109 protein-coding genes, 1 tRNA gene and 2 pseudogenes (1 of these 112 running past the window's edge) are annotated in these 115,343 nt (G+C 54.1%); 49 read left to right on the top strand and 63 right to left on the bottom strand.

Going from position 1 to position 115,343, the window contains the following annotated elements; genetic code table 11:
* A partial coding sequence (locus A5774_RS06125; RefSeq protein ID WP_156519562.1) for a GTP-binding protein occupies positions 1-917 on the bottom strand: 917 nt, incomplete at its 3' end.
* A gap of 447 nt (positions 918-1,364) precedes the next feature.
* On the opposite strand from A5774_RS06125, the gene A5774_RS06130 reads away from it, so the two are divergent.
* Both A5774_RS06130 and A5774_RS06135 read left to right on the top strand, forming a co-directional pair.
* Entirely contained in the window at positions 1,365-2,111 is a 747-nt protein-coding gene (locus A5774_RS06130) for a hypothetical protein (protein ID WP_021353032.1), read from the top strand.
* Positions 2,112-2,130: 19 nt separating this feature from the next.
* Positions 2,131-2,757 (top strand): DUF402 domain-containing protein, encoded by a 627-nt coding sequence (locus A5774_RS06135; RefSeq protein ID WP_027017711.1) that lies wholly within the window; start codon positions 2,131-2,133, stop codon positions 2,755-2,757.
* Positions 2,758-2,797: 40 nt separating this feature from the next.
* On the opposite strand, the gene zupT is transcribed toward A5774_RS06135, so the two are convergent.
* Complete coding sequence (zupT, locus tag A5774_RS06140) at positions 2,798-3,565, bottom strand: zinc transporter ZupT (RefSeq protein WP_021353030.1); 768 nt, start codon at positions 3,563-3,565, stop codon at positions 2,798-2,800.
* Positions 3,566-3,742: 177 nt separating this feature from the next.
* On the opposite strand from zupT, the gene A5774_RS06145 reads away from it, so the two are divergent.
* Positions 3,743-4,471 carry a hypothetical protein gene (locus A5774_RS06145; RefSeq protein ID WP_156519563.1) on the top strand — a complete coding sequence of 243 codons (729 nt, stop codon included), beginning with the start codon at positions 3,743-3,745 and terminating at the stop codon, positions 4,469-4,471.
* Here A5774_RS06145 and A5774_RS06150 read toward each other — a convergent pair.
* The 3 genes from A5774_RS06150 to ychF are packed head-to-tail and all read right to left on the bottom strand — an operon-like array spanning position 4,468 to position 7,061.
* The gene (locus A5774_RS06150) at positions 4,468-5,220 is read right to left on the bottom strand and encodes a PIG-L deacetylase family protein (protein ID WP_082936129.1); all 753 of its coding nucleotides are present in this window, start codon (positions 5,218-5,220) and stop codon (positions 4,468-4,470) included. The genes A5774_RS06145 and A5774_RS06150 overlap by 4 nt on opposite strands.
* A gap of 15 nt (positions 5,221-5,235) precedes the next feature.
* Positions 5,236-5,940: a queuosine precursor transporter gene (locus A5774_RS06155; protein ID WP_027017710.1), complete on the bottom strand. Its 705-nt coding sequence runs from the start codon at positions 5,938-5,940 to the stop codon at positions 5,236-5,238.
* A gap of 35 nt (positions 5,941-5,975) precedes the next feature.
* Entirely contained in the window at positions 5,976-7,061 is a 1,086-nt protein-coding gene (gene ychF / locus A5774_RS06160; RefSeq protein ID WP_021353026.1) for a redox-regulated ATPase YchF, read from the bottom strand.
* Positions 7,062-7,212: 151 nt separating this feature from the next.
* Here ychF and A5774_RS06165 point away from each other — a divergent pair, with 151 nt between their 5' ends.
* From A5774_RS06165 to A5774_RS06175, 3 genes are read left to right on the top strand one after another with little or no spacing between them, the layout of a single operon-like run.
* Complete coding sequence (locus A5774_RS06165) at positions 7,213-8,709, top strand: AI-2E family transporter (protein WP_064833967.1); 1,497 nt, start codon at positions 7,213-7,215, stop codon at positions 8,707-8,709.
* Positions 8,710-8,741: 32 nt separating this feature from the next.
* Positions 8,742-9,935, top strand: a complete 1,194-nt coding sequence (locus tag A5774_RS06170; protein ID WP_082936130.1) for a DNA recombination protein RmuC — start codon at positions 8,742-8,744, stop codon at positions 9,933-9,935.
* Positions 9,936-9,946: 11 nt separating this feature from the next.
* Positions 9,947-10,744 carry a DUF6542 domain-containing protein gene (locus A5774_RS06175; protein WP_024272776.1) on the top strand — a complete coding sequence of 266 codons (798 nt, stop codon included), beginning with the start codon at positions 9,947-9,949 and terminating at the stop codon, positions 10,742-10,744.
* Positions 10,745-10,760: 16 nt separating this feature from the next.
* Here A5774_RS06175 and A5774_RS06180 read toward each other — a convergent pair whose 3' ends face one another.
* Positions 10,761-11,744 (bottom strand): 4-hydroxy-3-methylbut-2-enyl diphosphate reductase, encoded by a 984-nt coding sequence (locus A5774_RS06180; protein WP_023019693.1) that lies wholly within the window; start codon positions 11,742-11,744, stop codon positions 10,761-10,763.
* A 95-nt stretch (positions 11,745-11,839) separates the two neighbouring features.
* Here A5774_RS06180 and xseA point away from each other — a divergent pair, with 95 nt between their 5' ends.
* From xseA to A5774_RS06200, 4 genes and pseudogenes are all read left to right on the top strand, one after another.
* The gene (gene xseA, locus A5774_RS06185; RefSeq protein ID WP_027017707.1) at positions 11,840-13,078 is read left to right on the top strand and encodes an exodeoxyribonuclease VII large subunit; all 1,239 of its coding nucleotides are present in this window, start codon (positions 11,840-11,842) and stop codon (positions 13,076-13,078) included.
* 94 nt (positions 13,079-13,172) lie between these two features.
* Complete coding sequence (locus A5774_RS06190; RefSeq protein WP_021353020.1) at positions 13,173-13,466, top strand: exodeoxyribonuclease VII small subunit; 294 nt, start codon at positions 13,173-13,175, stop codon at positions 13,464-13,466.
* A 15-nt stretch (positions 13,467-13,481) separates the two neighbouring features.
* Positions 13,482-13,691 (top strand): hypothetical protein, encoded by a 210-nt coding sequence (locus tag A5774_RS11955; RefSeq protein WP_064833853.1) that lies wholly within the window; start codon positions 13,482-13,484, stop codon positions 13,689-13,691.
* Positions 13,673-14,922: pseudogene (locus A5774_RS06200) on the top strand (glutamine synthetase beta-grasp domain-containing protein). Before A5774_RS11955 ends, A5774_RS06200 begins: the two are co-directional and overlap by 19 nt.
* Before the next feature lie 8 nt (positions 14,923-14,930).
* On the opposite strand, the gene A5774_RS06205 reads toward A5774_RS06200, so the two are convergent.
* Entirely contained in the window at positions 14,931-15,506 is a 576-nt protein-coding gene (locus A5774_RS06205) for a DUF4245 domain-containing protein (RefSeq protein ID WP_024272774.1), read from the bottom strand.
* 225 nt (positions 15,507-15,731) lie between these two features.
* Here A5774_RS06205 and glpX point away from each other — a divergent pair, with 225 nt between their 5' ends.
* The 5 genes from glpX to A5774_RS06230 all read left to right on the top strand — a co-directional run bounded on the left by glpX (position 15,732) and on the right by A5774_RS06230 (position 22,758).
* Positions 15,732-16,742, top strand: coding sequence for a class II fructose-bisphosphatase (glpX, locus tag A5774_RS06210; protein WP_021353015.1), 1,011 nt, complete (start codon positions 15,732-15,734; stop codon positions 16,740-16,742).
* 132 nt (positions 16,743-16,874) lie between these two features.
* The gene (locus A5774_RS06215; RefSeq protein WP_027017705.1) at positions 16,875-18,278 is read left to right on the top strand and encodes a class II fumarate hydratase; all 1,404 of its coding nucleotides are present in this window, start codon (positions 16,875-16,877) and stop codon (positions 18,276-18,278) included.
* Between the two features lie 225 nt (positions 18,279-18,503).
* Entirely contained in the window at positions 18,504-18,869 is a 366-nt protein-coding gene (locus tag A5774_RS06220; RefSeq protein WP_027017704.1) for a zinc ribbon domain-containing protein YjdM, read from the top strand.
* A 1,268-nt stretch (positions 18,870-20,137) separates the two neighbouring features.
* On the top strand, positions 20,138-20,746 hold the full coding sequence (locus A5774_RS06225) for a DUF3558 family protein (protein ID WP_161970054.1): 609 nt from the start codon (positions 20,138-20,140) through the stop codon (positions 20,744-20,746).
* Positions 20,747-20,766: 20 nt separating this feature from the next.
* Entirely contained in the window at positions 20,767-22,758 is a 1,992-nt protein-coding gene (locus tag A5774_RS06230) for a hypothetical protein (protein ID WP_064833857.1), read from the top strand.
* A 4-nt stretch (positions 22,759-22,762) separates the two neighbouring features.
* Here the strand turns inward: A5774_RS06230 and A5774_RS06235 are convergent, their stop codons facing one another.
* The 4 genes from A5774_RS06235 to A5774_RS11695 form a co-directional block, all read right to left on the bottom strand.
* On the bottom strand, positions 22,763-23,551 hold the full coding sequence (locus tag A5774_RS06235) for a hypothetical protein (protein WP_152514626.1): 789 nt from the start codon (positions 23,549-23,551) through the stop codon (positions 22,763-22,765).
* 174 nt (positions 23,552-23,725) lie between these two features.
* The gene (locus tag A5774_RS06240) at positions 23,726-24,865 is read right to left on the bottom strand and encodes a hypothetical protein (protein WP_023019702.1); all 1,140 of its coding nucleotides are present in this window, start codon (positions 24,863-24,865) and stop codon (positions 23,726-23,728) included.
* A 19-nt stretch (positions 24,866-24,884) separates the two neighbouring features.
* A complete protein-coding gene (locus tag A5774_RS06245; RefSeq protein WP_034645279.1) occupies positions 24,885-25,505 on the bottom strand; it encodes a GntR family transcriptional regulator in 621 nt (206 codons plus the stop codon).
* Positions 25,506-25,598: 93 nt separating this feature from the next.
* Positions 25,599-25,898, bottom strand: a complete 300-nt coding sequence (locus A5774_RS11695) for a hypothetical protein (RefSeq protein WP_231892374.1) — start codon at positions 25,896-25,898, stop codon at positions 25,599-25,601.
* On the opposite strand from A5774_RS11695, the gene A5774_RS06250 reads away from it, so the two are divergent.
* The 4 genes from A5774_RS06250 to A5774_RS06265 all read left to right on the top strand — a co-directional run bounded on the left by A5774_RS06250 (position 25,864) and on the right by A5774_RS06265 (position 29,364).
* Complete coding sequence (locus tag A5774_RS06250) at positions 25,864-27,033, top strand: NRAMP family divalent metal transporter (RefSeq protein WP_162163368.1); 1,170 nt, start codon at positions 25,864-25,866, stop codon at positions 27,031-27,033. The genes A5774_RS11695 and A5774_RS06250 overlap by 35 nt on opposite strands.
* 80 nt (positions 27,034-27,113) lie before the next feature.
* Positions 27,114-27,887 carry a 5-oxoprolinase subunit PxpA gene (locus A5774_RS06255; protein WP_064833861.1) on the top strand — a complete coding sequence of 258 codons (774 nt, stop codon included), beginning with the start codon at positions 27,114-27,116 and terminating at the stop codon, positions 27,885-27,887.
* Positions 27,881-28,507 carry an allophanate hydrolase subunit 1 gene (locus A5774_RS06260; protein WP_021353003.1) on the top strand — a complete coding sequence of 209 codons (627 nt, stop codon included), beginning with the start codon at positions 27,881-27,883 and terminating at the stop codon, positions 28,505-28,507. The genes A5774_RS06255 and A5774_RS06260 overlap by 7 nt, the downstream gene beginning before the upstream one ends.
* Entirely contained in the window at positions 28,501-29,364 is an 864-nt protein-coding gene (locus A5774_RS06265; protein WP_064833863.1) for a biotin-dependent carboxyltransferase family protein, read from the top strand. The genes A5774_RS06260 and A5774_RS06265 overlap by 7 nt, the downstream gene beginning before the upstream one ends.
* Before the next feature lie 32 nt (positions 29,365-29,396).
* On the opposite strand, the gene A5774_RS06270 is transcribed toward A5774_RS06265, so the two are convergent.
* Both A5774_RS06270 and A5774_RS06275 read right to left on the bottom strand, forming a co-directional pair.
* On the bottom strand, positions 29,397-29,924 hold the full coding sequence (locus A5774_RS06270; protein WP_021353001.1) for a GNAT family N-acetyltransferase: 528 nt from the start codon (positions 29,922-29,924) through the stop codon (positions 29,397-29,399).
* A 141-nt stretch (positions 29,925-30,065) separates the two neighbouring features.
* Positions 30,066-30,956: a hypothetical protein gene (locus tag A5774_RS06275; protein WP_034645282.1), complete on the bottom strand. Its 891-nt coding sequence runs from the start codon at positions 30,954-30,956 to the stop codon at positions 30,066-30,068.
* A 66-nt stretch (positions 30,957-31,022) separates the two neighbouring features.
* Between A5774_RS06275 and A5774_RS06280 the strand changes: the two genes are divergently transcribed.
* Together A5774_RS06280 and A5774_RS06285 are read left to right on the top strand one after the other, a co-directional pair.
* Positions 31,023-31,388, top strand: a complete 366-nt coding sequence (locus tag A5774_RS06280) for a PH domain-containing protein (RefSeq protein ID WP_021352999.1) — start codon at positions 31,023-31,025, stop codon at positions 31,386-31,388.
* A gap of 248 nt (positions 31,389-31,636) precedes the next feature.
* On the top strand, positions 31,637-31,981 hold the full coding sequence (locus A5774_RS06285) for a DUF5997 family protein (protein WP_064833971.1): 345 nt from the start codon (positions 31,637-31,639) through the stop codon (positions 31,979-31,981).
* A gap of 34 nt (positions 31,982-32,015) precedes the next feature.
* On the opposite strand, the gene A5774_RS06290 is transcribed toward A5774_RS06285, so the two are convergent.
* The 4 genes from A5774_RS06290 to glyA all read right to left on the bottom strand — a co-directional run bounded on the left by A5774_RS06290 (position 32,016) and on the right by glyA (position 37,401).
* Positions 32,016-32,795 carry an aminotransferase class IV gene (locus A5774_RS06290; protein ID WP_021352997.1) on the bottom strand — a complete coding sequence of 260 codons (780 nt, stop codon included), beginning with the start codon at positions 32,793-32,795 and terminating at the stop codon, positions 32,016-32,018.
* Between the two features lie 104 nt (positions 32,796-32,899).
* Positions 32,900-33,832, bottom strand: coding sequence for an ABC transporter substrate-binding protein (locus A5774_RS06295; protein ID WP_021352996.1), 933 nt, complete (start codon positions 33,830-33,832; stop codon positions 32,900-32,902).
* A 103-nt stretch (positions 33,833-33,935) separates the two neighbouring features.
* Positions 33,936-36,128, bottom strand: a complete 2,193-nt coding sequence (locus tag A5774_RS06300) for a chorismate-binding protein (protein WP_064833865.1) — start codon at positions 36,126-36,128, stop codon at positions 33,936-33,938.
* A 4-nt stretch (positions 36,129-36,132) separates the two neighbouring features.
* Complete coding sequence (gene glyA, locus A5774_RS06305; RefSeq protein WP_064833867.1) at positions 36,133-37,401, bottom strand: serine hydroxymethyltransferase; 1,269 nt, start codon at positions 37,399-37,401, stop codon at positions 36,133-36,135.
* A gap of 81 nt (positions 37,402-37,482) precedes the next feature.
* Here glyA and coaA point away from each other — a divergent pair, with 81 nt between their 5' ends.
* Complete coding sequence (gene coaA / locus A5774_RS06310) at positions 37,483-38,397, top strand: type I pantothenate kinase (RefSeq protein ID WP_021352993.1); 915 nt, start codon at positions 37,483-37,485, stop codon at positions 38,395-38,397.
* A 66-nt stretch (positions 38,398-38,463) separates the two neighbouring features.
* Here coaA and A5774_RS06315 read toward each other — a convergent pair whose 3' ends face one another.
* Genes A5774_RS06315 through mca form a run of 3 tightly spaced genes read right to left on the bottom strand, consistent with a single transcriptional unit; the run spans position 38,464 to position 40,420 of the window.
* A complete protein-coding gene (locus A5774_RS06315; protein WP_021352992.1) occupies positions 38,464-39,231 on the bottom strand; it encodes an isoprenyl transferase in 768 nt (255 codons plus the stop codon).
* Positions 39,232-39,233: 2 nt separating this feature from the next.
* Complete coding sequence (locus tag A5774_RS06320; RefSeq protein WP_021352991.1) at positions 39,234-39,554, bottom strand: hypothetical protein; 321 nt, start codon at positions 39,552-39,554, stop codon at positions 39,234-39,236.
* Entirely contained in the window at positions 39,554-40,420 is an 867-nt protein-coding gene (gene mca / locus A5774_RS06325; protein ID WP_023019714.1) for a mycothiol conjugate amidase Mca, read from the bottom strand. The genes A5774_RS06320 and mca overlap by 1 nt, the downstream gene beginning before the upstream one ends.
* A gap of 147 nt (positions 40,421-40,567) precedes the next feature.
* Here mca and A5774_RS06330 point away from each other — a divergent pair, with 147 nt between their 5' ends.
* From A5774_RS06330 to A5774_RS11260, 3 genes are all read left to right on the top strand, one after another.
* The gene (locus A5774_RS06330) at positions 40,568-41,014 is read left to right on the top strand and encodes a DUF4307 domain-containing protein (RefSeq protein WP_021352989.1); all 447 of its coding nucleotides are present in this window, start codon (positions 40,568-40,570) and stop codon (positions 41,012-41,014) included.
* 144 nt (positions 41,015-41,158) lie between these two features.
* A complete protein-coding gene (gene greA / locus A5774_RS06335; RefSeq protein ID WP_021352988.1) occupies positions 41,159-41,683 on the top strand; it encodes a transcription elongation factor GreA in 525 nt (174 codons plus the stop codon).
* 13 nt (positions 41,684-41,696) lie between these two features.
* A complete protein-coding gene (locus A5774_RS11260; RefSeq protein ID WP_027017692.1) occupies positions 41,697-42,320 on the top strand; it encodes a hypothetical protein in 624 nt (207 codons plus the stop codon).
* 196 nt (positions 42,321-42,516) lie between these two features.
* On the opposite strand, the gene A5774_RS06345 is transcribed toward A5774_RS11260, so the two are convergent.
* The 8 genes from A5774_RS06345 to A5774_RS06380 form a co-directional block, all read right to left on the bottom strand.
* Positions 42,517-43,359: a Bax inhibitor-1/YccA family protein gene (locus A5774_RS06345; protein ID WP_023019717.1), complete on the bottom strand. Its 843-nt coding sequence runs from the start codon at positions 43,357-43,359 to the stop codon at positions 42,517-42,519.
* A gap of 183 nt (positions 43,360-43,542) precedes the next feature.
* Positions 43,543-43,616, bottom strand: a tRNA-Leu gene (locus A5774_RS06350).
* A gap of 47 nt (positions 43,617-43,663) precedes the next feature.
* Positions 43,664-44,650 carry a Ppx/GppA phosphatase family protein gene (locus A5774_RS06355; RefSeq protein ID WP_064833869.1) on the bottom strand — a complete coding sequence of 329 codons (987 nt, stop codon included), beginning with the start codon at positions 44,648-44,650 and terminating at the stop codon, positions 43,664-43,666.
* A gap of 37 nt (positions 44,651-44,687) precedes the next feature.
* The gene (locus A5774_RS06360) at positions 44,688-45,239 is read right to left on the bottom strand and encodes a DUF501 domain-containing protein (RefSeq protein ID WP_021352984.1); all 552 of its coding nucleotides are present in this window, start codon (positions 45,237-45,239) and stop codon (positions 44,688-44,690) included.
* A gap of 53 nt (positions 45,240-45,292) precedes the next feature.
* Positions 45,293-45,895 carry a septum formation initiator family protein gene (locus A5774_RS06365; RefSeq protein ID WP_021352983.1) on the bottom strand — a complete coding sequence of 201 codons (603 nt, stop codon included), beginning with the start codon at positions 45,893-45,895 and terminating at the stop codon, positions 45,293-45,295.
* 31 nt (positions 45,896-45,926) lie between these two features.
* The gene (eno, locus tag A5774_RS06370) at positions 45,927-47,204 is read right to left on the bottom strand and encodes a phosphopyruvate hydratase (RefSeq protein WP_027017690.1); all 1,278 of its coding nucleotides are present in this window, start codon (positions 47,202-47,204) and stop codon (positions 45,927-45,929) included.
* A 107-nt stretch (positions 47,205-47,311) separates the two neighbouring features.
* Positions 47,312-48,115, bottom strand: coding sequence for a lytic transglycosylase domain-containing protein (locus A5774_RS06375; RefSeq protein ID WP_051619238.1), 804 nt, complete (start codon positions 48,113-48,115; stop codon positions 47,312-47,314).
* A gap of 12 nt (positions 48,116-48,127) precedes the next feature.
* On the bottom strand, positions 48,128-48,763 hold the full coding sequence (locus A5774_RS06380) for a MazG nucleotide pyrophosphohydrolase domain-containing protein (RefSeq protein ID WP_023019721.1): 636 nt from the start codon (positions 48,761-48,763) through the stop codon (positions 48,128-48,130).
* A gap of 202 nt (positions 48,764-48,965) precedes the next feature.
* Between A5774_RS06380 and A5774_RS06385 the strand changes: the two genes are divergently transcribed.
* The 4 genes from A5774_RS06385 to A5774_RS06400 all read left to right on the top strand — a co-directional run bounded on the left by A5774_RS06385 (position 48,966) and on the right by A5774_RS06400 (position 54,557).
* Positions 48,966-50,408 carry a basic amino acid/polyamine antiporter gene (locus A5774_RS06385; protein WP_031268223.1) on the top strand — a complete coding sequence of 481 codons (1,443 nt, stop codon included), beginning with the start codon at positions 48,966-48,968 and terminating at the stop codon, positions 50,406-50,408.
* Between the two features lie 118 nt (positions 50,409-50,526).
* On the top strand, positions 50,527-51,594 hold the full coding sequence (nadA, locus tag A5774_RS06390; RefSeq protein ID WP_082936132.1) for a quinolinate synthase NadA: 1,068 nt from the start codon (positions 50,527-50,529) through the stop codon (positions 51,592-51,594).
* Entirely contained in the window at positions 51,595-52,554 is a 960-nt protein-coding gene (gene nadC, locus A5774_RS06395; RefSeq protein WP_064833873.1) for a carboxylating nicotinate-nucleotide diphosphorylase, read from the top strand. It abuts the gene before it with no gap.
* Complete coding sequence (locus tag A5774_RS06400) at positions 52,551-54,557, top strand: FAD/NAD(P)-binding protein (RefSeq protein ID WP_064833875.1); 2,007 nt, start codon at positions 52,551-52,553, stop codon at positions 54,555-54,557. The genes nadC and A5774_RS06400 overlap by 4 nt, the downstream gene beginning before the upstream one ends.
* Here the strand turns inward: A5774_RS06400 and A5774_RS06405 are convergent.
* From A5774_RS06405 to mfd, 3 genes are all read right to left on the bottom strand, one after another.
* Complete coding sequence (locus A5774_RS06405; protein WP_064833878.1) at positions 54,520-55,119, bottom strand: TetR family transcriptional regulator; 600 nt, start codon at positions 55,117-55,119, stop codon at positions 54,520-54,522. The genes A5774_RS06400 and A5774_RS06405 overlap by 38 nt on opposite strands.
* Before the next feature lie 88 nt (positions 55,120-55,207).
* Positions 55,208-55,813, bottom strand: a complete 606-nt coding sequence (locus A5774_RS06410) for a DNA-3-methyladenine glycosylase (protein WP_064833880.1) — start codon at positions 55,811-55,813, stop codon at positions 55,208-55,210.
* Positions 55,814-55,887: 74 nt separating this feature from the next.
* Positions 55,888-59,610: a transcription-repair coupling factor gene (gene mfd / locus A5774_RS06415; protein WP_034646189.1), complete on the bottom strand. Its 3,723-nt coding sequence runs from the start codon at positions 59,608-59,610 to the stop codon at positions 55,888-55,890.
* A gap of 342 nt (positions 59,611-59,952) precedes the next feature.
* Between mfd and A5774_RS06420 the strand changes: the two genes are divergently transcribed.
* From A5774_RS06420 to A5774_RS06460, 9 genes are all read left to right on the top strand, one after another.
* Positions 59,953-61,221 carry an MFS transporter gene (locus tag A5774_RS06420; protein ID WP_064833882.1) on the top strand — a complete coding sequence of 423 codons (1,269 nt, stop codon included), beginning with the start codon at positions 59,953-59,955 and terminating at the stop codon, positions 61,219-61,221.
* An 89-nt stretch (positions 61,222-61,310) separates the two neighbouring features.
* Entirely contained in the window at positions 61,311-62,819 is a 1,509-nt protein-coding gene (glmU, locus tag A5774_RS06425) for a bifunctional UDP-N-acetylglucosamine diphosphorylase/glucosamine-1-phosphate N-acetyltransferase GlmU (RefSeq protein WP_064833884.1), read from the top strand.
* A gap of 25 nt (positions 62,820-62,844) precedes the next feature.
* On the top strand, positions 62,845-63,834 hold the full coding sequence (locus A5774_RS06430) for a ribose-phosphate diphosphokinase (RefSeq protein ID WP_021353258.1): 990 nt from the start codon (positions 62,845-62,847) through the stop codon (positions 63,832-63,834).
* Positions 63,834-64,604, top strand: coding sequence for an SDR family NAD(P)-dependent oxidoreductase (locus tag A5774_RS06435; protein WP_064833886.1), 771 nt, complete (start codon positions 63,834-63,836; stop codon positions 64,602-64,604). Before A5774_RS06430 ends, A5774_RS06435 begins: the two co-directional genes overlap by 1 nt.
* Before the next feature lie 248 nt (positions 64,605-64,852).
* Positions 64,853-65,539: a 50S ribosomal protein L25/general stress protein Ctc gene (locus A5774_RS06440; protein ID WP_021353256.1), complete on the top strand. Its 687-nt coding sequence runs from the start codon at positions 64,853-64,855 to the stop codon at positions 65,537-65,539.
* A 59-nt stretch (positions 65,540-65,598) separates the two neighbouring features.
* On the top strand, positions 65,599-66,183 hold the full coding sequence (pth, locus tag A5774_RS06445) for an aminoacyl-tRNA hydrolase (RefSeq protein WP_064833887.1): 585 nt from the start codon (positions 65,599-65,601) through the stop codon (positions 66,181-66,183).
* A 101-nt stretch (positions 66,184-66,284) separates the two neighbouring features.
* The gene (gene glnA, locus A5774_RS06450) at positions 66,285-67,721 is read left to right on the top strand and encodes a type I glutamate--ammonia ligase (RefSeq protein WP_021353254.1); all 1,437 of its coding nucleotides are present in this window, start codon (positions 66,285-66,287) and stop codon (positions 67,719-67,721) included.
* 327 nt (positions 67,722-68,048) lie between these two features.
* Positions 68,049-68,870 carry a class I SAM-dependent methyltransferase gene (locus A5774_RS06455; RefSeq protein ID WP_064833889.1) on the top strand — a complete coding sequence of 274 codons (822 nt, stop codon included), beginning with the start codon at positions 68,049-68,051 and terminating at the stop codon, positions 68,868-68,870.
* An 89-nt stretch (positions 68,871-68,959) separates the two neighbouring features.
* A complete protein-coding gene (locus tag A5774_RS06460; protein WP_027017677.1) occupies positions 68,960-69,253 on the top strand; it encodes an antibiotic biosynthesis monooxygenase in 294 nt (97 codons plus the stop codon).
* 143 nt (positions 69,254-69,396) lie between these two features.
* On the opposite strand, the pseudogene A5774_RS11265 reads toward A5774_RS06460, so the two are convergent.
* The 4 genes and pseudogenes from A5774_RS11265 to A5774_RS06480 form a co-directional block, all read right to left on the bottom strand.
* Positions 69,397-69,558: pseudogene (locus tag A5774_RS11265) on the bottom strand (glyceraldehyde-3-phosphate dehydrogenase); the annotation flags it as partial.
* A 575-nt stretch (positions 69,559-70,133) separates the two neighbouring features.
* Positions 70,134-70,355, bottom strand: coding sequence for a hypothetical protein (locus A5774_RS06470; protein ID WP_064833893.1), 222 nt, complete (start codon positions 70,353-70,355; stop codon positions 70,134-70,136).
* A gap of 187 nt (positions 70,356-70,542) precedes the next feature.
* Complete coding sequence (locus A5774_RS06475) at positions 70,543-72,009, bottom strand: glyceraldehyde-3-phosphate dehydrogenase (RefSeq protein ID WP_027017675.1); 1,467 nt, start codon at positions 72,007-72,009, stop codon at positions 70,543-70,545.
* Positions 72,010-72,073: 64 nt separating this feature from the next.
* A complete protein-coding gene (locus A5774_RS06480; protein ID WP_064833895.1) occupies positions 72,074-73,072 on the bottom strand; it encodes a nitronate monooxygenase in 999 nt (332 codons plus the stop codon).
* A gap of 77 nt (positions 73,073-73,149) precedes the next feature.
* Here A5774_RS06480 and pth (A5774_RS06485) point away from each other — a divergent pair, with 77 nt between their 5' ends.
* Positions 73,150-73,854, top strand: coding sequence for an aminoacyl-tRNA hydrolase (gene pth, locus A5774_RS06485; protein WP_064833897.1), 705 nt, complete (start codon positions 73,150-73,152; stop codon positions 73,852-73,854).
* On the opposite strand, the gene A5774_RS06490 is transcribed toward pth (A5774_RS06485), so the two are convergent.
* Positions 73,855-74,415 carry an NADPH-dependent FMN reductase gene (locus tag A5774_RS06490; RefSeq protein WP_064833899.1) on the bottom strand — a complete coding sequence of 187 codons (561 nt, stop codon included), beginning with the start codon at positions 74,413-74,415 and terminating at the stop codon, positions 73,855-73,857.
* A gap of 140 nt (positions 74,416-74,555) precedes the next feature.
* Here A5774_RS06490 and A5774_RS06495 point away from each other — a divergent pair, with 140 nt between their 5' ends.
* The gene (locus A5774_RS06495) at positions 74,556-76,202 is read left to right on the top strand and encodes a peptide chain release factor 3 (RefSeq protein WP_064833901.1); all 1,647 of its coding nucleotides are present in this window, start codon (positions 74,556-74,558) and stop codon (positions 76,200-76,202) included.
* Positions 76,203-76,230: 28 nt separating this feature from the next.
* Here A5774_RS06495 and A5774_RS06500 read toward each other — a convergent pair whose 3' ends face one another.
* From A5774_RS06500 to A5774_RS06510, 3 genes are all read right to left on the bottom strand, one after another.
* Positions 76,231-77,811, bottom strand: a complete 1,581-nt coding sequence (locus tag A5774_RS06500) for a hypothetical protein (protein ID WP_156519564.1) — start codon at positions 77,809-77,811, stop codon at positions 76,231-76,233.
* 77 nt (positions 77,812-77,888) lie between these two features.
* The gene (locus tag A5774_RS06505) at positions 77,889-78,314 is read right to left on the bottom strand and encodes a hypothetical protein (protein WP_064833904.1); all 426 of its coding nucleotides are present in this window, start codon (positions 78,312-78,314) and stop codon (positions 77,889-77,891) included.
* A gap of 225 nt (positions 78,315-78,539) precedes the next feature.
* Positions 78,540-79,409 (bottom strand): patatin family protein, encoded by an 870-nt coding sequence (locus A5774_RS06510; protein ID WP_064833906.1) that lies wholly within the window; start codon positions 79,407-79,409, stop codon positions 78,540-78,542.
* Between the two features lie 75 nt (positions 79,410-79,484).
* On the opposite strand from A5774_RS06510, the gene A5774_RS06515 reads away from it, so the two are divergent.
* Positions 79,485-79,856, top strand: a complete 372-nt coding sequence (locus A5774_RS06515; protein ID WP_064833908.1) for a hypothetical protein — start codon at positions 79,485-79,487, stop codon at positions 79,854-79,856.
* Positions 79,857-79,877: 21 nt separating this feature from the next.
* Here the strand turns inward: A5774_RS06515 and A5774_RS06520 are convergent, their stop codons facing one another.
* Complete coding sequence (locus tag A5774_RS06520) at positions 79,878-80,531, bottom strand: hypothetical protein (protein WP_064833975.1); 654 nt, start codon at positions 80,529-80,531, stop codon at positions 79,878-79,880.
* Positions 80,532-80,639: 108 nt separating this feature from the next.
* Between A5774_RS06520 and A5774_RS06525 the strand changes: the two genes are divergently transcribed.
* Positions 80,640-81,833 carry a DUF6882 domain-containing protein gene (locus A5774_RS06525; protein WP_064833910.1) on the top strand — a complete coding sequence of 398 codons (1,194 nt, stop codon included), beginning with the start codon at positions 80,640-80,642 and terminating at the stop codon, positions 81,831-81,833.
* Between the two features lie 130 nt (positions 81,834-81,963).
* Here the strand turns inward: A5774_RS06525 and rraA are convergent, their stop codons facing one another.
* Both rraA and aceA read right to left on the bottom strand, forming a co-directional pair.
* Positions 81,964-82,464, bottom strand: coding sequence for a ribonuclease E activity regulator RraA (gene rraA, locus A5774_RS06530; RefSeq protein WP_027017664.1), 501 nt, complete (start codon positions 82,462-82,464; stop codon positions 81,964-81,966).
* Positions 82,465-82,466: 2 nt separating this feature from the next.
* A complete protein-coding gene (gene aceA / locus A5774_RS06535) occupies positions 82,467-83,759 on the bottom strand; it encodes an isocitrate lyase (RefSeq protein WP_021352777.1) in 1,293 nt (430 codons plus the stop codon).
* A 426-nt stretch (positions 83,760-84,185) separates the two neighbouring features.
* Here aceA and glcB point away from each other — a divergent pair, with 426 nt between their 5' ends.
* Positions 84,186-86,369, top strand: coding sequence for a malate synthase G (glcB, locus tag A5774_RS06540; protein ID WP_064833912.1), 2,184 nt, complete (start codon positions 84,186-84,188; stop codon positions 86,367-86,369).
* A gap of 101 nt (positions 86,370-86,470) precedes the next feature.
* On the opposite strand, the gene A5774_RS06545 is transcribed toward glcB, so the two are convergent.
* From A5774_RS06545 to A5774_RS06565, 5 genes are all read right to left on the bottom strand, one after another.
* Entirely contained in the window at positions 86,471-87,214 is a 744-nt protein-coding gene (locus A5774_RS06545) for a DUF1648 domain-containing protein (protein ID WP_064833914.1), read from the bottom strand.
* Positions 87,198-88,259 carry an enoyl-CoA hydratase/isomerase family protein gene (locus A5774_RS06550; RefSeq protein WP_231892368.1) on the bottom strand — a complete coding sequence of 354 codons (1,062 nt, stop codon included), beginning with the start codon at positions 88,257-88,259 and terminating at the stop codon, positions 87,198-87,200. The genes A5774_RS06545 and A5774_RS06550 overlap by 17 nt, the downstream gene beginning before the upstream one ends.
* Positions 88,260-88,396: 137 nt before the next feature.
* Positions 88,397-88,720 (bottom strand): putative quinol monooxygenase, encoded by a 324-nt coding sequence (locus A5774_RS06555; RefSeq protein WP_023019748.1) that lies wholly within the window; start codon positions 88,718-88,720, stop codon positions 88,397-88,399.
* A 63-nt stretch (positions 88,721-88,783) separates the two neighbouring features.
* Positions 88,784-89,275, bottom strand: a complete 492-nt coding sequence (locus A5774_RS06560; RefSeq protein ID WP_064833918.1) for a hypothetical protein — start codon at positions 89,273-89,275, stop codon at positions 88,784-88,786.
* A gap of 100 nt (positions 89,276-89,375) precedes the next feature.
* The gene (locus A5774_RS06565) at positions 89,376-91,196 is read right to left on the bottom strand and encodes an ABC-F family ATP-binding cassette domain-containing protein (RefSeq protein ID WP_027017660.1); all 1,821 of its coding nucleotides are present in this window, start codon (positions 91,194-91,196) and stop codon (positions 89,376-89,378) included.
* Between the two features lie 136 nt (positions 91,197-91,332).
* Between A5774_RS06565 and A5774_RS06570 the strand changes: the two genes are divergently transcribed.
* Positions 91,333-92,658 carry a hypothetical protein gene (locus A5774_RS06570; RefSeq protein ID WP_064833977.1) on the top strand — a complete coding sequence of 442 codons (1,326 nt, stop codon included), beginning with the start codon at positions 91,333-91,335 and terminating at the stop codon, positions 92,656-92,658.
* A gap of 1 nt (position 92,659) precedes the next feature.
* Here the strand turns inward: A5774_RS06570 and A5774_RS06575 are convergent, their stop codons facing one another.
* From A5774_RS06575 to rsmI, 8 genes are all read right to left on the bottom strand, one after another.
* The gene (locus A5774_RS06575; RefSeq protein ID WP_027017658.1) at positions 92,660-93,721 is read right to left on the bottom strand and encodes a 4-(cytidine 5'-diphospho)-2-C-methyl-D-erythritol kinase; all 1,062 of its coding nucleotides are present in this window, start codon (positions 93,719-93,721) and stop codon (positions 92,660-92,662) included.
* Positions 93,722-93,738: 17 nt separating this feature from the next.
* Positions 93,739-94,653, bottom strand: a complete 915-nt coding sequence (rsmA, locus tag A5774_RS06580) for a 16S rRNA (adenine(1518)-N(6)/adenine(1519)-N(6))-dimethyltransferase RsmA (RefSeq protein WP_064833920.1) — start codon at positions 94,651-94,653, stop codon at positions 93,739-93,741.
* A 19-nt stretch (positions 94,654-94,672) separates the two neighbouring features.
* Positions 94,673-95,839, bottom strand: coding sequence for a resuscitation-promoting factor (locus tag A5774_RS06585; RefSeq protein ID WP_064833922.1), 1,167 nt, complete (start codon positions 95,837-95,839; stop codon positions 94,673-94,675).
* Between the two features lie 276 nt (positions 95,840-96,115).
* Complete coding sequence (locus tag A5774_RS06590; RefSeq protein WP_021352788.1) at positions 96,116-96,955, bottom strand: TatD family hydrolase; 840 nt, start codon at positions 96,953-96,955, stop codon at positions 96,116-96,118.
* 63 nt (positions 96,956-97,018) lie between these two features.
* Positions 97,019-98,353, bottom strand: coding sequence for an MFS transporter (locus A5774_RS06595; protein ID WP_082936135.1), 1,335 nt, complete (start codon positions 98,351-98,353; stop codon positions 97,019-97,021).
* Positions 98,354-98,422: 69 nt separating this feature from the next.
* Entirely contained in the window at positions 98,423-100,264 is a 1,842-nt protein-coding gene (metG, locus tag A5774_RS06600) for a methionine--tRNA ligase (protein ID WP_064833981.1), read from the bottom strand.
* A gap of 131 nt (positions 100,265-100,395) precedes the next feature.
* On the bottom strand, positions 100,396-102,255 hold the full coding sequence (locus A5774_RS06605; RefSeq protein WP_156519565.1) for a BCCT family transporter: 1,860 nt from the start codon (positions 102,253-102,255) through the stop codon (positions 100,396-100,398).
* A 189-nt stretch (positions 102,256-102,444) separates the two neighbouring features.
* Entirely contained in the window at positions 102,445-103,344 is a 900-nt protein-coding gene (gene rsmI, locus A5774_RS06610) for a 16S rRNA (cytidine(1402)-2'-O)-methyltransferase (protein ID WP_064833924.1), read from the bottom strand.
* Positions 103,345-103,497: 153 nt separating this feature from the next.
* On the opposite strand from rsmI, the gene A5774_RS06615 reads away from it, so the two are divergent.
* On the top strand, positions 103,498-105,129 hold the full coding sequence (locus tag A5774_RS06615) for a dolichyl-phosphate-mannose--protein mannosyltransferase (protein ID WP_064833926.1): 1,632 nt from the start codon (positions 103,498-103,500) through the stop codon (positions 105,127-105,129).
* Here A5774_RS06615 and A5774_RS06620 read toward each other — a convergent pair.
* Both A5774_RS06620 and A5774_RS06625 read right to left on the bottom strand, forming a co-directional pair.
* Positions 105,096-105,806 carry a zf-HC2 domain-containing protein gene (locus A5774_RS06620; RefSeq protein ID WP_064833928.1) on the bottom strand — a complete coding sequence of 237 codons (711 nt, stop codon included), beginning with the start codon at positions 105,804-105,806 and terminating at the stop codon, positions 105,096-105,098. The genes A5774_RS06615 and A5774_RS06620 overlap by 34 nt on opposite strands.
* Positions 105,793-106,203 carry a DoxX family protein gene (locus A5774_RS06625; protein WP_021352796.1) on the bottom strand — a complete coding sequence of 137 codons (411 nt, stop codon included), beginning with the start codon at positions 106,201-106,203 and terminating at the stop codon, positions 105,793-105,795. Before A5774_RS06625 ends, A5774_RS06620 begins: the two co-directional genes overlap by 14 nt.
* A gap of 138 nt (positions 106,204-106,341) precedes the next feature.
* Here A5774_RS06625 and A5774_RS06630 point away from each other — a divergent pair, with 138 nt between their 5' ends.
* On the top strand, positions 106,342-107,013 hold the full coding sequence (locus A5774_RS06630) for a DNA-3-methyladenine glycosylase I (protein WP_082936136.1): 672 nt from the start codon (positions 106,342-106,344) through the stop codon (positions 107,011-107,013).
* Positions 107,014-107,016: 3 nt separating this feature from the next.
* Here A5774_RS06630 and glpR read toward each other — a convergent pair whose 3' ends face one another.
* The 4 genes from glpR to A5774_RS06650 form a co-directional block, all read right to left on the bottom strand.
* Positions 107,017-108,534, bottom strand: coding sequence for a gephyrin-like molybdotransferase receptor GlpR (gene glpR / locus A5774_RS06635; protein ID WP_064833932.1), 1,518 nt, complete (start codon positions 108,532-108,534; stop codon positions 107,017-107,019).
* 105 nt (positions 108,535-108,639) lie between these two features.
* Positions 108,640-109,332, bottom strand: coding sequence for a GNAT family N-acetyltransferase (locus A5774_RS06640; protein ID WP_031268119.1), 693 nt, complete (start codon positions 109,330-109,332; stop codon positions 108,640-108,642).
* 67 nt (positions 109,333-109,399) lie between these two features.
* Positions 109,400-110,704 (bottom strand): gephyrin-like molybdotransferase Glp, encoded by a 1,305-nt coding sequence (gene glp / locus A5774_RS06645; protein ID WP_021352800.1) that lies wholly within the window; start codon positions 110,702-110,704, stop codon positions 109,400-109,402.
* A gap of 37 nt (positions 110,705-110,741) precedes the next feature.
* Positions 110,742-111,713, bottom strand: a complete 972-nt coding sequence (locus A5774_RS06650; RefSeq protein WP_064833934.1) for a UTP--glucose-1-phosphate uridylyltransferase — start codon at positions 111,711-111,713, stop codon at positions 110,742-110,744.
* Between the two features lie 76 nt (positions 111,714-111,789).
* On the opposite strand from A5774_RS06650, the gene A5774_RS06655 reads away from it, so the two are divergent.
* From A5774_RS06655 to mscL, 3 genes are read left to right on the top strand one after another with little or no spacing between them, the layout of a single operon-like run.
* Complete coding sequence (locus tag A5774_RS06655) at positions 111,790-112,452, top strand: 5-formyltetrahydrofolate cyclo-ligase (protein WP_064833936.1); 663 nt, start codon at positions 111,790-111,792, stop codon at positions 112,450-112,452.
* A gap of 52 nt (positions 112,453-112,504) precedes the next feature.
* Positions 112,505-113,362: an SAF domain-containing protein gene (locus A5774_RS06660; RefSeq protein ID WP_064833938.1), complete on the top strand. Its 858-nt coding sequence runs from the start codon at positions 112,505-112,507 to the stop codon at positions 113,360-113,362.
* A 37-nt stretch (positions 113,363-113,399) separates the two neighbouring features.
* On the top strand, positions 113,400-113,858 hold the full coding sequence (gene mscL, locus A5774_RS06665; RefSeq protein WP_023019768.1) for a large conductance mechanosensitive channel protein MscL: 459 nt from the start codon (positions 113,400-113,402) through the stop codon (positions 113,856-113,858).
* Positions 113,859-114,173: 315 nt separating this feature from the next.
* On the opposite strand, the gene A5774_RS06675 is transcribed toward mscL, so the two are convergent.
* Both A5774_RS06675 and A5774_RS06680 read right to left on the bottom strand, forming a co-directional pair.
* Complete coding sequence (locus tag A5774_RS06675) at positions 114,174-114,767, bottom strand: molybdenum cofactor biosynthesis protein B (protein ID WP_021352145.1); 594 nt, start codon at positions 114,765-114,767, stop codon at positions 114,174-114,176.
* A 53-nt stretch (positions 114,768-114,820) separates the two neighbouring features.
* Positions 114,821-115,343, bottom strand: the 3' end of a protein-coding gene (locus A5774_RS06680; protein WP_231892369.1) for a S1C family serine protease. It continues 851 nt past the right edge of the window; the window shows 523 of its 1,374 coding nt (coding positions 852-1,374); its start codon lies beyond the right edge, outside the window; the stop codon is at positions 114,821-114,823.

The following is a 115,343-nucleotide window of genomic DNA, read 5'->3' on the forward strand; positions in this document are numbered from 1 at the left end:
GGGATACCTGAGATCGCAACGATGTCACCTGCGATAGCTTCTTGCGCTGGTTTGCGATCGAAGCCTTCTGTACGCAGCAGCTCGGCAACCTTGACATTGGTAGTCTTTTCGTTGCCGTCTTCGTCGTAGTGAATCCAGGCCACCTGCTGCCCTTTGGTAATCTTGCCTGCGTACACGCGTAGTAGCGCCAAACGGCCAAGAAAGTCCGAGGAGTCCAGGTTGGTGACATGCGCCTGCAACGGAGCATCAACGGTTGCAGATGGCTCCGGCAGAACGTCGTAGATCACATCGAACAGTGGTTGCAGATCTTCTGAATCTGGAACATTGCCATCTCCCGGATTTTCTGTCGAGGCCTTGCCTTCACGCCCAGACGCGTAAAGAACCGGCAAGTCCAGAAGTTCTTCCGCTGCTGCAGCGGCCTCTTCGTTTTCCAATCCGGCGGCGATTTCCAGCAACAAGTCCTGGGATTCTTGCACAACGGCATCGATGCGAGCGTCTGGGCGGTCAGTCTTGTTGACCGCGATGATCACCGGCAACTTCGCTTCCAACGCCTTGGTGAGAACGAAACGTGTCTGTGGAAGTGGCCCCTCGGCGGCATCGACAAGCAGAACTACACCGTCAACCATCGAGATTCCGCGTTCGACTTCACCACCAAAATCCGCGTGGCCCGGGGTATCAATGACGTTAATGATAAGGTCAGCACCGTCTTTACCAAGACCTTTACGGCGGACCGCGGTGTTTTTCGCGAGGATCGTAATGCCACGCTCTTTTTCCTGGTCATTCGAGTCCATGACGCGATCATTTACTTCGCCATGTTCGCCGAACGCTCCGGATTGCTCGAGCATCCCGTTGACGAGCGTGGTTTTGCCATGGTCGACGTGTGCGACGATTGCGACGTTGCGGAACTCAGTGTTCACAGTACTCCTGAAAAATCGTGGGTTTTAACGGTTCAACGATACTCCCCTTGCCCATTCGTTGCACCTTTTCTTTAATGCAATGCCCCCAATCCCCCATAAATCACAATACGAGCACCGAAAACCAATTGTCGTTTGCACCAGGCGGCTTGCACCATGCGGCTAACCGTCTTGAGCTCTCTTGAGTTTTCTAAAGAAGCTTGCTCCAGGCTGCAGTTCACACGCGCGGATAACGATGGTTAGGTGACGGATAGAGCACAAATCTCGACATGAAGGCAATAACACACCCCTATTGCAGATAAGGAACAACCCAACTAATGTTGTGAGAATTGTGAGCAATGTTTTTAGTGTTACTCATGTGACGCCAAAGTGTCGACTACTTCGCTCCATTCATCTTATTCAACGGTAATTTCACAGCTATCGTTCACAGACCATTTCCCGGAGGAACACATGGTTGCAGCCCCCCGCACCCGCACAGTCATAGCTAGCATCGTCGCCAGCTGTGCCTTACTCGCGTCATCGGCACTGCAGGCTCACGCAGCCCCCCAAGCATCCAGTGTGTTACCTGCACCGAACCCTGCCTCGCAACAGGGACAACTGCTCAGTAGTCAACTCAACGATCTGTTTACCCGGTATTCTCCAGTCGATCACCTGGGGCGACCAACTCCGGAAACAGCCGCCCAAATCCGCGGTTTCGCGCACCAGCCATGGGTCCCGCCACAGGCAAAAGACGCCATCTTACAGGCACTGGATTTCGCAATCGGAGCAGGTGAAACTGGCGGACCGGATTTACCTAAACAAGGCCCACAATTCACGCAATTTGGCTGGCCTACGGTCGCCGGTTCCTGCATCAACGGCGCTCATAACAGCGTCGGTACAGCTATCGCAGTACCAGGCCCCGCAGACATTCCCTTGCCTGGCGCCAAAGCACATGAAACCGCTTTCTTGTTCACAGCATTAGGCACCGCACCCGCCGCACAACACCAAGATATGCGCGCTCATTGGTTCAACCTCTCCAATGGCAGGCGCGGCAGCATCAGTCTTGGAAACCACGGTATTAATCCAGAAGGGCCGGCAACCATTTCTGGTGTCGCGGACACCGGTCGCGGGATTATCGTGGTCTTACTAGAAGGCAGCGTCCACACAGAAGATAGCACCTGTAACTACTTCCCTACCGCCGCGATCATTACTAGCTAACACTTCACAGGTCACGATCATGCACCCCGTTAAACACGAAACCTTTGCCACCGAGAGCAAGGTGAATATCGACCCGAAAGGTTTTCACCGCCACGTCGATATTTATCGCACCACCGATTTCGGCTTATACATGGCCCGAGGTGCGGATCACCCACAATTCGGTTATCTCGAATCATGGCTGCTTCCAAAGCTGTCGTTGCGAATCAGCATTTTTCACTACCGTCCAGGCTTCGAAAGACCGCAAGATTTCTACATTGACATTGTCGAAATCAAAGACGCTGTCGAAAACAAACTTCCTACTGCTGAAAACACAGCAGGTGAACCATTGCCTGAGGAAGAATCGGCAACAACATCTACGGTGGCGAAAGTAGAACCGGCTTGGCACACTCGTGACCTCTACGTAGATATCGTCTCCCTCACCGGCCATCCAGTTGAGGTTCTCGATATCGATGAACTTGCGGAAGCCACCTCACAAGGTTTAATTAGCGCCGACGACGCCGAACACGCAATTGAAGCAACTTTACGGGCTGTCGAAGGCATCACGCGGCATAACGACGATATTCTAGCTTGGTTAAGGTCTCTGGACATGCCCATCTCCTGGGCCCACCCCGAATCGTTTACCCTGAGCCCTCCAATAGAGAGCTAGGCTAAAGCCAATGTGGGGCCACAAAATCGATGGAAACTATTTAGGCACCCAGTAACAACGAGACTGCCATAATCGCCATTCCGGCAATCAAGCCATATATCGCGGCATGATGGCGGCCCGTAACCTCGGCCGTCGGCAGGAGTTTGTCCAAACTGATAAATACCATGACGCCGGCTACAGAAGAGAACACGAAACCAAGTGCCACTGGTCCCATCACGGGCATAAGCAAAGCAAACCCGACAAACGCCCCCAGCGGTTCCGCCAACCCCGACAAGGTTGCTGCTGCCCACGCTTTCCACCGGGATCCTAGCGCTTCACGCAGCGGGATGGCTACCGCAATGCCTTCAGGAATATTATGGATCGCTATCGCCAACGCTACCCCCACCGCGATTTCTGGTTCTTCTAAACCCGCAATGAACGTCGCCAACCCTTCTGGGAAATTGTGAATTGCGATTGCCACGGCAGTAAAAACCCCGGTCTTCAGAAACCTACTACGTGCGTCTTTCTGAATCTGCAAAGGTTCATGGGGGTTGACGTCTTCTGGGACTAACCTGTCGACCACCAAGATCAGCGCTATGCCTGCGAAAAAGCCAGCAACCGCCCAACCACCGATACTCTCCATGGCCTTTGGCAAAATTTCCACAAACGAGACATACAACATAACGCCAGCAGATAAGCCCAAAGCTATCGCCATAAAAGCCGGACCTGGGCGTTTTTTCGCAACCGCAATCGCGCCCCCGATACCGGTAGAAAGCCCGGCTCCAAGGGTAAGTGCGAACGCAAATAAGATCGTGGAAGTTTCGTACATTCTTTTTATTAGACTTTATTCGACTGGTTAATTTAAGAAGCTCACTAAGCTGGTCAATTTCTGGTGTGCGGATGCAAGGTTTCTACCTACAATGCTTAACCAGGAGTTTATTGCAATACGCGGTATAAACCATGGTAGCCACACAAAACTATAAACACGATAAGCAGGGTGATCGAAGTGCAGTTTTTTCCGCTGCCTGCTAGCGCTGTCCACGTCAGTGACCCAATTCCAGCTGAGAAGGCGTTCAGCGCAGCCATTTTGAGCTTGCCAAGCATTCACGTGGCTCCGCCCAGCGGGCGGCACGCTCGCGCTGATGAGGACCATGCGAAACAGTTCGAGATTCCAGTAACTATGACGTTCCAGGGTAAATGGCGAATCAATGCGTCGAAGGGGATTATCGGCGTACTTCCCGACGTCGAGGCATTACGCCCATTGCGGACTCTCAAGATTGCAGCAACGGCACGCATTTCTCTCGATTCCGGGTATATAGACCTAGAAATTCTAGCTCCAATTGCACCGTGGATTGTCGCGGTAAATAACCCTGCAGGTCCGGTAACTGTGGGCTCACGATACTATCCCGTGCACTCTAGTTATGACATGCGTACTTACGGCACGTCACACATGTACGCAGTGGTTTCGGGTACCAGTGTGTTCATCGATGGCAATAAACTTGGCTCAATCCCTGTCACAGAGCCGATCGCTACCCCGCTCAACGTTCGGGCATATTGTTCGGAAGGACACGTGGTCGTCGCGCTTCCCCACGGTGACGGGCGTGTAGTAGAGATTCCTAGTCTTGCGCAACCACTGGACATCTACCCTGCAGCCACAATCTTGCAACCACTGCCGCACGGCCAACGCAGCATTCAACAACCTGCCAACCCAATTGAACCACAATCCTCGCCTTAAAGTTCATAAACCTTAAACTTAACGCGCGGGCTTTCCTTTAGGCTCTCACCACGTAAAATTAAGGGAATGAAGTCTTTAGCAGGCGGATGGTCCTCAAGTGCAGCCAAATATTTTTTATGGCATTCTAGCGAAGCAATAGCGGCTTGTTCATCATCGCAATCCACCCGATAAGCGTGGTCTGCAGCCACGTCATTCACTATCCAGAATTGCCGAGCGGACCAGGCCGGTTCTGGTAGCTCACGAAAGACCCACGGATTAGCGGCATCGCGGGCAGCATCGAGTGCTGCCAGTCCAGCTACCCGGTGATCAGCTTGGTTCAATCCCCAGGACAACTCCAAGCTCATGGGCAAAGTCACGACGGCATCAGGCTGAAATTGGCGAATTTTGCGTGCAATCGCCTTTCTTAATTCCAGACTATAAACGAGCTGACCGTCCAGGAAATCTAATATTTCCAGTGACTCCACGCCAATCGCATTACAGGCCTCGCGTTGTTCAGCAGCACGCAGCGGACCGCACTCTTCCGGCGTCATCGTCGCGATGCCGGCCTCGCCAGAGGTTAACAGCAAATAGGCGATCTCAACGTCTGAGTGCTTAATCCAAGCATGTGCGGCCGCAGAGAGACCATATTCGGGATCATCTGGGTGTGCCACAACAACCAGGATTTTCTTAATACCCGAAATATCTAATGGCGTTAATTCAGGTTCTGGTTGTTCCTGGGATTTGGATACTGCTGGTTGTGTCTCATTCATATTTACGTGATTTCCCTAGGGCTTCACAGGCATTTCACGCTTTTTCACCCAGGCGACCACGCGATAAGTTACCGGCAATAAAACTGCTTCCATCGCCGTCTTCCAGACAAACCCTACGATTACGTAATTCACCAAATCCGAGAATGTACTGATACCGATCGCGGTCGCTGCAATCAGGCAGAACACCAAGGTGTCACCGAATTCGCCAACGACGGTCGACCCCATCAACCGCTGCCATAATGGAGCGTTGGCATTGCGGTTTTTCATCGTGGTCAGCACCCAGGCGTTGAGCAGCTGGCCAACAGCATAACCAGCCAGCGAAGCCGCCACAATCTGCGGAACCAACCCAAGAACTGTAGAGAATGCCTCTTGATTTTCGTAAAAATCAGCAGCTGGCAACCAAATGGCGACATAAAACGCTAGTACCGCCACTAATGCCGAGGCAAAACCTGTCCAAATGGCTACCCGAGTAGCTTTGAACCCATAGCATTCCGCCAAAACGTCGCCAATAATATAGGCGATTGGGAACAAGAAAAATGCGCCATCCGTAACTAGCGGACCTATCGTCACACCTTTACTGGCGGTTATATTCGAGATGACAAAAACAACGACGAACGCAGCCAGAAAAATTGGATATAGCCCGGCACGAATCGGGATGTAGCGAGCGTGGGCATCACCGGTGGTCTGCTGGGAAGCATCTTGCGGGGTGTTCTTTGTCATCTCGAAGTTCTTTCCGGTTGTTCCAGACGGCTGTGTTAAGCGCCGGTCTTCCAATCACATACGTCGCCATCTTGCATAACGTAGTCCTTGCCTTCCAGGCGCACTTTGCCAGCATTACGCGCTGCAACCATGGAGCCTGCCTCGTCGAGGTCAGAGAAAGACACGATTTCACCTTTGATAAAGGTTTTTTCAAAGTCCGAGTGGATCACGCCCGCTGCCTGTGGGGCTGTAGCTCCCTGCTTGATAGTCCACGCACGGGCTTCTTTCGGTCCCGCGGTCAGATAGGTCTGGAGCCCGAGTGTCTCAAAACCAGCACGCGCGAGGGTGTTCAGCCCAGGCTCATTTTGCCCGACAGATTCCAACAATTCGGCTGCTTCGTCTTCTTCTAATTCGAGCAATTCAGTTTCGGTCTTTGCGTCCAAGAAGACGCAGTCGGCTGGCGCTACTAATTCTGCCAATTCGGCCCGCTTCGCCTCATCTGTCAGTACCTCTTCATCAGAATTAAAGACGTACAGAAACGGTTTAGTGGTCATCAAATGCAGATCACGCAAGGGAGCCAATTCAATCTCACCGTTTTTCGCAGCTGCGTACAGTGTGCGGTCGTCTTCCAATACTGAACGAGCTGTCTTCGCAGCTTCAACGACCTCGGTCAGGTCTTTATTCTTTTTGGCTTCTTTTTCCAGTCGCGGGAGGGCTTTTTCCAAAGTCTGCAAATCCGCAAGAATAAGCTCAGTATTAATGATGGAGATATCACTAGTTGGGTTGACCTTACCGTCAACATGGATCACGTTGTCATCGGCAAAGGCACGAACCACCTGGCAGATCGCATCGGCTTCGCGAATATTCGACAAGAACGCATTTCCCATGCCTTCACCTTCCGAAGCGCCTTTCACGATGCCGGCGATATCTACGAAGGAAACGATGGCTGGCAAAATCCGCTCAGAGGAGAAAATCTCCGCGAGCCGACGCAATCGTGGATCCGGAAGCTCCACCTGGCCGACGTTGGGCTCGATGGTGGCGAACGGATAATTCGCTGCCAGAATATCGCTACGGGTCAGGGCATTAAACAGAGTGGACTTGCCAACATTGGGCAATCCGACGATTCCTAAAGTAAGACTCACACGGCTCATCCTAACGTATTAGCTTTAGGTACTTCGAAGCCATCGCAGGATTGGAGTTAACTTGCCCAGGCAACGATCCCACAGCGCCCTGCGAGTGAATCTGCATCTGCGTTCTTCGCCTAGCAGCTAGGAATAAGGCATGATATTAGGCGTGAGTACGAAGCCAGACCGAGCACAAGATCGCCAGGAGCAAGAACCTGCTCCACAGGATATCGAGTGGTCAGATATCACGCCGCACCCACCCGGCGATCAAGTCGATCGTTCTGTGGTGCTCGGCCACGGCATTAAACAGGCCGCCACCTGGGCATTACGCCTAATTATCCTTGGTGCATTCATTTACTTTTTGGGCAGGATCGTCGGTCGCTTCTGGGCTGGCGTATTGCCGATTGCATTTGCATTAATCATCTGCACCATGCTGGCTCCGATCTCGCGCCAGCTAAGAAATGCAGGCTTTCCGAGTTCACTCGCGGCGCTAATAACCTTGGGCGGTTTCGTCAGCTTAGTAGGCGGAACTATATTCTTCATCGCCCCCGACTTCGTTCGTCAATCCCAAGGCCTTTACTTACAGACGGTGGAAGGCATTCAACGAGTGCAAGTCTGGTTACAAGGCCCACCTCTCCACCTCAATAGCGATGATCTCTCAAATTTCATTGAAGAGGTATTTACCTGGCTGCAAGAACAGGCCGACACCATCGTCGGCGGTGTTTTTGCTGGCATCGAAACAGCAACCTCAATGGTCATCACTCTATTTGTGGTTTTAGTTCTGACCTTTTTCTTCCTCAAAGATGGACATAAGTTCCTACCTTGGCTGCGCCGCGCTACGGGTCGTCGTACTGGTTGGCACTTGACCGAACTCTTCACCCGAGCGTGGCTCACCCTGGGCGGATTTATCCGCGCACAAGCCTTAGTGTCTTTAATTGACGCCATCTTTATTGGTCTCGGGCTCGTTATCATCGGAGTTCCGCTGGCACTAGCACTGGCGATTATCACCTTTATGGCCGGCTTCATTCCCTTTGCCGGGGCGATTACCGCCGGAGCTTTATCGACGCTAATTGCGTTGGTGAGCCTTGGATTTACTGAAGCAATTATGGTGCTCATCGTGGTCGTCGCAGTCCAACAACTTGAGAGCAATATCCTCTCACCGTGGTTCCAGGCGCGCGCAATGAACTTACACCCAGTGGTCGTGTTAATTTCCGTAATTACTGGTACTGCGCTGTTCAACCTAATCGGCGCATTCTTGGCAGTACCAGTCGCAGCAATGATCGCCGTCGGTTATCGTTACGTCCAAGACCTCCTCACCTTGAATTCTGGTGAGCGCCGCGCACGCGATATCACTTCGGTGACGATCGCTGGTGAGCTGGCCGCTAAATTCACCGAAGATAACGGACGCAACTTACGTCGTTCCTGGCGGCAAGACGGAAGCACACACGCCCATGCCCACGAGGATGCCGCGAAATACACCAAGGAAGCCACCATTCATCTCGACGATGATCTCGAAGATCAACTCGAAAAACGCATTAATTTAGACGCCCGACCAACCATCAACAAGTCCGACCGCCAACATCACCGCTTGGCCACCGACCGCGTGGAACGCTGGTGGGCAAAAATGTCCAAATCAAATAAACATAAGCATCAACCTGATGCCTGATCGCATTTCCCCTACTCTCCGCAGGCCATACCATGACCATTTCTACAGTTGCCATCGTTTCCGTATTTATTGCACTCGTGTTGGGCATCGCTCTCGGATGGTTCGCACACGGTAGCTTGCGCCCACACGGCACAATAAACGCCACTCGATCCCTTGACCGCCCGAAGTTTGCAGGAGACTCGGGGCTACTCAATGAAGAGTCAGTAAATCAACATCCCCCAGCTTCCCGGCCTGAACCTGGGCTCACGCCCGCGCTAGAATCTCTCGCAGTCGTGGAAAGATCGCTGGAAAGCATCAATGGGCAATTGCGCACCATGGAATCCGAGCGCAGCCATACCGCGGCATCGCTGACCAGCCAAATTCAGGCACTATCACGCACATCTACGCGTTTAAACGAACGCACAGATCAGCTTGTAAACGCCCTGCGCAGCCCAAATGTCCGAGGCCGCTGGGGAGAGATGCAGCTCGAACGCGTCGTTGAGCTCGGGGGAATGGTTGAACACTGTGATTTCAGTGTGCAAACAAGCGCCAAGCTGGGAGAAAGACTCGTTCGCCCCGATATGGTTGTTCATTTAGCTGGGGGTCGGCAGATCATCGTCGATGCCAAAGTACCGTTCACGTCATATCTGGATGCTCTTGATACCGATGATCCGGAAGAACACGCCGGTTATTTGCGTCGACATGCTCACCTACTGCGCAACCACGTCGCAAATCTTTCAGCAAAACCCTATATTGATGCATTCCAACCCAGTCCAGAATTCGTGGTCATGTTCGTACCTGCGGACCCATTCCTTGATTCGGCACTCAATACCGACCCGGAATTACTCGAGTATGCATTTTCCAGAAACATTGTAATTGCAACACCGACTACACTATTTGGACTCCTACGTACGGTAGCTTTGGGCTGGCGACAAGAAGATTTTTCCGAAAAAGCCAAAGAAATTCATGAGCTGGGCCGTCAGCTATACTCGCGGTTAAATACGGTCAGCGAACATTACAATCGTGTCGGAAGGAGTCTGGACAAGGCTGTTGAAGCCTACAATTCCACGCTCTCTTCACTAGATTCCCGAGTGCAGGTTACTGCTCGACGATTAGCAGAAATGGGAGTGAGTTCACGAGAACCCACCAAGCCGTATCACGCAGCACACCGTGCACGGCACAGCTCCACAGACTCTTCGCCTACGTATGTAGATGTCGCAGACTATCACGAATCTGACTTCCGCTAAGATGACCTACTGTGTCTACGCAGTCTCGAAGGTCCCCCGCGCCAGGTTTTTCCGGCCTGTCGTTGTCGCTTGCACTTGTACTAGTGCTGGCCGCCAGCGTGACAGGACTACTACTTAGCATCTTGTTTAATGGCCTTGGCTGGCCTTTCTTGTTGTGTTTTTTGCTTGCCGCGGTTTTCGTCACGCTCTTCGTAGAAGCAGAGTCGTTATTTCTGACCGTAGCGCCGCTTCCGCTAATTTTTGGTTTTTTCGCGTTCTCCACCTCCTGGGGCAACAACATCGCTTCAGCGCCAGACGGGGCCAAGGCTGCATCACGCACGATGGTATGGACCTCGATTTACGCCGTGGTCGAATATTTTCCCGCGCTAGCTTTGATCACCGTCATCTCCATCGGTATCGCTGTGGCTCGATTATTGCTACTAAACAGTCAAGCAAAGATACACGAGCGAAACAGAAGGCAGCAGCGCAGCCGTAATCAAGAATCTAATCGACGCAATATTCGCTCTAGTTCGCGCGCCCGCGAACGCACCAACCGTGTAACCGTAGAAGAATTGATGGCACGTAACCGTGCTGACAACGCTACTTCTTCCCCTGTGCGTTCATCACGGCTCCCCCGATCAACACGCCCAAGCAGTCAACTGGAAGCCAATGCCCGAAGGGCGCAGGCTAGCGCACATGCGTCGAAGTCCGCTAATGAACCAACGGCATCCACAGAACGCATCCGCCCAGCAGCTCCCACTCGTACGTCAGCGCGACGGGCAGGCGAAAGATCTTCGGCCTTCTCCCGGAGCAATAACCGGGATAATTAATGCACCAACCAGAATCTTAGTTTTGGACCTGCTTTTTCCGGTTACGGGCTGGACGGAGATCGCGCGGCAGTGAGAACTGGATCGTCTCGGTTGTCGTCGTCACTTCTTTCACATCAGAGAATCCACGCTCATCGAGCCATTGTATGACGTCACGAACCAGTAATTCTGGAACCGAAGCACCACAGGTCACACCAACGGTTTCCACACCGTCCAACCATTCTTCCTTGATCTCATCAGCAAAATCGACCAAGTACGACGCTTTAGAACCAGCATCAAGGGCAACCTCTACCAATCGTTTGGAATTCGAAGAGTTCGTCGATCCCACCACGATTACTAATTCACACTGCGGGGCGATCGCACGAACCGATTCTTGGCGGTTTTGCGTCGCATAGCAGATGTCATCACTCGGTGGGTTTTCTAGGTGCGGGAATCGTTCTCGCAATTTATTGACGATTTCCATGGTCTCCGTTACCGAGAGCGTGGTCTGTGAAAGCCAAACAATCTTTTCATCAACCAACGATTCCGGAAGCTTGTCAACCCCCTCCACACCGTCGACAAGATAGGTCACCTCTGGCGCATGCCCAGCGGTGCCTTCGACTTCTTCGTGGCCTTCGTGGCCGACCAGCAAAATATGATAGCCGTCGCGGGCGAAGCGTTCAGCCTCACGGTGTACTTTTGTCACCAGCGGGCAGGTGGCGTCAAGCGTAATCTGTTTTCGCTCACCAGCTTCAGCCCGCACCGCCGGCGAGATACCATGTGCAGAAAACACCAGGTGGGCGCCTTCTGGGGCCTCCGATGCTTCATTTACGAAGATAACGCCCCGCTTTTCAAAGGTCTTCACCACGTACTTGTTATGCACAATCTCTTTGCGCACGTAGATCGGTGCTCCGTATTTTTCTAAGGCTTTTTCCACCGTTTCAACGGCGCGGTCCACACCAGCGCAGTAGCCGCGGGGTGCCGCGAGAAGAACATTGGGTTGTCGCTCAGCCTGTTCAGTCATGCCCTCCAGGGTATCCAATACGTCAACACCCAGTACAATGGGCAGCTGTTACCGGGTACAACCGCTACGCGCATCGTTGGACGAAGGGATCGTTGTTGAGTAAACCACCCGCTACATTAGAGAATCCATGGTCAGTCAGCACTGCCAATACCGAGATCAAGGGCTGGATTGAACGGCTCGGTTATTTGTGGGTCGAAGGCCAACTCACGCAGGTCAACATGAAACCGTCGTGGAAGCTGTCCTATCTCACTTTGCGCGACGTCAACCAGGAAATGTCGGTTTCTCTCACGACCTCCACACAATTACTACAAAATTTGCCTACTCCGATTAAAGATGGCGATCGCATCGTGGTGTACGGCAAGCCAGCGTTTTACGCAGGCCGTGGGTCGTTTTCATTATGGGTGACTGATATTCGGCATGTGGGGGTCGGTGAACTACTCGCTCGCATCGAAAATCTGCGTCGGCAGCTTGCCGCTGAAGGTCTGTTCGACGCCTCGAAAAAACTTCCGCTCCCTTATCTTCCCCGTACAGTAGGTCTGATTACCGGGCGCGGATCAGCTGCTGAACGTGACGTTCTTTCAGTAGCACGTGACCGCTGGCCTGCCGTGGACTTCCGTGTTATTAATACCGCAGTGCAGGGTGCCCAAGCGGTCAGTCAAGTAATAGACGCACTCCAGCAGCTAGACGCCGACGACGAGGTTGATGTCATCATCATCGCACGTGGCGGCGGCAGCGTGGAAGACTTGTTACCGTTTTCCGAAGAAGCTCTGCAACGTGCAGTAGCAGCGGCACGCACACCCGTCGTTTCAGCAATCGGCCATGAACCAGATTCACCGGTTCTGGACAATGTCGCAGACCTACGTGCAGCGACTCCGACGGATGCGGCAAAGAGAGTCATCCCTGACGTCGCCGAGGAACGCGCGCTTCTCGACGAAGCACGCGCCCGAATGGCGCAGGCTATCGGACAGTGGGTAGCACGCGAACGACAAAATCTGGATGCTTTATGCTCCCGCCCGGTGCTGGCAGACCCGCGTACCCCGATCAAAGCCCGGCACGACGAACTCGAAAATGCATTAGCTGCTATTCGTCGGGAAATCCGTCATGTCGTTGGCCAGGAAAGCTCGCGGGTTGCAGCTCTACGCGGACAGGTTTCTGCGCTCGGGCCAGCATCCACATTAGAACGTGGTTATTCAATCGTGCAGGTACTGCCTCGTGATGGCGATTCAGAGGTTGTAACCACGATTGCACAAGCACCTCCTGGTTCTCAATTACGCATTCGCGTCGCCGACGGCTCGATCACTGCGGCGGGTATGGGAACCCAGCATGCGGATTAGGCAACGAGCAGTCCCCTCCTCATGTCATTAACTTGTTGCTGAGTCCCTGTACCTTGCGTTAACTCTGTAATTATTTATTTCGAAAGGCTGCACAATGAACGATTCTTTTGGTACCGGAAATCCTTCCCCAGAGCGCCCAGTTGATGAACTCAGCTATGAACAAGCCCGTGACGAGCTGATTGAGACCGTCAAAATTTTGGAATTAGGTCAGATGGGACTTGACGAATCGCTAAAGTACTGGGAACGTGGCGAGGCCTTAGCCAAGCGTTGCGAACAGCATTTAGATCGGGCAAACCGCCGTGTTGACGAGGCAATGAGTACTAGGAATAGCGCAGGAGATGAATCTGGCGCACAGAATCGGGATTCTGGCACCGATCACGGCGAATAAGGATAAAACACGTTATTGAGCACGCCGAACGATACCCGGATTGATTTCCTCTATTTATCCGAACAGGACATGGTTGACGCACAAGTTACAGATTCTGCCCAATGCGTCAAGACTATGGAGGAAACTCTTATGCTGCTTGTCGACGAAGACGCCGGAATTACCGGAATAGCCGACGACCCCAAAAGAAACTTCTGCGAGGAGCAGACATGGCCGTCACTACTGTGACCGAGTTACTCGATTTTTTCGAAGCACATTCCGTCGAGTATTTGGATATGCGTTTTACAGATCTGCGCGGCACCGAGCATGCGTTGACCATTCCGGCAAATACTTTTACTGAGGCTTCAGCGGTAGCGGGGTTTGCCTTTGACGGTTCGTCGATTGATGGTTTCACTACCACCAATGAACCCGACATGATTCTGCGCCCAGATATTTCCACCGCGTATATTGATCCATTTCGTGCGCACAAGACGGTCAATATGAAGTTTTTCGTGCACAAGTCGGCCTCCGACGGCACACCCTATTCCCGGGATCCACGCAGCATTGCCCGTCGCGCTGAAGAATACTTGCAAGACACTGGCATTGCCGACACCTGTTATATCGGGTGCGAGGCGGAATTTTTCGTGTTCGATTCCGTGCGCTATTCCACTTCAGTTAATACTGCATTCCACCGCGTCGATTCTGATGAGGGCTGGTGGCGTTCTGGCGAAAAGACCATGATCAACGGGAGTCTGAACCGCGGAAACCAAATCCAAATTAACGACGGCCGCTTCCCCGTCGCCCCATATAACAAGACCATTCCGGTTCGTGATGAAATCGCACATCACTTGACGGGGTGCGGGTTTGCAGTAGAGCGGTTCCATCACGAGATCGCTACAGGCGGTGCACAAAAGGTCGAGTGCAGGTTCAATACATTGTTGGCTGCTGGCGATGATTTGCAGACCTTCAAATACATCGTGAAGAACGCAGCCGAGTCTATGGGGCGGACTGCAACGTTCATGCCTAAGCCATTAGAAGGTGTTTGGCGTATTCGGAATCAAATAGTTCTACAGCCATTAGAATCTCGGCTGTAGGAAATAACCTGGATGTCAAGCGCTTAGAATTCCGTGCGCCAGGTCCTTCAGGGAATCCGTATCTAGGTTTTGCTGCGCAGCTACTAGCAGGCTTGGATGGTATTCAGAACCAGATTGATCCAGGCAACCCTGTTGATTTCGATTCGTCTGACTCGTCTAGCTTGTCTGACGTCAGCTTCTCCAAAGCAAAAGCAGTTGCGCAAGTGCCGTATTCACTGGAACGGTCCTTAGAAGCTTTGGACAATGACCGAGAATTCCTAACGCGCACACGCGTGTTCAGCGACTCTTTGCTTGACGCTCATATCCGGTTGAAATACGACAAAGAAATTATGCCGCTGCGTGAAGGGCCTACCCCAAAAGAATTTGAGCTCTATTACAACGTGTAGTGCGCTACCTATGCAGGCTGGTAGGCGTCGGCCTGCAGGGTGTTTGCAATGATCGTGGTGAACTCGTCGTCAGAAGCAACCCCGTCAAATAGCAACGTGGTGCCGTTTTTCTCCACTCCCCACAGCCTGCTTACGGAAGCGTCGTCAGAAGATTTCACGGTCACCTCGCGGCCGACAATCTGACGCGCTTCTTGGTTCGGACGATATTTGCTGTCAAATTTCTGCAACGCTTGCGCAAGTGGCACGCCTGTTTGCGCAATTTGGATGAAACCGCGCTCTGCTGTCACCCATCCAACGACACTGGAGGTTTCGCCGTCGATCAGTTTGCGGCGCGCTGAGTTCGGAACCCAATCCTGTGGGGCCTCCGGGAAGTAGATGTCGTACGCACTAGCACGGGCTTCATTATCGATAAACGCCTGCGGGTCTACTTCGCGCACCGGCTCGAATTCTGGCTCCCCTGGGCTATAAGACCAGAGCCCTGTAGGAGCTACTACCACAATCATGGCAATAACAATGACGGCGACAGAGATAAACATGTCTCGGCCACCTTGAAAAATTGCGGGTTTTTTAGATTCGCCAGCCACGTCCAACAGTATGGCACGTTTAGCTATTAGAGGTGGTAATTCCAGGCGCGAATTCACAACGAATTCACAACGCCCAGCGATGTGTTCAATTAACCATGCGATCGGCTAACTCACACATTTCATCGGCTTTATTAGCGGCTTATTGGGTGTGCCCCACAACGGTTGACTATTTTAGTGGAACAATGGGAGGCACGTTTATGCCCAAGCTAGAACCCAGGAGGATTTATGTCCGCTCCCACCTCGTATATCCCTGATCGCAACCTCGCCATGGAATTAGTCCGCGTTACCGAAGCCGCAGCTTTGGCCTCGGGGCGCTGGGTAGGTCGCGGACAGAAAAATGAGGGCGACGGTGCTGCAGTCGATGCCATGCGCAGCCTGATTAACTCGGTGCATATGGACGGCGTCGTTGTGATTGGCGAGGGCGAAAAAGATGAGGCTCCAATGCTCTACAATGGCGAAAACGTTGGCACCGGCGAAGGCCCAAAGGTAGATATCGCAGTAGACCCGGTTGATGGCACGCGATTGATGGCAGAAGGTCGCCCAAATGCCATTTCCGTCATTGCAGCTGCAGAGCGTGGAACAATGTTCGATCCATCCGCGGTCTTCTACATGAACAAGATCGCAGTTGGCCCAGAAGCACGTGGTGCGATCGACATCAATGCTTCGGTAGCTGACAACGTAGCCGCCGTCGCTAAGGCCAAAGGCATCAAGGTTGCGGAAATGAACGTCGTAGTCTTGGATCGCCCGCGCCACGAGAAATTGATTAAAGAAATTCGTGAAGCTGGTGCCAAAGTACGTCTCATTATGGATGGCGATGTTGCTGGCGCAATTGCCGCTGCACAATCGCATGATTCCAACAGTGTTGACATGATGATGGGCATCGGCGGCACCCCAGAAGGCATCATTACCGCCTGCGCGATGAAATGTATGGGCGGTGAAATCCAGGGCAAGTTGTGGCCACAAAGCGAGGAAGAAGCAGAAAAGGCGCGCGCTGCCGGGCACGACTTGGACAAGGTTCTAACTACTGACGACTTGGTTTCGTCGGACAACTGCTACTTCGCCGCCACCGGCGTGACTGATGGCGATATGGTCCGTGGGGTTTCTTATCGTCCTGCCGGCGCTGTCACACGTAGCTTGGTGATGCGTTCGAAATCCGGCACAACCCGTTATGTCGAATCAATTCACCAGCTCGCTAAGCTGCAGGAATACTCCGTGATTGATTACAGCAGCAAATAAGCAACAATTTATACGGGAAATAATTGCGCAACGCTGGAATACTGGTATGCAGCACAGGCCATTACCCGGCCAAGTGCACAGCTTCCCGGCTACACAAATTACGCAATTAAGTATTGACTTGAAGGTGAGAAAATGACTGAGCAAGAATACCGCATCGAACACGACACGATGGGCGAAGTCAAGGTACCAAAGGACGCTTTGTGGCGTGCACAAACCCAGCGCGCAGTGCAGAACTTCCCTATTTCTGGCCGTGGTTTGGAATCTGCACAGATTCGCGCAATGGGTCTGCTAAAGGCCGCATGTGCACAGGTTAATAAAGACAACGGTGCTCTGGACGGTGCCAAGGCTGACGCCATCATTGCCGCTGCCAAGGAAATTGCTGAAGGCAAATACGACGACGAATTCCCAATCGACGTCTTCCAGACTGGTTCCGGCACCTCATCGAACATGAACACCAACGAGGTTATCGCATCTCTGGCAAAGCAGGCCGGCACCGAGGTTCACCCGAACGACGATGTCAACATGGGCCAGTCTTCCAACGACACCTTCCCAACGGCTACCCACGTCGCAGCTACTGAGGCCGCGGTGAAGGACCTCATCCCTGGTTTGCAACAATTGCACGATTCGCTGCTAAACAAAGCTAAAGAATGGAAGGATGTCGTCAAGTCGGGCCGAACCCACCTGATGGACGCTGTTCCTGTGACTTTGGGCCAGGAATTTGGTGGTTACGCTCGCCAGATCGAGCTTGGTATCGAGCGTGTTAAGGCCACCTTGCCGCGTCTGGGTGAGCTCCCAATTGGCGGTACCGCAACCGGAACCGGACTGAACACCTCCGCTGATTTCGGTGCCCAGGTCACCGAAGAACTGAAGAAGCTAACCGGACTCGAAGAACTGCGCGAGGCAGTAGATCACTTCGAAGCCCAAGCGAACCGCGACGCACTGGTGGAATTCTCAGGTGCGATGAAGGTCATCGCTGGTTCGCTGTACAAAATCACTAACGACATCCGCCTGATGGGTTCCGGTCCACTGACCGGCCTAGGCGAGATCCGGCTGGCTGACCTGCAGCCTGGTTCTTCGATCATGCCGGGCAAGGTCAACCCGGTTCTGTGTGAGACCGCCACCCAGGTCTCCGCACAGGTGATCGGTAACGATGCTGCTGTTTCCTTCGGTGGCACCCAGGGTCAGTTCGAGTTGAACGTCTTCATCCCTATGATGGCACGCAATGTTCTAGAATCGGCTCGTCTGCTGGCTAATACGTCCCGTGTCTGCGCTGAGCGCCTAATCGATGACATCGAGCCAAACCGCGAGATGATGAAGACTTCCGCGCAATCATCCCCATCGATCGTGACTCCACTAAACTCGGCTATCGGCTACGAAAACGCTGCGAAGGTAGCAAAGCATGCACTGGCCAAGGAAATCACCATCCGTGAGGCCGTCATTGACCTGGGCTTCGTTGGCGATGATCTATCCGAAGAAGAGTTGGATAAGCGCCTCGACGTACTCGCCATGGCCAATACCGACCGCGATCGCTTCTAAGGCTTGCAGTTCTGCCTGCAGCTAGCCTGGCCGCAGGCAGCTGTACACACAGCTCTTACTGCACATTAAATTAACGCTCTAGGCTCAATGCCTGGAGCGTTAACCATTTCTATGCACACCCAAAAATTCGCCGGTCCCTAATGCAGAATTTTTCTTTAGGCTATCCGCCTATTTTTGCTGTGCACGTAATTCCTTAAGCGAGCTAACGACGGTTATTATTAGTCAATGACTTTGCCAGCTTGCCCAGAGTGCACCAGTGAATACACCTATGAGCTACCTCCAATGATCGTTTGCCCCGAGTGTGCATACGAGTGGAATCCAAGCAACGATTCCACAGATGGCGCTGTAGATGCTTCCAACAACATCATTAAAGACAGCGTGGGCAATGAGCTCGCCGACGGCGACTCGGTCACGATCACACAAACGGTAAAGGTAAAAGGCGCCCAACAACCACTGAAAACAGGCACCAAGGTGCGTAATATTCGCTTGAATTACGACGCCGGCACCGGCCCGGAAGACCACAATATTGATTGCAAGATCGATGGATTTGGCGCAATGACGCTGAAGCCCGCCGTCGTGAAGAAGTCTTAATTACTTTCTCTTCTCCACTTTGCCAACCCCGAAAGGGATTTCTGAGGCTTTTCCGCCAGAAACCTGACAACGCCGCTGAGAAAATCAGGGGCGTATTTTTCTATTCGGGGCTACACATTGTTCTTTCAGCACCCCCTGTGCCCCAACCGATGTCGGCATAACGCACCGGAAATACCCCCAGATTAGGGGTAGAACAAACAGGCCCTAGCTTTACGGCCATGAACACACATTTCACCCCACCCAAAACCAGGGTTCGAACATGTTCCCGTTTTAAATTTTCCCAGTTCTCTTCCAGGCAATATTTAGCTACAACCCCACACGTCTCAGATTTCACAGCCCTCTAATATTAAAGTGAGGCAAATCCACCCCGACTACGCTTGCAAAACCCCGCCGCCAGCCATTTAATTCACAGCATTTTCTCTCGAAAAACTATCAAGAAAATATCTAACACTCAGGCCATACTAGGCTTATCGAACTCAGCCCCGAATGCATTCCCGCAATCCAAAGCTTCCTTGAAATGGTTGATCAATCATGTATTTTATTTCTTTGCACCCGGCGGGACAAATCACCGGTTCTCATGCACAATGAATTCCGGCGAACGAAATCAGTTCCCGCTGATTATTCGCTGAGAGCACGTTTGTAATCACCGGCTAGAAGCGGGGGATCATTGATGCAGCTACTTCGGAACGGCCTCACGCTGGCTGCCGATTCGGCCTTGAGCTACGGCCTGGTTAACCACATTCGGGGGAATAATGTTAACCAGAATCGTCGTTGTTCAATCACCGTGTCAGGCGCGCGGAGGTCAAGGGCTGCATCAATTGCTCGGGTTTCGCCTGTGAAGACGAAAGGAGGCCCGAGAAGCGGCTATAGCCGAAGCTGCCTATTCAGCGGATACACGATGGGGGTCATCGCGTGTATCGCCAGCGTGCTCTCGGAAAGCGCTTTCGGGGGCGCTTTCCAAAAGGCCACAGGATTCCGACCCAATGGGGGTTATGAGTAATCAATGTTGATCATCGATTGCTCGGGTCGGAATCCGGCTGATTTTAGGAAATAAATTAATAGGGTTGCGAGCGCGAGGCGCCCCGGATCTCACCGCAGTGTTGATCCTGGGCGCCTCGCGTCTATCTAACAAAAGTTCTCGGACTGCACTAGTTCGCTGAGTACGGGAACCTTCTGACCTAATGCAGAGTCTAATCCACTCGTAGTACTCCTCCCCTGATAATCCAAGATCACCAATAGCTATTGAAAATAGGATGGAAGGAAAGCTGATGAGCAGATACCGAATTAGCCTAGCGACATTGCTTGCCGGCAGCTTAGTCGCAGGCTGCACCTCGGACAATGCTTCTGTAACCGAGAGCGACGATGATGCCGTAGCCGATGAACCAGTACAGGAATCCATCGAATTTGCTGACTGGGTGCCCGAACGCGGACCCACGGATCGTCACGCTCCCGACTTCGAATTATTCAACTTATGCGACGAAGCACCAGATTCAGTCTGGGAAAAGGCAGGTTTGCATTATCATCCGGAAATCTCCGAAACGAGAATCTACGGAACACATATCACATGCTTTCTCGGTATGTCCGAAGATCTCACCGAGTCTCTATCTCGCGGCGAAGCAGGAAATCTAGGAATAACTGTCGATGATTATTCAAAAAAAGAATTAAAGGAGAATGGAGAATTAATCGACATGCCAATAAAATCTACGCTTCCTGGGGTCCATTTTCGCGAAATCAGTGATTCAAATGAATGTACTGCTGGATTCGAAACCATTCAAGGACGAATCAATTTTGGCGACGCAGGCCAAAAAAGAGGACTCTCAAGGCAGGAAAGTTGCGAGGTAGCGCTTGCTTACTTAGAGCAGGTTGTACGTAAATAAACCAACTCAAGGGGGGAACCATGGAATTATCTATTTCTTCAGACTCACTCACGCAGACACAACAAAAGTTAGAACTTATCTCAGAAAGAGCTGAGAGTGCAATTAAAGAAAGTGGACGCTCACGCCTCTCTGAGGCTTTTTCACAGATCCCAGGGCTAGGTTTCCTTGCCGCCGAGCATGGTAGAACGCTTTCTGGTAATCCTGGTGCTGCAGCGGAAGAATTCATGGCACTACGTGACAAAATTTCATGGGCCGCCGACAACCTGCACAACCTGGCAAGCGCAGTCTACGAGCAGGATGAATACCTCTCTAGCAGCCTGACCCACATGTATTCTGGCCATCCTTCCGCTAGCAGCAAGTTCTTTACCGCCGCTGAACCATCTGACAAGTCTGCTCCGGTAGCAATCAACAGCCCCGCTATCGGCCGGGTTCCGGATATCAATCTGTTGGCAAGTTATTTTTCCGGCACGGTTGATTCTGCAGCACACCACGACGCTGATCTCTGGCAGCAACTCAGCCAAGCCGCCACCGAAATTTCCGATGGCTTGGAAGAAGTGGCCGCGGATCTAGAAGCAAATAACTATGGTGACGCAATCTCCGGTGGTGCACAGAAACTACGTCATTTTGCAGAAACCAGCCGGACATTGAATGCTAATTCTCAGATCATGAACAGCACCATCAATAACCTGATCGGCACGATTGAGGCGGCACGGAATAACACCAGAGCTGTGCAAGCCGCGGTGGCTCTAAATCATACCCCAAGCGCACGCGAATTGATTGAGAAAACTTATTTGGATATTTTCCCTACCCAATTCAGCACCGCCTTACAGACGGCCGTTCCGCGTCTCCTGGGACTGAGCATCCCTAGCCCAGCCGCTAGCGGCGGCGAAAACCAAGCAGTTGGCACCGGCCATGCAAAATCTGGCGTGGAAGAAGCACGGGCCGCCATGCAGTTGCCCCGTGAAGTTCAACGGACCATCGCCGAATACGGACCAAACCAAGCAACATTTGCTGCCGCAGACAACGGCACAGCACAAGTAGCGAACGTGGGCCAAAATAGTGCGTCAACCCATGCCGCAGCCCACCATTCTGCGGGCACCAATAACACGCCTACGAATGTAGCTTCGCAAGCAGCAACATTTAATCCAACTAATGCGCAACAAACAGGTTTTTCTGCTCCCAACCATGGTGGCGCTGGATCCCCTGGTTTGAGCCGCTTCGAAGGTACGCCGGGAACCATGGCTGCCAACAATTCGCCTAATGCTGGTGCCGCCCGTGTTTTAGGTAATGGCAATACCGGTACCCCGCTCAACACTGGCACCACGCATGCATCCCCAACAGCTACGAACGGTTCCCAACCAATTAATGCATCAGGCACAAATGTATTTGGTGGTGCACGCGGTGCCAACGCATCGTTACCAGGGGTGTCGGAATCAGGACGGGGCGTCAACAACAGCATCACTGGCCGTGGCGGAATGAATCCTGGCGCGCAACTCGGAATTGGAGCGCGCGGGTTGGGTTCAACTGCGATTCCTGGTGCCGGCGGTTATTCCGGAGGGCACAGCGAAAACTTTTCTGCCCGTCCCATTGGCTCCGGCGGCGGAGCTTCCCATGCGGGTGGCCCCAATCAACCTGGATCCCCCGGGCCACATGCAGGCCAAAACAGCCCCAATGCAACTGGTAACCATGGCTCTAATGGACATGGCGGATCCGGTAGTTCCGGTTCCAATGGACAACACGGTGCCCACAACCCACACGGCAACAACGCTTCCGGAAACCACAACTCTCAAGCAGGAAACTCTGGTCGTTCGGGTTCCGGCCACATGGGTCGTGGAATGATGCCCATGATGGGTGGTGCCGGGCAACAAGGGCAAGGTACTGGAACAAATTCCAAACCAAGCCGTGCAAAGGCTGTAACCACAGCAATTGAACGCGAGGGGAACCAAAAAGCACTACTCGGTGAACGTCGACCGGTAGTACCTGGGGTTATCGGCGCCTGGGTGCGAGATTAACGGTTTAAGTACCTTTAATCCGTTCAACCAGATAATCCGTTGGGTACAGCAGATAGCTGTTATCCGTTACGTCGGAAATCGCGTGGATTTCGCCCCCAACGCTTACATGTAAACGCGGCGAAATTCCACGCTTGTCAGCCGCAAATAATGCCAGTGCCGCTCCCGCCATCGTTGCCATACCTTCAGCCAAGTCATTTCCGTACGTGACTGGGCGAATTAACACCATGTCTGGTTGTGGCACCGCAAAAAGTATCCCAGCGTCGAATTCTTCACCAGGAATGAAACGCTGCACACACCAATCTAAAAATAGCGGCATAGAAGACCAATGCGGGTTCGAGCAACGCAACACATAGGCGTACTCTCCGCCCGGCCCACTACGTCGGCGTTGCACATCCACTTGTGCATTATCTAAAGCGCGAAATAAATTCTTTCGCGCAATTTCCACAATTGTTTGAATGTCGTCGTCAATTTTTCGTACCTCATACGCCGGTAGCCGAAGATAGCTTCCAGCGCCACCAACCACCAAATAGCGAGCCAAATCAAGGCTAAAGCTGCCCCACTCACCACCGCGCTTGGCATCCAAATGCATAAAAGCCCCGCGATAAAGCTGCGACAAGGTCAAACCACGCGCAACGGTTTCGGTCTCGTAACGGATGATCTTTGCGACGAATTCATCCACACTAGCCGACAAGGCAGCACCATCAGCAATGTCTTCTAACAGTGGCGCCAGCTCCCTGCTAGTCTCGTGGCCTTCTCGCCACCGCAAATGAATTTTCCGTCCAGTTAACTGCATGCTTATACCTGCAGTGCTGAAGGTTGTTTCTAATTCAATTTCCAATGCTTTAGCTTGTGCAACGGGTAAGCCCCAATTTTTCTTACCGCGGGCAGGCATAAACCTAGGTTTCGGGTTAATTCTCTTAGGCCACATGGTATTTTCGCGCCGTTGGTAGTAATTCGCAGCCGGTCGCTAAGTGTCCCGACGCGGGTACTGATCCCCGGGACCGTGACCGTTTTCGTCTTCACCGTCACCAACATTATCTATATCAGCTGGTGTATCAGGCAATTCAAAATCGTCCGGCAACGGCGGCAATTCGCCAGATTCCCAAATACCCCCACCAGATTCAATCGCAGCCTGTGGATCAAAACCTCCTTTGATCAGCTGATTCATGATATGTGCGTTTGGTGCGATTTCAATTTGTTGGCTACCTGGCGTCCAATTAGAAATCGTAGTGATCTCGCCATCGTCATATACGTGCACTAGTGGTGAAACTGTTGACTCCGCACTATCGGCAATCTGCGCAGCCACCGGAGCCATCCGCGAGATACCTTCCAACAGGTCAGTGCCTTCAGTCACCGCACGTACCAACAGCAAATGTCGAGTCGGCATAGAAAATAGCAAGCCATTAGTGGTGTCAATTTCCGGTGCCCACATGTCGATAAATTCCTCTAACAGCAACGGGGCCGAACCGAGATAGTGGGAGCTCGATTCAAAAGTCCATGCTGAAGCCCCTGGTGATTCGGCGGGACCATTATGATATTGCACGTCGATATCAGTAGTGCGCAATTCTTCGCGCAAATTCGTCCGCGCAGCACGTTCTAAAGCATCAATATCATCAATTTCAGACAGCTTTTCCAAAGCAATTGTCTGTATAGAAGAGGCCGTATCCACAGCAATCGTGGCGGAGGTATCCTGTGTGAAACTGAAAAGCGTCGCCGAATCAATAATCTTTTGTTCTTCCGCGCTGAGATCACGCGTCGAAACTAGGCGTAAACGCAACCGCGAATAAATCGATGCGGTATCCAACTGTTCCATATAGGTATCGTCGTCAAGACTTGACATAAATGACGCTGCCAGGTTCGGAATCGCTTTCGGATGCTGCGAGCTTGCTACTTGGCGCACTAAATCATCTAGGCGCACCGACATGCGGCCTCGTCTCGGGTGTTCAATAGTCGCCGACATGCCGTCAAAACGAATCGACGCACCTTCAGCTGCCAGCTGGCGACGCAGCGAGGAACGAAGCTGATCCGCAGTTTTCCTACTTAGGCTCGGAAACGACGGATCTGGCTGCCGCAACAGGCGGTTTTGGCGATAGCGTCGGAACATCATGGTGCTAGTCTAACGGCAACTAGGAATCTAGGCGGTCCAGTACATGTTGTTGTGCAATATCCAGCAACTTCCGCAAAGCCACGACGGCGTCGTCACGTCGTTTTTCCCGCAATAAATCAATGATTTCCGCATTCTGCGAGATAAACGGTTCATGAATATCACGCTGCGCAAGCGACAAAAAGGCAATGCGCGCTTGGGCAATGACCGGGCGAATGTCTTCCACCAGCCGGTCTACTCCAGCAAGCGCCACGAATTCAAGGTGCACCTGGGCATTGAGACTGCCGACGACATGCCAATCATCATGTTCTGCAGCCCGGCGCGCCTCGGTAATAATTGTGTCGAGGTGCGACAAATCAATGCTGTCTAAATCAGATTCTGCCACGGCTGCGCACTCGACGATGCGACGATACGTATAGATTTCGCTGATCGCCTCGGCCGTCAGGGTGCGTACAAAGACCCCACGATTAGGAATGTGTGTAACGAGCCCATCGTTAACCAAAAAACGAAAGGCCTCACGCAATGAGTTTCGTGAGCAATCGAGTTGCCGGGCAAGGCGAGTTTCAGGCAAGCGTTGGCCCGGGCGGAGGTCTCCGCGCGTGATGCGCTGCGTGATCTCGCGGGCCAAAGAATCAGCGATCATACACAGTAATTTTATCGTCTTTACTGGCATTAGCAATTTTTCATGACGCATGTGCCCCCTGCGGATTTTTCCGTGAGTTAACCCACAGTTATGCTATCGTTGTTCAACAATCACCACGATATTGGTTCCATGCCACTTCCCAGCAACTGCTGGGAAGTCAGCAGCAAATAATCTCGCTTTCACGAAAGTCACCCTTATATAGCCCTGTAACATCCCACAGCCCTCTAAGAGCAAGGACCTGGAAATGTCTTCATCAAGCAATGCTGGTACTTCGGCCTCCAGCCCCCAGCCAAACAGCACTCCACAACAGCCCAATCTAAAACAAGCGGCAGCAACTGCCTCAACACGCAGCATCCTAATGGGTGCAATCTTCCTGATGGCTACTTCTGCCATCGGCCCTGGATTCCTGACGCAAACTGCGGTATTTACTAACCAGCTAGCTGCGGCTTTTGGTTTTGCAATTCTGGTGTCAATCATTATCGATATCGCGGTCCAAATGAATGTCTGGCGCGTCATCGGTGTTTCGGGACTACGCGCCCAAGAACTTGGCAACGTGGTATTTCCTGGCCTGGGCTACTTACTTACTGCGTTGATTGGCATCGGTGGATTTGTTTTCAATATCGGCAATATTGCCGGAGGTGGCCTTGGACTAAACGCCCTGTTAGGGATCGACGCAAAGTTAGGTGGTCTCATCACCGCTGGACTGGCCATTATCGTCTTCCTCTTCCAACGCCTTGGTGCGGCCCTGGATAAGATCCTTGTGGTCCTGGGCATCGTAATGTTCGCGCTGACGATCTACGTTGCGTTTGTCTCCCAACCACCGGTAGGTGAAGCTCTCACCCAAACCGTATGGCCAGAAACTGTAGACTGGGTGGTTGTCACTACGCTGGTCGGCGGCACCGTCGGTGGCTATATCACCTACGCTGGCGCACACCGCATGCTTGACTCCGGCACCACCGGGCCAGAAAACGTCAAGGCTGTAACCCGCGCTTCTGTTACCGCCATTGTGCTGACCGGCGTTATGCGCTTCGTCCTCTTCCTCGCAATCCTCGGCGTCATTGCTGGTGGAATCGTTTTGAACGTCGATGACAACCCAGCTGCAGAAGCTTTCCAAGCCGCCGCAGGTGATTTCGGTATGCGTGCATTCGGTGCAGTCTTGTTCGCCGCTGCACTGTCTTCGGTGATCGGAGCTTCCTATACCTCGGCGACGTTCATCATCCCGAAGAAGGATAAGCTCCGCAAAGCACAAAACATCGTCACCATCATCTTTGTTGTCGCCTCCGCTACTACTTTCGCTTTCCTCGGCTCTGCACCTGCTGCTTTGCTGGTATTCGCCGGTGCTTTCAATGGATTAGTCCTGCCCGTCGGCTTCACGATGATTATTTACGTCGCCATATTCCGGCAGAAAGACCTGCTCTTTGGTTACCAATACCCACGCTGGCTCATCGTCCTGGGCATGATTGGCGTAATCATTGCCTGGTTTTTGGCCATCCGCTCATTCAGCGGAGTCTGGGACTTCGTGTTCTAAACGACAACTAACTCGTCAAAACCACACAATGCAGAACCGCATATAACCACCCCATCCCTGTGTCAGGAGAGACAACCACGATGAGTACCGCATCCGAAACCTCGGCCCTGCACATCGACCTCAACAGCGACCTCGGCGAAAGCTTCGGCAACTGGACCATGGGCAACGACAATGCCGTACTGGACCTGGTCAGTTCCGCCAATATCGCCTGCGGGTTCCATGCTGGCGACCCAAAGGTATTGCTCGATACCGTCAAAGCAGCACACGAGCGTGATGTTCGCATCGGCGCTCACATCGGCTACCGCGACCTGCCCGGCTTCGGCCGCCGTTTCATAGACTACGACGCCGAAGAACTACTCGCTGAAACCATCTATCAGCTCGGAGCAATCAAGGCTGCCGCCTCCGTGGTTGGCTCGGAAGTCAGCTATGTCAAGCCACACGGGGCGTTATATAACCGCATGGCCACCGATAACTACCAGGCAGAAGCAGTCATCGGCGGAATACTGGCCGTCGACCCACAGCTCAAACTCATGGCCCTGTCCGGCACCCCCGTCGTCGGTGAAGCTCGTGCGGCCGGGCTCGAGGTCATCGAAGAAACCTTCGCCGATCGCACCTACACCGACGAAGGCCGGCTGGTCCCCAGGAAACAACCGGGTGCAGTGCATGACGACGTCGACACCGTCGTCAAGCAAGCCCTTGCGATTGCCACCGGGCAGCCATTCGCCTCCGTTAATGGCACACCAGTTGAAGTTTCTGGCCAATCGATTTGTGTCCACGGCGATAGCCACAAAGCCCTGGAAATGGTGCAAGCAATCATCACCGCACTTAAACAGGAGGGCATCGCTATATGTTAATTCCATACGGCGACCGAGGTCTGTTAATCGACTTCAGCGACCACAAGGACCCATTGGGCCAGGTACTGGCCTACCAGGCACAACTGCAGCGCGCAGGCCTCGAATCCATCATCGATCTCGTTCCTGCCGCACAAACCCTGCTAATCACATTCGACCGCAACCCCAGCCAGATATCTCTGCCGAAACTGGACACACAAGCCGCGGCACACAGCAGCGGCAATGCGCACACCATTGAGGTCTCCTATAACGGGGATGACCTGGACGAGCTTGCCGACGAACTCGGTGTCAGCGCCGAAGAACTCGTCACTGCGCATACGGAGACGACCTGGACGGCCGCATTCGCTGGGTTCGCGCCAGGCTTTTTGTACTTGCGCCCCGACCTCACAAACCCACACGCAAAGGTGTTCGCCAATATTTCCCGCCGTAGCCAACCACGCACCTCGATTCCTGCTGGTTCTGTGGGCTTGGCCGGAGGTTTTTCCGCAGTTTATCCCCAAAGCTCGCCCGGCGGCTGGCAGTTGATTGGCACCACAGAAGCGCGTATGTGGGATATAGACCGCGACCAGCCAGCTTTACTCCAACCCGGCGATACCGTGCGATTCCAGGAGAAAACATGTTAAAGGTGTTAGAAACCGGACCACAGGCAACTTTTCAGGATCTCGGGCGCACAGGTTATTCCGGCCTCGGTGTGAGCCCCTCCGGCGCGTTTGATCGCGGTGCTGCCCGTCGTGCAAATCGCATGCTCGGAAACGACGAAAACTCAGCCGTTATCGAGATCCTTTTCGGAGGTTTTGAGGTGGTCGCTGAAAATCCGGTGCGCATCGTTTTTACTGGTACCGATGCGGACGTATTCGTCGATAAGCGACGTATGCGCACCAACACGGTACTCGATATTCAAAAAGGCCAAACAGTCCGCTTGGAAATCGGCACAGGGTTGCGCGCTTACCTGGGTATTTCCGGTGGCTTCGCGGTCGAGCCAGTGCTTGGTTCAGTCGCCACTGACACGCTTTCCGGTATCGGCCCGGATCCGATCACATCCGGGACTAGTTTGCCGACGAATGCGAAAAACCCAACCGTGGAATTACCACGCATCAAGCACTTGCCTACACAATTCGTTCCGAAATCACATGAGGTTCTCGACATTGTTCTCGGACCACGCCACGATTGGTTCGCGGAGACCGCAGAGCTGTTTAACCAAACGTTTCAAATTTCATCCGATTCGGACCGCATCGGCGTCAATCTGATAGCCAGCCGCCCGTTGCAACGAGCCTATGACGGTGAGCTAGCATCCGAAGGCGCAATGCGCGGTGCGCTGCAAATACCCCCCAGCGGGCACCCCGTGGCCTTCGGTGCTGATCACCCGATTACCGGCGGCTACCCTGTCATTGGTGTACTGACCAGCGAATCCGTCGATAAGATGGCGCAGCTAAGCCCCGGCACTATAGTGACGTTCCGGGCCGCAAATTGCACAAACTAGCGCTCAGCGCTAGGCCGCTGGCGGACCAAAAGCTACTTCTCGTCTGGTTTTTTCAGCAGCTTTTCCCAAACATCGGTATCGCGCCATTCCCCGGCGCGCTCGCCGTAAGTCATTTTCGCCATATGGCTAAACGTGCCGACCTTCTCATAGCCACGGGATTCATGCAGTTTCGCCGAGCCTTCATTCTCAGGGAAAATCCATGCATGGATGGCCCACTTGTGCAGCTCTTCTGCCACCTCAATCAACTTATCCAACAGCGCTCCGGAAACGCCACGACCCTGCGCGTCCGGGTGCAAGTAGATTGAATCCTCCAACACGCCGTGAAACGCCGGTCGGTGGCTGGCAGGTGCACCAGAGACCCACCCCAAAATCTTGGAATCATTGCCCTCTTCTACAGCCACAAACACTGTTTCCATGACTTTCAGGCGGGTGAATTGCTCCCAGGTTGGCGCTTCCGTCTCATACGTTGCGTGGCCGGTCTCTAAACCGAGTTCATAAATTTCGCGAACCTGTGGGTAATCATCCGGCCGGATGGGGCGCAGGTTGAAGTCGTCAGACATTGCTGTTGGTCCTCCCGTGACTATGTCGAGTTCAGTGTTTTCGAGCTTATGGTGTCGAGTTCACCGGAAAGTTTTGGTACGACTCGCAGCAATGCGTGAAGTACATTTGGCCTTCGTCAGGCCCCCAGTTTACACCCAGCATCAGCGGCGTTTCTTCTTGCGCAGTCCGCCCGGCGCTTGCCCACGTGCCCGCGTTGCCTTTCCAGATTTTTTCTTGCCGCTGCCACTTTTCCCGGCACCGCTCCCAGAGTTTTTCCCAACACCTTTTACGCTGTTGTTCCCAGTACTTCTCCCAACACCTGCCCCGGGCCTTTTCTTTTGTCGCGTCTCTTTTAGCGCCCTATGCCGCGTCGATCCTGCTTTACGCCCTTTCGCAATTCCGACAAAATCTTGGATGGCATCCCCATCTGCAGCTACTTTCCATACCAAAGCGATCTCAGTCTGTGCCACGGCACGTTGGCTTCCTGAGCGCCCGTCTGTTGGTTCTGTGTCTGACCCCCCTGTTGATTTTGCACCGCCTACATGCTCGCCGTTGTACGGCAGCACACGGATCTGATTTTTCGACAGCATCTTCAAAAGCGGCAGTGGCCCTATCGTCACCCCAACATTGGCTGCAACCACTTGCAAAGACTCACGAAGTTTGTCTACATCAATCGGACCAAGTTTTTCTGCCACAAAATTGATGATCTCGCCTTCGATGTCTCGCGAGCCGACGGGCTCACCAACTTCTGCGAACACGCTGTCTTTCGGTACCGCGATCCCGCATTGCTCGGTATAAAGCTTGACGACGTGAAACTCTCGGCCGATTATGGCTTCATCGATGCGTGAATCAGGTAACCGCATCAGCGCTACCTCGCAGCGATCAGCTGCACTGGCATCGCCATGCGCTACGCTGTCGGCGTTCGCACCGTCGGCAAGCATTGCGAAAGGATCATCCGCCGCCACTGCTTTGAGCCCATGCGGGGTATCACGTTGAAATCGCTGGAACCATTTGCCGGGTTCGGTTCCGGTAGCGAATACGAGGTGCAACATGACGGCCATGCTACCGCGGCTGGAATATAATAAGAGAACTTAGAACACCTTAAAGGAAGGACTCCCGTGGAATTCAAAGCGATTGCCGAATGGACACTGTTTGAAGAAACCCCGATCCCAGACGATGTCTACCCACTCCTGACCAGCGGCGAACAAGCACACGTTGCGTTCAAGACTTTCCGCGACAGTGCGGTTTTTACCAATAAGCGGCTGATTGTCCGGGATTCACAAGGCCTTCGCGGCAAGAAAGTGGAGATGTATTCTCTGCCGTATTCCGCGATCAATATGTGGTCCACGGAAAACGCTGGGACGCTGGACTTCAACGCGGAAATTGAACTCTGGACCCGCGCGGGCCACATAAAGATCAAGATTGGCCGCAAACTGGATGTCCGGGCGATCGATAAGCTCATCGGCGACTGCGTGTTGGGTTAATAGCTTCGGCTTCATTGCAGCTGCTCAGCTTCATGGCTGCTGAGGCGTGTTAGCTAGGCGGCCGTCATGGCTGCTGGGTTGATATGCGTGCCGTGTTGTAGTGTGCAGGTGTGAACGAAAGCAATAACTCTACCGCTAACGCCGATCAGATCAGCGCTGATCACAACAACCACGAGAGCACTAACCAGACCGGCACTGCTGATACCACGATTCGCGGTGCCGACGCAGCATCCCCGTCCAGTACGGCTATGAAGCCGCAAACGGCAGCAAAGAAACTCGGCATCCACCTGCCTGCCTGCCCTCCGGAGTTTCAAAACGGTGGCATCAGCCATGCACAGCTGCGCTCATTGCAACACGAACCGCCAGAGTGGCTGCAGCAATTGCGCTTGGAGGGCCCACATCCACGCGCTGAGGTGGCCCGGAAACTTGGTGTCTCCGTCAACGCGGTAAAAACCCACTTGGATAAAGCTCTGACCACTGCCGAGATCAAACAGCTCCTGCAAAACCAGCCAGAGTGGTTGTCCAAAGCCCGTACTCAACTGGCGGAATCCCGCAAGGAAAACACAAAGCCCGTCAACGCTGATTCCAATTAGCTTTCCAGCCCGGATCCAGCGGCACCGTTGTCGGCTAGCTAGCGTGCTCCCATAACGCGCGATTAATCGATGTCGGGTCTGGCGCGGCAACCGCTTGCCGACGCCCGGCATCAGTGCGCCACGCGGTCAGCCGAGTCCAGCCATGCAATGAACTTCCCACCCACGCTGGCGTTTCCAAGGCTTCTGCCAGACTCAACACCCCGCGGTGGACTTGCCACCCGGCATTGTGCAAGGCGCTCACACTGCTGTGTGCAGTCACCGATGCTAAAACTTGCGCTTGTTCCGGTGGCAACAGTGCAATTTTGTCCGGCACTGCACTCGGATCTGATGGTGCACCGTTATCTGGCGTTAGACCTGCCGCCCCCGCTGCACTGTCAGTCTCCTGCTTCCAGCCCGGAAAAAACATGATCGCGGCATTCGCTGCTTCCAATACTTTCCCGTTGCGGTGCAACAGCGCGTCATCGGCCCCCACGGTACGAGCTTGCTCACGCAACTGCTGCAGATAGCCGTAATCAGGGCCTTTTACACGCGGGTATACGCGCTGGTCCTGTTCAGTTGGGATATACAGCTCCGTGGTGCTGCGTAATGCGGGTGGGTGCCGCAATTGCCATCGAAGGGCACCGTTTGCACCAACTTCTATTTTCGGGAAATATGTGCCATCATCCGGCAGTTCATCGCGTACCCGCAGCAAGAAGGCTTCGATATCCCACTGGTCCAGTCCTGCCTCGCGCGCGCCAAGGCTAAAACGGTGTTCGTGAGCTTCACGGCCAACCACGCGGCCGTCTTTAATGAGGTAAGAATCCAGGATTTTCATCGCCTGCCCGATTATGCCAGAGTCTCCATCTCGGGCTCTTCTCCATCTCAGCCCTCATCACCGTCTCGCCTACGCACTCAGCAGAACTGCTAAGCCCCGACGTTTTACGAAGCGCGTTCAGGCAGCTGCGTGCCGTCAGCAAGATGCTCGGCCAGGCCGTCTTGAATCAGCGTTGCCGACAGCCACGAGGCATTCAGGTACCAGCCATCATTGTCCACTTCAACAACCTGGTCTTTGTGTACCGCGCCCAGGCTGCCCCACAGGGAGGTTTCGGTGGGGTTTGGGCTTCCGGGTACTACGCCGTAGAAAATCCAATCAGCGTCAGCAAGCCCAAGTTCCTCCGCAGAAATATCGTGACTGGATTTATCCGTGAATTGCTGGCTATCCGGCCGCTGCAATCCGGCATCTGCAGCGACAATTCCTGCCATGGATTCGACACCGAAAATATTGAAGGAATCATTTTTCGGGCGTAACAGAGAAATCGTGCCGACGCCATCGTCGATTGCAGCATCCAATGCATCTGCACGCTTCTCGTAGTTCTTCATAAACTTGTCGTATTCTTCGGTTTTATCGAGCGCGTAGGCAAGTAACTTAAAATCGCCTTTCCAGTTTTCACCGCCGCCTTTGCCCAATGTCACGGGTGCGAGTTGCTCTAGTTTTTTCACAATCTCGGAATCCGTGCGCTCGTTAGCGAAGATATGCGTTGGCTTCAGTGCTGCGATGGCTTCAATATCCGGATTCGCGCGTTCACCAACGACTTCGATTCCGTCAAGGTCAACCTCGTCACCATATTCTTCGTGCACAAATTCCGGGATCGCCTCTGCATTCTTAGCGACGGCGACACCTACCGGAACCACTCCGAGCTGCAGGGCGTTTTCCAGTTGTCCCGTATTCAGGACAACCACGCGTTCCTCGCTGCCAGCATCCGCTGCGTTGTTTTCAGGATCAGGTTGCTCAGTACCACATGCTGTCAGTGCGGCAAGCATTCCAACGCCAGCCAGTGCCGCACAGGCTTGTCGAATACGCAAAAATCTCACGAGTTTCTCCTAGTTCAAGCACCGTAGCGCGCAGGAAATCTGCCAATTAGCGTGGTGCAGCCAACAAAACTCACCTACATTAACACAGCCTAACCTGAATTGGCTACGTGAATAGCCACCCAAACAACGGCCGGGCCTTCACTTGGGTCTCGGTATATTCGTCCTCCGGGTCAGACAAGGACACGATCGCTCCGCCCACGCCATAAGTCACCTGTCTGCCCTCAAAAATCAGGGTGCGAATTGTCATGGACAAATCCACTGCCCCATGAAATGAAAAATAACCAAAAGCACCGGAATATGCACCGCGGTGGCTGCCTTCCAGCCGGTCAATGATGTCGAGCGTGCGTTTTTTCGGCGCGCCAGTCATCGAACCCGCGGGAAACAGAGCACGCACGGCTGCAACTGGACTGACCTCTCCCAACCGGGCAGACACTGTGCTGACAAGCTGATGCACGCTCGGAAATGATTCCACATCCCACAATTTCGGCACCTCCACGCTGCCGGGCACCGCAACGGTATTCATATCGTGGCGCACCAGATCCACAATCATCAGATTTTCCGCGCGGTCTTTTTCAGCTGTCTGGAGGCCTTCACGCAACGCCATATCTTCACTATCGCTAGCGCCCCGCGGGCGGGTCCCTTTAATCGGTTTGCTGGTAACCACACCACCTGCGATGCGCACGAAACACTCCGGGCTTGTCGACGCCAACCCGAAATCAGTAAATTCCAGCAGCCCTGCTCGCGCCGACGCATGGTTGTTCCGCAAATACGCGAACGCATCTTTTGCGTGATGCCCGGCAGCTGGCATAGTCAGCCGGTTAGTCAAACAAATTTCATAAGACTCACCGGCTGCAATGAGTTCCTGGGACTGCGCAATCAAATCTAGGTATTCCGCACGCGAATGTAGTTGCTGCGCGACGCTTTGTGGTGCGCCTTCCTCCTCAGTAGTCTTGGAGTGCTTGGGCCAAGCAACAGAGACGCCAGCGTCTGCAGTCTCGAACTCCTGAGCTTCTTGTAATCCTGCGACCATGGCATCCACCCACGCCTGTTGCACAGCAACCGTTTCTGCATTCTCACACAGCGCCACCACATGGCACTGGCCGTCGACAAGAATGAGCGCCCGATCCGCCAACAACAGCTGCGCATCCCAAAAATCCTCGCGCGCATGGGGAGCAGAATAGCCGCAATCCGCCTTGAGCTCGTATCCCAAATAACCCACTAGCCCCAAGCCAAATTCGCACCCAGGCACGGGTGGTTGCACCGCGGAATAGTGCTGCAGCAAGCGCTCAATAGTGTCAAAGACAGATTCTTCGAGTACCTCAGAGCTTTCAGTGCGCCAACCAGTGCCTGCATGAGAAACCTCCACTTCTCCGCGCACTACCGACGCTTTGATGTGCCTGGCCAGTGGCCCGGAATCATCCCCCATACAGATTGCTCCGGAGCCGTCTTCGATCCACCAACGCTGCCCACGCAAATGCTCATAAGCACGCATCGGGTCGGTGGCCAGCGCTCCTGCCGGAAAAGCTCGGGAAATCAACCACGGCTGGGTGTCCGCTGTATTCGACTCGTCACTATGGGGCCCGGCAAGTGTCGATTCGGAAATCTCCAGTCCGGCAATTTCTGCACGCGCTGAATCTGATTCATTATCGCGACTAGCATCATCACGGCTGGCACTATCAGCAGAGGCCCTATCCTCTGCGGCAATCTGCAAAAAATTGCGCACAATTCCCATGCCCTGCGCATCGGCTATGGATTCTGGGTGAAACTGCACACCCCACCACGGTTTATGCTTATGCGCTAAGCCCATCACCAAGTTATCCGCATCCGCGGTGCGAGCGGTGACACGAAAACATTCCGGTACAGGATTGTTGGCGTCATCAGCAACCACGAGCGAGTGATAACGCACCGCCTGATAATCCTGGTTAATACCGGAAAACAACCCGACCCCGTCGTGCGTAATCTGACTCCGACGCCCGTGAAACGGTTCGGGCGCACGCACCACAGAGCCACCTTCTGCCCAGGCCATAGCTTGTTGGCCTAAACAAACCCCCAGCACCGGCAGCCCAACGTGCAACGCGGCCACCGAATGCCCCAAATCAGACGGGTTCTCCGGCGTTCCTGGCCCCGGCGAAATAATCACCGCACCAAAGCCACCCTGACGCATAAAAGTGGCGAAATCTACTCCACCAAGATCAGCGTCATTGGCGACAACGACAACCTCCTGGCCAGCCATGCGCACATAGCTAGCCAGGTTATTGGTAAACGAGTCGTGGTTATCAACCAGGACTACTTTCAATTACCTAAACCAGCTTCCAGTCTTCCAGGCCCTCATACAGTGGGAAGTCCTGGGTGAGCTTCTCAACGCGGCCACGCAGCTGTGCAACGTCTTTGCCCAGCAATGCCTGCGCAATCACATCAGCCGTTTCCTCGAACGCCTTCTCGTCGAAACCTCGAGTAGCCAATGCCGAAGCACCGATGCGCAACCCGGAGGTCACCATTGGTGGACGCGGATCATTCGGCACCGCATTACGGTTAACAGTAATACCAACCTCGTGCAAGCGGTCCTCTGCCTGCTGGCCGTCTAGTTCTGAGTTCCGCAGATCTGCCAAAACCAAGTGGGTATCGGTGCCGCCGGTGAGCACGGAGATACCAGATCCCTGGCAATCCTGTGCAGTCAGGCGCTCTGCCAAGATGCGTGCACCGTCGATGGTGCGCTGCTGACGCTCCCGGAATTCCTCAGTGGCAGCCACTTTGAACGACACAGCCTTCGCCGCCACCGCGTGCATCAACGGACCACCCTGTTGGCCTGGGAAGACTGCCGAGTTGATCTGCTTAGCGTAATCCTGTTTCGCCAGAATCAGGCCGGAACGCGGACCGCCCAAGGTCTTATGCACGGTGGAAGAAACAATATCGGAGTGTGGAACTGGTGATGGGTACAGATCAGCAGCCACCAGACCAGCGAAGTGCGCCATATCAGTCCACAGATAAGCGCCAACCTCATCAGCGATGGAACGGAAGGCTTCGAAATCCAAACGACGCGAATACGCCGACCAGCCAGCGATGATCACCTGTGGCTTTTCCGCCAAAGCCTGCTCGCGAACCTTGTCCATATCAATGCGATGGGTTTCCGGGTCCACCTCGTATGCAGCAACCTCATACAGCTTGCCGGAGAAATTTAGCTTCATGCCGTGGGTCAGGTGCCCACCGTGTGCCAAAGACAAGCCCATGATCTTGTCACCTGGTTTGATCAGTGAAGCCAATACCGCGGCGTTGGCCTGTGCACCCGAGTGCGGCTGTACGTTGGCAAATTCTGCACCAAATAGCTCCTTGGCACGCTGCCGAGCGAGGTCTTCAATGACATCGACGTGCTCACAACCGCCATAGTAGCGGCGGCCGGGATAGCCCTCGGCATATTTGTTAGTCAGTACCGAACCTTGTGCCTGCAACACCGCGCGCGGCACGAAGTTTTCCGAGGCAATCATTTCCAAGGTTCCACGTTGACGGGAGATTTCTCCGTCGATGGCAGCAGCTACCTCTGGGTCAAACTCAGACAGCGGGGATTCAAACATCAAAGCGGGCCTTTCTGCACGCAGGTGGCGATTATGATGCTTATAACAATAACACCAAGCGGTAATGAGACAATACCTACTATGACTACCAGCCCCTACCTGGATTTTTCCCGAGAACACTGGCGCAACCTGCGTAAATCTGTCCCGCAGTTGTTAACGGAAGACGAGGTTACCGAGCTCGCCGGTATCGGAGAAAATATTGACCTCGAAGAGGTGGCCGACGTCTACCTACCACTGGCTCGTCTACTGCATTTACAGATCGAAGCTCACCGCAGAGTCAACGACGCCGCTCAACAGTTCTTAGGGCACCCGCCGCAAAAGGTGCCATTCATTATCGCGGTCGCGGGATCAGTAGCCGTCGGCAAGTCCACCACTGCCCGTCTGCTGCAGGTGCTGTTGCAAAAATGGGATAAACACCAGCGTGTTGATCTCGTGCCTACCGACGGTTTTTTACTGCCCACGGCAGAGTTGAAAAAGCGTGGATTAATGAAGCGCAAAGGATTCCCCGAATCTTACGACCAACGGGCGTTATTGCGGTTCGTTACCGAGGTAAAATCAGGTGCACCCGAGGCCCATGCACCGGTGTATTCCCATACTGCTTACGACATTTTGCCTGGTGAGGTCCAGCGTATTCGGCAACCAGATATTTTGATCATCGAAGGCCTGAACGTTTTACAGACCGGCCGCACGCTCATGGTCTCGGATCTCGTGGATTTTTCCGTCTACGTCGACGCTCATATCGACGACATCGAAAACTGGTATATCGAGCGTTTCTTGAAGCTTCGACGCACTGCATTCCGGGAACCCGGCGCTCACTTCGCTCATTTCGCGGATTTGGAAGAAACCGCAGCCCGCGCCGAAGCCCGCGAGATCTGGCAGTCCATTAACTTACCCAACCTGGTAGAAAATATCTTGCCAACGCGCGTGCGGGCCTCGCTAGTACTTCGGAAAAACCACGACCACCTCGTGGAAAAAATTCGGCTCCGCAAGTTGTAATCCTAGTGGCTCCCCCAACGGGAACTTGCCTGCAGACCAGGGCAGATGCAAAGGAAGACGCAGCGGCTATTTGCCGAAGCGTCGTGAGCGTTGCGAAAATTCTCGCAACGCCCGGAGGAAATCAATCTTGCGGAACGCCGGCCAATAAGTATCGGTAAACCAGATTTCCGAATAGGCAGCCTGCCACAGCAAGAACCCAGATAAGCGCTGCTCGCCCGAAGTTCGGATCACTAAATCTGGGTCCGGTAAGCCTTTGGTATACAAGTGATGCGAAATAGAATCTGCCGTGACGGCATCGGCAATCTCGTCTGCGGCCAAGCCTTTCCTTGCTTCCGCGCGAATAAGCTTTTGTACCGCGTCCACTATTTCTTGTCGACCGCCGTAACCCACCGCAACGTTGACGATAACTCCCGTGTTGTCCCTGGTAGTCGCCGCGGCATTTTCCATACGCTGTGCCACCTCAACCGGAAGCAGGTCCAGATGACCAACCAAACGCACCTGGCAATTCGGTTCCCCTTGCGAAAGCTGAACGACGACATCGGTAATGATGTCAAAAAGTAGGTTCAGTTCTTCCGGGGCTCGCTGTAGGTTTTCTGTCGACAATAAATAGCAGGTAACTACTTCTACTTCGGTTTCTGCGCACCAGGAAACCAGTTCTGCGATCTTGTGTGCACCACGTCGGTGCCCATGACTAATGTCGGTGAACCCGGCTTCCCGCGCCCAACGCCGGTTGCCGTCAGCCATGATTGCGACGTGCTTCGGCTGCGGCTTTCCCTGCAAGCTGCGGCGAATACGCGCTTCATAAATGGGATAGACCAATTCCCGCAGTTTCATTGCTACCGCCGATCGTGCACGCCGACTTCGCGCATTGCAGTATCAATGGCCTCGATGTCGAAGGGGTCAAGACCGTGATCTTCTGCGAATGCACGACGACGTCGAAATCTGGACTGTCGTCGGTGAAACGACCAGCCCAACATCATAATCGCCACAACTAAAGCAACGATAACCAGTAAGCCGATTGGTGAAGCTTTCCCGAATTCTGGCCCCATAGGTCCTTCGTGCACCTGGTTTTGGGCCCAGTAAAACGCCTCGGTCGCTGCTTCCGATGCCTGCGCCACCGATGCCGAGACAATGGCTGCAGATAGTGATGTTTGCATTAGTTGGCTTCCTCCAAACCGGCAAACAAATCGGTCTCCGGCAATTGTGTTTCTACCCGACTACGCGCTAATTCGTATTCCTCAGTAGGCCAGAGCTCTTGTTGGGTTTGCACGTCTGTGGCCATAAAGGCGCCAGCTGGATCAATCTGCGTGGCGTGGGCGCGCAATGCCGCTTCCCTGTGTGCAAAGTAGTCACTACACTCCACCTGCGTAGTAACACGAGCCATAATATCCGCCAAGTGTGGAGACCAGCGCTGCATCATCGGCTCATATGGAGAAGACTTACCTTGTTCCAACAAACGGTTATGGAATAACTCCATGCGCTGATAGACAAAGCCATGGCTGTAATAGAGTTTCAACGGCTCCCAAGCTGGAACCTCCGGGAGAAATTCCGGATCACCCGCGCGCTCCCATGCGATCATGCTGATCTCATGGACTTTCAAGTGGTCTGGGTGTGGGTAGCCACCGTTTTCGTCGTAAGTCATGATGACATGTGGCTTAAACTCCCGGATGATTTCTACCAGTTCGGTAGCAACCTTCATGGTGTCTTCGCGAGCAAAGCAGCCATCAGGAAGCGGTGGCATAGGATCACCTTGCGGTAAACCGGAATCAATATAACCCATCCACTTGTGCTGGACACCGAGAGCCTGAACAGACTGCGCCATTTCTTCGTGACGGACAGCCTGCATGTTTTCTTTGACCCCGGGCTTATCCATCGCAGGATTAATAATGTCGCCACGCTCACCGCCAGTGCAGGTGAGAATCAAAACTTCGTGACCATTGTGCGCATACATCGCGGTGGTGGCTGCGCCCTTAGATGCTTCGTCATCAGGGTGGGCATGGATAGACAGCAACCGGTAGCTCACATCGGTCCTTTCACATATTCGCTTGATTCATCATTCTGATGGATCATCTCAAAGTTCTTCGAATCGACGTTACCCGAATCGATTGTGCTGAAATTGATTATATTACCTAATTGTACTGGCTTCTACGCCTGCCTTAAGATGCGAAGAATGAGCACTCGCACGCGCGCACGTTATGGTTCCAACCGTTCCGGCAGTAGGAAAACTCCCGCTAATAATCTCACCGGCAAAATCCTCGTTGCGCTCTTAGTTCTTATGCTCGCAATTGGCTCTTGGGGCCTGTTCCGCTTGTTCAACGCGGACACACCACCTGCGGAAATCACATTGCTCAGCCAAGAGTACCCAGACGACGATACGCTGCGGGTATGGGTTGATATTACCCGGGACGATCCCACCGTTCCCGTCTACTGCATTGTGCAGGCGTTCAATTATGACAAGGCTGAGGTAGGCCGAGTAGAGATCCCCATGGCACCGGGCGAGAAGCGAACCGAACGCATTAGCGTCGATGTCCCTGTTCGTTCTGACGAAAAGGCCGTTGCAGGCGGGGTCTACGGGTGTTCTGGAACCATCCCAGCACATCTAAAGCTCGACAGCTAGCTACTAGGTCTTGTTTGATAAGGGCTAGGGACGAAAAACGATATACACATACGTTAAGATCTAGACAGAATCGTCGCATCGCAGCGAGTTCAAACACGAAGGGTTTGAACGACCAGAAGAATCTAAGGAAGGCTTCATACGGACATGGCTGAAAATAAAAAGCAGTACATCACGCCAGAAACCAAGGCAAAACTGGAAGAGGAGCTGCAGGCGCTTATTGACCACCGCCCGGTAGTCGCTGCCGAGATCAACGAGCGCCGCGAAGAAGGCGACTTGAAAGAAAACGCCGGCTACGATGCTGCTCGCGAGATGCAGGACCAGGAAGAAGCCCGCATCAAGCACATCTCGGAAATTCTTGCTAATTCCACTACCGAGCGCACCGGAGTCCAGGAAGGCGTAGCCAACATCGGCTCAGTTGTCCACGTGCACTACAACGAGGACCCAGAAAATAAGGAAACCTTCCTTATCGGCACCCGCGCTGCCGCAACCGACAACGAGAACCTAGAAACCTATTCGGAACAGTCTCCCCTGGGTGCAGCCATCCTGGGCGCAGAAGAGGGCGAAACCCGTCAGTACACCGCACCTAATGGCAACGTCATTAAGGTGACCGTGGACTCTGCTGCTCCATACGACTCCGCACTGTACGCCACCCCACGCGACAAAAACTAAGAAGGATATCCCCATGACTAACTATCGCAAATTCGCCGTCACCGGAGTGTCCGCGGCTGCTTTGGCTTTGGCTGCTTGTACTCCTCCAAACGAAAATCCTTCAGATCAAAAGGTCGAAACTGGCAACACTTTCGAGGCTCCACGTAGCAGCGAACCAACCAGCACGAACGGTACGAACACTCAAGAAACCGGTGTTGCCGGCACTACCGGAACCAACGGCACCGACAGTACTGGCGAATCAGTGCGCACCACGGAAACCATCATCGGTGGCACTGAGTCCGACCTGGACGACGACGAGGACTCTGAATTAGCCGCGGCCTCTGGGGATTCTGCGACGGGTTCTTCAGGGGCCACAAAAACAACTAGTTCTCGCAAAGTAGCAGCAAATAAGATTGGTTTTATTAACTGCCTGGGCAGTCCGGAACGGAAACCAGCTTACGTTGTACTCGATTGCGCAGACCCCGACGAACGTCTGACAAAAATAAAATGGACGTCTTGGGAGTCTGATTCTGCAAAAGCATCTGCGCAAAACACGGATAACCAAGAAGTATCTCTGGTTTTACGCTCTCCTGTGGAATCAGCCCAAGGAACCGTTTTTTCCGAAATCCTCGTCGACGGGCAACTGGTTACTCCCTAATTACCAGAGTCGGATCGAAACGCCCATAAAAATAAACGGCATGAAAAACTCCGGTGGGCTAGTCATCGCTTAAGCGTAGTGACTAGCCCACCGGAGTTTCGCGTCTCTAGGTGCTAGACGGGACAGACGGCACGGTGTCAGTCGTAGTTACAGACTGTACAACCACAATTCCCGCCACTAGCACGTCAAGTTACATCTAACGTTGCTGGAAATAAGACAGCAGACGCAAGATTTCGGTGTAGAGCCATACCAGGGTTACTGCCAAGCCCAACGCAACGCCCCAAGCCATCTTGGACGGTGCGCCAGCACGGATCATGCGGTCTGCAGCATCGAAATCTGTCAAGAAAGATGCTGCAGCCAAACCAATGCATACCAGCGAGAAAATAATCGCTAGGATGCCACCATCACGCAACGGGTTGTTCCCGGTAAACATAGCGAGCACAAAGTTACCCAGCATCAACACGACTACGCCGATGATGCAGGAAGTCAGAATCTTGTTAAAGCGTGGAGTAACCTTCACTGCACCAGTCTTGTAGACGACCAGCATGCCCAAAAAGACACCAACGGTACCCAATACCGCTTGGCCGATGAGGCTTGCGGCATTAGCTTCTCCGACATGCATGCCGGAGAAAACCATGGAAATACCACCGACGAAGAAGCCTTCAAACACGGCATAGAGCAGAGTCACCACTGGCGAACCCCACTTCTTACCAAAAGATGCAACCAGGACGGTGATAAACCCGGCGATCGCACCACCAATCGTAGCCATCATGGCAATCTGTGGGTTCACCATACCGATGCCAAAATTGAGTATGGCAAAGACCACGATGACCCCGAGAGTGATACCAGTTTTCGTAACCACGTCGTCGACAGTCATCGGACGATCAGCATCACGCTGCTCGGTCATTGGGGCGTAGCCGCCCTGCCCGCCATAGTTATCGTAGGCGTTATAGTTCATCTGTTGCTGGAAGCCGGCGTTATTACCATTCCCGGTTGCTCCAGCAGACAAGTTGCTCATTACGGGGTTGCTGTTACGCACTGTAGTATCCCGCGCCTTTCGTGTCATGGAGTATAGATTCTCACTCAGTGTAACGACGCGAAAGCTTAGAAAGTTCCCACAATTAGCGATCAAGGGATTTCTTTTTCACCTTTAGCTAATTTAATGAGTTTTGGGTAGTTATCGGGTTTTGAGTATCCCGTTCAGCGTTTCCGCTTTTAGTTGTGCCCCCAGTCGGGCTCGAACCGACACTGTATGGATTTTAAGTCCACCGCCTCTGCCAATTGGGCTATGGGGGCAAATACCAAGCGACCAGCAATTATCAGCTGTTTGTTGGCACGGATGATTATTCTAGCACAGAAACAGCTTCAGCTTGTTTCCAGATCACCCCATCAAGAATATCTTTTTCGCTAATCACGAATTCTCGTACTCCACTGTGCCTCTCGATCATGTCCATGATCCCACGTACAGCTACTGCTCCACCGCCAAGTACATCGGCACGCCCAGGGTGGACCACCGGGTTCTGCGCTCGCGCTGCAGCGGAAGTAGCAATGACTTGGTCTAGCAATACACGAAGAGCATCAAAGCGCAGCACGGAACCGTGAATTTGTTCCGGGTCATACTGCTCTAAGCCTTGGGCTAATGCGGAAAGTGTCGTGAACGTACCGGCACAGCCAACCACAGTTCGTGCCTGATTGATTGGCACAAGTTTTTCTACCTCGGACATGCGCTCCGCGACGAAATCGTCTGCGATTTCCACCTCTGTCTCGCTCGGTGGATCGGACGGCAGCATACGCTCGGTAATGCGTACGCACCCCATGGCTGCTGAATGTGCGCCAAGGATTTCCTCGCCTTTTTTACTGACGATGAATTCCGTAGAACCGCCTCCCAAATCGATTACGCAAAACGGGCCGGCTTCAGCAGGGAGATCTTGTACGGCGCCCAAAAAGGACAACTCAGCTTCTTCGACCCCGGTAATCACCTCAGCAGAAACACCAGGTTCAATTTCTCCGAGCAGCTCGGCAGTCATGTTAAAAAAGGCTTGATTGCTTTTCGCGTCACGCACCGCTGCAGTAGCAACCATACGAACTTTTTCCACGTTTTCGAATTTCATGATGTTCACGTAATTCCGTAACGCTTCCCGCGTCCGCACAATAGCTTCCGCTGCTAGCTCGCCGGTAGCATCTACGCTTTGTCCCAGACGGACGATTTCCATCCTGCGCGTAACCTCGTTAATGCTAACCCCAGAAGGAGTGTTGCCAGTCCGGGTGACGTCACTGATCAACAAACGGATAGAATTCGTGCCGCAGTCAACGGCTGCAATGCGGGTCATGAAATTTCCTTCTTTTCGGCTCGGCTATTTTCAGCGACTATTTTTCAGCGTTGCTGAAATCGAAATCATCGAGATCGATTCCCAGGCCTTCACACGAGGGCCAGTCCACCGGGATGGCAATGCCCCGCAAGTTACCATGCTCAGCTGCCATCGCCACCGCTTCTGTGCCCAGGCGGAAATGATCCGGCCCCTTGGCTAAAGCATAAGCAATCAAAACATGGAGACATTTCACGCGTTCCGGCATTCCACCACCAGAAAAATCGGTACCTAAATCTTCCATCGCATTGCGTTCTGCCAAAAAAGCTTCATGCGCGCGTTGATAATCCTCGGCAAGCTCTTCATCTTCCGCCAAGCGGGATTCCATCCACTTCATCACGTGTGCAACTTCCAACCGTGAAGCTTCCGCCGTTAAACGCGGGTCGGTGAGATAAAAAAGTGTGGGAAACGGGGTGCCATCGGGAAGCTTTGGTGTCGTTTTAATCACCGCCGGCGCACCGTCGGGGGTGCGGTACGAAATCTCTACGACACCACGCGGGCGACGTCCCAGCTGCTTTTCGACGGCATCAAGTTCGGCGGAAGTAACACTCATGTGTGCTATTCTCGCACGACCAGTTGCACTACGCGCAACTGGTTACCACAACTTCATCGGTTAGTTGGATCCTCGGCATGTTCTGGGACTTCTGGGGCCACCGGATCGCCCTCTACTTCCTCTCCGTCGGTGGACGTGGGAGCGTCGGCAGGCTCTGGGATCTCTGGTGGTTCCGCAATTGCGTCCCACAGCACTGCGTACCATGGGCGGGCTTCCTCATAGTCTTGCCGTGAGGTGGTCACCGAATCCTTATTAGTAATACGCGGATCGATGATGCGATAAGCAGTCTCTCCGGGTTCTACCAACCCGAAGCGGCTGCGCGCTTGTTCGCGCACATAATCCGCGTCTTTATAACGCTCAATCTCGTCTTCAACCCGAAGTTTTTCGGCTTTCTTCGCCGCAATGGAATCTTCCAAGCGCGCAATTTCGGCCCGGCCCTCATAATAATTACGCAGTGGCACCGCCACCGACAACAAGATCACCAACACCACAGAAACCATCACAGCAACACTGATGAGGTCGAAGCGCTGGTGGAATTTCTTTCGAGATCGACCGGCTACCGCAGTTTTTCCCCCCGGTCCACGCTGGGCGGCGGTACGAGAAGAAACGGGCACGGTTGTCCGTGTCCGCAGCGTAGACTTTTTACGCTCAGTCATGATCTCCTCGAGTTACCGTCCAGCGCGGATTTTAGCCCTGGAAACGTGGGAATGCGTCACGTCCAGCGTAACGTGCGGCCGCATCTAGTTCCTCTTCAATGCGCAACAAACGGTTGTACTTCGCAACACGCTCGGAACGAGCCGGCGCACCAGTTTTGATTTGACCACAAGATAGCGCCACTGCTAAATCAGCAATCGTAGTGTCTTCGGTTTCACCCGAACGGTGCGACATCATTGTGCGATAACCGTTGCGGTGAGCCAGCTCAACCGCATCGAAAGTTTCGGTCAAGGTGCCAATTTGGTTGACCTTCACCAGCAGAGCATTAGCGGCACCTTTGTCGATGCCTTCACGCAAACGCTGCGGGTTGGTGACAAAGAAATCATCACCAACGATCTGTACTTTGTCGCCAATTTCGCGGGTGAGGTTAACGTAGCCATCCCAATCGTTTTCATCCAATGGATCCTCAATGGACACGATTGGATATTCAGCGATCAGTTCAGCATAAACGCTCGCCATTTCTGCACCAGAAAGCTCGGATCCTTCAAACTTGTAGGATCCATTGTCGTAGAACTCAGAAGAAGCCACATCCAGTGCCAACGCAACGTCTTTGCCTGGCTCGTAGCCAGCTTTCTTAATTGCCTCAACGATCACGTCTAGGGCTGCACGCGTTGATTCCACAGACGGAGCAAAACCGCCTTCGTCGCCAAGACCAGTAGACAACCCGCGCTCTTTCAACACCGCTTTCAAGGCGTGGTAAACCTCAGCGCCTTGTTGCAGGGCTTCGGCGAAACTGGTGGCAGACAGCGGAGCAATCATGAATTCCTGAACGTCAACACCGGAATCAGCGTGCGCACCACCATTGAGGATATTCATCATTGGCACTGGCAACACATGGGCATTCGGGCCACCAATATAACGGTACAAAGGCAGCGCAGCGGAATCAGCAGCCGCCTTTGCCACAGCCATAGAGACACCCAAAATGGCATTAGCACCCAATTTGGATTTATTTTCAGTGCCATCGAGTTGCAGCATAGCCGCGTCGATCAGGCGCTGATCATCAGCAACCTGGCCGGCCAATTCGTCAGCGATAACCTCGTTAACGTTTTCTACGGCCTGCAACACTCCCTTACCCAGGTAGCGTTTGCCACCATCACGCAGTTCGTGAGCTTCATGCTCACCGGTCGAAGCGCCGGAAGGCACCCCGGCACGGCCGTGCGCGCCGTCATCCAGAACAACTTCTGCTTCCACAGTTGGATTGCCGCGGGAATCCAAGATCTCGCGTGCAAAAACATGCATGATATCAGCCACAGGCTGGGCCTCCTCTGATTTTCCGGCACACTAGTGCGCCATGTCAGGTGCAGTGAACACCCCTAATTGTTCCAGATTTCACCGAAAGCTGTAACAGGCACCCCGTATTAGCGGGAGGCGGGCTGGTCAATGGCATAAGAATTCGCCGCATCACGAACCTTGAGAACATAGTCGTTCGAGTTGTTGTACGACAAGATCGCCTCGGTCCATGCTTGTGGATCATCCAAATTGCGCCCTCCAGTACACAACAATTTTGCCGCTGCCAACGCAGCATCATCAATCTGCTGTGGATCAGGGTAACCATCGCCAGAAGCATCCAAACCGTAGCGATGCCAGGTTTGGGGAATGAACTGCATCGGACCAACCGCGCGGTCATAGACATTATCGTTATCGAATTCCCCACCATCAGTATCCGGAATATGCACAGTATTATTCGTGCCATCCAGCGGTATCCCAATAATCGGAGGATGCACCCGGCCGTCATCACCTATAGAAGGCCTATCGAACCAATTACCGGCATAACTCCCATGGCGCGTTTCCACCCAACCGATTCCTGCCAACGTCGTCCAGTCCAGATTGCACGACGGCCAGGCATCACGGGCGATCAGCTCCGCATTGCCATAAGCTCGCAATGCTTGCCCCGGGATCCCGGTATCGTCGGCAAGCCCTTCAGACCAATAGGTCAACTTATCAGCGGTGCGTCCTTCGCTATGCACATCAATAGACGGCACCTCTCGGCCCGCTGCCGGTGGTACATTATCCGGCACCGGCTGCAACTGCCGAGTGACCGACGGCCCATCGAGAAACGACAACAGCCACAGCACCACAGAGATCACCAAAATAATCCCCAGTACCGAGGCACAACCAACTTTCAGGCAGCCAGATCTCCTACTGCGAGCTGAATAATCCATCGTGGAACAAACCTACCCTTGCTCCTGTTCCGCACGCTTACCCTCAATCCACAATCGGTCTTGCTCTTCCTGAGAGACCATGCTGGATGTGCCATCAAAAAGATACGGCGCGCGCGAACGCATTTTGGCAATAAAACTGGCCGCAACATCGTCCAAACTAAACGCTTCCCGACGACGCCCTAATTCCGCATGAAACAACAATTGCAGCAAAACATCACCCAGCTCACGCACCAACTGCGCGTCATCAATATCCCGGGTCGTCTCAGCAGACTCAATAACCTCGCAAAGCTCCGCAACCTCCTCGCGCAGATAAGGCACCAGCGTTTTATGGGTCTGCAATAATTCAAATTCACCGATATCACGGGCACGCCTCATGACCTGACGTGCGATATAAAGCTGATCATCCCGCGAACGCGCAGTTATTATCCTCTCGCCACGACTCACGCGCTCCAGCACGCGCTGGTCCGCTTCATTAGTACTCACCAAAAGTCCTGCCCCAGAAGGATCAGTTCCACGAATAACATCACCAAAATTCCAGCGCACTGTCACCGGCACTTCCTCGGTATAGCTCACCGGGCCAGAAACGCCACTGAATACCTCCAACGGAATTTGCTCGGGCCAACGAGGATCAAGAAGCAGAACAGTCATAAAGACAATCCTATAAGCAACTATGCCCGCTATAGCCACCCCGCCTTTCGCGCTCAGGGATTTCCAGGGTAGCTTTACCATCATGCACAGCGAGTCAAATGCCACCACCAACACCGCGGCAGTGAGCGGAACCGGGGCCACATCCCACTCCGCACAAACGTCTCAGCAGCAAGGAGACGGAAAATCCAAGCACACGGTCACGATGTGGTCACTTGTCGCTCTCATCATCGGCTCTTGCGTCGGTGCAGGAATTTTCTCGCTACCGCAAAACATCGCTTCAGTAGCCGCACCCGGCGCGATGTTGATTGGTTGGGCAATCGCCGGCGTCGGCATGCTCTCAGTAGCATTCGTTTTCCAGATTCTGGCACAGCGTAAACCACACCTGGATTCCGGGGTGTATTCCTATGTGCGCGCCGGGTTGGGAGATTTTATTGGCTTCGCTTCCGGTTGGGGGTATTGGCTCGGCTCGGTCATCGCGCAGGTGGGCTACGCAACCCTGTTTTTCAACACCATCGGCCACTATGTGCCGCTATTCCACGAATCCAACCGCTGGGCATCGTTTATTTCCGTGAGCATCATGACCTGGGTGATTTTCGCGTTGCTTAGCCGCGGGGTAAAACAAGCCGCAATCATGAACACTGTGGTTACCGTCGCCAAGTTAGTGCCGATCCTGGCGTTTATCGTACTGCTGCTGTTTTTCGGTTTCAGCTGGGATACTTTCACCCTCGATTTCTGGGGCCGTGAATCTAGTGAAGGCTCAGTTTTTGAACAGGTCCAAGGGATCATGTTGTTTACTGTCTGGGTATTCATCGGTGTGGAAGGCGCGTCGGTGTATTCCAAACAGGCCCGGAAACGCACCGACGTAGGCCGCGCGACCGTGCTCGGGTTCGTTTCCGTTCTCGTCTTGCTGGTGTCTGTGGCGACGTTGTCGTTTGGTGTACTCAGTAAAGAAGAATTAGCGGCCTTGCCAGATAACTCCATGGCCGCCGTGCTAGAAGCTGCTATCGGCCCCGTCGGCGGCTTGCTGATCTCGATTGGACTGTGTATCTCAGTTTTGGGCGCGTATGTTTCCTGGCAAATGCTATGCGCCGAGCCGTTGACCATGATGGCGATTGACGGATTACTACCCAAGCGAACCGGTGCCATCAACCACGCAGGCGCTCCGTGGATGGCACAACTGATTTCTACCTCCGTGATTCAATTCGCGGTCATCGTATTCTTCCTCAACGAGACCGCCTATATTTCAATGGTGCAGCTGGCTACGGTGATGTACCTATTGCCGTATATCTTTTCCTCGCTATACCTGCTGCTGTTGGCATCACGCGGCAAAGGCATAACTCACCCACACGCCGGCACGAGGTTCGATTTGTCTGGACCGGAAATGTCCCAGCGCGAAAACCGACGCCATCTTCTTATCGGCGCAGTAGCGTTTATCTATTCCATGTGGCTGATTTATGCTGCCGATCCGGTTTATATTCTCTTCGGCGCACTAGCCGTTGTTCCCGGAATAATCCCGTACGTTCTGACGCGAATCTCGCGCAAAGAAAAATTATTTAACGGTTTTGAATGGTCAATCGTCATTCTGGTGGTCATCGCAGCAGTTATCGCTGCTGTTGGTTTGGCACAAGGCTCGCTACACCTGTAGGCATCGAAGCCGTATAGCCCGGTTACAGCATGCCCTTATCTGGTTGTTGACAGCAGGTTTTTAGTACGGTTAGTACACCGTCGATTCCTGTGACTATCACTTCTATTTGGGAGCTTCTGTGACTCGTACCAGCGCGGATCTCACGCGTTCTACTGCTACCACTACTGGCACTTTCGATACTGCTGCAGCTACGTCTGCTGGTGATTCCTCCACCAGTGACCATGGTCGTACTGCCTGGGCCGACCGGGTCCGGGAGCTTGCAGAACAACGAAACGCGGTCATCCTGGCCCACAATTACCAAATTCCGGAGATTCAAGACATCGCGCACCACACTGGCGATTCCTTAGCCCTGTCCCGGCAAGCAGCCGCCACTGATGCCGATATCATTGTGTTTTGCGGTGTGCATTTCATGGCCGAATCAGCGAAGATTCTCTCCCCAAGCAAGAAGGTACTCATCCCAGATGCACGCGCTGGTTGCTCCTTGGCGGATTCAATCACTGCTGAACAGCTCCGAGAATGGAAGGCCGAACATCCAAACGCTTTGGTGGTCAGTTACGTCAACACCACCGCCGAGGTAAAAGCCCTGACCGACGTCTGCTGCACCTCATCAAACGCCGTCGATGTCGTCAATTCCTTGCCGGCAGACCAAGAAATCTTGTTCTGCCCAGACCAGTTCTTGGGTGCTTATGTGAAACGAGAGACCGGTCGAGAAAACATACGTATCTGGGCTGGCGAGTGCCATGTGCATGCAGGTATTAGCGCCGAACAATTGACCCAGCAAACCCAGGACAACCCCTCGGCGGATTTGTACATCCATCCGGAATGCGGTTGCGCGAACTCTGCACTGTATTTAGCCAATGAAGGCTTGGTACCGCAAGATCGCGTGCATATGCTTTCAACCGGTCAGATGATCACGCGGGCACAAAAACAGCCGCAAAATAAGGTTTTGGTCGCTACCGAGACCGGTATGCTGCACCAACTACATCAGGCAGCCCCCAACATTGATTTCCAAGCGGTCAACGATCGCGCTGAGTGCAAGTATATGAAGATGATCACTCCTGAAGCGCTAGTACGTTGCTTGGAAACCGAAACGGATGAAGTCACGGTTCCAGAAAATATTGCGAATGCAGCCCGTAAATCACTCGAAGCCATGATTTCGATCGGCAGCCCTGGTGGTGCCGAATAAATGGATCACTTGCAGCTTCCTGATTGCTCTGCGCTAATAGACACCGCGTTAGACGAAGATTTCGCTTACGGTCCAGACCACACCTCATTAGCAACGGTCACCACCAGCGCCTCATGCACCGCCGAGTTGAACGCCCGGCAGGACGGTGTCATCGCCGGTTTGGGGCTAATAAAACCAGTATTAAGCGCTGTCGCCCATCGGATCGCGGATCATGAGGTCTCGCAGACCGGCGAGCATGGGCCAGAAAATTTCCGGCTCACTCTGGAATGTAACGATGGCATGCACGTCGTCACTGGGCAGCGCTTAGCGACGATCACCGCTAATACCCATCTGCTCCTAGCTGCCGAGCGAACTCTACTCAACATCATCTCGCACGCCAGCGGCATCGCAACCGAGACCTCCCGGTGGGTTCGCGCAATCGCAGATGCAGCAACAGAATTTGCCCAGAAAACTGAAGCTTCTGGCGACTGCCACCAACCAGCGATCCCACAAGCCCGGGTGCGCGACACCCGAAAAACCCTCCCAGGACTGCGCAAGTTACAAAAATATGCGGTCCGCGCCGGCGGAGGCAGTAACCACCGGATGGGCTTGGGTGATGCCGCGATGATCAAAGACAATCATGTTCACGCCGCTGGCGGTAGCGTCAGCGCGGCTCTTCGCCTGGTTCGTGAGCATAAACCCGATATTCCGTGCGAAGTGGAAGTCGACACCTTAGAACAACTCGATGAAATTCTGCCGCTGCACCCAGACATGGTGTTGCTGGATAACTTCTCCCCCGCCGAAGTTCGTGCGGCAGTAGCGCGTCGGCAAGAGCTCAGCCCGGCAACCAAACTGGAGGCTTCCGGAGGGCTCACACTTGCTCGCGCTGGCGAGTACGGCACCACCGGGGTGGATTATCTTGCGGTGGGCGCACTAACTCACTCAGTGCGTGTAATGGATATTGGATTGGATTTTTCATGACAGCAACTCAGATAGCCCTGATCGGTGCTGGTCCCCGCGGTATTTCGGTTCTAGAACGGCTTGCAGCCTATTTACGCGACTCGTCCAGTTCCGGACAGGCGCAAACGAAGACGCAGGCAGTCCGCCCACAGATAACGATTCACATCGTTGATGATTCCCAAATCGGTGCCGGTCGGGTATGGGACACCACCCAGACTCGTACACTGTGTATGAACACGTTGGCTGATGCCGTGACTTTATTTACCGAGCCTGGTTCCACCGTGGGTGCTTCAGTGCTATCTGGCCCAACACTATACGAATGGATCCGCCTGGTTCGCGGCGATGATCTGCTAGCGGCATTCACTGCAGGTAACCTTAACTATGACACCAACGCTCAGGTAGTTCAGGAAAAAGAAGCACTGTTTCGTTCACACCCGCCGCGAAAAGGCCTGGCAAATGACTACCACGAGGAATTAGTCGGCACAGTAGAACAATCCAATCCTTCTCGCGCGCTTTATGGCGAATACCTGCGTTGGGTCTATCAGGTGGCTCTGGCGCATTTGCCGGATTCTGTGGAAGTCATCGAACACAATTCCCGTGCGGTTGACATGTACACGGTCCCGGACAGCGCTAATACCGACGTCATTACCCTTGCCGACGGCACCAGCTTTTCCGCCCACGCCACTGTGCTAGCCACTGGCTGGGTGCTGAACGCAGATAACGACGAGCAGCACCAATTGCGCGCGGCCAGTCAAGCTGAGCATTTAACCTGGATCAGTCCAAATAACCCAGTAGAACAACCCGTAGACAATATCGCGGCGGAAAAACCAGTGCTGGTGCGGGGACTAGGAATGGGATTTTTCGATTTGCTAGCACTATGCACCCTCGGCCGTGGCGGCTCTTTCGACGTAGATCCAACCACGCGCTCGGGGCTACGGTATCGAGCCAATGGGAAAGAACCACATTTTGTAGTTTCTTCCCGCCGCGGCTACCCATTTTTGCCAAAGTCAGATTACGGTTCGCTCCCGCCAAAAGCTCATATGCCCCGTCTACACAACGCCCTGCAGGCTGTGCAGGAGCAAGAGCGGATTGATTTTTCCATCGACCTTGCTCCGGCGATTATCCGCGATGCTATCCAGGCCTTTTATGCAACGCTCTCTCGCCTAGCCCCAGAATCGATCCTCACCAGTACGGAAGACATCAACACCGTGCTGGATTCGACCCCAGTATATGTGTTGTTGGATCCGCACGGTCTCAGCGGTGTGTTAGCCCGGCACACGACTGAGATCTGCAATTTGCAGCCGTATTTACACCCACGCGTCGAATCGACTCAGCAAGTTGCTGAAGCAATGGCCCGAGATATCGACGAAGCCCTAAAAGGTTCCAATTCACCGATCAAGGCTGCTTTGTGGGTATTCGCCTCCTGCCGCAAACACGTTGGGATTGCCGGAAGCCAAGGAAAATTCATGGCAGATTCCACAACCCCAACGCTGTCGCAAATCATGGCTTTAGGACAGATGGTTGGTTCCGGGCCTCCACTGTTTCGTTCCCAACAGTTACTGGCGCTTGTCGACGCCGGACTGGTGGAATTTTTGGGCGCCCAACCACGTTTGACCATTGGTTCTGCAGAGTTCACGCTCACCTGCGGTTCGGGTGTTTCTGCACGGCGGGCCAGTGCGACAACGCTTGTCGATGCTTGGCTGCCAAAGCCTGATATCCGCTTCCCTGCCGATCCGTTGAGCCAGGCTTTATTCGCTTCCGACCGGATCCGTCCGTTCTCGATTGACGGAGTGGAACAAGGTTCGCCGGAAACTGCGTACGCGACGCGTCGGACGATTCGCCCGGACGGTAGTCAGGATTCCCGTCTGCACATCATTGGTATTCCCACACATGCTCAGATGCCAGATACCACGATTTCCCCAATGCCAGGTACCGACCCGATCATGTTGCAAGAAACGGATAAAACCGCACGCAGCGTGCACGCGATTATTCAGGATCTGCGCGACGAAGCTCCACAGCCGTAGCTGCTTGGGCTAGCCCAGCTAACACCAGCTGGGTCATCCACTTCTGATGATCCGGCATGATGTCGTGCCCCAGACTGGTTAATTTCCGAGAAAGCACGCCGATGGTCAATACAAAGCGGCGCGCGTGCAGCTCGGGCGTCACGAAGCCGTACTTCGCTGCAGTGGCTAAAAGTTTTTCAATTGGCTGCATATCACGGTTCCGGACCACGGTGGCGAATTGCTGCACGAGATCTTGCCGCTCTGCGTAGCGCGAAACTTGCTCACTCAGCGGACCGACACCTTGTTCTACCAATTCGGTGACAAGATCTGTCCAGGTCTGCCATGGGTGCGCTTCCCAGTGGCCATCGTATTTTTCGATAATTGCGCAGTGTTGCGAATAGACGTGGTCCCCCACGGCTAAAATTAACGCCCAGCGATCCGGAAAATTCCTGTGTACGGTGGCCACTCCTACTCCCGCAGCCGCGGCAATCGCACGAAAAGTGACATCGATACCGTGTTCTTGGAACAAGCGGTGGGATGCTCGAATGATGGCTTCTCGGTTCGCTTGGGCATCAGCGCGCACTGCGGCTCCTTTCTGCGAGCAGAGCGGCAAGTCATTCAATCCGCCTGTGGTGGCCCCATTTTCTTCCGTTATATATTACACCGGGCTATCACTTCGGTGGCCGTTTCGGGCTGGTCACTGTCGCGTCGTTCGGGATCCAGAACCGCAGGGGTGCAGCAACATTCTTGGAAATGCCGATGCGCGGTCCAGCTACCCATTCAGGTTCCTGCGAGCGTATGCCAAGCTGTGGATTCATTGTTGCGGTTCCTCGTGGCGGCAGGCTGTCCATGCGGGCAGGCACTTGTTCTACAGCGAGGTGATTGTGTTCGGTACCCACTCCCAAGGCTTTAGCAAGGTTTCCAGGGCCGGACGCTAAACGGGTATAGCTGACATCGCCCCGGCGGCTACGCGCTATCGGCTCACCGGCGATCACTCGCCCAGAGCGAAGCAAGCACCCTTGGCCGGTGCCTTCCGGACCACACACCAAGTTGCAGCAACGATGAATACCATAAGAAATATAGACGTATAGGCGTCCGTCCGGCCCCCAAAGCGCGGCGTTTGCCGGTGTCTTGCCACGGAAACTATGCGCAGCTGTGTCGATGCCATGTAAATAGGCTTCCACCTCAGTAATTTCGATGGTCACAGAGCCAAAAGACAGGGTTCTGCCCAAAAGCAAGGGCGCAACTACATCGGCATCAGCAGAAAAATCTAGCATTCGTGCACACTCCACTAGCCACTAGAAGTCATAATTGATTACAGCTGTTCGCCACTGTTTACTACTACTCACTCCTATTCGCTCAGCGAAAACACCGAGCCGCTGGATTTCTGCACTCGAGGTTTCCCTGGCTTCTTACGTCGCGCTTCGCCACGTGTAACAGCACCGGCTTCATCTTTGCCAGTAGTCTGTGGTTTCTGTGCTCCGGATACGTCAGTTTTTTCCACATCGAACATCTCGGTGAGGAAATCCGCCATCCACTGCAGGAGTTCCACATCGCGCAACTTCGGGTCCGTCACGTTGCCACGACCAGCTTTCGGGAACGGTAGCTGGATCGCTTTGGCGGCTGCACGGTAATTCGCACCAGGGTGTGTGCGTTTCAAACGCACTTGCTTGGAATCCGGTAATTCCACCGGGCCCACTTTGATTCGTGTTCCTTGCACCATGATGTCGGTGACCCCGGCGCGCCGAGCTTGGTGGCGCAGGCGTGCCACAGCCAGCAAACGCTCGACCTCTTCCGGGATCGGGCCATAGCGGTCTTCCATTTCCTCAACTACCAAGTGTAGGTCTTTATTGTCCTGTGACGACGCCAGCTTGCGGTAAACCTCCAAACGCAGGCGTTCCGAAGAAATATATTGTTCCGGGATATGTGCATCCACCGGCAAGTCGATACGAATTTCTTTCGGCGACTGATCTGTGGCATCCAGTGCCTCACCGCGGGAAAGCGCCTTGAAGGTTTCGACAGCTTCGCCGACCAACCGGACGTACATATCGAAGCCGACGCCTGCGATATGACCAGATTGTTGGGCGCCCAGCACGTTTCCGGCACCGCGCATTTCCAGGTCTTTCATGGCCACTGCCATACCGGCACCGAGATCGTTGTTTTGCGCGATCGTCGCCAAGCGGTCATAGCTGGTCTCAGAAAGCGTGGCTCCTTGCGGGTACAAAAAGTAGGCGTAGCCACGCTCCCGGGAGCGTCCAACGCGACCGCGCAGCTGGTGCAACTGTGACAGCCCCATCTGGTGGGCATTTTCCACGATCAAGGTGTTGGCATTAGCAATATCCAAGCCGGTTTCCACGATCGTGGTGCATACCAGCACGTCATATTCGCGATCCCAAAAACCCTGCACGGTACGTTCCAGCAAGTCCTCGTTCATTTGCCCATGGGCAACGACGACGCGGGCTTCTGGCACCAGTTCACGGATTTCCCGGGCCTTTTTCTCGATATCCGCGACCTTGTTGTGAATCACGAAGGTCTGACCATCGCGTAACAGCTCGCGGCGGATCGCAGCCGCAACCTGTTTGTCTTCGTAGGCACCGACATACGTCAGGATCGGGTGCCGGTCTTCCGGTGGAGTAAGGATCGTCGACATTTCCCGGATGCCCGCCATCGACATCTCCAGGGTGCGTGGGATTGGAGTCGCAGACATCGTGAGCACGTCGACAGATGAACGTAAGGCCTTGATGTGTTCTTTGTGCTCCACACCGAAGCGCTGTTCCTCATCCACGACGATCAAGCCGAGGTTTTTCCACTGCACGCCAGTCTGCAGCAACCGGTGAGTACCAATCACGATATCGACGGTGCCGTCGGCAAGCTCTTTAATGATCTGTTTGGCTTCTCCCGCGGTACTAAACCGCGAAAGCACCCGCATCTCAACTGGGAAGCCTGCCATGCGTTCAGCAAATGTGTCGTAGTGTTGCTGTGCCAACAGCGTGGTCGGCACCAATACCGCGACTTGTTTTCCATCTTGCACCGCTTTGAAAGCAGCACGCACCGCAACCTCGGTTTTGCCATAGCCAACGTCGCCGACGACGACGCGGTCCATCGGGACCGACGATTCCATATCCGCTTTCACTGCTTCGATGGCCAGCATCTGGTCTTCGGTTTCGACGAACGGGAAGTTATCTTCCATCTCCGTTTGCCAAGGAGAATCCGGGGCAAAAGAATATCCCGGCGCGGCTTGGCGCTTCGCATAAAGTTGCACCAGCTCGCCAGCGATTTCGCGGACCGCTGCGCGCGCCTTTTTCTTGGTGTTTTTCCAGTCCGATCCGCCCATTTTGGACAGCGTCGGTGCTTGCCCGCCGGTGTATTTGCTCAGTAGGTCCAGTGATTCCATGGGAACCCACAATTGGTCTGCGGGTTGTCCGCGCTTCGACGCGGCGTATTCCAGCACGATGTATTCGCGGCGAGAGCTTTCCCCACCGGCATTGATCGTGCGCTCAGCCATCTTAATAAACTTGCCGATGCCGTGGGTTTCGTGGACGACGAAATCGCCTTTTTTCAGTGCCAGCGGGTCCACTCGGTTGCGCCGTTTGGCGGGTCGACGTTTGGCACCGGCGATATCGCCGACACGGTTACCGGTCAGATCGGTTTCGGTAACCACGACCAACGGCAGTGTCGCACCGTCGTGCTGGTTGCGGACTTTCGGAAAGACCAATCCGGCGTGGCTCAATGCTTGATACAGCGTGATCTCGCCAGCGTTGGGTTGCCAGCCGGGCTCTGCCACGTGCGCCGAGATGCCGTTTTCGCGGAATCGTTCCGCCATGCGTTTGATAGCACCGGCTGCCGGGGCGATATATGCTGCGCGTCCACCCGACTGGCAATGGGCGCGAAGCTGCGACATCATCGCTTCGATTTCTTTGGCGTCGCCTTTCGGCTGTGGACCAGCCTCAAATTCGAGCGGCAACGTCGCTGCTTCATCTGCAGCAAACATTCCTGGAGGGGCGAACGTCCACCAGGAACTGCCACGTTCCCGGGTGATGTCTTCTAATTGTTCCAGGGACAAGTAGTTTGCTGCCGACAAGTCAAGTTTGTTGTGGGCCACCGGGCCATCCGCCCCCATGGCTGCTGCTTCCCAGCTCGCGGCCAAGAATTCTGCGTCGGTATCGTGCAGGTCCTCTACCCTACGCCGCACCTTTTCTGGGTCCGTGACCAGAACATGCGTGTTATCCGGCACCAGGTCCAACAGCGACACCATCGGCGTATCCGCCAGCACCGGAAGCAACGCTTCCATGCCTTCCGATGGGATCTTTTCCGATATCTTGGTGAGCAATTCCGCTAGCGTCGCGTTGGAAGCATACTCGCGTGCGAGTTTTTCCGCTTTCGCTGCTACCGCATCGGTAATGGGCAGTTCACGAGCCGGGAAAATAGCAACTTTGCCAACTTCGATCTCAGAGATCGTTCGTTGGTCTGCCACAGAAAACTGGCGGATATCGGTGATTTCATCACCCCAGAATTCGATGCGCACTGGATAGTCCAGGGTCGTGGGATAGACATCGACGATGCCGCCGCGTTTGGCGAATTGGCCTTTTTTACTGACCATGTCGACGTGCGAATAGGCACGGAATTCTAATTCAGCAACCAGCTGCTCAAAGTCATATTCTTGGTCTTCAGTCAGGCTAATCGGCGCCCGGCCATCGACAGATTCCAGCACTGGCTGCGCCAGTCCGCGTGCTGGGGTCACGATAACTTGCAGATCGTCTAAGCGGTGCAGCACGGCTGCACGCTTACCGACGATATCTGCGCCCGGAGACAAACGCTCATGCGGCAAGGTTTCCCATGCGGGAAACATCGCGACTTTGTTGCCCAGCATGGCAGCTAATTCTGCGTGTAGATCTTCAGCTTCGCGGCCGGTGGCTGTAAGCACAACGACGGGGGCATGGTGTGCCAGGGTGCCGATAGCCCAGGGTCGAGCTTGCGTAATGCCGGTGATGTGCAGGGTTGGTTCACCAACATGATTGATGAGCCCTTTGAGTTTCGGATCGCTGGCAGCAACTTTTAATAGGCCGGCGAGCATATTCACTTCGGGATCATTCTCCTGACTGAGATGGCTGGTGGCTGGAGCCTTACCCCTTGATATGAAAAAGCTTCCCCACCAGGACTCGAACCTAGAATGACGGTACCAAAAACCGTAGTGTTGCCGATTACACCATGGGGAAATGTCGACACTCCTACACTGCCATTCGAAACGACCATCAGTGAATGATGACATCGAGGCGATATGCAGTTGCGTGCCAACGGCTTGTAAGTTTACACAATCAGATGAAGAAATGAAAAACCAACGGCCACACAAAACGCCATACAACACGTAGCCAGGGCTTTTTCACACCCTACTCGCCATTACCATTAGCCTGGAATTATGAATCCCGGCTCCTCGCGCACCGCACGCAACCAGCAGCACAATGGCCGCCATATTGCTATCGCCAACGCCCTGCAAAACATCGGCGACCAGACGGCCTCAGCCAAAACTGTCTTGCCCTGGTTGTTTACTGCCGCTGGGGTGCCAGCAGCATTTTCTGGTTTGTTGGTGCCGGTTCGCGAGTCGTTAGCAATGCTCCCGCAGGCTGCACTGCGGGGTTGGGTGACATCACAGGAATCTCGGAAACGAATTTGGATATTGGGCTCACTTGGGCAAGCACTCTGTGCCGCGCTCATGGCACTCGCCGCATTGGTACTGAGCGGGTCCTCGCTAGGCGTCACGATCGTGGCGCTTTTAGCCTGCTTAGCGATTTTTCGTTCCTTGTCTTCACTCTCCGGGAAAGACGTTTTGGGCCGGGCTGTGAGCAAGGGACAACGCGGCGCGGTAACCGGCACCGCGACCACACTATCGGGCATCGTCACTATCGCTGTCGGTGGCGTGCTGTTGTTCGTCCCCTCCCCAATTCCTATTTGGGTCGGCGCAGTCCTCATTGGAATTGGCGCACTCGGTTGGTGTGTGGCATCGCTTTCTTTCGCGCGTGTCGACGAAAACTTGGGTACTCGCTCGCTAAAGAAACCCATGCAACCAGGCCCTCCCACCGACGCACTTCCCTGGTATCGCGATACCTGGCAGTTATTACGTGACGACGCTCATTTCCGGCAATTCGTCGTCGTTCGCTCTCTGTTCCTAGTCTCCTCACTATCCACCGCTTTTATCGTCACACTGAGCACGCTCAACGACAGCAGTTTCGCCGAATTGGGCGCCTTTGTGTTCGTCTCCGGTCTTTCAGCACTGCTTGCAGGAAAAATTTCCGGGATCTGGTCTGATCGTTCCTCCAAGACCGTGATGTCCGTCGCCGCTGGCACGGCTTCATTGGTGCTGTTGCTGCTGGTAGCAAGCTCACTGACTCTTCCTCCCGGCTGGAATTCCGTACTATTTCCACTGGGATTTTTCTTGGTGTCTCTCAGCCACGCCGCCATACGCGTGGCCCGTTCGACCTATCTCGTGGACATGGCTGAAGACGACCAACGCACCCGCTATACCGGCGCCGCAAACACACTGATGGGCGTGATTCTGTTATGCGTCGGCGCGTTGTCGTCTGTCATCGCACTCAAAGGCCCTGCTTGGGCGTTAGTATTTTTGTCTCTCATTGGTTTTGCCGGTGTTTGGGCAGCTCGCAAGCTTCCGGAAGTCTCGCAAGGTGGCTAAAACCCCACGGTCAAGCGCGCACGCGCGAACACATCGTTATGATTGGTGCCATTAGTTAACCCCCATTTGTTCAGGAGTGAATTCTCGCTGTGGCTCAACAATCTTCCTGCGCGGTCATCGTCTTAGCTGCCGGCGCCGGTACACGGATGAAATCTGCGACCCAGAAAACGCTGCATGAAATTGGCGGGCGCTCGCTGCTTTCCCATAGTGTGCACGCCGCGGCCGGCTTAAATCCAGACAATGTCGTCGTGGTCGTCGGCCACCAGCGTGAGCAGGTAGTGCCAGCCGTCGACACGCTTTCCGACGAGCTCGGCCGTAAGCTGACCACCGCCGTACAAAAAGAACAACTTGGCACCGGGCACGCGGTGCAATGTGCGATGGCTGGGTTGGAAGATTTCCAGGGCACCGTGATTGTCACCAATGCTGATGTGCCCCTACTGCGACCAGAAACCCTCGATCACCTACGCGAGCACCATGAATCCGCACGAGCTGGCGTTACGGTGTTGTCCGTCGAACTTGCCGACGCCACCGGCTATGGCCGCATTGTGCGCGACGATAATCAGCAGGTCACCGCAATTGTCGAGCATAAAGATGCTTCAGCAGAAATCCGAGAAATTACCGAAATCAACTCCGGAGTCTTCGCTTTCGACGCTGCCATCCTGCGCGATGCGCTGACACAACTGAACACGGATAACGCGCAGGGCGAGTTGTATATCACTGACGTGCTGGCTATTGCGCGCAAGGCTGGCCATGGGGTCGGTGCCTATGTCACAGCTGATGCTGGCGAGCTCGCAGGCGTCAACAACCGCGTACAGCTGGCAGAAGCAGGCAAGGAATTCAACCGCCGCACCGTAGAAGCAGCCATGCTCGGGGGCGCTACCATTGTCGACCCTGCCACCACCTGGATTGGCGCGGATGTCACCGTGGGCCAAGACGTCACTATCCACCCGGGTACGCAGCTGTGGGGAAAAACCTTCATCGCGGACGGCGCGGAAATTGGACCGGACAGCACACTCACAGATGTCGTCGTCGGCAAGAATGCGCGTGTGATCCGTGCCCACGCAGAAAGCTCGCGTATTGGCGCAGGGGCGAACGTCGGACCATTTACCTACCTTCGCCCAGGTACAGAGTTGGGTAATAACGCCAAGCTCGGTGGCTTCGTTGAGACGAAAAAAGCCACTATCGGTGAAGGCTCCAAAGTTCCGCACCTGACCTACGTGGGTGATGCGACCATCGGCAAACACTCAAATATTGGTGCTTCTTCGGTCTTCGTTAACTATGACGGCGTGAACAAGAATCACACCGTGGTGGGCGATCACGTGCGCACAGGTTCAGACACGATGTTCATCGCACCAGTAACCGTGGGTGATGGCGCCTATTCTGGGGCAGGTACAGTGATTAAAGACGATGTTCCACCAGGGGCACTGGCCGTCTCAGGTGGCCGCCAGCGCAATATCGAGGGCTGGGTCGCGCAAAAGCGCCCGGGTAGTCCCTCTGCGCAGGCTGCACAAGCTGCCGAAAACAGCACAGCCGACAACGGCGAAGCTGACAATCGCAGCACTGATAACGGCAGTGACCAGGGTTCCGAACAAGCGTAGACATCAAAGCAGAAGGGTTAATCCTATGACTGGCAAGATCGCTATGAACCAAAAGAACATGATGGTCTTCAACGGCCGCTCGCACCCAGACCTCGGCGAGGCTGTCGCCAAGGAATTGGGCACAAAAATCACCCCAATGCGAGCAGAAGACTTCGCAAATGGTGAGATCTTCGTTCGCTTTGAAGAATCGGTACGCGGCGCGGATTGTTTCGTTATGCAATCCCACGCGACCGTCGAAGGCGGCGATCTAAACAAATGGCTGATGGAGCAGCTCATCATGATTGATGCGCTCAAGCGTGGTTCCGCTAAGCGCATCACGGCTATTTTGCCGTTCTACCCATACGCACGCCAGGATAAAAAACACCGCGGACGCGAGCCTATTTCCGCTCGTCTGATCTCTGATCTGTTGCAATCCGCTGGTGCTGACCGTTTGGTCTCCGTTGATCTGCACACAGACCAAATCCAAGGCTTTTTTGATGGTCCAGTCGACCACATGCACGCCATGCCGGTGTTGACCGACTACATCAAAGAGAACTACCCAACTGAGAACATGTGCATCGTCTCGCCTGACGCTGGCCGCGTGAAGGTCGCAGAAAAATGGGCAAACGTCCTCGGCGGCGCACCGATGGCCTTCGTCCACAAGACGCGCAGCGTTGATGTAGCCAACGAAGTCGTCGCTAACCGCGTGGTCGGTGATGTTTCGGGCAAGGACTGCATCTTGGTAGACGACATGATTGACACCGGTGGAACTATCGCGGGTGCCGCAAAGATCTTGAAAGATGAAGGCGCCAAGTCTGTCGTTGTAGCCTGCACCCACGGCGTATTTTCTGGTCAAGCCCGAGAGAAGCTCTCGAACTGTGGCGCTGAAGAGGTCATCACCACCGACACCATCCCTCAGTCCACAGAGGGGTGGGACAACTTGACCGTGCTCTCCATCGCCCCTTTGCTGGCTCGCACCATCAACGAGATCTTTGAAAACGGTTCCGTTACCACGCTGTTCGAGGGGTCTGCCTAATGAAAAGCTTTGACGAATTCCGTGACAAAGTAGCCTTGGTTACCGGTGGCGGCTTCGGCATCGGCGAAGAAATCTGCTATGAACTCGGGGAATTGGGAACCCAGGTTGTAGTCGCCGATTCCAAAGAACATAAGCCGTCTGAGGTGGCCGAAAAAATCCGTTCTAACGGTGGTTCGGCGTATGCCATTGAGATCGACATGACTGCAGAATCGGACTACAAGGCTGCGGTACAAACCGCCGTAGAGCAGTTTGGTGGTTTACATTACGCGGTTAATTCGCCAGGCTACGGCGGTGAAGGCGAACTCACCGGAAAGCTGAATGGTCGGCAATGGCGCGATTTGGTTGATCTCAACCTCAACGGCGTCGCTTATGCCATGCGTTATGAGATCGAACAATTCTTAGACATGGACATGAGCTCGGAGTGTTCCATCGTCAATGTCGCTTCTGTGCACGGGTTAGTGGCGGCTAAGGGCAAAGCAGCCTATTCCGCTGCCAAGCACGGCGTCATCGGGCTAACCCGTTCAGCCGCCGTGGAATACGGCTCCAAGGCAATTCGTGTCAACGCGGTGTGCCCAGGCTATATCCGGAACGCCCTGCTCGCGAATTTCATGGATGAAGATGAGCTGACCAAACTGATCAACGACCATCCACTTGGCAGGCTGGGGTCAGTTCGAGAAGTTGCCGCGATGGTGCTGTTCCTGCTTTCGTCAAACGCATCGTTTATCACCGGCAGCACGCAAACCGTGGATGGTGGCTATACCGCCATTTAGGTCATCCCCATTTAAGACCATAATCTTTAAGAACATAGCAATTTCAGGTCTAGGCACAGTATCGCCTGTGTTTCGTTGCTGGCCTGCTGTTTGCTATGATGGCTCTCGTCTCGGCGAGGGCCATTCATTTTTGGCCGTTATCGACGCGATCTACACTTAACCCGGTAGCTCCCCCGGTCGTGGATGTGCCCTTGCCTGTGCACGTTTGTCCACATATTTATTTTCACTACACTGAGGAGTTATCCATTATGGCTCAAAATACCCCTGCTCTCGCGGCACAGCCACGTAATGAGTTTGGTAAGGGCGCTGCCCGCCGTTTGCGTCGTGAATGGCGCGTACCTGGCGTTCTGTACGGCCCAAACACCGACCCAATTCACTTCTCTGTAGACCTGCTGGAGCTACAGACATTGATCCGTTACAACGGCCTGAACGCAGTTCTGGAATTGGAACTTGACGGCGAAAAGCACCTGTCCATGGTGAAGAACGTTGACCAAAACGTCCTCACCCTAGACGTCGATCACGTGGACCTATTGTCGATTAAGCGCGGCGAAAAGGTTGAGGTTGAGGTTCCTGTCACCGTTACTGGTGAGCCTGCCGCTGGCATGATGTTCATCCAGGACAACGACGTCTTGTTGGTTGAGGCCGACGTTCTGTCCATTCCAGAAGAGATCGAAGTTTCCATCGAAGGCGCAGAAGATGGCACCGTCATCACTGCAGCTGATTTGGACATCCCAGGTGGCGCCACCCTGGTCGCAGAAGAAGACACCGTCATCGTCTCCGTCATGGAGCCACAGGAAGACGAAGAACTCGAGGCTGCTGCTGCCGCTGCTGAAGAAGGCGGCGCTGAAGCCGGTGCAGACTCTGAAGAGGAGTCCGATGAGGAAACCCCTGCAGATCGTCTGGACCCTGACACCGAGTCCTCCGACGACAAATAAGCCACTGGATTATCTAGCCGTCGGCTAGATATGCCCAAACAGAAAGCCGAGTCCACCCCATGCACACTGCGAACGCTCTGTCTCAGCACAATAGTGTTCTGATAGTTGGGCTCGGCAACCCCGGTGCGCGTTATGCACAAACTCGGCACAATATTGGCTATCGCATCGTCAATGAATTAGCAGAAACGACAGCTTTCCAGCCTGTGCCATTTAGTTTGCATAAACGCACCGGGGCTTTTGTGGCCGAAATGCCTGCTGGTTCTATAGGCTACGGCTCCCCAAAAATCATCCTGTCGCGCACCGGTACACCGATGAACACCTCTGGCGGTGTGGTCAATGCCCTGGCAAATTATTTTCGTATTCCGGCTATCGGCATCGTCGCAGTTTATGACGATATGGAACGCGACTTTGGCGATTTCACTTTAAAACACGGCAGTGGCGATAAAGGCCACAACGGCTTGAAATCCCTTACCAAATCTCTGGGTACCAAAGACTATGCTCGTCTCAGCGTTGGCATTGGACGGCCCCCTGGCAAGATGGATCCGTCATCTTTTGTTTTAGGCAACTTTTCCGCCGCCCAAGAACGTGAATTGGAATTTATTATTCCGGACGTCGCTGACTATCTCCGGAAAGCACTTCTATAAATTTTCCCCTCGGGAATCCTCTGATATCGGGATATCGACCACGAATAGCCGGTATAGTGGGAGTTACGACTGCACAGTTGCACCCAAAACGAGGAGTTCCCTTGAGTTTCGAATCCATTGCGGATGTCGTCCAACATATCGAAGATGAAGATATTAAATTTGTCGACATTCAGTTCACTGACCTTCCCGGTGTAGAGCACCACTTCAGCATCCCTGCCTCGGAATTTACTGAGGAGGCAGCAGAAGAAGGCCTGGCTTTCGACGGCTCCTCAATTCGAGGATTCACCACCATTGATGAATCCGACATGATGTTGCTGCCGGATCCACATTCTGCGATCGTGGATCCTTTCCGCACGACAAAAACCTTGAACATCAAATGCTTCGTGCACGATCCGTTTACTCGTGAACCGTTTTCACGTGACCCACGCACGACTGCGCGTAAAGCGGAGGAGTATCTGAAGTCCACAGGTATCGCTGATACCTGCTTCTTCGGCGCCGAAGCCGAGTTTTATTTGTTCGATAAGGTTCGTTTCGATACCTCCACCAACGCTGGTTTCTACGAGGTGGATTCGGACGAAGGCTGGTGGAATACCGATAAAGAAACCACTATCGACGGCCTACCAAACCCTGGCTATAAAAATCGCCCTAAAGGCGGCTATTTCCCTACCGCACCGTATGACCAGACCGTAGAAATCCGCGATGCCATGGCATTGAACCTAGAAAAGGTTGGCTTTGAGCTAGAGCGGTTCCACCACGAAGTGGGTTCCGGCGGCCAGCAGGAAATCAACTACCGCTTCTCCACCCTGCTGCACTCTGCAGACCAAATTCAGCTGTTTAAATACATCATCAAAAACACCGCATTTCAGCATGGCAAGACTGCAACGTTCATGCCAAAGCCACTGGCTGGCGACAACGGTTCGGGAATGCACGCCCACCAGTCGCTGTGGAAAGATGGTGCGCCGCTGTTCCATGATGAAGACGGCTACGCGGGCCTGTCAGACATCGCCCGCTACTACATCGGTGGCATTCTGGAACATGCCGGTGCAGTACTGGCATTCACCAACGCGACGCTGAACTCCTACCACCGTCTGGTCCCTGGTTTCGAAGCTCCAATCAATTTGGTCTACTCCCAGCGCAACCGTTCGGCAGCCGTGCGTATTCCTACCACCGGCAACAACCCGAAGGCGAAGCGTTTGGAGTTCCGCGCACCGGACCCTTCAGGCAACCCATACTTGGGCTTTGCAGCGATGATGATGGCCGGTATCGATGGTATTAAAAACCGCATCGAACCACACGCTCCAGTGGATAAAGACCTTTACGAGCTCCCACCAGAAGAGGCCCAAGACATCCCGACCGCACCAACCTCGCTGGAAGAATCGCTGAAGGCCTTGCAGGAAGACAACGAGTTCCTGACCGAGGGTGATGTCTTCACCGAAGACCTCATTGATACCTACATCAAGTACAAGTACGACGAGGAAATCACTCCGGTTCGCCTGCGCCCAACCCCGCAGGAATTCGAAATGTACTACGACTGCTAAGCACCAAGCTTCACGCGCCAGCGCCCCACTTTCGGTGGGGCGTTTTTGGTTGGCTGTCATCTCGAGGAAAACCACCGAATTTTAGGTCGTCTATTTACGTTGGTGCATCGTGGCCGTACAGATCAGCTTGGCTCACCCAAAACGGGGGCGCTATATCCCGGAAAAAATCACAGAATTTTGGTAATTCTATTCTTTACAGGCCCCTTTTAGTAGGCTGAGAATTAGATACGAAATTAGGCCTGCCTTAATGTATCTGTCATTGTCTAACGTTGTCTAACGTTGACTAACGCTGTTTAACGCTGGTGGGCCTTAAAGAAAGGACCCACCATGCCCCGTACCTCCTCGAACCCCGCTGGCAAGACAAATCCGCTTCCCTACGCGCAGCGCCGCGCAGAAGATGCGCCCGGACACTGGCTGCTTGCACGGCTCGGAAAACGAGTGCTGCGCCCTGGCGGATTGGAACTCACCCGCAAGCTATTGCACAACGCCAAACTTACTGATGCCGACGTGGTCGAGCTAGCGCCTGGATTAGGCCGTACTGCCAGCGAACTACTCACTTTCCAACCAGCCAGCTATATCGGTGTCGACAAAGACGAAGATGCCGCGCGCATTACTGGGGAGATCGTCAAAGATACCGGCCGCATGGTACATGCAGATGCCGCAGATACTGGCCTGCCTGATGCTCATGCCGACGTTGTGTTGGGCGAGGCGATGTTGACGATGCAGTCGCCCACCGGAAAGCAAAAAATCGTACAGGAAGCAGCGCGAATGCTGCGCCCCGGTGGCAGGTACGCCATCCACGAACTTGGTTTGCAACCCGATGACCTCGACGACGAGTTTAAAACCGAGTTGCGCAAGAATCTCGCCCGCGTGATTAAGGTTAATGCCCGGCCGCTGACCATTGCTGAGTGGACGAAGCTTGTGGAAGAAGCGGGTTTGCAGGTGGAATGGACTGACACCGCACCCATGGCATTGCTGCAAATGCGCCGAAACCTTGCCGACGAGGGATTTTTGGGAACACTGCGCATCATCAAAAACGCCGCCCTGGACGCCGATGCCCGGCGCCGCATGTTGGCCATGCGCAAGCTATTTAATCAGCACAGCGATGTGCTGTGCGGCGTCGCACTCGTGGCACGAAAGCCAGAATAATTTTGGGAAAAGATCACAACTATTCCACCATCCCAACGCTTACCATTAGATAAAATGGTGGATGTATTCAACCGCAGAAAGGATGAACCATGACCTATGTAAACATCTCCGCACTGAGCTTTCCGGAAGGTGCCGCCGAAGAAATCGAGCAGCGTTTTGCGCAGCGTGCCAAGGGCGTCGACAAGGCAGAAGGGTTTGAAGGCTTCGAATTGCTGCGCCCCGTCTCTGGCGAAGATCGCTACTTCGTGATCACCCGCTGGGATAGCCAAGAAAACTACCAGAAGTGGTCAGACGCTCGCCCAGAAGGCAACCACGTGGAAGATGAAAAACGCGGCATGGCTGTCGACGTGCTCGGCTTCGAATCTATCCAGCTAGAACACTAAAGTGCAAAGCTAAAAACCATCCTCGCGGCACGTTTAGCGTGTCGCATACGCACTAGCCCAAATAAAAGCCGCGGGTCCAATCTCGGATCCCGCGGCTTTTATCGGCACTGGCACTAGTACCAGTGCATCAACTCCCCCGCGACTTATAGCTCGCTGATTGGACTGCGGTGCGGCAGCACACGCGGGCGCTTACCCGCAATATCTTCCACGAAACGCACTACCTGGTTGGAGTAGCCATACTCGTTGTCGTACCAGCCGTAAACCACCAGGTGTTTGGTGCCATTGGCAATCATCGCCAAGCCATCAAAACGTTCGGGGTAGGAACACGGATGGCATTACCGGTGAGCTTGCCCACTGCCCACAAATGGCAGGCATGGTGTATAGCTACTTAGGCTACAGAATGATCTATTCCGTGGTTGTATCACCCACCCCCGTGAGGGCCCAACCATCATAATTAACCTCAAAAATCAGAGGCAGGTCTGCCGGTAACCATCCACGATAACCAAAGTATTCCGGGGCCCTATGGGAGCACAAAGTAACATCTAGCCTATCGAGCACGTCAAAATCAACGTCACCGTCGGCATCTTTCAGGTACACCACCTCTTGAGTGTCGTAGCTGCCTAAGTCATAAGCCTCATCAGGCTCCAGACCCAGATGTTCGGAAATATCATCGACACTGGTGTACGGACATTGGACACCAAATTCTACCCAATGCTGACCATAAGCATCGCGAACCGAGATAGTAACCGGCCCCCAGATTCACTTGCAGCTGGTAACGCTTGTTCAATTTCGCTTGAACAAGCCACCAAGAACGCCATCAAAGACAACGCAAGGAACGCTTTACCCTGCCCAAAACTCAAGGGAAAACGGGAAGAATATCTCATTTCGGCAATGTCTCTAGCAAAGATGCATTCGCCATATCTTTACAGACATAAACGATTCCCTTATCCATACCCTCTTTTCCTTTTATCATCAACCCAATAGCACGTCCTGCAGCATTGTTAAGAACATCCATCTCCGCTTCGCCTGGATCATTCGGCCATACGTCTTCGTGGTTATACGCAATCCGTAACGCTGCATCTTCAGACAAATGCAAAGTCATCAATCCGCTCCAGTAGCAGTGACGAAAAGCACGGCATGTCTGTCGACGTATTGGGGTTTGAACCCATCCAGCTGGAAAGCTAAACCAGGCACCACGCAAACACAAAATAAAGCCGCGGGTCCAATCTCGGATCCCGCGGCTTTTATCGGCACTGGCACTAGTACCAGTGCATCAACTCCCCCGCGACTTATAGCTCGCTGATTGGACTGCGGTGCGGCAGCACACGCGGGCGCTTACCCGCAATATCTTCCACGAAACGCACTACCTGGTTGGAGTAGCCATACTCGTTGTCGTACCACACATAGACCACCAAATGTTTGGTGCCATTGGCAATCGTCGCCAAGCCATCGACCACACCGGCTTTAACGGAGCCAACGAAGTCCGAGGAGACCAATTCTGGGTCGTTGACGTAGTCCACCTGCTGACGCAGATTCGACAGCAGCGCCACCTTGCGCAAGTAGTCATTGACCTCGTCCTTGGTCACCTCAGTTTCCAGTTCCAGGTTCAACACCGCCATCGAAACATTCGGGGTTGGCACGCGGATAGCATTACCGGTGAGCTTGCCTTCGAATTCCGGCAAGGCCTTTGATACCGCCTTCGCAGCACCGGTTTCGGTGAGCACCATATTCAGACCCGCAGCGCGTCCACGACGGTCACCCTTGTGGTAGTTGTCGATCAGGTTTTGATCGTTGGTAAACGAGTGGGCGGTTTCCACGTGGCCGTGCGCGACGCCGTAGCGATCGCCCAGTGCCTTGAGCACCGGAGTAATGCCGTTGGTGGTACAGGATGCTGCAGATAGCACCTTGTCATCGTCACTAATGCTGTCTTCGTTGATGCCGAAAACGACGTTCGGAATATCGCCCTTGCCCGGCGCCGTCAGCAAGACACGGTCTGCGCCCTTGGCCTCCAGGTGCTGCGACAAGCCCTTGCGATCACGCCATGCGCCGGTGTTGTCGACGACAATGGCGTTGTTGATGCCATAGGAGGTGTAGTCGATTTCCTGTGGCGCGTTGGCGTAGATAACCTGGATCTTGGTGCCGTTTGCCCAGATGATGTTGTTTTCTTCATCCACGGAAATGGTGCCGTTGAATTCGCCATGCACGGAATCACGGCGCAGCAGCGAGGCACGTTTGATGATGTCGCCGTCGCCTTTAGAGCGCACGACAATCGCACGCAGACGCACACCGCCATAGGATGCTTCACGCTCCACCAGGATGCGTGCGAGCAGGCGGCCAATGCGGCCAAAACCATAAAGCACGACGTCGGTGGGTTCTTTCACGTTGGTGCGGCCACCAATGACTTCCTCTAACTCGGAGTGCAGGTAGTCAGAAAGATCAGTAGCACCGGATTGCGCAAACCCAACGGCCAAGCGCCCGACGTCGATTGATGCAGTACCCAAATCCATTGAGGTAAGTTCGCGCAGCACCGGCAGGGTCTTCTCCAGCGGCAAGTCTTCTTCGATGACCTGGTGCGCACGTTCGTGGGCTTTGATGATATCGATGTCGGTGACGCTAATCAGCAAACGACCAAAAATAGAGGTCACAACGTTGTTGTTGCGGTGCAGCGAGCTGATCAGCGGGATCATCTCCTGCGCCAGCGCGATACGTTCATTCCAGTTGTCGTGTCCTACCTCGGCGGGCTGATTCACAGTCATCTTCCTTTACGCGGGGGTATCGGGGTGCAAAATTACAACCCACATCCTACCCCGATTTTGGTTACTACCCCCGTAATTGGGCAAGGATGTCGGCGACACTGCCCTGACCGATCTTGTCGACGTCTTCGCCGACCAAGCAATATGCCACCCGCGGATCATTCTCCTGCCGCAGTGGCGCCAGCAATGAGTTCAACAGCGGATACATCGCCGGCACGTCATCGTGGTGTCCGCGAATAAATTCCGTCTCTAGTCCGCGGGCCACCCGGCCGGAAAACGCCCGGGTCGCCACCGAGGCACCCCCGGCCTGCAGTAGGGTGCGGTTGAACTCACTGGTGCCGGCTTCGTCGGCAAGCAAAAACGCCGAACCGCAACTCACCGCTTTTACCCGCGGAAGCTTAAGCAACTCGCGGGCATCGTCAGCAGTACGCACCCCACCAGAGGCCACGAGTTGTGCATTCACGCCAGCCAGCGACATCGTCTCGATAAGATCAACCAACCCTAGCCCGGACGGTTGTTCTTCCACCGACCAGGTTCCGCGGTGACCACCAGCGGCTGGGCCTTGCACGACTAGAGCATCGGCACCTGCATCTTGCGCACTCAACGCGTCTTCAATACTGGTGACAGTCACCCACGCCTCGATACCAGCCTCATGCAGGCGGCTTACTTCTGCAGAGCTAAAACACCCGAATGTCGAGCTGACCACCGTCGGTGGATTATCGGCGGACACAACAGCATCCAACTTATCCTGCCAACCATTGCTGTAATCCAGGTTTGGAAGCTGATCCGCTACCGCGTAGTCGCGCTGTAATTGTTGGTGAAAAGCGCTGATCTCCGCAGTAATTTCCAGCGGGGTTTGTGGGGCAAATAAATTGACCCCGTAACGCACCCCCGAATCCATGCCGGCGAGCATGTACTGCGCGTGGTCCACCGAAGTGGTGCCGAACGCCAGAAAACCGAAGGAACCAGCTTTAGCGGCTGCGTTAACCAGCCGCGGTGTGGACGGGCCACCTGCCATAGGTGCGATAAGTATACGGGATTCTAGTTGGCGTAATACTTCCGACATATCTGCCAGGCTAATGCAGATCACCGGCGTGCAGCAGTCAGTAGAGAAAACCCCCGCAATAATGAGACACTGGGCGGGTGAATATTGTGCGCAACCTATTATCAAGAATTTTCGGACGCAATACCGAAAGCACTAGTGACGCAATCGCCAACCCCGCCGACGGTGGGTATCAAAGGGCAACGACCCAACAACCGGTATTAAATCTTGCTGACGTCACGGCCGAGTGGCTAATCGTCGGCTTGGGTAATCCGGGGCAAAAATATGCGGCCACGCGCCACAACGTGGGCTATATGGTGGTCGACGATCTGCTGGCCGCATCCGGCGAGACCCTCCAGCCCATTAAAGATGTGCAGGCTTTTGGCACCATCATTGAATGTGGCGAAAACTCCGCTCTGGTGCTGCGCACCGCGAGCTTCATGAATAATTCCGGCCCGGCGATTGCCGAAGTTGCTCAACGTTCAGGCATCCCCGCGGAGCGAGTGCTGCTTATTCACGATGAATTAGACCTGAAAGAACACAAAATCCGCCTCAAACAAGGCGGAAATGAAGCCGGACATAACGGCCTAAAATCGACGACTGAGCATCTAGGCACCCGTGATTATCCCCGCGTGCGTATGGGGGTGGGGCACCCTGGGAAAGGAAACGACATCATCGCCTGGGTGCTGGGACCGGTCCCAGCCGGGGCTGGTTTTGATGAGTTTATTGCCACCGGCGCCGAGGCTGCCCGACTGATCGTGGCTCGGGGGCTAGGCGCCGCGCAAAACGAGATTCATTCTCGCTAACTAGCTATTAGCGCCAGCCTTGGTGACCTGATCGAGGATCTTGTCCAGGCCAGCCTTGGCCGCATCGGATGCGCGGAATTCACCATTGGCATCTTCTGGGTATGCAGCATTGAGGTCGATGTTCACGTCTTCGTCTGCCAGCTGCATAGCCAACATACCGCTAACTACAGTGCGCCAGGTGTCGGTCGCACCTTTGCCTGCCTGTGAGTAACCGTAGCCGACGAAACCGATTGGTTTGCCCTGCCATTCCTGGCCAAGCTGGTCGAAGGCATTTTTCATTGGGCCAGGTACGGTGCCGTTATATTCCGGAGTCACGAAAACAAAGCCGTCGTACTGGGCAATTACTTTGGCCCACTGCTGGGTCTTAGGATCTCCGTATTCGCCATTGGCCATGGCAGGGACGGTATCTGCAGCCAAAAATGGCAGGTCATGATCCTGCAGGTCGATGATTTCGTAATTGTGGCCGTCATTGCGGTGGGATGCGTGCTCGTGCACCCAGTGGCCAATCGCTTCACCAGCGCGGCCTGCACGGATCGAACCAATAAAGACACCAATATTCACGGTTACCTCCTAGAAATAATGAAGTTGATACAACAACAATAAAACGACTTTAGTTGACCTGTCAACAATAACTTCTTGGTATTCGTGAAAACCAGATCCACGTCGGCACGCACAGCACCGAACCATTAGACTGTTCAACCATGACCACTGCTGTTTCCTCCCCTGCCCACGAGGCCTCGCGCCGCCGCACCTTTGCTGTGATCGCCCACCCCGACGCGGGTAAATCAACCCTGACCGAGGCGCTGGCGCTACACGCACACATCATCACCGAAGCTGGCGCGGTACACGGCAAAGGAAACCGCAAAGCCACCGTGTCTGACTGGATGGACATGGAAAAAGACCGAGGCATTTCCGTGGCCTCTTCCGCGCTGCAGTTCAACTATTCCCCGGAAGGCCACGACGGCGAACCGTACGTGATCAACCTGGTAGATACCCCTGGACACGCAGATTTTTCGGAGGATACCTACCGCGTTCTCACTGCCGTCGACGCGGCAGTCATGCTCATCGACGCCGCCAAGGGCCTGGAGCCGCAAACACTGAAGCTATTCCGCGTATGTAAAGCCCGTGGTTTGCCGATTATCACGGTAATCAACAAGTGGGACCGGGTGGGCCGCGAACCTTTGGAGCTTGTCGACGAAATCGTCAACGAAATCCAGCTCCAGCCCACACCGCTATACTGGCCGGTCGGCGAAGCCGGTGACTTCCGCGGGCTCGCCCACATTAACGACGACGGTGAAGCCGATAACTACATCCACTTCATCCGCACCGCCGGTGGCTCCACCATCGCACCGGAAGAGCACTACTCACCGCAGCAAGCTGGCGAAAAAGAAGCCGAAGCGTGGGAAACGGCAGTGGAAGAAGCCGAACTTTTGGCCGCCGACGGAGCGCTACACGATCAAGACCTATTCGAACAGTGTGTGACCTCGCCGTTGATTTTCGCCTCCGCGATGCTGAACTTCGGCGTACACCAAATCCTGGACACGTTGTGCGCAATCGCCCCGCAACCAGGTAGCCGCGAGTGCGACCCCAAGGTAGTGGAAAAAGCCACCGGGGCCATCGCCGAAACCCGCGAGGTGGACGACGATTTCGCCGGCGTCGTGTTCAAGGTTCAAGCCGGCATGGACCGCAACCACCGCGACACCCTAGCCTTTATGCGCGTGGTCTCCGGCGTCTTCGAACGCGGCATGCAGGTCACGCACGCGCAATCTGGGCGCAGCTTCTCGACGAAATACGCACTGACCGTTTTCGGCCGCACCCGCGATACCGTCGAAGCCGCCTATCCTGGCGATATCGTCGGATTGGTCAACGCGGGATCGCTGGCTCCTGGCGATACCATTTATTCGGGCAAGAAGATCCAGTTCCGCCCGATGCCACAGTTCGCTCCGGAAAGTTTCCAGACTCTACGAGCAAAATCGCTGGGCAAATACAAGCAATTCCGCAAAGGGCTGGAGCAACTGGATGCCGAGGGCGTCGTGCAGATCCTGCGCAACGAACTGCGCGGCGACGCTGCCCCTGTGATGGCAGCCGTGGGCCCGATGCAGTTCGAAGTCATGCAGGCCCGCATGGAGGTCGAATACAACGTGGAAACCGTCGTCGAGCCCGTCCCCTATTCGGTAGCACGACGCACCGATGCGGCCTCAGCTGAAGAATTAGGCCGCCAGCGCGGAGTGGAAATTTTCACTCGCACCGACGGCGAATTGATTGCGCTGTTCGGCGATAAATGGAAGCTCGCGTTCGTACAAAAAGAACACCCAGAGCTCACCATGGAGCCGTTGGTAGCCGATTAAGCATCAGCCCGCGCTGCGTATAAGTCGACTAGTATAGCTCGACCGCCCGCAAGTCGATACTGCCATCACCAGTGATTTCCAATTGGCTAACCGGGCGGTTCTTTACTGTTTCCGGCAAGCTAATCCTTAAGGTGCGTATCCAGTATTCACCGTTGCTGGTTTCCGTGGTGGCATCTTTCAGTACCGGGTTGGGTGTCGGCACTGGGACTGGCTGGCGGGAACCATCGTCCATGATCGCCGTAATTTCCAGCTTGGTTTCTTTCTTGCCGTCTTCCCGGCTGCCAGTAGGCATCATGTGCATGCTCAGCGCTTCCGCGCCTGCAGAACTCACCGGAACCACCGCGGGGGATTTAGTCAATTGTACGCGGGCATTGACAGAAGCGGAATTGACGATTCCCAGGTCCACGAAATCGCAGCGGTCGTCATACTGCACCGGGTTCATAGAGGGATAAATCCGACAGAACTCGGCCTCACTCCCTGGCAGTTGCGCTTCTGGCTCTGAAGCAATCCATTGCTCTGCAGCGGCCGAGGTGGCAGCATACACACTCGCTTCTCTGCCTGCGAGCTCACTCGGTAGCTCGTCATCAGCCTGCAATGGATACGGCCCGTCTTGGCCACGGAGAGTTTGATCAAACCAAAGCCGGAGAGCTTCTGCTAAAAATTCCTCATGCTCTGTGGCACCAATGTCGCTAATTTCGCCATCATCGATGCGGTCGTCGAATTCCCGCTTGGATAAAACGCGGTTAATATAGTTGTGCCCAAGCCCCGACACAATAACGTTTAAGGCTGCCGTGTTTCTGTCTTGCCCCACGTATTCCGGCAACCAGTCAGCTGCGGCCTGGGAAGTATCCCCATCTGCTTGCCCATCGATGGTCAAAGTAGGCACATCGGCGGGAGCTGGGGAAAAATTATCTTCTGGAAATTCTGGCACATGGTAGAACCCGCCATAGCTGGCCAAAGATATCTCAGGCCACATTTCTGCAGCCTTATTTCCTAGCAATGCAGAACGCGAGTGCATAAACACACCAGTGCGAGAAAGATCCGTCATGCCCACAAGGCTGTCGTCTAAGTGCTGCGACTGGCCCTGGTTCGCCGCCTCTAGTTCTGTACGAATGGCACTGACCACACCCGCCCAGGCTTCCACCTGGTCGTATGGTTGCGTGGGGCTTTCTGGCGCCCACAACGGGCCTAAGTCAGGAACGACGACGGTGTATCCGGCCTCTGCGAGATCCTCTGCCAAATAGTGCATTCCGCGATCTGCACGTACCTCATCTACCCCATCTGGGCACGGGTAGGCGAAAGTATCATCAGCGCAATTAAACGTGCGCAAATGATTCACTACCACCAGCGGAGCATTGCTATGCCCCGCCGTTGTCACGCTGCCGCGGACGGGTAAATCTATGTCTGGAGAAACCTGATAATCCTCCAGCGCAAATTCATAGGTGGTGGCAGTTGTTTTTTCCGTGGCCGTAGTAGTTTCTGCAGCCGTATTCTGCCCCGTTGTTGCCTGTTCTGGCGCTGCCTTCCGCGCGTCGTCATCAGACGGAGCCGAACAGGCCACGAGCAACAAAGTAGTACCTGTCAACAAAGCTAAAATACTCGAACGCATGACAGACAATTCTACCGGCACGGTGGGTTCCGGTCGTTTTTACCGGACAGGGCCAGGAAGTCACCAACTCACGGTAATCAGAATCCGATGGCGCGCAGAGCCTGATCGTAATCGTCTTGAGTGACCTCAACCTTGGAACAATCCTGGGGGACATAAATGCTCAGACGTGGCTCACCTGGCTTACCATCAAAGCGGGCACGACAATCCGCAGCCTGCTGCGGGGTTGTTAGACCATAATTTAAGGCATTGTAATATTTGTTATCCACGTTCTTAAGAAACGCCACCAATGCGCGGAAGTTGCTTGGCTGATTACCGCTCGGGTCGTTCCAGAGCACGGAGCTGCCAATAGACAGCGCCGAGCTGAGCTGATTCACCACTGAATTGTCCTGAGCCGACGACGATTGCACCAGTTGTTTCTGAACAGGCGTCGCTTGAGCAACCCCGCTGCTTCCCAGGCCTGCCAGCGTGAGAACAGCCAAGCTTGCGGTGAACATTTTCTTCATGAATACTCCTTGTCTAGTTATGTGATCGAACATTTCATGCTTCACCAGTGAAGCGGTTCATACAGCTGCTATTTTACATAGCACTACCTAACAATACCTAGACGCACCTTTATGATCCCCCCCCCACACCGAGGGCAAATGCTTAGGAACAAAACCGGAACGATACCGGAACAATGTAGTCGTGGAAGATAATTCAGATAATTCTGAGATTAAATTCGTTTTCCTTTAACCGGTCAGGAATTCTTCCCATTGCGGCCATTCTTTTTCCGTTTGGATCTGGCCCATCCGGTAGCTGTGCAGCAGCTTTTCGGCATCGCGTTCCGTTGATTCCACGGACAAATCCGTCGGAAAGAACAATTGCGCACGGCCTTGTTTCTCCAACGTAAGCAGGCGATCTTTCGCGGCATTGTATTTATCCGGCCGTTCAATCATGGCCTTGGCCACAGCTGGGTGTTTAAAAAATGCTCGACGCAAAAAGCCCTCACGCTGCGTGGCTGGGCGCACATAATCGCGGGGCTTCGTCGCCAAGAAAAGAATCTTTCTAAAACCAGCTTGCTCGGCCTCATTGACCACAACACCACCGGAATCTCCCAATGCACCATCGACAAACGGCACATCATCAATCAGGCGCATCGGCATGATCAGCGGCAGTGTGGATGAGGCGCGTACGCGCATCATCAGATCCGGCAAGCTTGGCATGTCCTCCCGGCCCCAGTTGACGGTCTCTCCGGTATCGGCACGCGTGGCACTGATGCAGACTTGTGCCGACGATTCCGTGAACGTTTTCCAGTCAAACGGGAGATCTTTGTCGGCGGCTTTTTCGTAGATAAACTCTGCATTGAAATATCCCCGACCGCGCAAGAAATGACTCAACCCACCAAACGAGGGGTTATTCGCAAAATCCGTGAACGAACTGCGGGCGCGTTCTTTATCACCAGAAAGGAAATTCACGGTGTGTGAGGCACCAGCAGATACTCCACCGACCCAGCCAAATTGCACGTGCTTTTCCAGCAGGTGCACAATGCTGGCGGCGGTATAGGAATTACGCATTCCCCCGCCTTCAATCACTAAAGCTGTATCTCGTGCGTCGATCATCTTTGCCCATAATAGTCGCGAGCTCGTGAAATTGTGACTAAAAGTGATTCACCGTTAACCGGTTAGAATGACCGCATGGGACTATTCGACCTGCTACGCGGTTCTGCTAAGCCCGCTCTCACCCAACTTCCGGATACTGCACGCCACGTAGGCGTCGACAAGCTGGCAGTGCACACGGCAGAAGAAATGGTGATCATCACAGGATCGGTGCAGGTAGCAAGCATTATTCTGGACGCCGCCGACAATAATCACGCCGCGGTGGTTACAGGACCCAACGCGCAGATTGTACTGGTGCCGACGAGAACTGATGATCTGCCGGTACACGATCCGAACAATGGTTGGCTGCTTCCGCTAAGCCCCGCACTCCGTTCTGCAATCACCCAGCGCTTGGCACCCAAGCCATGTGAACTGGAACTGACCGAACGCGTCGGCATAATTATTGAATAATAAACGAACATATACGAGCGCTTAGACCCCGAGTGCGCCGAGCACGATTAACAGCACGCCCACGCTGTAGCCTGCCACCTTGCTCAAGAGCTCAGTGTTGTGTGATGCCTTAGTAAACAGCCGCCCAATAGGTGAATTCGGAGCAATGCGAACCCAACCGACGAGCAAAGCGGCGATAATCGGCAGCGACAGTGCGATGCTGGCATATAACACCACGCCTGCCCCAAGAGTCGCTGGTGCAGGGTGCAAGGCGGCCAGCACGATTAGCCCTGCGAAAAACGGCGCGGAAGTAGCCGATTGCACTACGCCAAGACCAAAGCCAGTCCAAAATGTCATCGGGGACGGCCGCTGCAGCCCGCCGAGCAAACGCCCTACCACCGCCGACGGCTTTCCCTTCGAAATCCACGTACCCAGCAAGGTGATCACACCGACGGCCATCAATGTCAGGCCGAAGGCCGCAGAATCCAGGATTTTCTGCATCAATTCGCCGAAGCCAGAAAGTACGACGGTCACCAGCAAAGCCAGCGCAAAAACCCCAGACCAATTGCCCGCCACTAATAGCGGGGTAACCTTTTTATACATTCCAGCTGGCAGTAGCACGCCCAGGGCAACGATCACTGCGATGGACAAGACATTGATCGAGTCCATGAAGGCGTAGCTGACGGAGTAAAGCATGGTGGACACTTTACCGTGCGCGGCTGGCAGCTCACCGATAGATCCAGCCTGATAGATCCAGCCCCGGGTGAGACAGCCGATCAGGGACTGGCTTGTAAACTCAATGCTATGCTTTCTGCCCCGCGCACCGTCACCGATATCGCGACCGATGGCTTCCTGGCGCAAGCCGATTGTCTGGCGCTATTCCATGCTCGTTTTGGCGAGATCAGCCGTGTGCAGCTCACCTTGCACCAGGAACCCCACGGCACGGAAACCAAAAACCCGACCAACCAGAAAGCACTTGCCGACGGCTGGGACCGGGCAGTGACGGTATCGTTTGCAAGCAGCAACATACAGCAGCAAGTGGAGCTAGCAGGTACTTGGGTCGCGACCATCGCCGATGATGCTTGGTATTGGCAGACTGCTGCCGTCGTTGATTTTCCAGGGATCGCAGAATTGGATCCGCAGAATCCACAGGTCGCAAGCGATGAGCTCCTAGCTGCGGGGCGCACGCTATTTCGTAATATTCCAGCGGTATTGGTTCCCCTTACTGCATCTTCACGTAAGGACGAGACCCAGTGCTGTGCTGTCGTGATGATTAGAGATTTTGCCGAGGAAGGTCCAGTTCCACTAGCACTGACGCATGGTTTAGCGAAGTTGCCCAACAACTACGACGTTATGCGTGCACTGAAAGGCTTTGCAGTGGTACGCGGTCTTGATTTTTATACCGATTCGCCGACTGTCACCATCGGTTCCGGTGACAACCAGATAACCATTACCGTGCGAAACGGTGTTGCTGTCGATGTGGCCTCGAAGATTACGAAGACCTCGAAGATTACGAAGCAGCTTGATTCGGACGAGACAAGCATGCCGCCGGAGCCGACCATTGACAAACTTATCCACGACGGACGCCAGTTTATCCGCCAGCATTCCGACGACGAACGAAGCACCAACGCGGCCGTTGACTGCTGGGCTCTTGCCACTGTGAGTGGTGATACGTGGACGTGGGCATGGGCCGATCCCATGCTCGCGAACACGCCTGGTGCACAAGAAAGCCGAAAGCTCTTAGACTTCGGGATCCAGAATGGAGTCATAGATTTTGTCCGACCACATATTGATATTCGACGGATGCGTAGCTGCTTAGCGTTTGAAACCGAAGTCTCCTATACCAATCTCGCCGACACTTGCAGCGAGCGAAGCACAGAACATGCCCAGGCTATCGCCGCTCTTGTCACAGCATGCGCACCTATCACAGAGTGTTTTGGCCATAAGATAGACCAACTCGATAAGAAAACCACGGGTGTTTTGGTCTTTTCTTCCTAGACTCATGACGCAAGCCCGGAAGCTAACTCTCACACTTGCTAGCTTCCGGGCTTGTATCCGGGTTGCGGGTGGGTGAGCTCAGTGGTGCCGCTAAGCGCAGCACCAACCGGCCACCGCATGCTAGAAAAATCTAGCTCTCTTTCGCTTCTACTGGCGTTTCACTCACGACGATGCCATCCGCATCGGCATAAACATACTGTCCAGGGACAAATTCAATGCCACCAAATTGCACGGTGATATCGACTTTGCCAACCTTATCTTTCGCGGATTTGCGCGGGTTGGTCCCCAAAGCCTTGACACCAATATTCATAGTGCCGATTTCTTGGGAATCCCGGATGGCTCCATTAACGATGATCCCAGCCCAGCCGTTATCCACGCCTGCGCCAGCGATCATGTCGCCGACCATAGCGGTATGCAGATTTTCTTGGGCATCGATGACCAAGACTCCGCCTTCGTTCGGTTGGTTCAAGATTTCTTTCACCAAGGCATTATGTTGAATTGCCTGGATGGTGGAAATCTTGCCGCAAAAGTCGGTTTTTCCTCCGTAGTTGGTGAACTGCTTGTCGCAGCTGCGTAGCTGTTCACCGTGGATATCTCCGATATCGGCGGTGGGAACGAATTGGATCGCCATGATTAGAACTGGCCTTCCTCAGTGGAACCCTTCAATGCGGTGGTCGACGACGTTGGGTCGACGGTGGTGGCGATGTTGTCGAAGTAACCGGCACCGACCTCACGCTGGTGCTTGACGGCGGTGAAGCCGCGCTCTTTTGCTGCAGCGAATTCCTTATTCTGCAGCTCGACGAACGAGGTCATGCCGTTGCGTGCGTAACCGTGTGCCAGGTCGAACATGCCATAGTTCAGGGAGTGGAAACCTGCCAGGGTAATGAACTGGAAGGTAAAGCCCATGGCACCCAGTTCTTTCTGGAACTTCGCGATGGTCTCGTCGTCCAGGTGCTTGGACCAGTTAAACGATGGCGAGCAGTTATAAGCCAGTTTCTGGTCTGGGAATTCAGCCTTGACGGCCTCGGCAAACTGCTTCGCGGCTTCCAGGTCTGGGACACCGGTTTCCATCCAGATCAGGTCGGAGTACGGCGCATAGGACTTTGCACGTGCGATACAAGGCTCGATACCTGGGCGTACGTGGTAGTAGCCTTCTGCCGTACGGTCACCTTCGATGAATGGCTTGTCGCGCTCGTCAACGTCCGAGGTGATCAGGGTTGCAGCTTCTGCGTCGGTACGTGCAATAACGACGGTTGGAACACCAGCAACGTCGGCAGCCAGACGTGCAGACGACAGGGTGCGGATGTGCTGCTGGGTAGGGATCAAAACCTTACCGCCCAGGTGGCCACATTTCTTTTCGGAAGCCAGCTGGTCTTCCCAGTGAGTACCTGCAGCACCGGCGTTGATCATGGCCTTCTGCAGCTCGTATACGTTCAGTGCACCACCGAATCCGGCTTCACCATCGGCAACGATAGGAACCAACCAGTTGTCGATGGAGTCATCGCCTTCGACACGAGCGATCTCGTCGGCACGCAGCAGTGCGTTGTTGATGCGGCGAACCACCTGCGGAACGGAGTTCGCTGGGTACAGCGACTGATCTGGGTAGGTGTGGCCAGCCAAGTTGGCATCACCAGCAACCTGCCAGCCGGACAGGTACACGGCCTTCAGACCACCGCGGACCTGCTGTACAGCCTGGTTACCGGTCAGGGCACCTAAGGCGTTGATGTAATGTCCATCGCCCTTCGAGACCTCGTCCCACAGGATCTCAGAGCCGCGGCGTGCCAGGGTGTGCTCTTCGACGACATTGCCTTGCAGCTCGGCTACCTTTTCTGCCGTGTAATCACGGGTGACGTTGGCCCAGCGAGGGTTTTCATCCCAATCTTTTTGGATTTCTGCGGCGGTACGTGCTTGACCGGTAGTAGTCATCGCAACTCCCTTTCTCGTTGGCTTATGAGGTGATTCACATCATGAGTCATGAATCCGATCACGTCAAGAATTGCATGTGGCCTACAGCCGACGGGGGTAGTGTCAGAATTCACATAAGTTTTCGAGATGAAAATACCCACTGAACAGCACCCGCAGAACAAAAACCCCTATGCGGTGCACGAATACCACAGTCAAACAGTACGGACATACTGTTAAAACAGTACGATCGGACTGTTTTCTTAAGTTATTTTCGATAGTCGAACAGGGGTGAATTTACGCATTTCCGGAACCGCACTACACACAGTGAGGCAATTCACTTATTGTGGTCTCATGCCCCGGGGCACAGTGAACGCCCATCGTGAGTGTCCACTCACACAGATCACGTACTCCCCTGAGGGTCTGACCGCGAGGATTAGAAGGAGTTTTATGACTAACGAAGACACCACCCCACGCACAGAGGTTGCAGGCCTCAACGTCGACAACGCCCTCTACGAATTCGTCAACGGCACCGTGCTGCCACGTATCGGCATCGACGCCGACAAATTCTGGAATGGTTTTGCAGACATCATCCGTACCCACACCCCGCGCAACAAGGAACTGCTGGCCCGCCGCGACGAGCTGCAAAAGACTCTCGACGAGCACTTCCGTACCAACCCAGGCCAGCCAGATCCTGCAGAACACGAGAAGTATCTGCGCGAGATCGGTTACCTGGAAGACAAGCCAGCACTGGCTGATGTCACTACCGCCAACCTGGACTCCGAAATCGCCGAAGTCGCTGGCCCACAGCTCGTCGTTCCAGTTCTCAACGCACGATTTGCACTGAACGCAGCTAATGCGCGTTGGGGCTCGCTGTACGACGCCTTGTACGGCACAGACGCTATCTCGGAAGAAGGCGGAGCAGAGCCAGGTGATTCCTATAACCCTGTCCGCGGTGACAAGGTCATCGCCTGGGCTCGCAACTTCCTGGACGAGGTCGCTCCCCTGGAACAAGGTTCGCATGCCGATGCCGAATCTTATGCCATCGACGGCGACAAGCTGGCAGTCACCGTGAATGGCTCCACCACCGGCCTAGCCAATGCCGAACAGCTCGTCGGTTTCAATGGCGAGAAATCCGCACCATCCGAGGTGGTGCTGCGCAACAACGGCCTGCACATCCTGATCCAGATCACCCCAGAACATCCCGTCGGCAAGACCGATAAGGCTGGGGTGTCAGACGTCATTCTAGAATCAGCCACCTCCACCATCGTGGACTTCGAAGACTCCGTTGCCGCCGTCGATGGTGAAGACAAGACCCTGGGCTACCACAACTGGTTCGGACTGAACACCGGTGAGCTGAAAGAAGAGCTGGAAAAGGGCGGCCAGACCATCACCCGTAAGCTCAACGACGACCGCACTTACACGGATCTTTCTGGCACCGAGCAGACCCTGCACGGTCGCGCCCTGCTGCTAGTGCGCAACGTCGGTCACCTGATGACCAACCCTGCGATCCTGGTCGACGGCGAGGAAATTTTCGAAGGCATCATGGACGCTGTTTTGACCAGCGCCTGCGCTATCCCAGGATTGCAATCGGATAACCCTCGGAAGAATTCCCGTGCGGGATCGATCTACATCGTGAAGCCAAAGCAGCACGGTTCTTCCGAGGTAGCGTTCACCAACGATTTGTTCGCTTCGGTGGAAAAGCTGCTGGGCCTGGAGAAAAACACCTTGAAGGTCGGCGTTATGGACGAAGAACGTCGTACCTCGGCCAACCTGGCTGCTGCGATCACCGCGGTCAGCGAGCGCGTTGCCTTCATCAACACTGGATTCCTGGATCGCACCGGTGATGAGATCCACACCTCCATGCAAGCTGGACCGATGGTGCGCAAGGCTGATATGCAGACCGCACCATGGAAGCAAGCTTACGAAGACATCAACGTCGACACCGGTATCACACTGGGGCTGCCTGGTAAGGCACAAATCGGTAAAGGCATGTGGGCCATGACCGAGTTGATGGCAGACATGCTGGACAAGAAGATCGGGCAGTTGAAAGAAGGCGCATCGACCGCCTGGGTGCCGTCCCCTACCGGCGCAACTTTGCACGCCACTCATTACCACCACGTCAACGTTCCGCAGATGCAGGAAGAGTTCCGCAAGGCCGGCGAGCGCGACAACTTCCACAACCTCTTGACCGTCCCGGTTGCTGAAAACCCAGACTGGTCCGATGAGGTGAAGAAGGAAGAAGTCGACAACAACTGTCAGTCCATCCTGGGCTACGTGGTCCGTTGGGTAGAACAAGGTGTCGGTTGTTCCAAGGTCCCAGATCTTTACGACGTATCCCTGATGGAAGACCGCGCTACCCTGCGTATTTCCTCACAGCTGCTGGCTAACTGGATTGAGCATGGCGTCGTCAGCAAAGACTTCGTCGAACAGGAGCTGCAGAAGATGGCGGAAGTCGTCGACAAGCAAAACGCTGGCGACGATGCCTACCGCAATATGGCTCCGAACTTCGACGAGTCGGTGGCGTTCCAGGCGGCTCGCGACCTGATTTTCAAGGGCACCGAGTCCCCGTCCGGATACACTGAGCCGATCCTGCATGCTCGTCGTCGTGAGTTCAAAGCGAAAAACGCTTAACAATTCACCGATTCGTCCTGGTGTGCTTAAGCACTGAAACAGCGCAGTGGTACACGTACACGAGTTCCACATGGCCTAGTCCCTGTAGCAAAATTCAGGGGCTAGGCCAAAATTATCGGCAGCGCCACCATCGACAGAATCAACACAATAAAAATTCCGGCGATCCACCAGGCAGTGCGGTGCGCGAAGTTCAGGGTGAAATTCATCCCTGACTCCAGCTCTACCCATAGCCTCGGGTTATCCGGGTTGTGATAAAACATTCCATACTTGAGCTTGTCTCGGGGATCGTCCGGTGGATAGCGCTTATCCAATTCCTGCATGATCTGCGCACTGCGCAGCACAATGCCGACGCCTACTGCGATAATCGCACCAATGAGCAACCACACGCTCAGTGCTCCGGTACCCAAGAAACCAAATTCAAACAATCCGGCGGTAATGCTAACCAACAGCACCACCACGAGCGCGAAACTAAACTTTCCCAACACGGGCTGCATTAACTGCGTGAGTAGGCGTTGTCGATTAATCGAACGTTCTGGTTTATCTTGCAAACCATTTTTGGTCTGGTTCGCAATTCCCACCACAATGCCGCAAGCTCCCGCGCACACTGCCGTAGTAATCGCTGGCCCAAGGCCAACGTGAGCTATCGCGGCGGGAAATGATTTGTTGGTAAAGCCATCTGCGTGCCCGGAAGCATTAAAATGCGTGGGCATCGGGTCCGGGATGGCATGCCAGTTGAGCCAAATAAACCCCAACGCGGCAAAAATGGCTGCTATACACGCTAGGTGCCAGCCGAACTGAAATTTCGGCTTCGGAAGAAGATCCTGTTTGTTACCGGAGGAGCTCACGGATCTCACCTTCCTGAACCTCAGAAATTGTATCCGGCTGGAACTGCGGTTCGTCGTCTTTATCGACCAGTACACAGCGCACACCTTCGTCGAAATCAGGGCGGCCGCGCAAGTATTCGCCAACCCGGTATTCGTTATCCAAGGCGTCGGCAAGCGAATCAACCTGGGCGTTTGCGCGGAAAATTTCCGCAGCTGCCACCAGCGAAGTCGGCGATGCATGTTTCAAGGTGTCATTCACGCCAGCGACGAATGCTTTATCCGCACACTGTTCCAAAGCTGTGACGACCCTAGCCCAGGAATCCTGCGCAAAAACTTCCTCGATGGCCTCAATCTGCGAGGCCAACGGCGCGGTATCCGGGTTCGTATTCGCATATTTTTCCACCGCAGCCGCGTATCCGGATTCGATAACTGCTTCACGGAAAGCATCGGCATCGTCGGAGGCAATCTGGTGGGTAGCATAGCCAGTCCACAGCAGATCTGCGGCCTTCATGCGGTAGGCGGTCGTCGCCAGGTACAGCGCCAAGGCCCGAGACGCCTTACCCCGCGAGCCGACCATGCGCTGGAAAAAATATGTCATGCCGACATCTGTAATAAACCCGATGAGCATCTCTGGCATGGAAACAAAAGTTTTCTCGGTCACCACACGGTGAGAGCCAAAAGCGCTAATACCGGTACCACCCCCCATGACCACCCCATCCATGAGTGCAATGAATGGCTTCGGGAACTTATCGATGGCGTCGTTAAGCGCATATTCTTTGCGGAAGAACTCGTCGACACCGGTCTTATTGCCCGCGAGACCTTGTTCACGTGCCGCGCGTACATCACCACCGGCACAAAAGCCTTTCGGGTTATTGGAATAGATCAGTACTTGCGTAACCGAATCATCTTTCGCCCATGCATCCAGCGCCCGGTGAATAATCTCCACCATCTCCAAGTTCAGGGAGTTCAGCGCCTTCGGGCGGTTGAGTTCAAGAATTCCCGTTCCATTGCAAACAGAAGTAATTACTTGGCGATCCTGTGTATCGGTCATAGCACCATCAGTCATAGCCCCATTGTGGCACAGTTAACGCAATAAAGTGAGGGCTGCAGCACTCCCGCTCCTCTACGGAGCCAGGATTAGTACTACAACCCTCGGGTACAGCACGTAGCGTGAAAGCTACACTACGACTGTTTCACCTGGAACTACTTGACCTGAAATTCAGCCATTTCGTCCCACTCGGTTTTACCCTCGATCAAAGTGTTGATGATCTTCGGGGTTTCAACCAGGTACTTTGGCATCTCTTCGGTTGCACGCTGGAAGTGCTCAGAGGTAACGTGTGCTTCCGCACCATCATCGGTGAAGCCTTCTACCAGCATGAAGTGGTTGGCATCCTGAGGGTCGCGGTACCAATCGAAGAACAGGTTCTTTTCTTCTGCCTGAGTAGCTTCCGTGAACCAGGAAACCTCTTCCAGGAAGTTTTCGGCGTACTCTGGCTTTACTTGGTAAGAAACGTTAATCAAGATCATGTTCTCGATTATACGCTTAATTTAGTTGATGCGTACACAACGCTAGCGTGTGGCTACGCACATTTAGTGCAAGAAAAATTCCGCCAAGTACACGTTGCCGTGCGCATCAACGCCCGAAACACCAAATCCCTTGCCATCAGCAGTGCGATTCGTAGGGCTTAGCAACCAGGCAATACGCTGCGCAGCCTCATGCGGAGCCAGCCGGTAGATATTGCCCGTCCCACGGTCATGAGCAGTATTACCACGACCAACATTGGCGTGGAATTCCACTTCCCCGCGCGCAGCCTGATTAGCCCAGTCCTGGGCAATGCGCTGGGCTTCTTCATTTCGGTGGTGCCCCATAGCCAACAAGTGCAACTTCGTAGCCTGTTCCAAACTCCAGGACGCTACGCCAGCGCTGGCAGCCGAGGACCCAGCCGTCAATACCTCTGGAGTCGGCCAGACCGGGTTTGGCTGTGCGGAAGAAGCCGGTTGTGCGGATGCAGCAGCAGGAATACCTGCGCTGATCACGGTGGTAGCTGCGAGCGCGGTGAAAAATTTACGGGAGAAAGCCATACCTATATGGTGACATAAGCAGCCACCTAACCGGCGGCTTTCACCCAGCGTGTTTGATAAATGCGCCGACGCCCAGAGCTAGCCCTGCCGCACACCTACATTATTTCGGCTCCAGTTGATCAGCTAGCTCCATCCATTCGGCTTCTAATTCTTCTCGACGCCCAACAACCTCTGCCTTTTGTTCGTTAAGCTCCGTCAGTCGTTGCGTATCAACCTTTTCCGCTGCTACAGCCATTTTCTCGTCAATCTGGGCTTCTGTTTTCTCCAGCTTGTCCATCTTGCGTTCCAGCGCTCGCAGTGCTTTGGTGATCTCGCGTTCTTGCTGCGCAGAAATGCCTGTACCGCCACTATTTTCTGTCTCTGAAAAATCAGTAGCCTTACTAGAACCTAGATCCAAGGTTACATTCGAAGCAGCATCCTGGGCAGATTGACGTACCTGCAAATACTGTTCAATTCCGCCCGGCAGATGCTGCAAATTACCGTCACCAAACAAGGCATAGGCGGCATCAGTAATGCGCTCAATAAGATAGCGGTCGTGCGACACCACGACCAGGGTGCCCGGCCACTCATCCAACAGGGATTCGAGCTCCTGCAGGGTATCAATATCAAGGTCGTTGGTGGGCTCATCAAGCAGCAAGACGTTGGGCTCGCTCATTAATACCCGAGTAAGTTGCAGACGACGGCGCTCACCACCAGATAAATCACCAACCGGGGTACGTTGCCGCTTCGGGCTAAACCCCAGGCGTTCGGCCAGTTGCGATGCCGATAACTCTTTTTTGCCCATGTGTACATAGGTTGCTACATCTTCAACAGCATCCAACAGGCGACGTTGCGGGTCCAAATCATCAAGTTCCTGACGCAACCAACCCAGACGCACGGTCTGGCCTTCGATGCGCTTCCCCGCGCTAAGTTCATGCTCGCCAGCTAATGCTCGCAACAGGGTAGTTTTGCCGGATCCGTTCACCCCGACCAAGCCCACGCGCTCCCCCGGGGCTAAGCGCCAGGTCAGATCGTCGACAAGCACATGCCCATCCGGGGTTTCCAAGCGCGCATTCTCCAGCTCGATAACCTTGCGGCCCAGTCGCTGTTTAGAAAACGACATCAGCTCGACACTATTGCGCACCGGTGGGACATCTTTAATGAGTGCTTCTGCAGCGGCAATGCGGTATTTCGGTTTCGACGTCCGTGCCGGCGCACCCCGACGTAACCATGCCAATTCTTTACGTGCTAAATTCTGTCGCCGCTGTTCGGCAGCTTCGGCCTGCCGCTGACGCTCCGCGCGAGCAAAAATCCAATCGTTGTAGCCGCCGTCGTACACGTCGACTTTTCCATCGTGAACTTCCCAGGTCAGCTGTGCTACAGTATCCAAAAACCAGCGATCGTGGGTCACCACCAATACGGCTACTTTCCGATGCAATAGGTGATCCGCCAGCCATTGCACACCTTCAACATCTAAGTGGTTGGTTGGCTCATCGAGCACCACCAAATCCAAATCGCGCACGAGAGCCGCCGCCAAATTCACCCGGCGTTTTTCCCCGCCGGATAGTTGTCCAACCTTGGTTTCTAACCCGAGCTGGGCTACTCCTAGCCCGCCCAAAACATCGCGGACTTTTGCATTCGCCGCCCATTCGTACGTATCTAGCCCCAACGGCTCGACCACCGTGTGCCCAATCGTTGCTTCCGGGTCTAACTCTGCACGTTGGGTAACCACTGCCATCCGGAGATCCGAATTTCGCGAGACTCGGCCACCATCGGGTTCTATTAAACCTGTGAGTACTTCCAGCAGCGTGGTTTTGCCGCCGCCATTCACTCCGACGACACCGATGCGCTGCCCCGATTGCACACCCAACGACACACCGTCGAGAAGGGTTTTCAGACCAAACGATTGCGAGATATTCTCTGCATTTAACAGGTTCACCATAATGATTCCATCTTAAAGTAGAACCGCACGATTCACTCAGCGCACTATCTAGCCCGCAAGGCGGGCCACAATCGTCCACAGCCAGCTGCCAAGAAGCTTTTTGCAGGGCGAATTCATTTTCATTACTGTGATTTGTATGAAACGCCGCATATTTTCCACAGTCACTATGGCCGTAGCAACCTCATTTGCGTTGGCCGCATGCTCAAGCCCAAATGAGGACACCACCAGCGCTGAAGCCACCACCGCCACCTCAGAAGCTCATGACCACAATCATGATCACGAGGGCCACGACCATGATGCTCCTGGCGCTGATGATGCTGACCTGACCGAAGTCTCTTCCCTACCACAACGCGTCGTACTCTCCCATGACAAGGGCTTGACGACGATCGACCCAGCCACCGGCGAAATCGTGGATGAAGAAAAAATCTCCGGTTTCCACCGCCTGAACCCGGCTGGCAACACTCGACACCTCTATGTCTCCGGCAAAGATGGCTTTACGATCTTCGACACCGGCGCTGTGACTCAGCCTCACGGCGACCACAACCATTACTACGAAAAATCCCCTGAGCTGACTGACAACATTTTGCCGGCCGACAAGCCGGGCCATGTGGTTCAGCACGACGGCAAGACTGCGCTTTTCGACGACGGAAGCGGCGAAATCACGATCTTCGATAACGACGAACTCGAAGACGGCACCGACACCATGCGTCCGGCGCATATCGTAACCGCAGAATCCGGGGATCCACACCACGGTGTGGCGGTCCCATTCAAAGACGGTAGCTACCTAACCACGGTAGGCACCGAGGACGAGCGCCACCGCATCGAATATCGCAGCTTGGACAACGAAGTTCTGGCATCCACCGACGACTGCCCAGGTATTCACGGCGAAGCAGTCGCAAAGGGTGGCAACGTCGCCTTTGGCTGCACCAATGGACCTATTGTCTTCGATGTAGAAGCCCAAGAATTCCACAAGGTAGACGCCAATGACATCGCGAAAGACGGCTATCAGCGTTCCGGTAATCTGGCGGGCAGCGAAGACTCCCCGATTGTCCTCGGCGACAACAAAACTGACGAAGACGCTGACCTTGAGCGCCCAACCTCCGTGGTATTGATCGACACCACCGACTACTCCATGAAGACCGTAGAACTCGAGGATTCATACTGGTTCCGTTCTCTGGGCCGCACCGCTGACGGCGATGGCGTGGTCTTGACCTACGACGGCTACTTGAACATCATCGATGTTGAATCCGGCAAAGTCACCGACCGGATCGAAGTTATCAAGCCATGGAAAGAAAAAGATGAGTGGCAACAGCCCGGCCCAATCCTGAAGGTCGATGGCGATATCGCTTACGTCACCGACGCAGAAAACAAAGAGTTTCTGATGGTGGATCTGCAGGAAGGCGAAGTGCTCACCCGTACCGAGTTGGACTTTGCGCCAGTGGAAATGGGAATTGCCCGCTAACTTAACATTCTATTAGCTCAGCACCCCCAGCCGGACTCATGGCAGTAATGCCCCGGGTACCGGCTATTTTCTTTTCCACTTCTGTTGCAACATAGTGTGCAGTCTGCTCATCGGCACACAAAAATGCACAGGTGGGCCCAGAACCGGACACTATCCCTGCGAGTGCCCCAGCGTGGCTTCCCGCATCGAGGATGCGGGATAAATCCGGACGCAGCCGCAATGCAGCCGCCTGCAAGTCATTCCGTAATAAGCCAGCGAGTTGTTGCACATCCCCGGATTGGGCGGCAGCCGTTAATGCTGTGGTCTCACTTAGGCTCGGATCGTGCGGAACCGCCGGTGTTCCTTTCTTCTCACCGCCGCCAGCATCTGGCTGCGGGCTGCCCTGATACAACTGATCGAATTCTGCAAATACCTGTGGCGTCGACAAGCCTCGCTCATTGGCCACCAATGCCCAGTGATACGTACCAGTTGTGGGCACAGCATGCAGCTTTTCTCCCCGGCCTTGCCCCAGTGCGGTGTAGCCGTGCAAGCAAAATGGGACGTCAGACCCTAGCTGCGCAGCAATATTATGCAATACGGACTCATCCAGCAGCTCGATATTTGCTTGCTCCGCAAACAAGGAGTTAGCAGCACGCAACGCGGCTGCAGCATCAGCGGAACCACCCGCCATGCCTCCAGCGACCGGAATGTTCTTTTCAATTAGCACCGTCACCGGTGGAAGCTCCAGCTTTCCAGCGTGTTCTGCTTGCAAAGCAACAGCAACGGCGTCAACAGCTTGCCAGGCGAGATTCGTAGCATCGCTGGGGACCGAATTACTATCTTGTCCAGTCACAGTCAATGCGCGCACCGGTCCGTGCCCGGAAGATTCGTCCTGCTCAATCTGATCATTAGCCAGGCTAACCCGCACGGTATCGGCGAGATCCAGTGATTGAAAAATAGTCACCAGATCATGGAAGCCATCGGCGCGGGCAGGGCCGACCGCCAAATGCAAATTCACCTTGGCAAACGCCTTTGCTGCGTACGAACTACGAGGGGACGAGCGAAATAAATAATCGTCTGTCATGAGAATCTATCTTGTTTTTATTCGGCTAAACCGAGCCGGACGAAATCAGCCACGCTTAGTTTCTCACCCCGTAAACCAGGATCAATGCCTGCTGCTCTTAGCGCCTGTTCAGCCTCAACCGCCGAACCGTAATATTTAGACAAAGCAGCACGTAAAGTCTTGCGGCGTTGTGCAAAAGCTGCATCCACGAGTGGGAAAACAGCCTCTCGAGTGTCTTGCGTTATTGGCCATGGGCAAGCATCTTCCGAGAAACGCTCGATCCGTACCAAACCTGATTTGATTGTTGGGGCTGGCCAAAAAACATGTTCAGCGATAGTTCCGGCCCGAGTCACAGTGCCATAGAAACCAGCTTTGACGCTGGGAACACCATAAATTTTGTTTCCGGGTTGTGCAGCCAGCCGATCCGCAACTTCTGCTTGCACCATCACCAAGACGCGGTTAATGCTGGGAAATTGCGCCAATAAGTGCAACAGCACTGGTACCGCGACGTTATACGGCAAATTAGCAACCAAAGCTGTGGGAGACGGGATCGATTCAGGGGATGCGGAGTTTACTTGATCTGGACGTATGCGCAGCGCATCAGCTGTAATTAAAGAAAAGTTTTGCTTACGATGGCCAGCGCGAGCAGCCACCGTTTCCGGCAATTTCGCAGCTAGCTTTTCGTCAATCTCAATGGCTGTGACATGCCGTCCCGCTTCCAACAAACCTAGCGTCAACGACCCCAAGCCAGGGCCAACTTCCAGCACGTGATCGTCTGCACGCACCCCGGCAGTATCAACGATGCGACGCACTGTATTGGCGTCATGGACAAAATTCTGCCCCAGCTTTTTCGTCGGGGTGATGCCAATATCCTCAGCAAGAGTCCGGATTTCTACCGGACCCAAAAGATCTACCGTGCGCGAGGTTTCAGCACCAACCAAATCGTGTTCCATGCAGGTAGTTTAGCAGTTATTAGCGCAAGCCCATCTTGGCAGTACATGCAGGCCATGCACCCCAGCCTTGGGCTGCCTGAGTCTTTTTCGCAATCTCAATCTGCTGCTCGCGCGTAGCAAGATCGGCGGTTGGTGCATATGCCGTTCCGCCATAAGCAGCCCAGGTACCAGCGTTGAACTGCAAGCCACCGTGGTAGCCGTTACCAGTATTAATGGACCAGTTACCGTTGGATTCACATGCAGCAAGTTCATCCCACACCGAACCGCCTGCCACGGCAGGTGCAGCAGGCGCAGAAGCCGCAGGTGATGCTGGCTTTGTGCCACGAGCAATTACTCGCTTTTGCGCAGGCGCGACCTCACGCTCATCAACGCGTTCGACAGACTCTTCATGCCCGTTGACGAATTTCTTCCGCAGGTTAACTTCCCGGTTACCCATTGTCCCGGCTTCAATCACGTGCTCATCATCTTCCGGCAAGTTTGCATCGTCGCGATAGATAACCTCAGGTTCAATCGGCTCATTGATGAGTTCATCTTCGAAGTGAACGCGATCAATGGCAATATCCATGCCCGTAGTTAACGCAGTATCTTCCGGCAGGTGCAGTCGATCAAACTCACCTAGGTGAATATCGCGAATATCCAGCAATTCACCCACGGTACGCACTGCTTGCTGGGTGTAGACGGTTTTCCCGCCATCGGTGATCGAGATAATTTTCGGCTCCACAGCCTCCAACTTCATTCCAGTGGTGAGTTCGTCATCACCAGAGACTTCTTTACCATTAGCCAACAATTTGGCATTCCGATGTAAACCATCAATTTCGCTACGCAGCTCACCGATGGTGCTAGCGGTAGTAGTCAGTTCTTTATTTGCCCCGTCGATGGTGACAGCCACTGGCTTTGTGGTGCGCACCGTGATGGTGTCGCCTTCATGCACGCCCTCCGAAAGCGCCGGGGAAATTACATCATGCGCACTCAGCTCCACGTTAGCGTCGGCAAGCGCAGCTTCTACATCACCGGCAAATGTGGAAAGTTCGATTTTTTCCCCATTGGCATCAACCACAATATCTTTTTGCGCATCCAGTCCAACGACACCACCGACCAGCAGAGCACCAACGACACCCCCAGTAGCAACGCGTAAAGGGGTAGATGCATTGGAGTTAATCCGCTGGATCTGCTTTTTGGTCGACATGAACTTCCTTAAGACTCTCGAACTGCGTACTGAACAGGAGCAACCACTGCACCTACTGCACATTGAATGCCAGCAACCCACAATGAGGCCAACTCATTCTGCAACGATGATAACAATACGGTAACGCGACGACGCGTGGCGAAACGCGCTCAAAACCCAGCTGTCACAAAATTCACAAATCACACAACTTTCTCCAAGGCCACTACCAACCCAGTCAACCTGGAAGAACAGAAACTATGCAATTTGTCACACCTGTACCGTATGAGCGACGTGACGTTAGTGGCTTTCATCCAGCCCGTATACGCGATGATAGGTAGCACGCACCTCGGCAGCGAGTTCTTCAGCACTTTGACCACGCTGCTGTGCCACGCACAGTGCAGTATGCCCAACCAACGACGGCTCGTTTGGCGCTCCACGAAACGGCTCCGGGGTCATAAATGGAGCATCCGTTTCAATCAACAACTGCCCCCGCGGCACCAAGGAAGCTGCACGCCGCAGCTCATCGTTTCGTTTAAATGTCACGTTTCCAGCAAAGCTCAATATCCAGCCACGCTCAATAGCTTCGCGCGCCATCGATACTGGTGAAGAAAAACAGTGCAGCATAACCTGTGGCGGCGCAGGCTCATCATCAAGAATTCGCAGTAAATCGGCATCTGCTTCCCGATTATGAATCATCAACGTCTTGCCTACTGCGCGCGCGAGCTGTGTATGCCAACGTAAGGATGCTTCTTGTTGTTCCAGAGTGGCAGTCGACTCTGGAGCGTGCTTGATCCAATAAGAATCGAGGCCGGTCTCACCAATAGCAACACAGTTTTCATCACGCGCCATCTCGGAGAGTCGAGTTTTGGCTTCGTCGTTCAGCTGCTCTGCCTTAGTCGGATGAATCGCACACGCAGCGTGTAGATTGGGGTGTTGCCTTGCTGCGCGCAATGCTTGCTCGGCTTCAGCTAAATCATCCCCCACGGTGCAGATTTCACCGACGCCGCCGGCAATAGCGCGCTCAAGAAACTCCTCAAGACTACTTCCACGGCAGGACGTAAGGTGCGTGTGCGCATCAACTATTCCGGTAATTTCCGGGGCAGGAAATGGCTGTGGGCGTGATTTCTTCTTCGACATAACGCCCCAGTTTAATAGGCACCGTTGTAGTAAGCACCTGCTAATTCGCAAGCCCGTCACGTACTAACGCGCGAGCTCGTCGTCGATAAGCACTTTCTTACCCGCGCGATACCCCAGCGCAGACATCCCCACACCGGTCAATGCCATCACCGCCAAGATCAACACCCAGTCTCCGGTGGCCTGGTACGCAAAACCGATCAACAGCGGAAGGACTCCTGCAAGCAAATAACCATACGGCTGCACGAAACCAGACAAACGCGCGGTCACCTCCGGGGTACGCGTCCGTGCCGCAAGCAGCGCAAGAATCGTCGGGAAGCACATACCACCCAGGCCCAGCACGATTGCCCACGCCTCCGGCGCCGCGGCACCAGCAAACATGACCCCGAGGTAACCAACGGTCGTCAGTACGCCAAAAACCACAATTACCGGGCGCAGATCACGAATGCGGGCCACCAAAAACGGCATGCTCACACCACCGATGACGTTGACGGTTCCCAACACGGCAAGCCCTACGGCTGCCCTGCCCGGAGAGACACCTTGGTCGATATACATCTGCGGCAGCCACCCCATTTGCACATAGGCGTTTGAGGATTGCAGGCCAAACAGCACCATCATCGCCACCGCTGTGGGAGAACGCCATAACGACGTCGACGCGATCTTATTCGCAACAACTGCTGGGGCCGAATCAGCTGCTGTACCCGTCGTACCTGGTGTAGTCGCACGTTCCGTGCCGGAGTTTGTGGGTTTTGCGACCGGTGGCTTGCGAGGTTTATCCACGCCAACCCGGGTTAATACCAGAATCCAGACCACAAGCTGTGTTGCCGCGAGCAACGCCCAGATTCCCAGTGCTGGGCGCCAAGCATCCTCGCCGGAAAACCACAAGGCACTCAGTGGTGCAACCGCCCCCGAAAGACCTAAGAAACCGGAATAACACGACATCAACAACACAGAGCAACGCGGCGCGTGCTGTTTAATCCAGGCCGGTAACAACACATTCAACAGCGCGATCCCGCCAACAACCAACGCGGTGAGCACAATGAACGTGACCATACCGCCCGGTACATAGGCACCGATCAATGGCCGGAAAGCAAGGCCCACGAGCATGGCCACCATTCCGGCAAAAAGCGTGAAGCTTAACCCGAAGCGTCGGGCAATAGGCACAGCTGCCAACCCCATGATGGCGAAAGCAAAACCCGGCATGGCGGTGAGCGCACCAGCCACGGAAGCCGAGGCCTGAAAACTGGCCATTACCTGTTCCAACACTGCGCCCAGTGAAGAAATACCGGCGCGCAGGTTCGCCGCAGCGGAGATTACTGCGACAAGAGCAAGTGGGACTGCAATTGCCCCACCAGTAACTAGTTTCGTGTGCTTCGACTGCTTATCACTCGTCGGACTCACCTTCCAACACAATGCTCGAGAGAAAAAACGTGCGGTGCACGAATCTTGCCGTGCACAGCACACTTCGGATTAGTCTTCCGAATCCGTCACCGGTGCCCATTCTGGGCCAGTTTCAGCTAGCTCCGGGTCCAGCTTGGTAATCAATGGCTTCGGTTTCGCCAGTGTAGTACCCGGGGTGATATCCAGACGTTCCCAGGTTGCTGCCTGTGCTGCATAATCACCTGTGATCGCGGGGTACTTCTGACCTTTCTGTGGCGTTCCGACGCCAACCAATTCGACGTCATAATCATCAACAACTTCGACAATTTCTGGCTGTGCAGCCCACAGATCCTCGCGGCCCAAGGTTTCGTGCACACGCTGTGCCAAGTGTGGCAGATACGGAGTCAACAACACGTTACAATCCGAGACGACCTGCAAGGCAGTCCATAGAACTGTCGCCAAGCGCTCACGCTGGGAATCATCCTTCGCCAGCTTCCAAGGCTCATTTTCGGCGATGTACGCATTGGCTTCACCTACTACATGCATAGCATGCGTGATACCGGCTTTAAATTTGGACTTCTCCAGCGCCTCGCCGACAACGTCGAACGCGTTGCGCGCCAACTCGAGGATGCGGCAGTCGCTATCGGCTAATTCACCAGGCTTTGGCACCTCACCGAAGTTTTTGTGCGCCATAGAGACAGTGCGATTGACCAAGTTACCCCAGCCATTCGCCAATTCGTTGTTAATGCGCCGAACGAACTCGTCCCAGGTGAAATCAGCGTCGTTGTTTTCTGGCCCCGCTACCGCGATGAAATACCGCAGTGGATCTGGACCAAATTCTTCCAAGAAGTCTTTGACGTAAATGACCAAGCCCTTAGACGAGGAGAACTTGGACCCAGACATGGTCAAAAACTCGGAGGACACAATTTCCGTCGGCAGATTGATTTCACCATAGCGGTGCTGTTCTCCGCCCTTCGCACCTTTGCCGGCGTAGCCAAGCAATTGCGCAGGCCAAATCTGAGAGTGGAAGGTGATGTTGTCTTTGCCCTGAAAATAATAGGACTTCGTTTCTGGATCCAGCCAGAATCGCTTCCATGCATCCGGGTCACCAGTGCGCTGGGCCCACTCAAGCGAAGCAGACAAGTAGCCGATCACCGCATCAAACCACACGTAGAGCTTCTTCGCGTTGTTGTTTTCCCAGCCCTCAATCGGTACTGGCACACCCCAGTCAATATCGCGGGTCATTGCACGTGGGCGCATATCTGCCAGTAAGTTCTGCGAGAATTTTAGAACGTTCGGACGCCAGCCTTGCCGTCCCGACAGCCACTCGCGCAAAGCGTCGGCAAGCGCAGGAAGGTCCAACAAAAAGTGCTCGGTCTCACGGAAAACCGGGGTTTCGCCGTTGATCTTAGAAACAGGATCAATCAAATCAGCGGGATCGAGTTGGTTACCGCAGTTATCACACTGATCGCCGCGAGCACCATCGGCGTTGCAAATCGGACAGGTTCCTTCAATATAGCGGTCCGGCAAAGTACGTCCCGTCGACGGCGAAACCGCCCCCATGGTGGTTTCCTTCACCATGTAGCCATTGTTATATAAGCCTTTAAATAGTTCCTGCACCGTCGCATAGTGAGTACGGGTAACTGTACGGGTAAACCAGTCATAGGACAGGCCCAGACCACGCAAGTCTTCGACAATCTGCCGGTTATAACGGTCAGCCAACTCACGCACAGAGACGCCTTCTTTGTCAGCTTGCACCAACAGCGGAGTGCCGTGTTCATCAGTGCCTGAGACCATCAGGACATTGTTGCCACGCATTCGCTGAAAGCGCGCGAATACATCGGAAGGTACGCCAAATCCTGCGACGTGTCCGATATGACGGGGGCCGTTGGCATACGGCCAGGCAACATTCACAAGCACATTTTCAGACATACCCTCAAGCATAATTGAACCCCGGCACCATGTGGTTACCGGGGTTCATAGAACTCACAGGATGCGCAGCTGATTCACATCCATACAGCGAGCAACACCACGACTGGTGCTGCGACCGCTAGTGCTGTTGGTTATTTCTTACGCATTGATTCTGGCTTCAAATTCTCCAGGCGTTCAGAACGACGTTTCTTCAGCTCTTCCTTGTGGTGTGCTTCACGAGTCAAACGACGTTCACGAGCCAACTTGCGCGCGAAGGCCTGCTGCTCCTTTTGTTCGACGTAAATTACGTCATTACGTAGGTCCTTCACCAAGCTGAACATCAAGCCAATGATGATCAGAAGGAACGGCGAAGCGGCCACGATGGTTACTGACTGCAGCGAGTCCAAAGCATCCTCGCCACCACCAATGAGCATGGTCAAACCAACCGCAGCGGTCAAAACACCCCAAGTCGCCGACAACCACGGGGTAGCTACCATGCGTCCGCGTTGCGACATCGAGCCCATCACGGTTGACGCGGAGTCTGCCGAGGTAATGAAGAACGTCGCCAGCAAAACCATAGCGACAATCGAGGCAATTGAACCCAACGGCAGATGATCAAACATGTTAAAGAGCATGTTTTCCGTCGTGCCATCGCCATAAACCACACCCTCATTGTTGCGTTCCATATCGATGGCGGTGCCGCCGAAAATCGCAAACCAAATAGTGGAAACACCAGATGGAATCAGCAACACGCCGACGCAGAATTCACGTACGGAGCGACCACGGGAAATACGAGCCAGGAACATACCAACGAACGGCGACCAGGACACCCACCATGCCCAGTAGAAAATCGTCCATGCAGAACTAAAGTCAGCGGCCGCTTCACCGTTTTCTGCGGTGCGTCCGGCCATCATCAGGAAGTTTTGCAGGTAGGAACCCAACGACCCTGGAATCAAGTTCAACTGCACAACGGTTGGCCCAACGATAAAAACAAAAATTGCCAGAATTGCTGCCATGACCAAATTGGCGTTCGACAGGTACTGAATGCCCTTGCCGACGCCTGACAGCGCCGACAGAATAAAGGCCAATGTCAACACCAAAACAATGCCGATTACCACAGACATCGATGGATCATCGATAATCCCGGAAGCAGCCAAACCTGCTTGGATCTGCAGCGCACCAAGCCCCAACGAACAAGCGGTACCGAAAACCGTCGCAAAAATCGACAAAATATCAATAACACGACCGACGCCGCCCGCAGCGGCTTTTTCACCAATCAACGGCACGAATGCGGAAGATAGCAGCTGCTTGCGCCCTACACGGAAGGTCGAGTAAGCAATCGCCAGCCCTACGATCGAGTAAATTGCCCACGGATGTAGCGTCCAGTGGAACATTGCCTGCGACATGGCACCGCCAACCGGGTCATTGTCGATGCCCGGCACGCCATCGTTGTAGAAGAAAGTCGGTTCCGCAGCACCGAAGAACATCAGGCCGATACCCATACCAGCGGCGAACATCATTGCGATCCACGAAATGGTATTAAATTCAGGCTCTTCATTAATCGAACCTAATTTAATAGCTCCAAACTTCGAAGCAGCAATAGCGATCACGAACACCACGAACACGGTGGTGAACAGCATGAAGGCCCAACCAAAATTGTCAATGATCCAACCAAAAGCCGTGCTGGCGAAGGCTGTAAAAGAATCAGTGAACGCCAGGCCCCAAATGACGGTAGCCAACACCAGCAGTCCGGCTGGGGCCACCACTGCCCAGTCAATCGAGCTATCTTCGGTTTCCGAAGCCAACTCCACTGAATCTTCCACGCTGCTTACCGCAACATCGTCTTCATGTTCCAGCATGTAGGCGATCTGCCTGGTAGCCGAAAGCTCATCAAGATCCTCGCGGACCAAATTGGCATTGGTTTCTAGTTGTGGACCATCCGCAACTTTATCGCGGTCAGCACCCACAGCACCATCGGTGCCTTTAGAGTCGTGTGAGTCAGGTTTATTCATGGATACCAGCGTGGTTGAAAAACACCCGGCAATCAAATTCAAATAAGCTGAAAAACAGCTGTTAAGCAAATAAAGACATCAACTACGTGACTCGTCAGCAAGGCAACGCATTTTTACTGGCATTATCTCGCTAATATCACTCACAATTCTCAAAATGCCACATAAGCACAGTTGATGTGTTTTTCACCACTAATCCTCTTCTTTGGCTCGAGCGCGCAGGAATGCGTCGTAAAGTTCCCGGTTCGAATGCGCAGTCCAGGCCCCAACCTGCTTGCACGCTGCTTTCAAACGCATGCCGCCATCAACAAGTTCGGAGACCCGGCCGACCGCATCCTCCACGGTCAAGTGAGTCTGCTCGCCTCCCTCAATGACGACCGTAATTTCCCCTTTGACTCCGTCTTCTGCCCACGCTGCCAGCTCACCGAGCGGGGCTCGTTTCACTTCTTCATAAAATTTGGTCAGCTCACGGCACACGGCTCCACGACGCTGCTCCCCCAAGACCTCCGCAGCAATGTGCAAGGTATCAGCTAAACGATGTGGAGATTCAAAGAAACACACAGCCCGCTTTTCATTACGCAGTGACTCCAACCAACTACGCCGGGCACCGTCTTTACGCGGCGCAAAACCATCAAAGATAAACTTTCCCACCTGCAGCCCACACAGCGCCAGAGCAGTGGGTACCGCAGACGGGCCAGGAATAGCTGTCACCGGCACCCCTGCCTCATGCGCGGCTGCCACAATATTATGCCCCGGATCCGAAACCACTGGCATACCAGCGTCGCTAACTACCAGCACACTCGAATTGCGTGCTGCACGCAGCAGCTCAGACACCCGCCCGGCCTCGTTATGATCAAAATTCGAGACCACCTTTGCACGCAATTCCAGTCCTAGAGCATTCGCAAGGTTTCGCAATCTTCTTGTATCTTCAGCAGCAATGAGCTCTGCTTGTTGCAGTGCACTAATCAGCCGGGGGGAGGCGTCGGCAAGATTGCCCAACGGGGTGGCCGCCACGATGATTCCATGCGGCAATTGCTGCTGCAGGTTTGCATTGTGGTTCTGCGCGCTTAACTGCTCTGGCTGATCGTTCATCACGACTCCAGCATGGCATATCTGCTATCCGAACTCAGCACCGGAACCCGTACCCAGCACCGCAACTAACTAGGAACTTTCTTCTTTTGCGCTCCGAGCTCTTGGTGTCGTCGTATCGTCGGCTGTTTATTCTCGCCTAAACTATTCCAAGTGATGGCCGTTGCTGAAAAATCGAGTGCTTCCCTGGCACGTACACGCCGGGCACACGCCCGCCGCGTGCGCCCGTACTCTACGCCCCAGCTAATAAGAATCCCGTTCGACCGCCGCGACGGTTGGTCATTCCTTCTCATTGGCGCATTAGCCGCAATCACACGCTTTCTCGGGCTGCCACATCCAGTATCTTCCGGCACACCGATCTTCGATGAAAAGCACTACGTGCCGCAGGCATGGGACATTGTGCGTAGCTGGGAGCACCTACTTATCGGCGGAATCGAATCCAACCCAGGTTATGGGCTCGTCGTCCATCCTCCACTGGCGAAACAGATAATTGCGCTTTCTGAGTTTGTCTTCGGGTACTCCCCAATGGGCTGGCGCACGATGGCAGCAGCCTTCGGAACAGCAGTCGTAATCATGACCATGCTCTTGGCGCGAGAGCTCACCCAAACCTGGAATATCGGCGCACTAGCTGGAATATTAGCCACTTTCGACGGCGTTCTTCTGGTCAGTTCAAAGTTCGGCATGCTGGATATTTTCCAAGTGTTTTTCATTATTACTGCCGCCTGGATGCTCGCGCGTGATCATAGGGACATGCGACGGCGGATGCACCAGGCTTGGAAAACGCTCACCGACAAATCAACCACCAGTGCTTGGGGGTCAGTATTTGGCCCACGCCTCGGCGTGCGCTGGTGGCGTTTTGGAGCTGGCCTCATGCTCGGTGGCGCACTAGCAATTAAATGGTCCGGACTTTATTACATCGCCTTTTTCGGTCTGTTTTGTGTATTCGGTGACCTGCTTATCCGAAAGCGTTATGGTATCAGCCAACCATATTCGGCAATCTGGCTGCGTGATATTCCCGCAGCGCTCGCCTCATTAGTGTTAGTGCCTATTCTGGTCTATCTCTGGAGCTGGCGGGCATGGTTTTCTAGCGAAACCGCGGTTTACCGACATGCAGCTGTCGATGGCACCATCGACAACGATTCGCCGTTACAGGCTTTACCAGATTCAATCGCCAGTTGGTTCTACTACCACCGATCGGTGTTAGATTTTCATGCTTCGTTGACAACATCAGGTGGTCACGAACACCCCTGGGATTCCAAACCTTGGTCCTGGTTAGCTGGGGTACGCCCGATTCTGTATTACTCCAACACCGAATTAGATTGCCCGCTTGGCGGCGCCAAAGGTGGCTGCCGAGAAATGCTGTTTTTGTTTGGCACCCCGGCAATCTGGTGGTTAATTGTGCCGGCCCTAGCGTGGGCGTTGTGGGCCTTAATAATTCGTCGAGACCACGCTTTAGCCTGGCCGTTGGTTGGTTTTGCCGCTGGTTTTTTGCCATGGCTAGCGGCTTACGACCGGCAAATGTATTTCTTTTACGCCGCCGCGTTTATCCCATTTTTTCTTGTCATTTATGCGATTATTCTCGGGCGTCTCATGCAGCAGGGCAGATTCGTGCGCTGGCGTCTGCTTGTCCGACTCACTGGTCGCGAGCTACGGCTGGGCAGCATCGTCGTTATCGTGTACCTCGCCACTGTCGTCGGGATGTTTGTCTATTTCTCGCCAATTTTGTACGGCTTACCAGTCTCAAACAGCTGGTATCACTCAATGATGTGGTTACCCAGCTGGACATAACGATGCTGCACATAGCGGTAGCGTATCCACAGCCAGGCGGTAGCAAGTGCGCTCACAAGCAGCATGGCGATCAACAAAATTTGTTCACTGGTAGCTACCCCGAGAACCAGATCTCGAACAATAAAACCACTAAAGAACATTCCCATCGCACCAACGACCGGCATTAAGCCGGATGCCCAATAAGGGCGCCAAGCAGCAGCAAGCAAACCAAGCGAGACCCCAGCACGCAAAGCTGCGCCTTCCATCAGCGCGGTTGCCAGCTGCGGATCCGCGCTCGGGTCGAGAACTGCCTCGCCCTGGACGTCTAAAGTTTGCGGGATCAATCCCCCGGAAGCAATCACTTGCACAACGGCCCAAATGCCGAAACCAACGCCACACACAAGTAGCGTAAGCCGGGCAAGAATCGTATTCAGCTCAGCCCTGCGTGCCGAACGACGCCAGGTTGGTTCCACACCAGCCAAAATATCTTCAGTCAATTGCCGCGGCGGGGTTAATTCATCACCGCTGTGCTCATTGGCGTGATGCATACTCCTCGTCAGCGCAAGCGCGCGATTTTGGAAAGTCTGGCATTGCTCACACCCGGAAACATGTGCGTCAAGAATTTCGTCAGTAATGCCGGCAGGCTCGCCATCGATGCGCGCGGACAATGCAGTTTGGATTTCATCATGACTCGGCACGACTCAACACCCCATCCACGCTGGCTCGTCCGGCACCGAAAACAACTATCACAAGTAATAGAGTAAGAAACATCAAGAAGGATTCATAACTCGGTTGCTCGCCCAAAAAATCAAGACCGCCCAGAAAATACTGGAGGGCGGCTGTTACGACAAATAGCACCCCCGCTGCAAAGGTGGTCAAAATTCCAACTACAACCGCAGCACCGAAGAAAATCTCCAGCAGCATCACAGTCCACCCCGTAATGGCTGGAGCAGGCACTGCCACAGCTGAATAGGCACCGACGGTGTCGTCCATCCCCCGGAAAAATAGCTTATCCAGGCCGCGAATGATGCAGATAACTCCAACTACGATGCGTACGAGAAACAACATGGCATCACGGATGGCGGGCTTGTGCATGCTCACTAGACTACCCCGGCTCATCGCTGGGAACCGAACATGCCATTTCCCTAGTCTAAATAACCAGTAACACACACTAACAACCGGAACCAGCCGGAGCGCTGTGGCTTACTGTTCTGTATGAACAAAGGAGACGCTATGAATGAACTAATCCCGCTGAGCAATGGCATGCTTATCGACAGTAATGGCATTACCCGGCCACCGTGGGCCTGTGCTAACGACTTACTGCGAGAATATTATGACACTGAATGGGGCCGAGAAATCTATGATGAACAAGCCTATTTTGAACGGCTATGTCTAGAAAGTTTCCAAGCAGGTTTATCTTGGGAACTTATTTTGCGCCGCAGGGAAATCCTGCGCAAGGTATTTGCAGATTTTGATCCCGATCACCTAGCAGTTTTTCAGGAAACAGATGTGCAACGCGTGCTCAAACATCCTGGGATGATCCGCAACGAGCGCAAAATTCGTGCAGTCATCAGCAATGCACAGGCTTGTGTCAATTTACGTACGGATGCGGATTACCCGGGTGGGCTGGAAGAACTCATTCGCTCTTGTGCTCCGCAAGACGCAAGAAACAAAACGGAGACAGATGCACGTATAACCATCTATAGCCATTTAGATGAAGTACCGACGAAATCCGAGGAATCAGCAGCACTGGCAAAACTGTTAAAAAAGAAGGGCTTTAGCTTCGTTGGGCCAACATCGATGTACGCATTACTCGAAGCCGTCGGGCTCATAAGATATGAAATTGCACCCGGGGACCCGGCCGTAAACGCCACAAGAGGCCAAGCTGAGGTGGCCGAGTCCTAAGGCTTATACCACCCGGCGCCCACGGGTGCGGACAGTGCGACCAGCGTTAAGTGACCCGTCGCGGGCAACACTACGCAAGGCAGGGACACGGCTGGCTTGCTGTTGCCGGTACAACGTACGCGAAGCATAATCGCCGCGATCATCGTTGAGCTGTTGATGATCGATAGTTCGTAACTCATCGAAATCCGGGCTCTCATCATCAATTTCCAACACCACAGCACCTGGGCGACGCAAGTTCGGATTGACGAAAGGTCTGTGCTCGTCCAGACGGTGTTCGTCATCTTCTCGGTTGCGCACTCCCATTCGCGCACGGCGCAACTGCCTTATGCGGCGGGCACGCAGCTCCTGCTCTTGTTGTACTTGTCCACGCAATGCAAGCAAGTACAACAGGGTAAGCAAACCAGTAACAGCTGGCAGTGCCCAGAACCAACCACCAGTTGGAATTGCAACGACCAGCAGGACCGCGAGTGCCCCGAGCAACAGCACCAAATTATTACGACGACGCTTCGTACGTTGTGCCTGCAACTTGCGTTCTGCCTCTGGATTCCAACCACCACGCTGTGAACGACGAGCAGCAAAAGCGAGTTCTTCTTCAGTCAGCGTTAATTCTGCTTCCCGGTCCGCACGCGCAGATGCCACCGAATATGCTTCCTCCGCATCCGATCCCCCGGAGACAACATCATCAGCCATAGCCGCATCATCAGTTTCAGCTTCGGCACCCTCAGTTGGATTCATCTCGGCTGGATTCGTTTCGGCTGACTCGGATTCACTGGCCGTGGTTTCTGCGGATTCTTCTACTGCGCTCTTAGTAATCATCGCATCGGCATCAACAACGCCGGGATACAACAGATCCACCGGTGAAGTATAGGTCTCATCGTGGCTATACATCTCATCCGGCGACAGCTCCGAAATGATTACGCGCGGTTGAGGTTCTGCTTCCTCTTCAGCAGACTCAGAAGCAACGTCCGCAGCTGCACCGGATTCATTGTCAATTCTTTCACCAACACCAAATTCTGCACCCAGTTCCTTGGCATTAGCAGAACCATGCGCTTGATCAGCAACGAGTTCGCCATCAATAACATCGTCGGATGAGGAAAAGGACTCGCCCTGGTCAGCAACCAGCTCGCCGTCAATAACTTCTGCTTCGTTTGCGTTCGAATGTCCCGAGCCGTCTACGCTGTCAAAGCCTGTTTCATTGCTGGAGGTAGCATTATCGCCAACATGGGTCTCGGCAGCGGAAGCGCGCTTATTCCACGGTTCGTCTATGATCTCGTATTCTTCAGCGTCAACCAGTTCGTAATCAGCAGCAGATTCAGTATCAATACCAGAGACTGAACGTGCACCGGCCATCCGCGGTCGCATTGGGGTTTTAAGCACATCCTTGCCACCCGAAAAGACCACGCGCGTGTCATTGAAGCCTTCTCCGGAATGACGAATCGGCTTGTGCCCACGGAAGATCAACGGCGCAAGCACAACGAGCCAGACGACGATGATCAAAGCAATGATCAGGGTTGTTGACATGAGGAAATTGCCACCTTCCGAAGTAAGCAACTAGGCGCTAGTTATCGTTTTAGACTAATGGGAAGTGTGTGACTGAACCGCCAGGCACGCCGCAAAAGACTAGACTCACAACAACTTTCCACTCGCACGCAAACGTGCAGTCGCCGATGTGCTGTAATCGTCGGCAAGCAAGCTAGCTTGTTGGTGATCACGCCACGAGCCCGCAATATGTAGATACCCGCGCAAAATGCCTTCCTCGCGGAACCCATTGTTCATCAATACTTGCCTACTAGCGGGATTATCCGGCAGATACGTGGCAGTTATTCGATGCACCCCAATGCGCTGGAATGCGTGGTCTATACCGAGCGCTAACGCAGCTGTTGCCACTGAATTACCCATCATTAAAGAAGCCACCCAATACCCCACCCAGCAGCTCGCCACGGTTCCGTGTTGGATTCCACCTAAAGTAAGTTGTCCCGCAAACTCATCATCAACCTCGATCACAAATGGCACGAGCTCCCCATGCCTGGCTTGTACATTCAGCCAACGGAGGTGCTCTAACCAAGCAGTTTTCGTATGCGCGGCTTCCCACCCTCGCATCGCCGTCGGTTCAACCGGCTGTAACCACGATTGATCAACTAGCCGCTGCTCACACCAATCCGCACCGTCGCCACGACGCAGCGGACGCAGTCGAACACGAAGTCCACTCGTCGTCCGCACTTCTGCAGTAGATTCCGGCCAACCAGGATGCACAGGGTGCGGTGTGCCTCGCGCTGGCTTCTTAGTTCTGCTAGCAGCTATTCCGAAAGGATCCAGCATGAATACTCAGTTCGTTCTGCCAAAAATATCTCGCATGGCCGTCCCCATGCAGCAGGGCTCGTAGTTTTTATGCACGCTGCGTCAAGAACATGACTTCGACGACGTCGCCAGGGCGTACTTCATCGACTTCTTCGGGAATACGAATCATTGCATTCGCTTGTGACAGTCCAGCCAACAAATGCGCGGGAGCGCCAGTGGCTCCGCCCAAACCTTCCACCAAATAGTCACTGGTTTGTGCATCACGCATTAACCGAGCCCTAATATATCCCCGCCTGCCAGGACGCGAGGTCAAATGATTTATCGATCGTGCCCGCACCAAGCGTCGGTGCGCTGCCCCCTTGCCCAATGACAAGCGGATGAGCGGCCGAACAAAAACTTCAAAAATTACCAAGGAGGAAACCGGGTTCGCTGGCAATAGGAAGACCGGTACCCGTTGTTCACCGATCAAACCGAATCCCTGTACAGACCCTGGGTGCATAGCAACCCGGCTGGTATCGATGTCCCCGAGATCTTCGAGTACTTCGCGCATCACCTGGGAACCAGAACCACCAACAGCGCCGGAAATCACGATAATTTCGCTGCGCATGATTTGGGATTGCAGCATCTCTTTGATGCGCCGCGGCTCTCCTTCTGCGATTCCTACGCGATGCACATCGGCTCCAGCGTCTTTCGCGGCCGCGGCGAGCGAATACGAATTCACATCAAAAACTTGCCCCAACCCAGGGTCGCGATCAACGTCGACCAGCTCCCGTCCATACGAGATAACAGACACCCGCGGACGTGGATAAGCCAGTACTTTTTCCCTTCCCACCGCAGCCAGCAAACCAATCTGGGCCGGGCCCAAGATCGCGCCAGAAGACACCGCAACATCGCCTGGCTGGATATCATCGCCAACGCGCCGCACAAAATCCCCGGAACGCACGGCCCGATACGGCGTCATACGTTTACGGCCGCGGTCTGTCCACTCCAGAGGTAATACAGCATCCGAAAGAGTTGGCAAAGGCGCACCTGTGTGCACCCGCACCACCTGTTTTGGCTGCAAACGCAGTGGCTGCCGCGAGCCAGCCGGGACCTCCCCAACCACAGGCAATGATTTTTCCGCGGCAGGAGGCGTAGGTGCTAAAGGGGCATCACCGACAGAATCCGTATCTCCACGAGGTGGAGCTGCACGAAGCGCTCGTTCCCCGCCAATATCAACTGCACGGACCGCGTAACCATCAATCGCCGCTTGTGGGAAACCAGGAAGTGGCTGGCTAGCTTGCACTTCCTCGGCACACATCATGCCCAGAGCGTCGGTAATCGCTATGCGCACCGGCTCCGGGGTCATGGCCGTATCAGTAATCAGCGCAAGCTGTTCTTCGACCGAACGCATAGTTGCTCTACCTTCCTGATCTTCCTGGCTTTCGGGATTATTCCGAAATCCCCTGTTCTTGTTCGTAGTCAGCTAACAATTTCTTTAAGCTCCGATACAGAGTCGGGCCATACTTCTCATTGCGCAAGCCAAAATCAACGTTCGCGGGGATAAAACCACCAGGATTTCCCAAATCATGGCGGGTCCCCTGATGCACGACGACGTGCACCGGATGGCCTTCTCGAATCAGCAGTTCAATGGCATCGGTCAACTGCAATTCGCCACCTTTACCCGGGGTGATGCGGCGCAACGCGGAGAAAATCTCCCGGTCCAGAAGATACCGGCCAGCTGCAACTAGCGTCGATGGTGCCTGCCCGGCATCTGGTTTTTCCACCATGCCTCTGACCTTGTGTACTCGTTCTGCGGATACCCCCGAGATGTCGTCAGCAGCTTCAACGTCAAATACTCCGTAATTCACGGTCTCTTCCGGAGCGACTTCAAAGGCACACAACACCGAGCCACCTAGCTGCGCTCGCACCCGTGCCATTTCTTCCATCACTCCCATTGGCAGCACGAGATCGTCGGGAAGCATAACCGCAAATGCTTCTTCCTGCTCACCCAATAATTCAGAAGCCAATCCCACCGCATGGCCTAGTCCAAGGGGTTCCTCCTGTTCTACAGCGACAGGCTGAATAAGTTCCCCGGCACGTTGGACTTTATGGGCCTGGTCGCCTTTACCCCGTGATTGCAGCGTCTCAACTAGCGCTGGGAACGCATCAAAATGCCGCATGATTTCTTGTTTATTAGGCGCGGTGATTATTGCGAGACGTTGTGCTCCACACGCTGCGGCTTCTTCTGCAATCATTTCGATACCCGGGGTATCAACTACCGGAAGGAGTTCTTTCGGCACAGTCTTCGTCGTCGGCAAAAACCGTGTGCCCAACCCTGCTGCTGGAACGACAACAGTGTTGATGATCGCTGAGTTCTTGTGCGGTGAATCCTGGATGAATCCGGAAGCATCTTGAGACATGCCCAAAACACTACCTGTTTACCGGCCCCAATTGGCTACGGCTTTCCGTAATCATTGTAGAACTATTCTAGTTATTATGAGCTCTTTTCCACTTGCCACTGCAAAAACCGAGTTACGCAATAAACACCAGCAGGCACGACAGCTCGCTGCGCACAACCGTGACACCTGGCGGAAGTCAAATGCAGCATTGAGCCACAACGTAGCGGAATTTCTCAAGTCCATACGATGCCCTGGGCAGCCTTTGCGAGTCGCAGGATATGTTCCGCTTGACGACGAACCTGGAGCCGGAACTTTACTCAATGCTCTGGAATCTCACACAGATGAACTTTGGCTTCCGATCTGCCAGCCAGGTTTCCGTCTATCCTGGTCGCAATACGATGGCCCGGATTCACTCGCAGTGCGCAATCCGAGGCTTCCTATCCCCGAACCTCGTGGCGAAGGTATTTCCAGCACAGAGTGTTTGCCAACACTTGACCTCATAGTTCTGCCTGCTTTAGCAATAGACCATACCGGCTACCGGCTCGGAAAAGGTGCTGGCTTCTATGACCGCGCAATCGCCGAGGCCTGGACAGCGTGTTCGAGCAATACGAGTTCTTCTGCGGTGACGAGTTCAAAAGCAATGCCAGAACTCGTCGGTGTAGTTTTTTCTACAGAGGTACGTCCGTTTGTGCCACACGATGAGCGCGATTGTGCTGTGAATAAGATAATCACTGAAATCGGCATTACCACGATTTCTTGATCCGAAGGGTTCCATCGGGAACCGTCATAGTTCAGCGGCAGTCTAATGCAGTATGCCAAGCTTTTCCCGCTTATTTCATCAACTTCGCACCCCTGGCCACCAGCGTTCCGTATTGCTGCGCCGGATCTTAGCGATGCTGCTGGTTTGCGCTGCTGCGATACTGGCCCTGCATTCTCGAAGCAACGATCCAAAAGTGGTGGTGTTTACCGGCGCGCTCGAAGCCGGACAAATGATCACCATTAACGATATAAAACTGCAAGAACGCCCCGAATCTTATACTCCTGAAGGCGCGTTCACCGCCACCGAAGATGTGTTGGGAACCGTCGCGGTTTCTGCCGCGCAACCAGGTGAGGTAGTAACAAGTGCACGTTTCATTAGTTCAGAGCTCACCGCGACGTTGGTCCATGGAAAGAACTCAGACGAGATCACTGGTGAAAAGTCGGGAGAGCCGGGCCTTGAATCCGTGCACATGGTCCCGATATCTTTGGCTGACCCAGAAATAATTCCGCTGCTTAATCATGGCGATACAGTCAGCGTTATTACGGAAGACGCATCAGGAAACTCCCAAACGTCATTCGGGGCAGATCACCGGGATGCAGAACGCGGCATCGAGACCGGTCCCGGTCTCGATGCAGTCGACCACGCTGGAATTGACCAGCCTGGAATTGACCAAGCTAGAAACAGCATTTCGCCATATTCCGGCGGGCCCGGCCAAATCGGAAGCAACACTGTCATTGCTGAAGGCGCACGCGTTATCCTAGCGCGGGAAGCCACATCTGCAGGCAACCGGGCTACAGTAATGCTGGCGCTACCCGCCTCGGCAGCACAACGCGTCGCAGTAGCTTCTCTAGCTTCTCCACTAACGGTAGTTCTCACTGGAGAACGCGCCACGGGAAGAGATGCTCACTGATAGGCCCCCTTAATCGTGTGCGCTAAAGTGTGCACTCATGTTGCAAGGTTTCAAAGAATTCATCATGCGCGGCAACGTCATTGAGTTGTCCACTGCCGTGATTATCGGCTCAGCCTTTACCGCGATTGTTACTTCGGTTTCGGACCATATTATTAACCCGCTGATCGCTTCTTTCGGTAGCGCGGATGTTTCTGGTTTGGGTTTCCATGTGAACCCGAACAACGAAGCGACTTTTTTGGACTTCGGTGCCGTCATCACCGCTGTCATCAATTTCTTCATCGTTGCATCAATTGTCTATTTCCTCATCATTATGCCAATTAACAAGCTAGAAAAGGCTCGAAAGCGGAGCCTGGGCATTGGCAGCGACGACGACAACGACGACAAAGATCCAGCAGCAACTACCGAAGAACTACTAGCAGAAATTCGTGATTTATTGCGGGATCACACCCCTACAAACTCGCAGGCAACAGAATCAGAGACCCGCAAAGATCAGTAGGCGCTGTGCGGCGGGCGTTGTTCCCGCCAAAAAGACTCATCAAAACCTGTACCCGCGAAAGCCTGCTCTGCTGGCTTCGCTGTGGCATTGCACTCAGGCTCATACACAGCCCCGCCTAAACCATACCCATTTTTTAATTCACGCTCGGCGGTTCGATCATAGTTCGGGGCATCAGAAATCCGTTTGGTTCGCCGACGCCTCCCGCGGTTGTTCGATTCTAAATCATTGTGCACTGTAGTCCGCCGTTTCGTGACTCATCGTTCAACCAATAGTCGCTACAAATTCTGTTTGTCTAGCTGCGCATAGACAAAGGTCTTAAGAATCCAGCGAATGTTTTTGTAATTGATCGATCAGGTGGTGCACCAGTGGCCCCAGCGTTGCCATGCCATCGCGGATCGCGGCCCTAGATGATGCCAGATTCACCACGACTGTAGATCCAGATATCCCACAGATACCACGGGAGGTACAGGCGTCCACGGCACCACAGGCTTGACCAGAAGATCGCAAAGCCTGAGCCAAGCCAGGAACCCGCATATCGACCACGCTACTGGTAGCTTCCGGTGTGCAATCTCGCGCGCCTACACCAGTACCACCGATCGAAACTACTAGATCGACGCCGCCGACCACTGCTGTTTCAATGGCTTGCCGGATTTCCGACTGATCATTACGAACCACGACGATGCCGTCAACCGTGAAATCATCTTCTGCCAACAACTCGGTAACCAAACGTCCGGTATCATCCCAGGACTCCGGGGCGCGGTCAGAAACGATGACCACCAGTGCACGTCGATAAGCAGGAAGATCCCCTTCTTTCTCGGCGGCAAGGAAAAACTCAGCGTCGGGATCGTCCAGATCCATCAACGACGGCCGGGCATTGCGGGTGGCGCGCAGATCAGTGTCTTCTGACATTCAAGCTCCAGTGCTGTTTAGAGGGGTGCTGACTAATGCTATCTAGTAACTTACTAGTTCGACAGCGTTACCTCTACCTCTTTCGGTTTATCGGCGCCTTCCGAAACTACTTCCAGTGTGACAGTCTCTCCGAATTCATGTGAACGAGTAGCTGCAATCAAGGTGTCAGAGTCATCTACCTGTCGATCATTCAGTCTGGTGACAACATCTCCCACCTGCAGCCCAGCCTGGTCAGCCGGACTGCCCGGTTCCACGCCAAGCACCAAAGCGCCATTCACCGGGTTACGCGCATCCACCTGCACACCAAGCAGTGGGTGACGCGCTTCGCCTGTCTCAATGAGCTGCCGGGCAACCCTCATTACAAAATTAGATGGAATAGCGAACCCTAGGCCAATGGAGCCGGCTTGGTCCTTCCCGGCTGAAAGCGAAGCGATCATTGAATTCATGCCGATCAAGTTGCCGTTCATGTCCACCAAGGGACCACCAGAGTTTCCCGGGTTAATCGCAGCGTCGGTTTGAATTCCGTCAATCAGCGACGACTCCCCTCCTTGCTGCGAAGCGCGCACTGGGCGGTCT

The sequence above is a fragment of the Corynebacterium sp. EPI-003-04-2554_SCH2473622 genome, assembly GCF_001665955.1.
In the GTDB taxonomy this organism is placed as follows: domain Bacteria; phylum Actinomycetota; class Actinomycetes; order Mycobacteriales; family Mycobacteriaceae; genus Corynebacterium; species Corynebacterium pseudodiphtheriticum.

Excerpts from the sequence above, each read along its gene's own strand:
- A5774_RS06130 (WP_021353032.1), top strand. The coding sequence starts at position 1,365 with ATGGTTGCAGCCCCCCGCACCCGCACAGTCATAGCTAGCATCGTCGCC.
- A5774_RS06135 (WP_027017711.1), top strand. The coding sequence starts at position 2,131 with ATGCACCCCGTTAAACACGAAACCTTTGCCACCGAGAGCAAGGTGAAT.
- zupT (WP_021353030.1), bottom strand. The coding sequence starts at position 3,565 with ATGTACGAAACTTCCACGATCTTATTTGCGTTCGCACTTACCCTTGGA.
- A5774_RS06150 (WP_082936129.1), bottom strand. The coding sequence starts at position 5,220 with ATGAATGAGACACAACCAGCAGTATCCAAATCCCAGGAACAACCAGAA.
- A5774_RS06155 (WP_027017710.1), bottom strand. The coding sequence starts at position 5,940 with ATGACAAAGAACACCCCGCAAGATGCTTCCCAGCAGACCACCGGTGAT.
- A5774_RS06170 (WP_082936130.1), top strand. The coding sequence starts at position 8,742 with ATGACCATTTCTACAGTTGCCATCGTTTCCGTATTTATTGCACTCGTG.
- A5774_RS06180 (WP_023019693.1), bottom strand. The coding sequence starts at position 11,744 with ATGACTGAACAGGCTGAGCGACAACCCAATGTTCTTCTCGCGGCACCC.
- A5774_RS06190 (WP_021353020.1), top strand. The coding sequence starts at position 13,173 with ATGAACGATTCTTTTGGTACCGGAAATCCTTCCCCAGAGCGCCCAGTT.
- glpX (WP_021353015.1), top strand. The coding sequence starts at position 15,732 with ATGTCCGCTCCCACCTCGTATATCCCTGATCGCAACCTCGCCATGGAA.
- A5774_RS06215 (WP_027017705.1), top strand. The coding sequence starts at position 16,875 with ATGACTGAGCAAGAATACCGCATCGAACACGACACGATGGGCGAAGTC.
- A5774_RS06220 (WP_027017704.1), top strand. The coding sequence starts at position 18,504 with ATGACTTTGCCAGCTTGCCCAGAGTGCACCAGTGAATACACCTATGAG.
- A5774_RS06225 (WP_161970054.1), top strand. The coding sequence starts at position 20,138 with ATGAGCAGATACCGAATTAGCCTAGCGACATTGCTTGCCGGCAGCTTA.
- A5774_RS06230 (WP_064833857.1), top strand. The coding sequence starts at position 20,767 with ATGGAATTATCTATTTCTTCAGACTCACTCACGCAGACACAACAAAAG.
- A5774_RS06235 (WP_152514626.1), bottom strand. The coding sequence starts at position 23,551 with ATGCAGTTAACTGGACGGAAAATTCATTTGCGGTGGCGAGAAGGCCAC.
- A5774_RS06240 (WP_023019702.1), bottom strand. The coding sequence starts at position 24,865 with ATGATGTTCCGACGCTATCGCCAAAACCGCCTGTTGCGGCAGCCAGAT.
- A5774_RS06245 (WP_034645279.1), bottom strand. The coding sequence starts at position 25,505 with ATGATCGCTGATTCTTTGGCCCGCGAGATCACGCAGCGCATCACGCGC.
- A5774_RS06250 (WP_162163368.1), top strand. The coding sequence starts at position 25,864 with ATGGGTGCAATCTTCCTGATGGCTACTTCTGCCATCGGCCCTGGATTC.
- A5774_RS11695 (WP_231892374.1), bottom strand. The coding sequence starts at position 25,898 with ATGGCAGAAGTAGCCATCAGGAAGATTGCACCCATTAGGATGCTGCGT.
- A5774_RS06255 (WP_064833861.1), top strand. The coding sequence starts at position 27,114 with ATGAGTACCGCATCCGAAACCTCGGCCCTGCACATCGACCTCAACAGC.
- A5774_RS06260 (WP_021353003.1), top strand. The coding sequence starts at position 27,881 with ATGTTAATTCCATACGGCGACCGAGGTCTGTTAATCGACTTCAGCGAC.
- A5774_RS06265 (WP_064833863.1), top strand. The coding sequence starts at position 28,501 with ATGTTAAAGGTGTTAGAAACCGGACCACAGGCAACTTTTCAGGATCTC.
- A5774_RS06270 (WP_021353001.1), bottom strand. The coding sequence starts at position 29,924 with ATGTCTGACGACTTCAACCTGCGCCCCATCCGGCCGGATGATTACCCA.
- A5774_RS06275 (WP_034645282.1), bottom strand. The coding sequence starts at position 30,956 with ATGTTGCACCTCGTATTCGCTACCGGAACCGAACCCGGCAAATGGTTC.
- A5774_RS06285 (WP_064833971.1), top strand. The coding sequence starts at position 31,637 with ATGAAGCCGCAAACGGCAGCAAAGAAACTCGGCATCCACCTGCCTGCC.
- A5774_RS06290 (WP_021352997.1), bottom strand. The coding sequence starts at position 32,795 with ATGAAAATCCTGGATTCTTACCTCATTAAAGACGGCCGCGTGGTTGGC.
- glyA (WP_064833867.1), bottom strand. The coding sequence starts at position 37,401 with ATGTTTGAATCCCCGCTGTCTGAGTTTGACCCAGAGGTAGCTGCTGCC.
- coaA (WP_021352993.1), top strand. The coding sequence starts at position 37,483 with ATGACTACCAGCCCCTACCTGGATTTTTCCCGAGAACACTGGCGCAAC.
- A5774_RS06315 (WP_021352992.1), bottom strand. The coding sequence starts at position 39,231 with ATGAAACTGCGGGAATTGGTCTATCCCATTTATGAAGCGCGTATTCGC.
- A5774_RS06320 (WP_021352991.1), bottom strand. The coding sequence starts at position 39,554 with ATGCAAACATCACTATCTGCAGCCATTGTCTCGGCATCGGTGGCGCAG.
- A5774_RS06330 (WP_021352989.1), top strand. The coding sequence starts at position 40,568 with ATGAGCACTCGCACGCGCGCACGTTATGGTTCCAACCGTTCCGGCAGT.
- greA (WP_021352988.1), top strand. The coding sequence starts at position 41,159 with ATGGCTGAAAATAAAAAGCAGTACATCACGCCAGAAACCAAGGCAAAA.
- A5774_RS11260 (WP_027017692.1), top strand. The coding sequence starts at position 41,697 with ATGACTAACTATCGCAAATTCGCCGTCACCGGAGTGTCCGCGGCTGCT.
- A5774_RS06355 (WP_064833869.1), bottom strand. The coding sequence starts at position 44,650 with ATGACCCGCATTGCAGCCGTTGACTGCGGCACGAATTCTATCCGTTTG.
- A5774_RS06360 (WP_021352984.1), bottom strand. The coding sequence starts at position 45,239 with ATGAGTGTTACTTCCGCCGAACTTGATGCCGTCGAAAAGCAGCTGGGA.
- A5774_RS06365 (WP_021352983.1), bottom strand. The coding sequence starts at position 45,895 with ATGACTGAGCGTAAAAAGTCTACGCTGCGGACACGGACAACCGTGCCC.
- A5774_RS06375 (WP_051619238.1), bottom strand. The coding sequence starts at position 48,115 with ATGGATTATTCAGCTCGCAGTAGGAGATCTGGCTGCCTGAAAGTTGGT.
- A5774_RS06380 (WP_023019721.1), bottom strand. The coding sequence starts at position 48,763 with ATGACTGTTCTGCTTCTTGATCCTCGTTGGCCCGAGCAAATTCCGTTG.
- A5774_RS06385 (WP_031268223.1), top strand. The coding sequence starts at position 48,966 with ATGTGGTCACTTGTCGCTCTCATCATCGGCTCTTGCGTCGGTGCAGGA.
- nadC (WP_064833873.1), top strand. The coding sequence starts at position 51,595 with ATGGATCACTTGCAGCTTCCTGATTGCTCTGCGCTAATAGACACCGCG.
- A5774_RS06400 (WP_064833875.1), top strand. The coding sequence starts at position 52,551 with ATGACAGCAACTCAGATAGCCCTGATCGGTGCTGGTCCCCGCGGTATT.
- A5774_RS06410 (WP_064833880.1), bottom strand. The coding sequence starts at position 55,813 with ATGCTAGATTTTTCTGCTGATGCCGATGTAGTTGCGCCCTTGCTTTTG.
- mfd (WP_034646189.1), bottom strand. The coding sequence starts at position 59,610 with ATGCTCGCCGGCCTATTAAAAGTTGCTGCCAGCGATCCGAAACTCAAA.
- A5774_RS06420 (WP_064833882.1), top strand. The coding sequence starts at position 59,953 with ATGAATCCCGGCTCCTCGCGCACCGCACGCAACCAGCAGCACAATGGC.
- A5774_RS06430 (WP_021353258.1), top strand. The coding sequence starts at position 62,845 with ATGACTGGCAAGATCGCTATGAACCAAAAGAACATGATGGTCTTCAAC.
- A5774_RS06435 (WP_064833886.1), top strand. The coding sequence starts at position 63,834 with ATGAAAAGCTTTGACGAATTCCGTGACAAAGTAGCCTTGGTTACCGGT.
- A5774_RS06440 (WP_021353256.1), top strand. The coding sequence starts at position 64,853 with ATGGCTCAAAATACCCCTGCTCTCGCGGCACAGCCACGTAATGAGTTT.
- pth (WP_064833887.1), top strand. The coding sequence starts at position 65,599 with ATGCACACTGCGAACGCTCTGTCTCAGCACAATAGTGTTCTGATAGTT.
- A5774_RS06455 (WP_064833889.1), top strand. The coding sequence starts at position 68,049 with ATGCCCCGTACCTCCTCGAACCCCGCTGGCAAGACAAATCCGCTTCCC.
- A5774_RS06460 (WP_027017677.1), top strand. The coding sequence starts at position 68,960 with ATGACCTATGTAAACATCTCCGCACTGAGCTTTCCGGAAGGTGCCGCC.
- A5774_RS06470 (WP_064833893.1), bottom strand. The coding sequence starts at position 70,355 with ATGACTTTGCATTTGTCTGAAGATGCAGCGTTACGGATTGCGTATAAC.
- A5774_RS06475 (WP_027017675.1), bottom strand. The coding sequence starts at position 72,009 with ATGACTGTGAATCAGCCCGCCGAGGTAGGACACGACAACTGGAATGAA.
- A5774_RS06480 (WP_064833895.1), bottom strand. The coding sequence starts at position 73,072 with ATGTCGGAAGTATTACGCCAACTAGAATCCCGTATACTTATCGCACCT.
- A5774_RS06495 (WP_064833901.1), top strand. The coding sequence starts at position 74,556 with ATGACCACTGCTGTTTCCTCCCCTGCCCACGAGGCCTCGCGCCGCCGC.
- A5774_RS06500 (WP_156519564.1), bottom strand. The coding sequence starts at position 77,811 with ATGCGTTCGAGTATTTTAGCTTTGTTGACAGGTACTACTTTGTTGCTC.
- A5774_RS06505 (WP_064833904.1), bottom strand. The coding sequence starts at position 78,314 with ATGAAGAAAATGTTCACCGCAAGCTTGGCTGTTCTCACGCTGGCAGGC.
- A5774_RS06510 (WP_064833906.1), bottom strand. The coding sequence starts at position 79,409 with ATGATCGACGCACGAGATACAGCTTTAGTGATTGAAGGCGGGGGAATG.
- A5774_RS06515 (WP_064833908.1), top strand. The coding sequence starts at position 79,485 with ATGGGACTATTCGACCTGCTACGCGGTTCTGCTAAGCCCGCTCTCACC.
- A5774_RS06520 (WP_064833975.1), bottom strand. The coding sequence starts at position 80,531 with ATGCTTTACTCCGTCAGCTACGCCTTCATGGACTCGATCAATGTCTTG.
- A5774_RS06525 (WP_064833910.1), top strand. The coding sequence starts at position 80,640 with ATGCTTTCTGCCCCGCGCACCGTCACCGATATCGCGACCGATGGCTTC.
- rraA (WP_027017664.1), bottom strand. The coding sequence starts at position 82,464 with ATGGCGATCCAATTCGTTCCCACCGCCGATATCGGAGATATCCACGGT.
- aceA (WP_021352777.1), bottom strand. The coding sequence starts at position 83,759 with ATGACTACTACCGGTCAAGCACGTACCGCCGCAGAAATCCAAAAAGAT.
- glcB (WP_064833912.1), top strand. The coding sequence starts at position 84,186 with ATGACTAACGAAGACACCACCCCACGCACAGAGGTTGCAGGCCTCAAC.
- A5774_RS06550 (WP_231892368.1), bottom strand. The coding sequence starts at position 88,259 with ATGACTGATGGTGCTATGACCGATACACAGGATCGCCAAGTAATTACT.
- A5774_RS06555 (WP_023019748.1), bottom strand. The coding sequence starts at position 88,720 with ATGATCTTGATTAACGTTTCTTACCAAGTAAAGCCAGAGTACGCCGAA.
- A5774_RS06560 (WP_064833918.1), bottom strand. The coding sequence starts at position 89,275 with ATGGCTTTCTCCCGTAAATTTTTCACCGCGCTCGCAGCTACCACCGTG.
- A5774_RS06565 (WP_027017660.1), bottom strand. The coding sequence starts at position 91,196 with ATGGTGAACCTGTTAAATGCAGAGAATATCTCGCAATCGTTTGGTCTG.
- A5774_RS06570 (WP_064833977.1), top strand. The coding sequence starts at position 91,333 with ATGAAACGCCGCATATTTTCCACAGTCACTATGGCCGTAGCAACCTCA.
- A5774_RS06575 (WP_027017658.1), bottom strand. The coding sequence starts at position 93,721 with ATGACAGACGATTATTTATTTCGCTCGTCCCCTCGTAGTTCGTACGCA.
- rsmA (WP_064833920.1), bottom strand. The coding sequence starts at position 94,653 with ATGGAACACGATTTGGTTGGTGCTGAAACCTCGCGCACGGTAGATCTT.
- A5774_RS06585 (WP_064833922.1), bottom strand. The coding sequence starts at position 95,839 with ATGTCGACCAAAAAGCAGATCCAGCGGATTAACTCCAATGCATCTACC.
- A5774_RS06590 (WP_021352788.1), bottom strand. The coding sequence starts at position 96,955 with ATGTCGAAGAAGAAATCACGCCCACAGCCATTTCCTGCCCCGGAAATT.
- metG (WP_064833981.1), bottom strand. The coding sequence starts at position 100,264 with ATGTCTGAAAATGTGCTTGTGAATGTTGCCTGGCCGTATGCCAACGGC.
- A5774_RS06605 (WP_156519565.1), bottom strand. The coding sequence starts at position 102,255 with ATGAATAAACCTGACTCACACGACTCTAAAGGCACCGATGGTGCTGTG.
- rsmI (WP_064833924.1), bottom strand. The coding sequence starts at position 103,344 with ATGAACGATCAGCCAGAGCAGTTAAGCGCGCAGAACCACAATGCAAAC.
- A5774_RS06615 (WP_064833926.1), top strand. The coding sequence starts at position 103,498 with ATGGCCGTTGCTGAAAAATCGAGTGCTTCCCTGGCACGTACACGCCGG.
- A5774_RS06625 (WP_021352796.1), bottom strand. The coding sequence starts at position 106,203 with ATGCACAAGCCCGCCATCCGTGATGCCATGTTGTTTCTCGTACGCATC.
- A5774_RS06630 (WP_082936136.1), top strand. The coding sequence starts at position 106,342 with ATGAATGAACTAATCCCGCTGAGCAATGGCATGCTTATCGACAGTAAT.
- glpR (WP_064833932.1), bottom strand. The coding sequence starts at position 108,534 with ATGTCAACAACCCTGATCATTGCTTTGATCATCGTCGTCTGGCTCGTT.
- A5774_RS06640 (WP_031268119.1), bottom strand. The coding sequence starts at position 109,332 with ATGCTGGATCCTTTCGGAATAGCTGCTAGCAGAACTAAGAAGCCAGCG.
- glp (WP_021352800.1), bottom strand. The coding sequence starts at position 110,704 with ATGCGTTCGGTCGAAGAACAGCTTGCGCTGATTACTGATACGGCCATG.
- A5774_RS06650 (WP_064833934.1), bottom strand. The coding sequence starts at position 111,713 with ATGTCTCAAGATGCTTCCGGATTCATCCAGGATTCACCGCACAAGAAC.
- A5774_RS06655 (WP_064833936.1), top strand. The coding sequence starts at position 111,790 with ATGAGCTCTTTTCCACTTGCCACTGCAAAAACCGAGTTACGCAATAAA.
- A5774_RS06660 (WP_064833938.1), top strand. The coding sequence starts at position 112,505 with ATGCCAAGCTTTTCCCGCTTATTTCATCAACTTCGCACCCCTGGCCAC.
- mscL (WP_023019768.1), top strand. The coding sequence starts at position 113,400 with ATGTTGCAAGGTTTCAAAGAATTCATCATGCGCGGCAACGTCATTGAG.
- A5774_RS06675 (WP_021352145.1), bottom strand. The coding sequence starts at position 114,767 with ATGTCAGAAGACACTGATCTGCGCGCCACCCGCAATGCCCGGCCGTCG.